Annotated in this window: 99 protein-coding genes and 1 pseudogene (1 of these 100 only partly in view); 43 read left to right on the forward strand and 57 right to left on the reverse strand. The window is 73.5% G+C overall.

All coding sequences use genetic code 11. The features are described from left to right. The 11 genes in view from glgX to ACIBQ6_RS29235 are tightly spaced (at most 11 nt apart) and all read right to left on the reverse strand, a layout consistent with a single transcriptional unit that may run on beyond the window. Positions 1-613, reverse strand: partial view of a glycogen debranching protein GlgX gene (gene glgX / locus ACIBQ6_RS29185; RefSeq protein WP_397215808.1) — the 5' portion only. Its footprint begins 1,520 nt before the window's first position; 613 of the gene's 2,133 nt are visible here — the first part of the coding sequence; the start codon lies at positions 611-613; its stop codon lies off the left edge, out of view. After that, positions 610-969: an STAS domain-containing protein gene (locus ACIBQ6_RS29190; protein ID WP_358297553.1), complete on the reverse strand. Its 360-nt coding sequence runs from the start codon at positions 967-969 to the stop codon at positions 610-612. The genes glgX and ACIBQ6_RS29190 overlap by 4 nt, the downstream gene beginning before the upstream one ends. A gap of 11 nt (positions 970-980) precedes the next feature. Next, positions 981-2,783 (reverse strand): AGE family epimerase/isomerase, encoded by a 1,803-nt coding sequence (locus ACIBQ6_RS29195; protein WP_397215809.1) that lies wholly within the window; start codon positions 2,781-2,783, stop codon positions 981-983. Positions 2,784-2,791: 8 nt separating this feature from the next. Beyond that, the gene (locus ACIBQ6_RS29200; RefSeq protein WP_358297548.1) at positions 2,792-3,391 is read right to left on the reverse strand and encodes a DJ-1/PfpI family protein; all 600 of its coding nucleotides are present in this window, start codon (positions 3,389-3,391) and stop codon (positions 2,792-2,794) included. Then, complete coding sequence (locus ACIBQ6_RS29205) at positions 3,388-5,040, reverse strand: thiamine pyrophosphate-binding protein (protein WP_397215810.1); 1,653 nt, start codon at positions 5,038-5,040, stop codon at positions 3,388-3,390. Before ACIBQ6_RS29205 ends, ACIBQ6_RS29200 begins: the two co-directional genes overlap by 4 nt. A gap of 9 nt (positions 5,041-5,049) precedes the next feature. After that, positions 5,050-5,877 (reverse strand): type 1 glutamine amidotransferase domain-containing protein, encoded by an 828-nt coding sequence (locus tag ACIBQ6_RS29210; RefSeq protein ID WP_358297542.1) that lies wholly within the window; start codon positions 5,875-5,877, stop codon positions 5,050-5,052. Beyond that, on the reverse strand, positions 5,874-6,575 hold the full coding sequence (locus ACIBQ6_RS29215; RefSeq protein WP_358297539.1) for an EthD domain-containing protein: 702 nt from the start codon (positions 6,573-6,575) through the stop codon (positions 5,874-5,876). Before ACIBQ6_RS29215 ends, ACIBQ6_RS29210 begins: the two co-directional genes overlap by 4 nt. Then, positions 6,572-8,191 carry a GMC family oxidoreductase gene (locus ACIBQ6_RS29220; RefSeq protein ID WP_397215811.1) on the reverse strand — a complete coding sequence of 540 codons (1,620 nt, stop codon included), beginning with the start codon at positions 8,189-8,191 and terminating at the stop codon, positions 6,572-6,574. Before ACIBQ6_RS29220 ends, ACIBQ6_RS29215 begins: the two co-directional genes overlap by 4 nt. A 6-nt stretch (positions 8,192-8,197) precedes the next feature. After that, positions 8,198-9,727 (reverse strand): GMC family oxidoreductase, encoded by a 1,530-nt coding sequence (locus tag ACIBQ6_RS29225; protein WP_397215812.1) that lies wholly within the window; start codon positions 9,725-9,727, stop codon positions 8,198-8,200. After that, entirely contained in the window at positions 9,724-10,032 is a 309-nt protein-coding gene (locus tag ACIBQ6_RS29230) for a Nif11 family protein (protein WP_358297530.1), read from the reverse strand. The genes ACIBQ6_RS29225 and ACIBQ6_RS29230 overlap by 4 nt, the downstream gene beginning before the upstream one ends. Next, positions 10,029-10,274 (reverse strand): hypothetical protein, encoded by a 246-nt coding sequence (locus ACIBQ6_RS29235; protein WP_352363715.1) that lies wholly within the window; start codon positions 10,272-10,274, stop codon positions 10,029-10,031. Before ACIBQ6_RS29235 ends, ACIBQ6_RS29230 begins: the two co-directional genes overlap by 4 nt. A 284-nt stretch (positions 10,275-10,558) precedes the next feature. On the opposite strand from ACIBQ6_RS29235, the gene ACIBQ6_RS29240 reads away from it, so the two are divergent. Continuing rightward, complete coding sequence (locus ACIBQ6_RS29240) at positions 10,559-10,939, forward strand: MerR family transcriptional regulator (protein ID WP_352330857.1); 381 nt, start codon at positions 10,559-10,561, stop codon at positions 10,937-10,939. Continuing rightward, positions 10,936-12,186, forward strand: coding sequence for an MFS transporter (locus ACIBQ6_RS29245; RefSeq protein WP_397215813.1), 1,251 nt, complete (start codon positions 10,936-10,938; stop codon positions 12,184-12,186). The genes ACIBQ6_RS29240 and ACIBQ6_RS29245 overlap by 4 nt, the downstream gene beginning before the upstream one ends. Positions 12,187-12,237: 51 nt before the next feature. Here the strand turns inward: ACIBQ6_RS29245 and ACIBQ6_RS29250 are convergent, their stop codons facing one another. From ACIBQ6_RS29250 to ACIBQ6_RS29265, 4 genes are all read right to left on the reverse strand, one after another. Further along, positions 12,238-13,323 carry a hypothetical protein gene (locus ACIBQ6_RS29250; RefSeq protein WP_397215814.1) on the reverse strand — a complete coding sequence of 362 codons (1,086 nt, stop codon included), beginning with the start codon at positions 13,321-13,323 and terminating at the stop codon, positions 12,238-12,240. A gap of 113 nt (positions 13,324-13,436) precedes the next feature. Continuing rightward, the gene (locus ACIBQ6_RS29255) at positions 13,437-13,898 is read right to left on the reverse strand and encodes a nuclear transport factor 2 family protein (protein WP_352328301.1); all 462 of its coding nucleotides are present in this window, start codon (positions 13,896-13,898) and stop codon (positions 13,437-13,439) included. A 25-nt stretch (positions 13,899-13,923) separates the two neighbouring features. Further along, positions 13,924-14,820: an alpha/beta hydrolase gene (locus ACIBQ6_RS29260; protein WP_352363708.1), complete on the reverse strand. Its 897-nt coding sequence runs from the start codon at positions 14,818-14,820 to the stop codon at positions 13,924-13,926. 172 nt (positions 14,821-14,992) lie between these two features. Continuing rightward, positions 14,993-15,484: a GNAT family N-acetyltransferase gene (locus tag ACIBQ6_RS29265; RefSeq protein WP_397215815.1), complete on the reverse strand. Its 492-nt coding sequence runs from the start codon at positions 15,482-15,484 to the stop codon at positions 14,993-14,995. A 275-nt stretch (positions 15,485-15,759) separates the two neighbouring features. On the opposite strand from ACIBQ6_RS29265, the gene ACIBQ6_RS29270 reads away from it, so the two are divergent. After that, positions 15,760-16,443 carry a hypothetical protein gene (locus ACIBQ6_RS29270; protein ID WP_397215816.1) on the forward strand — a complete coding sequence of 228 codons (684 nt, stop codon included), beginning with the start codon at positions 15,760-15,762 and terminating at the stop codon, positions 16,441-16,443. Between the two features lie 13 nt (positions 16,444-16,456). Here ACIBQ6_RS29270 and ACIBQ6_RS29275 read toward each other — a convergent pair whose 3' ends face one another. Both ACIBQ6_RS29275 and manA read right to left on the reverse strand, forming a co-directional pair. Continuing rightward, positions 16,457-17,071: a flavin reductase family protein gene (locus tag ACIBQ6_RS29275; protein WP_358297513.1), complete on the reverse strand. Its 615-nt coding sequence runs from the start codon at positions 17,069-17,071 to the stop codon at positions 16,457-16,459. Positions 17,072-17,130: 59 nt separating this feature from the next. Next, the gene (gene manA, locus ACIBQ6_RS29280; RefSeq protein ID WP_397215817.1) at positions 17,131-18,300 is read right to left on the reverse strand and encodes a mannose-6-phosphate isomerase, class I; all 1,170 of its coding nucleotides are present in this window, start codon (positions 18,298-18,300) and stop codon (positions 17,131-17,133) included. Positions 18,301-18,459: 159 nt separating this feature from the next. Between manA and ACIBQ6_RS29285 the strand changes: the two genes are divergently transcribed. Next, a complete protein-coding gene (locus ACIBQ6_RS29285) occupies positions 18,460-18,726 on the forward strand; it encodes a hypothetical protein (RefSeq protein ID WP_397215818.1) in 267 nt (88 codons plus the stop codon). Here ACIBQ6_RS29285 and ACIBQ6_RS29290 read toward each other — a convergent pair. Continuing rightward, complete coding sequence (locus tag ACIBQ6_RS29290; RefSeq protein WP_397215819.1) at positions 18,666-19,736, reverse strand: hypothetical protein; 1,071 nt, start codon at positions 19,734-19,736, stop codon at positions 18,666-18,668. The two genes, ACIBQ6_RS29285 and ACIBQ6_RS29290, sit on opposite strands and share 61 nt — an antisense overlap. A gap of 145 nt (positions 19,737-19,881) precedes the next feature. Between ACIBQ6_RS29290 and ACIBQ6_RS29295 the strand changes: the two genes are divergently transcribed. Beyond that, complete coding sequence (locus tag ACIBQ6_RS29295) at positions 19,882-20,610, forward strand: ThuA domain-containing protein (RefSeq protein WP_397215820.1); 729 nt, start codon at positions 19,882-19,884, stop codon at positions 20,608-20,610. A gap of 1 nt (position 20,611) precedes the next feature. On the opposite strand, the gene ACIBQ6_RS29300 is transcribed toward ACIBQ6_RS29295, so the two are convergent. Continuing rightward, positions 20,612-21,580, reverse strand: coding sequence for an NAD(P)-dependent alcohol dehydrogenase (locus ACIBQ6_RS29300; RefSeq protein ID WP_397215821.1), 969 nt, complete (start codon positions 21,578-21,580; stop codon positions 20,612-20,614). A 332-nt stretch (positions 21,581-21,912) separates the two neighbouring features. Here ACIBQ6_RS29300 and ACIBQ6_RS29305 point away from each other — a divergent pair, with 332 nt between their 5' ends. Beyond that, positions 21,913-23,772, forward strand: a complete 1,860-nt coding sequence (locus tag ACIBQ6_RS29305) for a trypsin-like serine peptidase (RefSeq protein WP_397215822.1) — start codon at positions 21,913-21,915, stop codon at positions 23,770-23,772. Positions 23,773-23,942: 170 nt separating this feature from the next. Then, on the forward strand, positions 23,943-24,995 hold the full coding sequence (locus tag ACIBQ6_RS29310) for a Glu/Leu/Phe/Val dehydrogenase dimerization domain-containing protein (RefSeq protein WP_397215825.1): 1,053 nt from the start codon (positions 23,943-23,945) through the stop codon (positions 24,993-24,995). A 195-nt stretch (positions 24,996-25,190) separates the two neighbouring features. Here the strand turns inward: ACIBQ6_RS29310 and ACIBQ6_RS29315 are convergent, their stop codons facing one another. Then, positions 25,191-25,835, reverse strand: coding sequence for a TetR/AcrR family transcriptional regulator (locus tag ACIBQ6_RS29315; protein WP_358297491.1), 645 nt, complete (start codon positions 25,833-25,835; stop codon positions 25,191-25,193). 480 nt (positions 25,836-26,315) lie between these two features. On the opposite strand from ACIBQ6_RS29315, the gene ACIBQ6_RS29320 reads away from it, so the two are divergent. Then, a complete protein-coding gene (locus ACIBQ6_RS29320; protein WP_358297488.1) occupies positions 26,316-26,699 on the forward strand; it encodes a VOC family protein in 384 nt (127 codons plus the stop codon). A gap of 11 nt (positions 26,700-26,710) precedes the next feature. On the opposite strand, the gene ACIBQ6_RS29325 is transcribed toward ACIBQ6_RS29320, so the two are convergent. From ACIBQ6_RS29325 to ACIBQ6_RS29345, 5 genes are all read right to left on the reverse strand, one after another. Next, a complete protein-coding gene (locus ACIBQ6_RS29325; RefSeq protein WP_397215828.1) occupies positions 26,711-27,499 on the reverse strand; it encodes an alpha/beta fold hydrolase in 789 nt (262 codons plus the stop codon). A gap of 202 nt (positions 27,500-27,701) precedes the next feature. Next, complete coding sequence (locus tag ACIBQ6_RS29330) at positions 27,702-28,358, reverse strand: response regulator transcription factor (RefSeq protein ID WP_358297483.1); 657 nt, start codon at positions 28,356-28,358, stop codon at positions 27,702-27,704. Next, positions 28,355-29,506: a sensor histidine kinase gene (locus tag ACIBQ6_RS29335; RefSeq protein ID WP_397215830.1), complete on the reverse strand. Its 1,152-nt coding sequence runs from the start codon at positions 29,504-29,506 to the stop codon at positions 28,355-28,357. Before ACIBQ6_RS29335 ends, ACIBQ6_RS29330 begins: the two co-directional genes overlap by 4 nt. A 104-nt stretch (positions 29,507-29,610) precedes the next feature. Further along, entirely contained in the window at positions 29,611-30,432 is an 822-nt protein-coding gene (locus tag ACIBQ6_RS29340; RefSeq protein WP_397215832.1) for an SDR family NAD(P)-dependent oxidoreductase, read from the reverse strand. 134 nt (positions 30,433-30,566) lie between these two features. Continuing rightward, positions 30,567-31,043, reverse strand: a complete 477-nt coding sequence (locus ACIBQ6_RS29345; protein ID WP_397215833.1) for an NUDIX hydrolase — start codon at positions 31,041-31,043, stop codon at positions 30,567-30,569. Between the two features lie 199 nt (positions 31,044-31,242). On the opposite strand from ACIBQ6_RS29345, the gene ACIBQ6_RS29350 reads away from it, so the two are divergent. Beyond that, positions 31,243-32,148 carry a hypothetical protein gene (locus ACIBQ6_RS29350; RefSeq protein ID WP_358297473.1) on the forward strand — a complete coding sequence of 302 codons (906 nt, stop codon included), beginning with the start codon at positions 31,243-31,245 and terminating at the stop codon, positions 32,146-32,148. Positions 32,149-32,233: 85 nt separating this feature from the next. Here ACIBQ6_RS29350 and ACIBQ6_RS29355 read toward each other — a convergent pair whose 3' ends face one another. Beyond that, entirely contained in the window at positions 32,234-33,184 is a 951-nt protein-coding gene (locus ACIBQ6_RS29355; protein WP_358297470.1) for a sulfotransferase, read from the reverse strand. A 79-nt stretch (positions 33,185-33,263) separates the two neighbouring features. Next, positions 33,264-34,718 carry an MFS transporter gene (locus ACIBQ6_RS29360; RefSeq protein WP_397215834.1) on the reverse strand — a complete coding sequence of 485 codons (1,455 nt, stop codon included), beginning with the start codon at positions 34,716-34,718 and terminating at the stop codon, positions 33,264-33,266. A gap of 98 nt (positions 34,719-34,816) precedes the next feature. Here ACIBQ6_RS29360 and ACIBQ6_RS29365 point away from each other — a divergent pair, with 98 nt between their 5' ends. After that, entirely contained in the window at positions 34,817-35,236 is a 420-nt protein-coding gene (locus ACIBQ6_RS29365; RefSeq protein WP_358297465.1) for a MarR family transcriptional regulator, read from the forward strand. Between the two features lie 220 nt (positions 35,237-35,456). On the opposite strand, the gene ACIBQ6_RS29370 is transcribed toward ACIBQ6_RS29365, so the two are convergent. Continuing rightward, positions 35,457-35,633 carry a hypothetical protein gene (locus ACIBQ6_RS29370; protein WP_189650423.1) on the reverse strand — a complete coding sequence of 59 codons (177 nt, stop codon included), beginning with the start codon at positions 35,631-35,633 and terminating at the stop codon, positions 35,457-35,459. Positions 35,634-35,747: 114 nt separating this feature from the next. On the opposite strand from ACIBQ6_RS29370, the gene ACIBQ6_RS29375 reads away from it, so the two are divergent. Together ACIBQ6_RS29375 and ACIBQ6_RS29380 are read left to right on the forward strand one after the other, a co-directional pair. After that, positions 35,748-36,200 (forward strand): MarR family winged helix-turn-helix transcriptional regulator, encoded by a 453-nt coding sequence (locus tag ACIBQ6_RS29375; protein ID WP_387682213.1) that lies wholly within the window; start codon positions 35,748-35,750, stop codon positions 36,198-36,200. A gap of 106 nt (positions 36,201-36,306) precedes the next feature. Next, a complete protein-coding gene (locus tag ACIBQ6_RS29380; RefSeq protein WP_397215835.1) occupies positions 36,307-37,308 on the forward strand; it encodes a serine hydrolase domain-containing protein in 1,002 nt (333 codons plus the stop codon). Positions 37,309-37,333: 25 nt separating this feature from the next. Here the strand turns inward: ACIBQ6_RS29380 and ACIBQ6_RS29385 are convergent, their stop codons facing one another. The 3 genes from ACIBQ6_RS29385 to ACIBQ6_RS29395 all read right to left on the reverse strand — a co-directional run bounded on the left by ACIBQ6_RS29385 (position 37,334) and on the right by ACIBQ6_RS29395 (position 38,930). Continuing rightward, positions 37,334-38,170 carry an SMP-30/gluconolactonase/LRE family protein gene (locus tag ACIBQ6_RS29385; protein ID WP_397215836.1) on the reverse strand — a complete coding sequence of 279 codons (837 nt, stop codon included), beginning with the start codon at positions 38,168-38,170 and terminating at the stop codon, positions 37,334-37,336. An 83-nt stretch (positions 38,171-38,253) separates the two neighbouring features. Beyond that, entirely contained in the window at positions 38,254-38,718 is a 465-nt protein-coding gene (locus tag ACIBQ6_RS29390) for a Clp protease N-terminal domain-containing protein (protein WP_387682204.1), read from the reverse strand. After that, positions 38,715-38,930 (reverse strand): hypothetical protein, encoded by a 216-nt coding sequence (locus ACIBQ6_RS29395; RefSeq protein ID WP_352324434.1) that lies wholly within the window; start codon positions 38,928-38,930, stop codon positions 38,715-38,717. Before ACIBQ6_RS29395 ends, ACIBQ6_RS29390 begins: the two co-directional genes overlap by 4 nt. Positions 38,931-39,031: 101 nt before the next feature. On the opposite strand from ACIBQ6_RS29395, the gene ACIBQ6_RS29400 reads away from it, so the two are divergent. Beyond that, positions 39,032-40,129 carry an enolase C-terminal domain-like protein gene (locus tag ACIBQ6_RS29400; protein ID WP_397215837.1) on the forward strand — a complete coding sequence of 366 codons (1,098 nt, stop codon included), beginning with the start codon at positions 39,032-39,034 and terminating at the stop codon, positions 40,127-40,129. 18 nt (positions 40,130-40,147) lie between these two features. Next, positions 40,148-41,944, forward strand: a complete 1,797-nt coding sequence (locus ACIBQ6_RS29405) for a glycoside hydrolase family 15 protein (protein ID WP_358297449.1) — start codon at positions 40,148-40,150, stop codon at positions 41,942-41,944. On the opposite strand, the gene ACIBQ6_RS29410 is transcribed toward ACIBQ6_RS29405, so the two are convergent. Together ACIBQ6_RS29410 and ACIBQ6_RS29415 are read right to left on the reverse strand one after the other, a co-directional pair. Next, positions 41,910-42,386 (reverse strand): hypothetical protein, encoded by a 477-nt coding sequence (locus tag ACIBQ6_RS29410; protein ID WP_358297447.1) that lies wholly within the window; start codon positions 42,384-42,386, stop codon positions 41,910-41,912. The two genes, ACIBQ6_RS29405 and ACIBQ6_RS29410, sit on opposite strands and share 35 nt — an antisense overlap. A 156-nt stretch (positions 42,387-42,542) precedes the next feature. Beyond that, the gene (locus ACIBQ6_RS29415; protein WP_358297444.1) at positions 42,543-42,872 is read right to left on the reverse strand and encodes a cupin domain-containing protein; all 330 of its coding nucleotides are present in this window, start codon (positions 42,870-42,872) and stop codon (positions 42,543-42,545) included. Between the two features lie 112 nt (positions 42,873-42,984). On the opposite strand from ACIBQ6_RS29415, the gene ACIBQ6_RS29420 reads away from it, so the two are divergent. After that, positions 42,985-44,166 (forward strand): aromatic acid exporter family protein, encoded by a 1,182-nt coding sequence (locus ACIBQ6_RS29420; RefSeq protein WP_397215838.1) that lies wholly within the window; start codon positions 42,985-42,987, stop codon positions 44,164-44,166. 57 nt (positions 44,167-44,223) lie between these two features. Beyond that, positions 44,224-44,832 (forward strand): GNAT family N-acetyltransferase, encoded by a 609-nt coding sequence (locus ACIBQ6_RS29425; protein ID WP_397215839.1) that lies wholly within the window; start codon positions 44,224-44,226, stop codon positions 44,830-44,832. A 7-nt stretch (positions 44,833-44,839) separates the two neighbouring features. Here the strand turns inward: ACIBQ6_RS29425 and ACIBQ6_RS29430 are convergent, their stop codons facing one another. Then, entirely contained in the window at positions 44,840-45,436 is a 597-nt protein-coding gene (locus ACIBQ6_RS29430) for a TetR/AcrR family transcriptional regulator (protein WP_397215840.1), read from the reverse strand. 85 nt (positions 45,437-45,521) lie between these two features. On the opposite strand from ACIBQ6_RS29430, the gene ACIBQ6_RS29435 reads away from it, so the two are divergent. Together ACIBQ6_RS29435 and ACIBQ6_RS29440 are read left to right on the forward strand one after the other, a co-directional pair. Further along, positions 45,522-46,547: a hypothetical protein gene (locus tag ACIBQ6_RS29435; protein WP_397215841.1), complete on the forward strand. Its 1,026-nt coding sequence runs from the start codon at positions 45,522-45,524 to the stop codon at positions 46,545-46,547. Position 46,548: 1 nt separating this feature from the next. Further along, positions 46,549-47,451: an aldo/keto reductase gene (locus tag ACIBQ6_RS29440; RefSeq protein WP_397215842.1), complete on the forward strand. Its 903-nt coding sequence runs from the start codon at positions 46,549-46,551 to the stop codon at positions 47,449-47,451. 10 nt (positions 47,452-47,461) lie between these two features. Here the strand turns inward: ACIBQ6_RS29440 and ACIBQ6_RS29445 are convergent, their stop codons facing one another. From ACIBQ6_RS29445 to ACIBQ6_RS29465, 5 genes are read right to left on the reverse strand one after another with little or no spacing between them, the layout of a single operon-like run. Further along, the gene (locus ACIBQ6_RS29445) at positions 47,462-48,103 is read right to left on the reverse strand and encodes a response regulator transcription factor (RefSeq protein WP_358297428.1); all 642 of its coding nucleotides are present in this window, start codon (positions 48,101-48,103) and stop codon (positions 47,462-47,464) included. Then, positions 48,091-49,284, reverse strand: a complete 1,194-nt coding sequence (locus ACIBQ6_RS29450; RefSeq protein WP_397215843.1) for a histidine kinase — start codon at positions 49,282-49,284, stop codon at positions 48,091-48,093. Before ACIBQ6_RS29450 ends, ACIBQ6_RS29445 begins: the two co-directional genes overlap by 13 nt. A 37-nt stretch (positions 49,285-49,321) precedes the next feature. Next, on the reverse strand, positions 49,322-51,721 hold the full coding sequence (locus ACIBQ6_RS29455) for an FtsX-like permease family protein (protein ID WP_397215844.1): 2,400 nt from the start codon (positions 51,719-51,721) through the stop codon (positions 49,322-49,324). Continuing rightward, entirely contained in the window at positions 51,718-52,443 is a 726-nt protein-coding gene (locus ACIBQ6_RS29460; RefSeq protein WP_358297766.1) for an ABC transporter ATP-binding protein, read from the reverse strand. The genes ACIBQ6_RS29455 and ACIBQ6_RS29460 overlap by 4 nt, the downstream gene beginning before the upstream one ends. A 20-nt stretch (positions 52,444-52,463) precedes the next feature. Further along, a complete protein-coding gene (locus ACIBQ6_RS29465) occupies positions 52,464-52,706 on the reverse strand; it encodes a hypothetical protein (protein WP_397215845.1) in 243 nt (80 codons plus the stop codon). A 107-nt stretch (positions 52,707-52,813) separates the two neighbouring features. On the opposite strand from ACIBQ6_RS29465, the gene ACIBQ6_RS29470 reads away from it, so the two are divergent. Further along, positions 52,814-53,578: an NAD(P)-binding domain-containing protein gene (locus tag ACIBQ6_RS29470; RefSeq protein WP_397215846.1), complete on the forward strand. Its 765-nt coding sequence runs from the start codon at positions 52,814-52,816 to the stop codon at positions 53,576-53,578. Positions 53,579-53,600: 22 nt separating this feature from the next. Here ACIBQ6_RS29470 and ACIBQ6_RS29475 read toward each other — a convergent pair whose 3' ends face one another. From ACIBQ6_RS29475 to ACIBQ6_RS29500, 6 genes are all read right to left on the reverse strand, one after another. After that, on the reverse strand, positions 53,601-54,770 hold the full coding sequence (locus ACIBQ6_RS29475) for an alpha/beta hydrolase family protein (protein ID WP_397215847.1): 1,170 nt from the start codon (positions 54,768-54,770) through the stop codon (positions 53,601-53,603). A gap of 71 nt (positions 54,771-54,841) precedes the next feature. After that, positions 54,842-56,275: a S41 family peptidase gene (locus ACIBQ6_RS29480; RefSeq protein ID WP_397215848.1), complete on the reverse strand. Its 1,434-nt coding sequence runs from the start codon at positions 56,273-56,275 to the stop codon at positions 54,842-54,844. Further along, entirely contained in the window at positions 56,272-57,339 is a 1,068-nt protein-coding gene (locus tag ACIBQ6_RS29485; protein ID WP_397215849.1) for an ABC transporter permease, read from the reverse strand. Before ACIBQ6_RS29485 ends, ACIBQ6_RS29480 begins: the two co-directional genes overlap by 4 nt. After that, on the reverse strand, positions 57,336-58,223 hold the full coding sequence (locus ACIBQ6_RS29490) for an ABC transporter ATP-binding protein (RefSeq protein ID WP_397215850.1): 888 nt from the start codon (positions 58,221-58,223) through the stop codon (positions 57,336-57,338). The genes ACIBQ6_RS29485 and ACIBQ6_RS29490 overlap by 4 nt, the downstream gene beginning before the upstream one ends. Then, a complete protein-coding gene (locus ACIBQ6_RS29495; protein ID WP_358297403.1) occupies positions 58,220-58,612 on the reverse strand; it encodes a GntR family transcriptional regulator in 393 nt (130 codons plus the stop codon). The genes ACIBQ6_RS29490 and ACIBQ6_RS29495 overlap by 4 nt, the downstream gene beginning before the upstream one ends. 67 nt (positions 58,613-58,679) lie before the next feature. Next, positions 58,680-58,889 (reverse strand): hypothetical protein, encoded by a 210-nt coding sequence (locus tag ACIBQ6_RS29500; protein ID WP_397215851.1) that lies wholly within the window; start codon positions 58,887-58,889, stop codon positions 58,680-58,682. Between the two features lie 93 nt (positions 58,890-58,982). Here ACIBQ6_RS29500 and ACIBQ6_RS29505 point away from each other — a divergent pair, with 93 nt between their 5' ends. Genes ACIBQ6_RS29505 through ACIBQ6_RS29515 form a run of 3 tightly spaced genes read left to right on the forward strand, consistent with a single transcriptional unit; the run spans position 58,983 to position 60,523 of the window. Beyond that, the gene (locus ACIBQ6_RS29505; protein ID WP_352330754.1) at positions 58,983-59,372 is read left to right on the forward strand and encodes a hypothetical protein; all 390 of its coding nucleotides are present in this window, start codon (positions 58,983-58,985) and stop codon (positions 59,370-59,372) included. Between the two features lies 1 nt (position 59,373). Next, positions 59,374-59,970, forward strand: coding sequence for a TetR/AcrR family transcriptional regulator (locus ACIBQ6_RS29510; RefSeq protein ID WP_397215852.1), 597 nt, complete (start codon positions 59,374-59,376; stop codon positions 59,968-59,970). A 25-nt stretch (positions 59,971-59,995) separates the two neighbouring features. After that, complete coding sequence (locus tag ACIBQ6_RS29515; protein WP_397215853.1) at positions 59,996-60,523, forward strand: GNAT family N-acetyltransferase; 528 nt, start codon at positions 59,996-59,998, stop codon at positions 60,521-60,523. Positions 60,524-60,533: 10 nt separating this feature from the next. On the opposite strand, the gene ACIBQ6_RS29520 is transcribed toward ACIBQ6_RS29515, so the two are convergent. Further along, positions 60,534-61,430: a polysaccharide deacetylase family protein gene (locus tag ACIBQ6_RS29520; protein WP_397215855.1), complete on the reverse strand. Its 897-nt coding sequence runs from the start codon at positions 61,428-61,430 to the stop codon at positions 60,534-60,536. A gap of 74 nt (positions 61,431-61,504) precedes the next feature. Continuing rightward, complete coding sequence (locus ACIBQ6_RS29525; RefSeq protein WP_397215857.1) at positions 61,505-62,422, reverse strand: sigma-70 family RNA polymerase sigma factor; 918 nt, start codon at positions 62,420-62,422, stop codon at positions 61,505-61,507. Positions 62,423-62,540: 118 nt separating this feature from the next. Between ACIBQ6_RS29525 and ACIBQ6_RS29530 the strand changes: the two genes are divergently transcribed. Next, positions 62,541-63,827: a cytochrome P450 gene (locus ACIBQ6_RS29530; protein WP_397215859.1), complete on the forward strand. Its 1,287-nt coding sequence runs from the start codon at positions 62,541-62,543 to the stop codon at positions 63,825-63,827. 105 nt (positions 63,828-63,932) lie between these two features. Continuing rightward, positions 63,933-65,768 (forward strand): CocE/NonD family hydrolase, encoded by a 1,836-nt coding sequence (locus tag ACIBQ6_RS29535; RefSeq protein ID WP_397215861.1) that lies wholly within the window; start codon positions 63,933-63,935, stop codon positions 65,766-65,768. Between the two features lie 62 nt (positions 65,769-65,830). On the opposite strand, the gene ACIBQ6_RS29540 is transcribed toward ACIBQ6_RS29535, so the two are convergent. Further along, a complete protein-coding gene (locus ACIBQ6_RS29540) occupies positions 65,831-66,862 on the reverse strand; it encodes a M20 family metallopeptidase (RefSeq protein ID WP_397215863.1) in 1,032 nt (343 codons plus the stop codon). A gap of 90 nt (positions 66,863-66,952) precedes the next feature. On the opposite strand from ACIBQ6_RS29540, the gene ACIBQ6_RS29545 reads away from it, so the two are divergent. After that, positions 66,953-67,342, forward strand: a complete 390-nt coding sequence (locus ACIBQ6_RS29545) for a PPOX class F420-dependent oxidoreductase (protein WP_397215865.1) — start codon at positions 66,953-66,955, stop codon at positions 67,340-67,342. 22 nt (positions 67,343-67,364) lie between these two features. Here ACIBQ6_RS29545 and ACIBQ6_RS29550 read toward each other — a convergent pair whose 3' ends face one another. Further along, on the reverse strand, positions 67,365-67,946 hold the full coding sequence (locus ACIBQ6_RS29550; protein WP_358297383.1) for a helix-turn-helix domain-containing protein: 582 nt from the start codon (positions 67,944-67,946) through the stop codon (positions 67,365-67,367). 128 nt (positions 67,947-68,074) lie between these two features. Here ACIBQ6_RS29550 and ACIBQ6_RS29555 point away from each other — a divergent pair, with 128 nt between their 5' ends. Then, on the forward strand, positions 68,075-69,223 hold the full coding sequence (locus ACIBQ6_RS29555; protein WP_397215867.1) for an FAD-dependent oxidoreductase: 1,149 nt from the start codon (positions 68,075-68,077) through the stop codon (positions 69,221-69,223). Between the two features lie 38 nt (positions 69,224-69,261). Here the strand turns inward: ACIBQ6_RS29555 and ACIBQ6_RS29560 are convergent, their stop codons facing one another. Continuing rightward, positions 69,262-70,032 (reverse strand): methyltransferase domain-containing protein, encoded by a 771-nt coding sequence (locus ACIBQ6_RS29560; protein WP_397215869.1) that lies wholly within the window; start codon positions 70,030-70,032, stop codon positions 69,262-69,264. Between the two features lie 172 nt (positions 70,033-70,204). Here ACIBQ6_RS29560 and ACIBQ6_RS29565 point away from each other — a divergent pair, with 172 nt between their 5' ends. The 5 genes and pseudogenes from ACIBQ6_RS29565 (at position 70,205) to ACIBQ6_RS29585 (ending at position 76,312) form a co-directional block, all read left to right on the forward strand. Continuing rightward, positions 70,205-71,122 carry an NADP-dependent oxidoreductase gene (locus tag ACIBQ6_RS29565; protein WP_387683049.1) on the forward strand — a complete coding sequence of 306 codons (918 nt, stop codon included), beginning with the start codon at positions 70,205-70,207 and terminating at the stop codon, positions 71,120-71,122. Between the two features lie 260 nt (positions 71,123-71,382). Continuing rightward, positions 71,383-73,171 (forward strand): annotated as a pseudogene (locus ACIBQ6_RS29570) (ABC-F family ATP-binding cassette domain-containing protein). 209 nt (positions 73,172-73,380) lie between these two features. Next, on the forward strand, positions 73,381-74,340 hold the full coding sequence (locus ACIBQ6_RS29575) for an alpha/beta hydrolase (RefSeq protein WP_397215871.1): 960 nt from the start codon (positions 73,381-73,383) through the stop codon (positions 74,338-74,340). Beyond that, positions 74,337-75,644, forward strand: coding sequence for a sensor histidine kinase (locus ACIBQ6_RS29580; RefSeq protein WP_397215873.1), 1,308 nt, complete (start codon positions 74,337-74,339; stop codon positions 75,642-75,644). Before ACIBQ6_RS29575 ends, ACIBQ6_RS29580 begins: the two co-directional genes overlap by 4 nt. Further along, complete coding sequence (locus ACIBQ6_RS29585) at positions 75,641-76,312, forward strand: response regulator transcription factor (RefSeq protein WP_358297365.1); 672 nt, start codon at positions 75,641-75,643, stop codon at positions 76,310-76,312. The genes ACIBQ6_RS29580 and ACIBQ6_RS29585 overlap by 4 nt, the downstream gene beginning before the upstream one ends. A gap of 2 nt (positions 76,313-76,314) precedes the next feature. On the opposite strand, the gene ACIBQ6_RS29590 is transcribed toward ACIBQ6_RS29585, so the two are convergent. Continuing rightward, a complete protein-coding gene (locus ACIBQ6_RS29590; protein WP_358297362.1) occupies positions 76,315-76,593 on the reverse strand; it encodes an antibiotic biosynthesis monooxygenase in 279 nt (92 codons plus the stop codon). A 58-nt stretch (positions 76,594-76,651) separates the two neighbouring features. Here ACIBQ6_RS29590 and ACIBQ6_RS29595 point away from each other — a divergent pair, with 58 nt between their 5' ends. Continuing rightward, positions 76,652-77,236 (forward strand): TetR/AcrR family transcriptional regulator, encoded by a 585-nt coding sequence (locus ACIBQ6_RS29595; RefSeq protein ID WP_397215875.1) that lies wholly within the window; start codon positions 76,652-76,654, stop codon positions 77,234-77,236. Positions 77,237-77,403: 167 nt separating this feature from the next. Then, a complete protein-coding gene (locus ACIBQ6_RS29600; protein ID WP_397215877.1) occupies positions 77,404-78,147 on the forward strand; it encodes an SDR family oxidoreductase in 744 nt (247 codons plus the stop codon). Between the two features lie 7 nt (positions 78,148-78,154). On the opposite strand, the gene ACIBQ6_RS29605 is transcribed toward ACIBQ6_RS29600, so the two are convergent. Next, positions 78,155-79,645: an FAD-dependent oxidoreductase gene (locus tag ACIBQ6_RS29605; RefSeq protein ID WP_397215879.1), complete on the reverse strand. Its 1,491-nt coding sequence runs from the start codon at positions 79,643-79,645 to the stop codon at positions 78,155-78,157. A 47-nt stretch (positions 79,646-79,692) separates the two neighbouring features. Here ACIBQ6_RS29605 and ACIBQ6_RS29610 point away from each other — a divergent pair, with 47 nt between their 5' ends. The 3 genes from ACIBQ6_RS29610 to ACIBQ6_RS29620 all read left to right on the forward strand — a co-directional run bounded on the left by ACIBQ6_RS29610 (position 79,693) and on the right by ACIBQ6_RS29620 (position 83,642). Then, positions 79,693-80,349, forward strand: coding sequence for a TetR/AcrR family transcriptional regulator (locus tag ACIBQ6_RS29610; RefSeq protein WP_397215881.1), 657 nt, complete (start codon positions 79,693-79,695; stop codon positions 80,347-80,349). 78 nt (positions 80,350-80,427) lie between these two features. Further along, positions 80,428-82,815 (forward strand): excinuclease ABC subunit UvrA, encoded by a 2,388-nt coding sequence (locus tag ACIBQ6_RS29615; RefSeq protein WP_358297348.1) that lies wholly within the window; start codon positions 80,428-80,430, stop codon positions 82,813-82,815. Continuing rightward, positions 82,812-83,642 carry a sugar nucleotide-binding protein gene (locus ACIBQ6_RS29620; protein ID WP_397215883.1) on the forward strand — a complete coding sequence of 277 codons (831 nt, stop codon included), beginning with the start codon at positions 82,812-82,814 and terminating at the stop codon, positions 83,640-83,642. The genes ACIBQ6_RS29615 and ACIBQ6_RS29620 overlap by 4 nt, the downstream gene beginning before the upstream one ends. A gap of 11 nt (positions 83,643-83,653) precedes the next feature. Here ACIBQ6_RS29620 and ACIBQ6_RS29625 read toward each other — a convergent pair whose 3' ends face one another. The 3 genes from ACIBQ6_RS29625 to ACIBQ6_RS29635 all read right to left on the reverse strand — a co-directional run bounded on the left by ACIBQ6_RS29625 (position 83,654) and on the right by ACIBQ6_RS29635 (position 84,964). Beyond that, on the reverse strand, positions 83,654-84,067 hold the full coding sequence (locus ACIBQ6_RS29625) for a VOC family protein (RefSeq protein ID WP_358297342.1): 414 nt from the start codon (positions 84,065-84,067) through the stop codon (positions 83,654-83,656). A gap of 77 nt (positions 84,068-84,144) precedes the next feature. Continuing rightward, complete coding sequence (locus ACIBQ6_RS29630) at positions 84,145-84,693, reverse strand: copper chaperone PCu(A)C (RefSeq protein ID WP_358297339.1); 549 nt, start codon at positions 84,691-84,693, stop codon at positions 84,145-84,147. A gap of 130 nt (positions 84,694-84,823) precedes the next feature. After that, complete coding sequence (locus ACIBQ6_RS29635) at positions 84,824-84,964, reverse strand: hypothetical protein (RefSeq protein ID WP_397215886.1); 141 nt, start codon at positions 84,962-84,964, stop codon at positions 84,824-84,826. A gap of 292 nt (positions 84,965-85,256) precedes the next feature. Here ACIBQ6_RS29635 and ACIBQ6_RS29640 point away from each other — a divergent pair, with 292 nt between their 5' ends. The 4 genes from ACIBQ6_RS29640 to ACIBQ6_RS29655 all read left to right on the forward strand — a co-directional run bounded on the left by ACIBQ6_RS29640 (position 85,257) and on the right by ACIBQ6_RS29655 (position 89,688). Next, positions 85,257-86,414, forward strand: coding sequence for an AI-2E family transporter (locus ACIBQ6_RS29640; protein ID WP_358297333.1), 1,158 nt, complete (start codon positions 85,257-85,259; stop codon positions 86,412-86,414). 100 nt (positions 86,415-86,514) lie between these two features. After that, positions 86,515-86,988: a hemerythrin domain-containing protein gene (locus ACIBQ6_RS29645; protein ID WP_358297330.1), complete on the forward strand. Its 474-nt coding sequence runs from the start codon at positions 86,515-86,517 to the stop codon at positions 86,986-86,988. A gap of 74 nt (positions 86,989-87,062) precedes the next feature. Next, the gene (locus ACIBQ6_RS29650) at positions 87,063-87,368 is read left to right on the forward strand and encodes a hypothetical protein (RefSeq protein WP_397215888.1); all 306 of its coding nucleotides are present in this window, start codon (positions 87,063-87,065) and stop codon (positions 87,366-87,368) included. A 124-nt stretch (positions 87,369-87,492) separates the two neighbouring features. Beyond that, positions 87,493-89,688, forward strand: coding sequence for a SulP family inorganic anion transporter (locus ACIBQ6_RS29655; RefSeq protein WP_358297324.1), 2,196 nt, complete (start codon positions 87,493-87,495; stop codon positions 89,686-89,688). Positions 89,689-89,727: 39 nt separating this feature from the next. On the opposite strand, the gene ACIBQ6_RS29660 is transcribed toward ACIBQ6_RS29655, so the two are convergent. Further along, positions 89,728-90,687 carry a YbgA family protein gene (locus ACIBQ6_RS29660; protein ID WP_397215903.1) on the reverse strand — a complete coding sequence of 320 codons (960 nt, stop codon included), beginning with the start codon at positions 90,685-90,687 and terminating at the stop codon, positions 89,728-89,730. A 73-nt stretch (positions 90,688-90,760) separates the two neighbouring features. Here ACIBQ6_RS29660 and ACIBQ6_RS29665 point away from each other — a divergent pair, with 73 nt between their 5' ends. Next, positions 90,761-91,282 carry a hypothetical protein gene (locus ACIBQ6_RS29665; protein WP_358297318.1) on the forward strand — a complete coding sequence of 174 codons (522 nt, stop codon included), beginning with the start codon at positions 90,761-90,763 and terminating at the stop codon, positions 91,280-91,282. 37 nt (positions 91,283-91,319) lie between these two features. On the opposite strand, the gene ACIBQ6_RS29670 is transcribed toward ACIBQ6_RS29665, so the two are convergent. After that, positions 91,320-91,727, reverse strand: coding sequence for an ATP-binding protein (locus ACIBQ6_RS29670; protein WP_358297316.1), 408 nt, complete (start codon positions 91,725-91,727; stop codon positions 91,320-91,322). 313 nt (positions 91,728-92,040) lie between these two features. On the opposite strand from ACIBQ6_RS29670, the gene ACIBQ6_RS29675 reads away from it, so the two are divergent. Together ACIBQ6_RS29675 and rpoB are read left to right on the forward strand one after the other, a co-directional pair. Further along, a complete protein-coding gene (locus ACIBQ6_RS29675) occupies positions 92,041-94,017 on the forward strand; it encodes an endo-1,3-alpha-glucanase family glycosylhydrolase (protein WP_397215891.1) in 1,977 nt (658 codons plus the stop codon). A 283-nt stretch (positions 94,018-94,300) separates the two neighbouring features. Next, a partial coding sequence (gene rpoB, locus ACIBQ6_RS29680) for a DNA-directed RNA polymerase subunit beta (protein ID WP_397215893.1) occupies positions 94,301-96,945 on the forward strand: 2,645 nt, incomplete at its 3' end.

Below are 96,945 nucleotides of genomic sequence, written 5' to 3' on the forward strand. Positions count from 1 at the left end.
GCGCCTTCAGGTAGGGGATCTTCTCGATGAGCCCCGCGTACGTGCCCGGCGCCGACACCCCCGAGGACGGGTCCGCCGTGAAGCCGCGCACGTGCAGCTCGTAGACGACCAGGTCCTCCGGCGCGACGCGCAGCGGCCGGTCCTCCTCCCAGTCGAAGTCGTCGGAGACCAGCACCGACCGGTAGGGGTAGGGGTCGTCCCAGTCCACCTCGGCGCCCCACACGTCCCGGCCCGACATGACCCTGGCGTACGGGTCGGCCAGGATTTTGGCCGGGTCGAACCGGTCGCCGGGGGCCGGCGTCTCCGGGCCGGTGACGCGGTAGCCGTACTCGACGCCCTCGTGGTCCAGGCCGAACACGGTCATGGCCCACACGCCGCCGATCCGGTACTCGCCGGGGAAGGGCAGCTCGGCGAACGGCTCCCGCTCGCCGCGCCGGAACAGCACCAGCGACACCGCGCTCGCGCCGCTGGAGTAGACCGAGAAGTTCACCCCGCCGGGCACCAGCGTGGCGCCGAACGGCATCGGATGGCCCGCCCGCACCCCGAACCCGGCCAGCTCGGCCGTCGGGAAGGAGTCGATCCGGCCCGGCACGCCCTGCGTCTCCACACTCATGTGGCCTCCTCCCGCGGCTCGGCGGCCCGGACGATCTCCAGCGCGTCCGCCACGCAGTCGGCGACGACGAAGAAGCGCAGGAACCCGGTCGCCGCCATCACCCCGCGCAGCTCGTCCGACAGGCCCACCAGGGCGATGAAGCTGTCCAGGGTCCGCGCCTGCCGGTAGACCAGCAGCATCGTGCGCAGGCCCGCGCTGGACAGGTAGCTGACGCCGGTCAGGTCGAGCAGCACCGGGCGGCTGTCCGGCAGCAGCGCCAGGATGCGCTCCTGCGCGGCCGGGGCCGACCTGCTGTCGAGCTGGCCGGTGAGCCCGATCACGGTGACCGGGCCGATCGTGTCCGTCGTGATCTCCATGGCCGGCACGCTCACTCCTGCACCGGGGTCAGCGTCACCTTGACGCGCAGCGCCTCGGTGGAGTCCGGCAGCTCCACGGTCATCGCCACCGGGTCCAGCACCTCGTACGGCTTGCCGTCCACCTCGGCCTCGGTGAGCAGCACCCGCCCGGCCGGCAGCAGGTCGGGCGCGACGCGCAGGATGCGCTCGGCGTCCGGGCCCGGCTTGAAGTGCAGGGTGAGCGGCTGCCGCGTGACCAGCAGCCGCGTGTAGACGGTCGCCAGATAGCACAGCTCGGAGGAGTGGTACATGCTCATCGAGTGGCTGCCCTTGAACCGCTCGGTCCCGAGCAGGTACGGCAGGCCGTTGGCCAGCACGTTGAAGTAGACCGCGCCCTCGTCGTGGTCGAGGAAGAAGGCGTTGTAGAAGCCCGCCGCCTGGCGCGCCTGCTCCAGGTGGTCGTCACCGCCCAGCTCGCCGGCCACGATCAGGTACGCCAGGATCGCCTGCTCCTGCTGCCACCACGCCTTGCGGTCGTGCCAGGCGAAGCGGTGCCACCGCTGGCCCTCGGCCCGGTGCCGCTCGACGACGTCGTACCAGCCGCCGCGCTGCTGGTCGCTGCCGACCGCCGGCATGGTGCGGGCCAGGTGCTCGGCCAGGTCCCGGTAGGCGTCCTTGGGGCGGGCGCCGTGCATGCGCATGAGGTTCCAGGCGATCTTCAGGTTGTGCCCGACGACCGCGCGGTCCTGCTGCCAGCCGTGCGTCAGGTCGTGGCTCCAGTCGTCGTGGAAGCGCTCGTTGACGAACGGGCTCGACGGCTCGGGGAAGTGCTCGACGATCGTGTCGAAGGTGCGCTCCAGCATCTCCAGGTGGCGCTCGTCGCCGGTGGCCAGGTAGTAGTTGATCAGGTAGGCCGGGGCGTGGTCGCCGATGGAGTTCCAGTTCTTGCGCGACTGGTTCGGCCCGAGCGACTCGTGGTGCGGGCTGAGCAGGATCGGGTCGACGTGCGAGTAGTAGCCGCCGCGCCGGTGGTCGCGGAAGAACTTCTCGAACAGCCGCAGCGTGGCGTCGACGTCGGAGGCGATGCGCTTGTCGCCGGTGACCCGGTAGGTCTGCGTCGGGCCGGCCAGGGCGTAGATCTGCTCGTACATCGGGATGGCGTCGTAGTCGTCGCCGAATTCCGAGGTGAACAGCTTCTTCTCGTGCTCGCCGTCCACCTTGATGCCGTGGTACCAGTACACGACGTCGTTCTCGGGGTCCACGAAGCGCATGTGCTCGCGCAGGTAGCGGGTGCCGCGCTCGGCGACCTCCAGGTAGGCGTCGTCGCCGGTCAGCATGTACGCCGAGGCCATGCCGTACACCAGCCGCGAGATCGTGTCGGTCTCCTGCACGTGGCTGGCGGTCTTGTCGCCGCCCAGGCGCAGGATCGTCCGGTAGTCGCGGAAGTCGACCGGCCCCTGCCCGAACTGGGCGCGGCGGTAGAACGCGGCGATCTCGTCGAGCTGGTTGATCCACCAGTCGGGCTGCTCGAACCGGTACTCGCCGGAGCCGCGGCCCAGGAAGATCAGTCGCTTGGCCGAGAAGACCGGCTCCTCGCCCTCGGGGTAGAAGATCCCGTAGACGAACAGGTGGCGGCCCGGCGTCAGCATGTCGCGCACGTGGTCGCCCGCGTCCACGTACGGCTCGCCCAGGTTGCGCAGCACCTCGGCCGAGACCTCGCCGTCCAGGCGCACCTCGACCGTACGGCCGTCGATGGTCGCCAGCCGGAAGGAGCCGGAGCCGGCGTCGAACCGTTCGACCCGCCCGGCCACGGTGTCCATGAAGGTGAAGTTCATCGTTGCTCCTACAGCGTCTCGGCGAGCTGGCCGATGATGGTGTGGGCGAACAGATGGCAGTGGTACACGCTGCGCCCGGTGATCAGGTTGCCGTCGATGACCACGTCCTGGTCCACGTACTCGGCGCCCATGTTCCGCACGTCGCCCACGAGGTTGTTGTGCGCGACGACCTTGCGCCCGCGCATCGTCTCGGGGGCGGCGGCCATCAGCCACAGGCCGTGGCAGATCACGCCCGTGATGATCGACGGCTCCTCCAGCGCCCGCCGCACGAACGCGGTGGCCGGCGCCAGCCGGTTGACGTCGTCGGTGAAGCGCAGCCGGTCCGAGACGATCCCCGAGGGCACGATCACCGCGGCGTAGGAGCGCAGCTCACGGTCGCTGATGCCCTCGAACCCGCGGTCCACGGTGAACGGCACCCGCCACTCGTGGCCGGTGAAGGTGATCGACGACTGCCCCCACAGGCGGGTCATGAAGTGCACCTCGGCGCCGGCCTCGGCGAAGCGCCGCTCGTAGTAGAAGATCTCCGGCTCGACGTAGTCGCTCTCCATCAGGACAGCGATCTTGCGGCCGTTCAGCGCCGCGCCGGCCCGTGGCTCGATGCCGCTCACAATGGCCTCCCCGGTTCGGTGACGAGGTCGATGAGGAAGGGGCCGTCGTGGCCGAGCAGCCGCTCGACGGCCTCCTCGATCTGGTCGGCCTTCTCCACCCGCAGCCCGTCCACGCCGCAGCCCCTGGCCAGGTCGGTGAACTGGAGGTCGGGATAGGAGAGGTCGAAGGAGCGAGGAAAGCGGTGACCGGGGATGCCCCGGCCGCGCCAGTACTCCTCGATGTTGTTGTCCAGCAGCCGGTAGCTGTGGTTGTTGCAGATCACGAACTTGGCGGCGATGTCGTACCGGACGGCGGTGGCCAGCGCCTGGAAGGTGTACATGCTGCCGCCGTCGCCGGTGAAGCCGATCACCGTGCGGTCCGGATGGGCGAGCTTGGCGCCGATCGCCCCCGGGATGCCCACGCCGAGCGAGCCGCCGCGGGTCAGGAACCAGCTCCCCGGCCCGCGCGGCGGGAAGTAGGAGCCGATCACGCCGGAGGCGGTCAGCCCCTCGTCGAAGACGATCACGTCCTCGGGGGCCCGCGCCGCCAGCTCGCGCATGAACGCGTTGAGTATCGAGTCCTCGGCCGGCGCCGGGCCGACCCGCTGCTGCTGCGCCGCCGTCCGCCGGGCCAGCCGGGCCGCCGCCGCCTGCCGGTCGGCCTTGCTGAGCGTGCCCTCCAGCTCCGCCGACAGCGCCGCCAGCGTGAGCCGGGGGTCGGCCACCAGGCCCAGCGTGACCGGGTGGTTCTTGGCGATCTCGTACGAGTCCAGGTCGATGTGCACGATCCGCGCGTCCTTGCCGAACGGGCTGCTCAGCGACGGGAACACCTCGGGGAACAGGTACGTGCCCACCACCAGCACAGCGTCGGCGTCCTTGACGGCGTCCGCGCTGACCTGGCCGAACATGTGGCCGAGCTGGCCGCGGAAGAGCGGGTGCCGGCCGTCCATGTTCGCCTCGGAGAACTCCACGCCCCACACGTCCGCGCCGAGCTGCTCGGCCACCCGGGTCAGCTCCGCCTGCGCGCCGGAGACCGACACGCCGTCGCCGGCCAGGATGATCGGGGACCGGGCGCCGGACAGCAGCCCGGCGGCCCGGCGGACCAGCTCGGGGGCGGGCAGCGCGGCCGAGTACGGCACCACCGACGGCTGGACCGGCTCGTGGTTGGGCTGGTCCAGCACGTCGAGCGGGAGCGCCACGAACACCGGGCCGCGCGGCGGCGTCATCGCCATCTTGACCGCCCGGCGCAGCACCCGCAGCACCGAGCCCGGGTCGATCACGCGCATGGCGTGCTTGGTGACGGGCCGGGCCATGGCCACGAGATCGGCGGCCATCTGGGCGTCCATCGCGTCGTAGCCGACCCCGGCCTCACCGGCGACCACCACCAGCGGGGAGTGCCCCCGCTTGGCCTGGTACAGCATGCCGATCGCGTTGCCCAGCCCCACACCGCTGTGGAGCTGCAGCAGCGCGGGGCCGCCCGTGGCGCGGGCGTACCCGTCGGCGATGCCGGCCGCCACCGTCTCCTGCAGGGTGAGGATGTAGTGGAAGTCCTCGAAGCCCTCCAGCGCGTCAAGGAAGCCCTGCTCGACGGTCCCCGGGTTGCCGAACATGTACGTGATGCCGTCGCTGAGGAACTGCTCGATGATCGCGGTGTTGCCGTCCCTGGCCATGGCCCGCCATCACCAGCCGAAGCGGCGCAGGCCGCCCTCGAGCACTTCGACGATCTTCTGCCCGGTCAGGAACGAGTCGGGCGTGGAGCGTCCGGTGACGAACGGGAAGTCCACGATGACCGAGGTCTCCCTGCCGAAGTTGCCGATGTAACGGCCCTGCGGCCCGGTGGCGTCCCGCAGGATGTACTCCAGCGGGTACGGCGGCGGCCCCATGTTGAAGTCGGGCACGCCGAGGAACCCGGTGCCGTCCTTGTAGTCGTACTCCTTGCAGTGGCCGGTGACGTGCTTGCCCCAGATGATGCTCTTGCGGTCCTCCCAGTCGCGGGCGAAGGCCAGGCAGGCCACGCCGTAGCACTCGGCGGCCACCGGCTTGCCCGCCCGCACGAACGCGAGCACGATCTCGTGCACCCGCTCGTTGTTGGCCAGGTCCACGATCGGCCCGCTGCCGCCCACGATCAGCACCGCGTCGTAGGGCACCAGCTCGGCCTCCAGCTTGGCCACCGCCCGGTGGTAGGACTCCAGCCGGCGCAGGTAGTCCGGGCTGCTGGTGTAGGGACGCTCGGGCGCCCAGGCCGACAGGTTGAGCGGGTTGGCCAGGCGGCCCGACTCGTCCAGGTCGCGGGTCAGCTTGGCCACCTCGGGCGTGGTGACCGAGCGGCCGAGCGGCGGGTCGACGTAGTCGGGGTCCATGCTGGGCGGCAGGGCGTGCGGCTGCTTGCCGGTCGGCGTGGCGAACACGACGTCGTAGCCGCGCTCGTCGAAGGCCGACAGCGGGCCGACGAGCTCCTCCCCCCAGTAGCCGAACTCCGAGAGGATCACGAGAACGCGCTTGGTCATGCCGACTCCCCGGGGATGATCCAGTTTTCCTTGCAGGTCATGGAGAACACGTGGGCCGGGTCGGCGATCGCCTCCAGCTCCGGCTTGACCCGGCGGGCGTGGTGGGCCGAGGCCAGCGCGGCGCGCAGCGCGTCCACGTCGTCGAACCAGAGCTGGTCCACGGCGTCGAAGCCGGCCTCGCCGAAGGTGTACGCGCCGTCCACGGTGTGGCAGTGCAGGTGCCTGCGCAGGCCCGGCAGCCCGGCCACCGCGGCGGCGTAGGACTCCAGGGACTGCTTGCGGTAGGTGTCCAGCGGCAGGCCGGGCCGCCGCTTGATCAGCGTGGTGACCTTCACCCAGCTGTCCGGCCGCGGCCTGGGGCCGGGCACCAGCTCGTGGGCGACGGTGTCCACCACGATCGTCGACCAGAACGCCGCCCAGTTGGGCTCGTCCAGCCGGGCGCCCTGGAGGAACTCCTCGCTCTGCAGCGAGGCGAGCTGCTCCTCGGCGCTGGCCAGCCAGATCTCGGCGATGCCCTGGTGCGGCAGCGCCGGCCGGCCCACGTCGCCGTCGAAGGGGATGCGGGTGTCGACCAGGTACTGCCTGATCTGCTTGATCTTGCTCGCGAACTTCACCGCGTGCACGTTGACCCAGTAGTCCTGGAACTGCTGGGCGGTGAAGCCGGGCTTGGGGGCGCCGAAGATGAACTGGTGGATCATCGCGTGGCCTCCTGTCGGGCCGGGAGGAAGTCCGCCGCGACGAACTCGGCCGCGCGCTCGCCGATCATCACGGTGGTGGTGTGGGGGTTGGCCGAGACGATCGTCGGCATGATCGAGGCGTCGGCGACGCGCAGCCCCTCGACGCCGCGCACCCGCAGCCGGGTGTCCACCACGGCGAGGCTGTCGGAGCCCATCTTGCAGGAGCCGGCGAAGTGGTAGTACGAGCCGACGTTCTCCACCACCCAGGCGCTGAGCTGCTCCCGGGTGCGCACGTCCGGGCCGGGCGCGACCTCGGTCAGCCCCCAGTCGCGCCGGAAGGCCGAGCTGGCGTAGATGTCGCGGGCGATCTGCACCATCGTCACCGTGCGCTCCAGGTCCGAGCGCTCGGCGAAGTAGTTCGCGCTGACCCGCGGGTAGGCCGTCGGGTCGGTGCCGGCCAGCCGTACGCTGCCCCGTGACAGCGGGCGGACCAGCCCCGGCAGGGTGAGCACGATCTTCGGGTCGACCAGCTCGCGCACCGGCGTGAGCGGCTGCCCGGTCTCCACCCGCTTGATGACGTTGGCGAAGAACTGGTCGCCGAACGGCGCCCGGTGCACCAGGCAGATCTCCATGTCGGGCACCGGCAGCCCCGGCTCCGACCCCCAGAACAGGCCGACCTCGGTGACCTGCCCGCGCGGGTCGGGCGCGGCCTCCTCCATGTACCCGATCGGGCCGATGACCAGCGGGTGGTCGTGGAAGTTGGCGCCCACGCCGGGCAGGTCGGCGACCACCGGGATGCCGAGCGCGGCCAGCGCCCCGGCCTCGCCGATGCCGGACAGCTGCAGCAGCTTGGGCGACTGGATCGCGCCCGCGCTGACGATCACCTCGTGCTCGGCCCGGACGGTCCGCAGCTCGCCGTCCTTGAGGTACTCCACGCCCACGCAGCGCTCGCCCTCGAACAGCAGCCGGGTGGCCAGCGCGCCCACCTCGACGCTCAGCCGCTCCAGCGCCGGCTCCAGGTAGGAGGCGCGCACCCCGCAGCGGGTGCCCTTGTCGGCGTCGATGTCCATGTCGATGTCGACGTGGTGCCAGCTCACGCCGAAGCTGTCGGCGTTGAAGTCCTCGACCTGCGGGTATCCGAGCTCCACGCAGGCGTCCACGAACGTCTGGGAGACCGGGTTGCCCATGTCCCGGGCGTTGACGATCTTGATGGGGCCGTCGTGGCCCGCCGTGGGGTTGGTCGCGTCCCGCTGGCCCTCCAGGCGCTGGAAGTAGGGCAGGACGTCGGCGTAGGACCAGCCGGGGCAGCCGTCGTAGGCCCAGGCGTCGAAGTCCGCCGGACGGCCGCGCGTGTGGATCATGTGGTAGACGTTCGACGTCCCGCCCAGGCCGCGGCCCGCCGCCGAGTAGACCTGGCGTCCGCCGAGCCCCGGCTGCGGCTCGCTCATGTACGCCCAGTCCAGCTCGGTCAGCAGCACCTCGTTCCACCGGCTCGGGTCCTCGACCGCGTCCGTGACCTTCGTGTCGCCCGCCTCCAGGACCAGCACGCTGGCCCCGGGCAGCTCGCTCAGCCGGGCGGCGATGACCGATCCGGCCGTGCCGCCGCCGACGACGACGAAGTCGAAGCTCTGTGTCATCTCAGCTCACCTCCGCGCCGATGCGGCGACCAGGTCGGCGGCCTTCTCGGCGATCATGATCGTGGCCGCGTTGGTGTTGCCCCGGGTGATGACCGGCATGACCGAGGCGTCGGCCACGCGCAGCCCGTCCACGCCGCGGACCCGCAGGTCGGGCCCGACGACCGCCTCGTCGTCGCGGCCCATCCGGCAGGTGCCGGCCGGGTGCCACACGGTCGAGGCGCTGGCCCGCACGTACTCGGCCAGGGCGGCCCGGCTCGTCACGCCGGGCCCGGGGGCCAGCTCCCGCCCGCGCAGGGAGTCGAAGGCCGCGTCCGAGACCAGCTCCCTGGCCAGGACGACGGCCTCGGTCAGCAGCCGCAGATCCGCGGCGGCCTCCAGGTAGTGCGGGTCGACGAGGGGACGCAGCGGGTCGCCGGGGCGCAGCCGCACCTCGCCCCTGCTCTGCGGCTGCAGCAGGATCGGCGCGAAGGTGAACCCCGGGCCGTCCGTCCTGTACCGGTCGTCGATGAACTGCACCGGGCCGAAGAAGAACTGCAGGTCCGGCCCGTCGCCGCCCAGGACGTTGGTGAACAGCCCCGCCTCGGCCAGCAGCTCGGGGAAGGGCAGCTCGCGCAGGCTCTCGTAGCCGATGCCGAACAGCACGTGGTCCTGCAGGTTGCGGCCCACGCCCGGCAGGTCGGCGACCACCTCGACGCCGTGCTCGCGCAGGTGCGCGGCCGGGCCGAGCCCCGAGCGCAGCAGCAGCGCCGGCGAGCCCAGCGCGCCGCAGGCCACGACGACCTCCTGCGCGGCCGTGGCCCGGTGCGCACGGCCGTCCTTGACGTACTCCACGCCGGCGGCCCGGCCGCCCTCGACGGTGAGGCGGGTGACCACGGCGCCGGTCTCCAGCGTGAGGTTCGGCTCGCCGAGCACCGGCCTCAGGAACGCCTCCGACGTGCTGGAGCGGCGGCCGTCCTTGTCCCGGGTGGACTGGTAGAAGAAGGCCAGGCCCTCCTGCCGGGGGCCGTTGTAGTCGCCCGTGCCGTCGGCGCGGCCGCGGGCGATCGCCGCCCGGACGAAGGCGCGCGAGGCGTCCGACGGCGAGCCGTAGTCCACGACCTTCAGCGGGCCGCCGCCGCCCCGGTACTCCGGCGAGCCGCCCGGGTAGTCCTCCGAGCGCCTGAAGTAGGGCAGCACCTCGTCGTAGGACCAGCCGTCGTTGCCCAGCGCGGCCCAGCCGTCGAAGTCGCGGCGGTTGCCCCGCACGTACATCATGGCGTTGACCGAGCTGCCGCCGCCCGTCACGCGGCCCTGCGGGATGGGCACGACGCGGCCGCCCAGCTCCCGCTGCGGGGTGCTGGCGTAGTCCCACACGAACTCCGGCGAGCCCCACATCGACGTCATCGACGGGACGTCGGTCCGGTGCACGCACTCGGCGTCGTCCGGGCCGCCGGCCTCCAGCAGCAGCACCCGGCAGCCCAGCGCGTCCAGCAGCCGCCTGGCCAGGACGCAGCCGGCGCTGCCCGCGCCCACCACGATGTAGTCGTAGGCGCTCACGACGGCTCCAGCAGCCGGGCCCGCTCCAGCGCGGGCAGCAGGTCGCCGACCAGGAACTCCAGGTAGTGCTGGCCCCACATCGTCCGCCAGAGCGGGAAGGTGGCGTCGAAGGCGTCGCCGCGCAGGTCGGCCAGGCGCTCCTCCAGCTCCCACACCACGCCGTTGAAGTCGGCCTCGGAGAACGGCAGCCCGTGCTCGGCCGCGGCGGCGACGACCTCCGCCTTGCTCTTGGCCTTCAGCGACTCCAGCACGTCGGCGCGCGAGCCCGCCAGGCGCAGGAACGCGATCAGATTCGTCCCGCTCATGCCACCGGCCGCCTCTCGTCGGCCGCGAACCCGCGCAGCTCCTGCTCGCCGAACCTGGCCACCACGTGATCGAGCAGGTAGTCCAGGTAACGCCTGCCCCACATGTGCCGCCAGAGCGTGCTGCCGCCGTCGACGGACTCGCCGTCCTTGGCGACGATGACCTCGATCTCCAGGGCCCCGACCACCGACACCAGCTCCTCGGCGGTGAACCTGAAGCCCTCGTCGGAGGCGTGGAACAACAATTGACTGAGATTTCTCGCGCTATACTCAGCGCGTCTTTGCGGATTCTCCCGGAGGTCGCCGAGGAATCTCACGAATTCGCTCTTCGCCATTGGCACCACCATTTCGTCCGGCGCTACGGATGAATCATGTTCAGCCGCCGGAAAACGCGTCAACGCGCCGCCCCGCGGTGACCGGGCGGTATGGAGGTAGCCGGTCCCATTCCGTCAAGTCCGAACCCGCATTCACCGGAATTCCGGCGAATGCACTTGACTTGGATCGCGCTCGAAGGGCGACAATGATCGGTATGAGTCAGAGCCTGACGATCGCGGAAGTCGCAGCCGAGACCGGCCTCAGCGCCCACGCGCTGCGCTATTACGAGAAAGCCGGCCTGATGCGGGAGACGCCGCCGCGCGGCGGTAACGGGCACCGCCGCTACACCGAACGTGATCTGGCCTGGATCCGCTTCCTGACCAGGCTGCGCGGCACCGGGATGTCCATCGCCGACGTCCGCCGCTACGCCGAGCTGGTCCGCGCCGGCGAGAGCACCACCGCCGAGCGCAAGCAGATCCTGCTCACCCACCGCGAGGAGGTGGCCAAGCGCATCGACCAGCTCAAGGACGACCTGGCCGCCATCGACTACAAGATCGACATCTACGAGAAGCTAGAGGAGAAGTACCAGCTGTGACCGCGCCGCCGCGGCCGGACAGCGAGCCCGGCCAGGCCGCCTTCGGCCCCCGCTTCGTCACGGCGGTCTCGGTCGGCTCGCTGCTCAACCCGATCAACTCCTCGATCATCGCCATCGCGCTCGTGCCCATCGCCCACCACTTCGGCGTGGGCGCCGACGCCACCTCCTGGCTGGTGTCGGCCCTGTACCTGGCCACCGCCATCGGCCAGCCGGTGCTGGGCCGGCTGGCCGACCGGCTCGGCCCGCGCCGCGTCTACCTGGCCGGGCTGGTCACGGTCGCGGCCGGCGGCCTGCTCGGCTACTGGGCGCCGACCCTCGGCCTGCTCGTGGCCGCCCGCGTGGTGATCGGCCTCGGCACCTCGGCCGCCTACCCGGCCGCCATGAGCATGGTCCGCCGCAGGTCACAGCGGTCCGGCGGCGCCGCGCCCGCCTCGGTGATGGGCGCGCTGGCCATGGCCGGGCAGGTCAGCATGGTGCTCGGGCCGCCGCTCGGCGGGCTGCTCGACGCGCTCGGCGGCTGGCGCTGGATCTTCCTGGTCAACCTGCCGATGGCCGTGGCCGGGGTGGTCTCGGCGCTGCTGTGGCTGCCGCGCGACGAGCCGTACGAGCGTTCCGGCGCGGGCGGCGGCGGCAGCCTGCGCGACCTGGCCGGCAACCGGCCGCTGCTGGTCACCTACCTGCGCAACGCGGTGACCTTCATGGCCACCTACGGCTTCCTGTACGGCTGGACGCAGTGGCTGGAGCAGGGCAGGGGGCTGACGGCGGCGGTCGCCGGGCTGCTGCTGATGCCCACCTCGGCCGTGGGCGCGGTGGTCTCGGGGCTGGCCGCGCGGGCCGACGGCGCGTCGGGCTGGGCGCGCTGGATGTTGCCGGCCGGCGCCGCGGCCCTGCTGGCGGGCTGCGCCTGGCTGCCGGCGCTCGACGGCGGCGCGTCCATCCTGTCGTTGTGCCTGCTCAGCATGGTCTTCGGGGTGCAGAACGGGCTCAACATCGTCGGCAACCAGGCCGCCATGTACGCCCAGGCGCCGCCCGCCCTGATCGGCATGGCCGCCGGCCTGCTGCGCACCTCGCAGTACGCCGGGGCCATCTGCTCGGCGCTGCTCATCAGCGTGACCTACGGCGAGCGCGCCACCGACGAGGGGCTGCACCGGCTGGGCGTGGTCCTGGCGGTCACCTCGGCGCTGCTGCTGGCCGGCACGCTCCTCGCGGCGATCCGCGCCGGCGGCGCGGATCGCGGGCGCGCGTGAGCGGGGAGGGGCCTGCCGCCCCTCCCCGCTCACGGGGTCCGCGCCGCCCGCTCAGCGGGGGCTGATCAGCTCACTGATCGCGAACCCGGTCAGGTTGGTCACGTTGGCGCCGCCCACCGACAGGATCGTGGACGTGCCGGGCACGCGGTCCACCGCGTACGCGCCCGCGTACCCGGCCGACGGGCGGGCCGGGCCGTTGACCCGGGTCCAGGAGGCGCCGTCGAAGTACAGGTAGGCGGGTGAGGTGGTGCCGCCGCCGGTCGGGATGACCAGGTGGCCCTCGCCGTCGCCGCTGATGCTCGCCGAGCCGTTCCCCGGGTCGCCGGGCAGCGCCGAGACGGTCCAGCGGGCGCCGTCGTAGCGGGCGATCGCCGGGGTGGCGGGCCGGTTGGGACGGGGCTGGTAGCCGCTGATCCAGATCCGGCCGGGGCCCTCGACGTACACGCCCCGGGGGCTGACGCCCGGCCTGCCCAGCGAGCGCATGGCCGTGCCGTCCCACAGGACGACGCCGTTCTCGGCGGCGAAGACGATCTGGTCGCCGCCGTCCACGGCGCGCAGCAGGCCCAGGTTCTCGGTGCGCGGGTAGACCGTCCAGGAGCCCTGGCGCAGGCGCAGGATGTCGGTGCCGGAGGTGTTCTTGAACCTGATCGACCAGAGCGAGCCGTCCTTGGTGGCGGCGATCGGGCCGGTCCACTCGTCGCCGGGCAGCGGGGGCGTCCAGCCGGGCGGGGGCGGGATCTCCGACCAGGCCGAGCCGTTCCAGTACGCCGAGCGCGGCCAGGAGACGTCGGCGATGGTCCTGCTGCCGGTGACGTACACCTGGTCCGGCGCGACGGCCGCGACGCAGCACGGGCTCGGCACGTCGTACCCGGCGGTGAGCGGCAGCCTGCTCCAGGACGAGCCGTCCCAGCGCAGCACGGAGGTGTCCGGCGAGCCGTCGTAGCCGCGCCAGCCGACGGCGTAGGCGTGGGAGGCGTCCAGCACGTCGACGTTCCAGAGGGTGGTGGGGTCGCCGGGCGGGTCCACGGCCCGGAAGGACGGGGCCAGGAGCGCCTGGGCCGGCGTCGCCGCCGCCAGCGCGGCGGTGACGGCCAGGGCGGCGGCGGAGGCGCGGAGGACGCCACGGAAACGGGTCATGTCTTCTCCTGTGGGCGCGTTCCTGCGGAAAAAGGGGCATGAAGGAGGGCCGGGACGGGCCCCGGGCACGAGAAAGCGGGCCGGTACCGACCGGCCCGCCGGGGATCGCCCGCTCAGTCGTCGGATCTGCGCCCGTCGGGGCCGATCGGGCCGAAGAACGAGCTGAAGTTGGCGGTCCCGTCGCCGAAGATGCCGCCGCGGCCCTCCACGATGCGGCCGTTCTCCCACCGCATCAGGTCCACCCCCTCCATCTGCAGGTGCTCGTAGAAGGAGGTGCCGTCCGAGCCGGTGCGCTTGCGCACGGCGGTGCACCGGTTGACGTCGATGGTGTAGCCGTCCACCGGGTTGACCAGGCAGGCGATCTGCTCCATGCGCAGGGTGCCGCCGGCCAGCCGCTGCCAGGTCTTGATGAAGCCCATGAAGGCGTCCAGGCCGTCGTGCCAGCCGGCGTACGGGTGGTTGCCGGGGGACTGGAACCGCACGTCGGGGTGCCAGTACTCCAGCGCGCGCTCGCGGTCGCCGGACCGCAGCGCCTGATGTGCCGCCGCCAGTCGCTCAGCCGTCAGATCCGACATCGCTCTCCTCTCACTGCCTCGGGTGCTACTGCATCGGGTGCTTGGCGAGGAAGGCCGAGACGCCTTCGCCGACCGCTCTCGGGTTCATGATCTGCAGGCCGTGGGTGGCGCCGACGATGCCGCAGCGCTCGGCCTGGGGCAGCCAGTTCATGAGGAAGTGCTGCGCCTCGCGGAAGCCGGGCATGGCTGCCTCGCTGTCCAGGCCCATCACGGCCAGCACCGGCATCCGCGGCTTGTCCGGCACGAGCTGGTCGGCCTTGGACATGCGGAAGCCCCAGCCGCCCAGCGCCGGGAAGTCGACCTTGAACGTGACGTCCGCGCACTCCTCGACCCGCTCCCACACGTCGAGGGGGCAGGTCATGTCCACGGAGCCGAGGTAGCTCGGGCCGCAGACGGCGGCCATGAAGTCGCAGGCGGCGGTGAGCTTGTCGCCCTTCTGCACCAGCTCGATGGCCGTCATCACGGCGTCGTTGTTGGCCTTCTCGGCCTCGGCGCCCTCACGCGGCAGGTACGGCTCCAGCAGCACCGCCGAGTGCGTGCGCTCGGGGTAGGAGAGCATGAACTGGAAGCCGATCACCCCGCCGAAGGAGTACGACATGACGTGCGCCTTGTCGATGCCGAGGTGGTCGAGGAGCTGCTTGGCGTGCTCGGCGCCCTCCTCGATGCTGAGGCTGTCCTTCTCCAGCGTGCTGCCGTTGTAACCGGCGCGGTAATAGCTGATGAACTGGTACTTGTCCAGCAGCTCCGGGTTGTACTTCAGGAGCGGCGTGATGAGACCGTCCGAAATGGAGGTGCAGTGGATGCACAGGACGGGCTCGCCGCGCCCCACGACGGTGTAACGAAGTTCCGCGTTGCTGACCTTGACTCGCTTGTCGTGGTCGAGTTTCCAGTCTCGACCGGCGTACAAAGCATTCGCGCTCATGCCATTCCTCTCACGCGATCACTCGACCGTTTCTCGTGCCCGCTTGGCCATACTCAAGAATGGTTGCCATGGGCCATGGAGACGGTCAACGAAAGAGCCCGCGCCGGGGTATTCACCGCGAAATACGCCGGGGAACTCTGTCAAGTCGGCACGCGTGGGAAGGAGGCTGGGGTCAGAGGAAGGACAGCTCGTACTCGACCTGCTCGACGGGGTTGCCGTCGCCGTAGTCGTGGGTGCGGGCCGCGCCGGACTCGGTGAAGCCGCTCTTGGCGTAGAACCGGCGGGCCTGCGGCGTGTCGCGCAGCGTCCACAGGTGCACCCGGGTGAAGCCCTCGTCGCGGATGCGGCGCAGGGTGTCGGTCATCAGGGCGGCGGCCACGCCCGTGCCCCAGCCGTCGGGATGGCCGTAGAAGCCGAGGAGCTCCGCCGCGCCCGCCCGGGACGGCGAGGGCCCGAAGTGGGCGAAGGCCAGCCGGCGCCCGTCGAGCGCGGCCAGCACCAGGCCCGCCGGGGTCTCGGCGAGCACGTCGTGCCATTTGCCGCGCCGGTGGCGCACGGCCTGGTCGAAGAAGTCGGGGGAGAAGAAGCCGGCGTAGGCGGCCTTCCAGGATTCGGCGTGGATCTCTCCCAGCGTCTCACCGTCGCCCGGCGAGGCTGGGAACACTGTGAAAATTCCGGTCACAAGATCACACTAGTCGAGAGGTCCCGCGGGTGTCCGGCGGCGGAGCGCGGGCACGTACGGGTATGCACGCACGCGGGGCGGCGCTCGGCGCGTCCGCCGCCGCGCGAGGCGTTCGAGGCGTTCGAGGAGGTGCGGGCGGAGAAGCTGCGCGAGACGGCCGTCCGGGCGTGGCGGCCGGGTCGGTCGATCACGCGATCCCGGCCGCCGTGCCGCGGCCGGAGGTCATCCGTAGCGCGGGAGCGCGGAATGGAGGCTCGATGAGGTGGCTGGCTCGCGGGGAGGGGCAACTCCCGGCGGGGGAGGGCCGGACGGGCGACGGGCGGCCCGCCGAGCACCCGCTCGCCCGCTGGACCGTCAGTCAGGCGCTGCACCTGGTCTGCCCCGGCCCCGCCGGCGACCCCGACGTGCGGCGCCGTCCCGACGGCGCGGCGCAGGCGTGGCGGGACGGCCGCCCGCTGCCGGTGGGCATCTCGATCACCAGCCGCGCCGGATGGGCGGTGTGCCTGCTCGGCCTGGAGCCGGGGGCCGTCGGCTGTGACCTGCAACTGGTCGAGCCGCGCGGCCCGGGGTTCGTCGCCGACCGGTTCACCCGCCAGGAGCAGCGGATCGCCGGCGACGACCCGCTGCTGGGCAGCCTGCTGTGGTCGGCCAAGGAGAGCGCGGCGCAGGTGCTGCGCCGCGCCGAGCACCGGGCGCTGGAGGTGTCGCTGGGCTGCGGGCGGCCCCGCGACGGGTGGAGCGGGCTGACCGTGCGCGCGGGCGGGCGCGGGGTGGCGCACGGGTGGTGGCGCCGGTTCGGGCCGCTCGTGCTGACCGTGGCGGCCGACCGTCCCACGCCGCCGCCGCGCGGGCTGGAGGAGCCCTCTGCGCTGGCCTCGGCGCAGTCGTCCGTCTCGTCGCCGGTCGGGTCGTACGCCGGGTGCGCCGCGGGGGCCGGCTGACCCGCCGCGGCGCTCAGGCCGTCTGCGACCGGTAGGAGTGGCCGAGCTCCGGGCCGAGGCCGAAGTAGTGGCGGAAGTTGTACAGCAGCGGGCTCCACGCGGACGGGTCCACGTGCTGGGTGCCGGGGATCACGATCCGCGGGTCGGCGTGCACCCTGCGCACGACGGCCTCGACGATGACGAAGTCCTCGGACTCGTTCGGCGTGATCCGCGCCGCGGCCGCCTCCAGCTGGAGAGGGCACTCGGCCACGCGCGGCGGCCGTACGGTCTGCGAGGGCTCGGGGCGCAGGCCCGCCGCGCCGAACTTGTCGGGCTCGAAGCGGCAGCCGGCCGCCTTGGTGTCGGGCACCGGGTCGCGGCCGGTGAGCGGCGCGAGCCGTTCCACCTGCGGCCACAGGTGCGGGGCCGGCAGGTTGACGACCAGTTCGGGCCGCTCGGCCAGGTTGCGCGCGCTCTGCCCGTCGGCGCCGAGGCCGAGCACGACGGTCCGGCCGAGCGCCCAGGCCGACGACATCGGGGCCAGGTTGGCCGTGCCGTCGGGGTTCTCCGTGCTCAGCAGCACGACCGGGGTGCCGAAGTAGAGGATGCTGGGTTCGATGGCGACGTGGCCGAGGGTTGCCGTGTTCATGGCAGGAGCCTAGGAACACGACGTTCAACCGCCGGCCGAAATGTCCCCGTCGTGCTGATCTACATCGTAAAGGCACCTGGCTGGGCCGCGTACGCCACGCCCTTGCCGGACAGGCTCGCGCCCGCGACGGCCGGGACGAACGCCGACTCGCCCGGCCGCAGCGTCAGCTCGCCGAGACGGGCCTCGCCCTCCAGGCACAACACGATCCGGGGCAGCCCGGCAGGCAGCTCGAAGGAGGCGGCCTCGCCCAGGTCGTAACGCGTGAGGGCGAACTCGGGGGCCGGCGGGACGTAGCGCCGCTCCCCGTCGGCCGGGCGCTCGGGCTCGACCAGGTGCGGCTCGGCGGGCGTGAAGTCGACCACCCGCATCAGCTCGGGCGCGTCGACGTGCTTGGTGGTCAGCCCGCAGCGCAGGACGTTGTCGGAGCTGGCCATGATCTCCACGCCGACGCCGCCCAGGTACGCGTGCGGCACGCCGGCGCCGAGGTAGAGAGCCTGGCCGGGCCGCAGGTCGACGTGGTTGAGCAGCAGGGCGGCCACGACTCCGGGATCGCCGGGGCAGGCCGCGGCGATGTCGGCGTACGGGGCCAGGTCCGGGTCGGAGCCGCCGGCGAGGGCGTCCTCGACCTGGGCGCGCAGCGGCGCGGAGGCCTCGTCCAGCATCTGCGCGAAGACCGCGCGCAGGGCCTGCCCAGCGGGCCGGACGGCGAGGGCGTCGATCCAGGGCTGCAGGCCCGGCACGCCGAGCCGGGCGAGCAGCCCGGCGGTGACGACGGGGGAGCGGAAGCCGCACAGCCCGTGGAAGGGCGTGACCGCGCAGACCATCTCCGGCTTGTGCGAGCGGTCCTTGTAGGTGCGGGCCGGGTCGCCGATCGGCACGCCGCGCGCCTCCTCGGCGGCGAACCCGGCCTCGGCCTGCGCGATCGTGGGGTGGACCTGGAGCGACAGCGGCCGCGCGACCGCGAGCACCTTCAGCAGGTACGGCAGCGCGGGCCCGAACCTCGCGACCGCCGGCGCGCCGAGGGCGGCGACGGGGTCGCCCGCGATGAGCCGGTCGAGGGGCACGCCGCCGGCGATCGACGGGTCGGCGGGATGGGCGCCCATCCAGAGCTCGGCCTGCGGGCGGCCGGTCGGCTCGGTGCCGAACAGCTCGGGCATGGCGGTGACGGAACCCCAGTCGTAGGGCCGGATCGTGGTGTCCAGGCGCAGGGGCAGTTCGAACGTCGGCACAGGGCAGGAGCGTAGTCGCCGGCGGCCCCTCCCGCGCGACCGGGGCCGGGCCGCCGGCCGTCCGCCGGCCGGCTTCAACCCGGTGGCCGCGCTCGGCCCCTACCGCGCCTACCTGGCGCGGGCGCTGACCGAGGCTGGGCCGCGCCGCTGTTCGACGAGATGACCCGGCTCGGCGAGCGCTGGCTGGCCGCCGCCGACCAGGACCGCGCCGATCCGCCCGACGTGCCGCCGCGGGCGCGGGCGGCGGTGATGGCCGCGATGGCGCTGTCGGTCACGGTCCTGTACCCGCACGTCTGCCGCGGCATGGGCGCCGACCTGTCCACGCCGGAGGGCGAGCGCCTGCTGATGCGCACGCTGATCGAGGTCTACTCCCAGCCGGTGCTCGACCCGGAGGCCGCCGCCGAGGCGCGCGCCTGGCTCGGCTGACCCGCGATCAGCGCGGCCCGGCTGCGCTCGTCCGGCCAGACCGACGCGAGGTCCACGTACGGGCGGAGCAGGCCGGTCAGCTCGGGGTCGCCGCGGCCGTTGAGCTCCTCGGAGGCGATCTTGCGCGCCACTCCGGCGACGATGTCGGCCACCTGGACGCGGGGGTCCAGGTGCGAGGCGACCAGCGTCAGGCTGGTCAGCACCAGCGGGCCGGCGGGGCCGTCCGGGCGGGCCAGCAGCAGCCGCAGCCGCTCGATGCGCTCCTCGGTCAGCGTCGTCTGCCGGTCGTGCACCACCGAGACGGGCCGGCCGCCCGCGCCCCAGTGGGCGACCGCGTGCGCGATGGCCGGGATCAGCGGGTCGAGCGCGGGGAAGACGTGCGGGTCGTCGAGCAGGCGGGTGGTGAAGGCGTCCACGAGCGGCCGGGCGGCCCACAGCTCGTCCATGATCTCGCCGGCCGGGCCGGGGGTGGTGCGCAGGTCGGCGACCAGCGCGAAGGCCGACTCGGCGGAGATCTCGGGGCCGCGGCCGTTCCTGGCCCGCAGCAGGTGGTTGAAGGCGTCGAGGAAGGCCGTCCAGCGGGCGGGGCCGAAGGCGTGGCGGCCCTCCTGGTAGAGGGTGGCCGCCAGGGCGGCCGAGCGTTCGTGCCGGTCGAGGCCGAGGCTGGAGTGGTGGCCGGCGAGCAGGTCGGTCACCTTGCTGACGGCGAAGTACGCCTTGTCGGTCAGGTGCACGCAGGCCCGTCCGAGGATGGGGCCCGACGGGCCGAGCAGCCAGATCAGGGTGGCCCGGTTCTTCTCGCGCAGCACGTGCTCGGCCTTGAACTCGGTGACCGGTGAGGGCGCCCTGAGGCGCAGCTCGCGCACGCAGTCGGCCGCGGCGGCCACGTCGAGGGAGACGCCGGCGTGGGCGAACACGTCGGTGTTGCCGCCGACGAGCTTCTCGCCCTCCGCGCCGGACTCGTCGCAGGCGATCTCGACAGGAGGGCCGTCGGGCGCGCGGCTTCGCATGACTTCCATGGTCACTGGCGAACCTACCCAAACCGTCCTTCCTCCCGCGAGACATTTTCCGCCCGCCCATCGGTGGCGGAACCGGCGGGCGGGCGGGTAAGGACCGGACGGCAGGTGCGGCAGGTCCGGAGGGAGAACATCGCGCGTGAGCATCAACGTGACCGTCTGGGGCGAGAACGTACACGAGCAGCAGGAGGAGGAGGTGCGCCGCCGCTACCCCGAGGGCATGCACGGCGCGGTCGCCGGCGGCCTGCGCGAGCACCTGGGGGAGCGGGTGCGCGTGCGCACCGCGACGTTGCAGGACCCCGAGCACGGCCTCGACGCCGCGACGCTGGCCGGCACCGACGTGCTCACCTGGTGGGGGCACGCGGCGCACGAGGAGGTGGACGACGAGGTCGTGGCGCGGGTGTGCGAGCGCGTCTGGGCCGGGATGGGCCTGCTGGTGCTGCACTCGGGCCACTACTCCAAGGTCTTCCGCGCCCTCATGGGCACCACCTGCACGGTCAACTGGCGCGACAGCGCCGACCGCGAGCTGGTCTGGACGGTGGAGCCGGCCCACCCGATCGCCGCGGGCGTGCCCCAGCCGCTGGTCATCCCCGAGCAGGAGACCTACGGCGAGCCGTTCGGCGTCCCGGCGCCCGACGAGCTGGTGTTCGTCAGCTCCTTCTCCGGGGGCGAGGTGTTCCGCAGCGGCTGCTGCTACCGGCGCGGCAGGGGACGCGTCTTCTACTTCAGCCCCGGAGACCAGAACTACCCGGTCTTCCACCAGCCGGGCGTGCGGCGGATCCTGGCCAACGCGGTGTTGTGGGCCGCGCCCGCCGGGGGCGCGGGCGAACCGCTGCGCAACACCCGCGTCGAGGCCGGCGACTGGTGACCTACCTCGGGCCGGGCATGACGATGACGACCTTGCCGGTCACGTGGCCCGCCCGCAGGTGATCCATCGCGTCGGGGAAGCCGGCCAGCTCGAACGTCCTGCCGACCACGGGGGTGAGCTCGCCGCTGGCGGCGAGGCCGGCCAGGTGGCGCAGGTCCGCCGGATCGGTCCGGGTGATCGGGGCGCGCAGGGTGTGCCGGACGAACGGCGACAGCGCCGTCGCCCGGAGCTGGCGGCCGGTGCCGTGCAGCCAGCGGCCGGAGGCGTTCTCGCCGCCGACGATCACGAGCGTGCCCCGGCGGGTGAGCATCCGCCGCAGGTCCCGCAGGGGACGGTTGCCCGCGGTGTCGAGGACGACGTCGTGGCGGCCGGTGGCCGGCTCCTCGCGGGTGTAGTCGACGACCTCGTCCGCGCCGAGTGAGCGGACGAGGTCGCCCTTGCCGGGGCCGCATACGCCGGTGACGTGCGCGCCCTGCGCCTTGGCGAGCTGGACGGCGAACGTCCCCACCCCGCCGCCCGCGCCGATGACCAGCACGCGCTGCCCGGGGCGCAGGCGGGCGTGGTCGCGCAGCGCCTGGAGCGCGGTCAGCCCGCTGGTCGGGACGGCGGCGGCGGCCTCGGACGACAGACCGGCCGGCCTGGGGACGAGACGGTCCGCGCGGGCGACGGCGTGCTCGGCGAGCGCGCCGTCGCAGACGCCGAAGACCTCGTCGCCGGCCGCCAGACCGGTGACCCCCGGGCCGACGGCCTCGACGGTCCCGGCGACGTCGCGGCCGAGGAGGGGCGAGCGGGGGCGGCGCAGCCCGGTGGCGAGGCGGACGGGGTAGGGCAGCCCGGCGCCGAGGTGCCAGACGCCGTGGTCGAGGCAGGCGGCGTGCACGCGCAGGAGCGCTTCGCCGGGGCCGGGGGCGGGACGGTCGAGGTCGGTGAGGGCCGGGGGGCCGTAGACGTGCCGGGTGATGGCCTTCAAGGCAGGTCTCCATGTCAAAGAAAGTAGACATGATGAACGTAAAAGAAGGCGGACATCATGTCAATGATTTTGTACATCAGTCGGCTCGGGGAGGGCTGTCTGATGTGACGCGCTGGACCTTTACACCCGATAACCCGAAATATCGGTATCGCTACCGATAACGGTACGGATGGGAGGCGGAGTTACCCTCTGCCCACCCCCCACCACGGCGGGCCGCCTGTTCGCCGGCTCCGCCGGCCCCTGGCCGGCGCGGCCTACGCGCCCGGACCGGGCCCGGCTCCCGGCGACCGGCGGCCTGCTTCGGTCACCCCTCACGTGGAGGTGTCCCCCGCATGAATCCTTCCCGATGGAGAGCGGCGGCCACGGCGTTGATCGCCGCGCTGGCCGTCGTCGCGCCGGCGACCCCGGCCCCCGCCCTCGCGCAGGCCCCCGCCGCCGCGCCCCTGCACGCGCAGCTCGACAGCCGGGTCTCCCCGGCCGGCGAGGAGGTGCTCGCCGACCTGTCCCTGCCCTACGGAGCCGCCGGACGGAGCTGGAGCACGCGCGTCGCCCGGCCCGGCTCCCGGTACGTCAAGGTGCACTTCGCCGCGCTCACCCTCGTGCCCGGCGACTACGTCACCGTCGCCTCGCCGGACGGCCGCGAGACCCACACCTACTACGGCGACCCCACCCGCGGGCGCTACCCGACCGGCTCCGGGTACACGCTGCACGGCGTCCCCGGCTTCGCCGCGCTCTCCGTGGACGGCGACACGGCCGTGGTCACCCTGCACGCGTCCGGGCCGCGCAACGCCGTCCGGCTGGCCCGGCAGGGCTTCGGCGTGCGCATCGACCGGTACTTCCGCGGCTACACCACCCAGGAGGCCGCGGCCCTGACGCCGCGGACGTTCAGCGTCTGCGGCACCGACGCGCGGCGGGACGTGGTCTGCTACAAGGACAGCAACCCCACCGAGTACGCCCGCAGCCGCGCCGTGGCCCGCCAGCTGCTCAACGGCCTCGGCTACTGCACGGCCTGGCGGGTCGGCAACACCAACCGCATGCTGACCAACCACCACTGCATGGAGAGCGCCGCCGACCTGAGCGCCAGCGAGTTCCAGTTCGACTACGACTGCGCCACCTGCGGCGGCGACAACCCGGGCGCCGGGACGAAGGTCGGCGGCGGCCAGTTCCTGAAGACCAGCGCACTCGAAGCGCTCGACTACACGCTCTTCAGCGTCGCCGACTTCGCCGCGATCCAGCAGTTCGGCACCCTGTACCTCGATCCGCGTCCCCCGGTGGCGGGCGAGCGCATCTACATCCCCGGCCACGGCGACACCCTGCCCAAGCGCCTGTCCCTGTACGAGGACACACAGGGCGGCGCCGCCTGCAAGATCGACGTGGTGTCGTCGGGCGTCAACACCGGCTACCGCTGCGACACCTCCGGCGGCAACTCCGGCTCCCCGGTGATCGCCGCCTCCAGCCACAAGGTGATCGCGCTGCACCACCTCGGCGGCTGCCCCAACTGGGGGACGCGCATCACCGAGGTGTACAACGAGATCTCCGGCATGATCGACAACACCCCGCCGAACGGCGGCGGCGACGACTTCGCCATCTCGCTCTCGCCCACGAGCGGCGGCGTCACGCCGGGCGGGTCGACCACGAGCACCATCTCCACCGCCGTCACGCGCGGCGGGCCCCAGCAGATGCAGTTCGCCGCCGCCGGGCTGCCGGCGGGGGCCGCCGCGACGTTCGCGCCGCCCACCGTCCAGTCGGGCGGCACGTCCGTCATGACGGTCTCCACCTCCGCGCAGACGCCCGGCGGCATGTACACGATCACGGTCACCGCCACCGGCCCCGCCGCCACGCACACGGTCGCCTTCGCCCTGTCCGTGGCCGTCGCGGGCGGCTGCTCCGGCTACGAGACCACCAAGTCCGGGACGCTGGCCTCCGGGGCGGAGCAGTACCAGCCCGACGGCGGATATCTGCAGACCACCGTCACCGGCCCGCACCAGGCGTGCCTGGACGGCCCGTCCGGCGCCGACTTCGACCTGTACCTGCAGCGCTGGAACGGGTCCACGTGGGCGACGGTCGCGCAGAGCGCCGGGTCGGGAGCCGACGAGACGCTCACCTACACCGGCGCGGCCGGTTACTACCGCTACCGGGTGCACTCCTACTCCGGCACCGGTCCGTACACCTTGGGATACAACGCTCCCTGACCCTGGACACGCGTCCGGGCTTCCCGGCCAGGGCTGACCCATGGCCAGGGGGCCCGGCGCTGGAGCGTGTTCCGGGCGCGCATTCCGATCGACGGTGACCCATGGACAGGCGGCCGGGCGGCGCAGAGATTGGGCGGCAGGCACGGTTCGCACGGACGCGGGGAGCGCGGATGAGGATCATGGAACTCGTCTCGGTGGACGGCTGCATCGCCTTCGACCTGGACTGCCCGGTCAGCGCGGGCGGCACCCGGCTGGCGCCGGACGTCACCCGCGAGGAGGCGGGGCTGCTGGCTCGGGCGATGACGTACAAGCTGGCCGTGCTCGGCGAGCGGATCGGCGGGGCCAAGGCGGTGCTCCGGGCCTCGCCGGCCGACCGGGCGGGCACGGTGGCGCGCTTCTGCCAGGAGGTCGCGCCGCTGGTCGAGAAGGGCACCTTCCTCACCTCCTCGGACCTGGGCACGCGGACGCAGGACTTCGCGCCGCTGCCCGGGTACCGGGCCGACTCGATCATGCATGAGGAGGCCGGCGGCGAGCTGGTGGACACCGTCGTCACCGGGCTGGGCGTGGTCGTGGCCGCCGCGACGGCGCTCGGCGGCCTGGCCGGGCGGACGCTGGCGGTGGAGGGCTTCGGCAAGGTGGGCAGCGCCGTCGTGCGCGAGGCGGCGCGGCGCGGCGCGCGCCTGGTCGCCCTGTCCACCCTGCACGGATGCGTCAGCGACCCCGCCGGCCTGGACGTCGCGGCCCTGGAGGAACTGCGCGCCGAGCACGGCGACGCCTGCGTGACCCGGCTCGGCCTGCCCGTGCTGCCACCCGAGGCGTTGTACGAGGCGCCCGCCGACGTGCTGGTTCCCGGGGCGCGGACCGGCACCCTGTCGGCGCGGCGGGCGGCGACGGTGCGGGCCGGCCTGATCGCGCCGGCCGCGAACGTGCCCTACACCGCGCGGGGGCTGCGGACGCTGGGGGAGCGGGGTGTGGTGACGCTGGCGGACTTCGTCTGCGGGGCGGGTGCCACGATCGGCTACCTCGCCGAACGGGCGGGAACGGTCTCCACCGCGGACGAGGTCGGCCACCTGGTCGAGAACCGTGTCGCGGAGATCACCGCCGCCGCCCTGTCCCATGCCGAGGGCCCGTACGCCGGCGCCTGCGCCCTGGCCGAAGCCTTCCTGACGACCTGGCACCTCCCACCCACCCCACCGCTGGCCCCCGACCCGGAGGACTCCTGACACTGGGACGACCCCTGAGCGGCCAGCGGCTCCTGAGCGGGCGGCTCCTAAGTGGGTGGCGGATTTTTGGGGGGCCGCCCACGAGGCTCAGGCCAGCTCTGACCTCGGCGGCGCTGCCCAGGACTCTGCGGCTCCTGAGACCAGGGGCGGCCTACCGGAACTGGGGAGGCGGCCTTCTGAGACTCAGGCGGGTCTTCAGGCGGGGGCGTAGTTGGAGAGTGCGGGTTCTAGGAGGTCGAAGGCGCGGGTGGCGTCGGGGGCGATCGTGTCGGCGATGCGGTCGTTGGGCAGGCCCGCCAAGGTGAGCTCGTGGATGCGCTGGAACAGCACCCGGTGCACGGTTCCCAGCAGCCCGGCGGCGGTCTGGACGGTGATGTCGTCTGCCGTCGTGCCGGTGGCGTCGGCGAGGGCCCGGGCGAGGTGCTGTTCGCGCTGGTCGTGCAGGCCGCGCAGGCAGGACGTCAGGGTGGGGCTGTCGGCGATCATGCGGGCGAACTCCGGTCCGGAGAACCCCGCCACCGGGTCCTGAGCCGCGACGGAGGCCAGGAAGGCACGTCGTAGAGCGGACAGGGCCGATTCGCCGGGACCGCGGGCGGCGACGGCGTCGGCCAGGGCGGACGTGAACGCCTCCTGATGGTCGAAGGCCAGGTCCTCCTTGCGCGGGAAGTAGTTGGTCACCGTCTTCTTGGCGATGCGGGCGGCGGTGGCGATCTCGGCGATGGTGGTCTGCTCGAACCCTTGGGCGATGAACAGCCTGGTGGCGTGGTCGGAGATGAGCTGCCGGGTCTCCTGCTTCTTGGATTCGCGGAGGCCGGGTGCGGGCGAGGTCTCGTGAGCCATGAAGGAATCTTACCCTCGTTGTATTTTTACGTTGACACCCTCGAACCCTCGGACTATATTTACGTCCGTTGTAAGTTTTTGACCGACGAACGAAAAGGAGAACCTGCTTGGAACTCAAGCGCTTCCCGGCTGTAGCTTTCAAGATCGACCTCGGGGCGTCGGAGGGCCGCGAACGCAAGTCGCAGCACTCTTCCCTTCCGGGCGGCGGAGTCCGCAGACCGTCCGCCGACCATGGCGCACGGGGATGGCAGGACCCGCAAGTGACCCGCAACCTCCCCCGCCGCCGCGCTCACTGACCCCCCTCCCGCGACGACCGTCCCTCACCCTGACCACGTTCAGCGCCGACGCCGTCCACCGACGCCGTCTATGGCGGGCCACGTCCGCTGGGGTCGTCGGCCGTCGTGGTCGACGTCGGGCAGGGCCGTCCTAACCGGCGGTTCGTGTTTCGTTCAGCCGTTCTCATCCCTCTTGGAGACCTTCTTGCAGATCACCACGTCCACCGTCTCGCTCACCGTTGCCGACGTCGCCGCCTCCCAGGCGTTCTTCACCGAACACCTGGGCTACACCGTCCGGGTCGCCGCGGACGGGTTCGCCTCGCTCACCCGCGCCGACGCGATGGACATCGTGCTGCTCGCCCGCGGCATCGAAGTCCTGCCGCCGGAGCAGCGCGACCAGCACGCCTCCGGTCTCATCCTGGCCTTCACCCTGGACGGCGGCCTGGACGGGCAGGAGAAGCTGCTGCGTGACGCGGGCGTCGAGATCACCATGCCGCTGCGCGAGGAGCCCTGGGGTGAGCGCCTGTTCCAGGTGACCGACCCCAACGGGATCGTCATCCAGTTCGTCGAGTGGGTGACTCCCGCCTGACCGGGGCCGCCTCAGCCGGTCTCGCGGGCCGGGCCGTCGAGGAAGTCCGCCACGAGCGCCGCGAACTCCGCCGCCTGGTGCTCCAGCGGGATCACGCCGCCCTTGACCACGGCCTGGGTGCTGTGGGGAAGGGCGGCGGCCAGGCGTTCGAGCTCGGGGAAGGCGAAGGGGTCGTCGGTGGCTCCGACGACCAGCGCCGGACAGCGGACCAGCCCGACCCGCTCCTCCATCCGGTACGCGGCCACCGCCTCGTGCCCGCGCTCCACCTCCGGCAGGACCGTCAGCGCGTCGCGGACGAACCGGCTCAGCAGCGGCCACGGGTAGTAGGGGGCCCGCCGGCTCCACAACTCGCCCAGATGGGAGCCGTCGGACTGCGCGCGCACGGCGTCGATGGAGGGATGGCCCGCACGACGCCGCCGCCCGTCGGGGTCGACCATCGGCGTGGAGGACAGCACCAGGGCGGTGACGCGGTCGGGCGCGCGCGCCGCCGTCTCGACCGCGATGACGCCGCCCGTGTGGTGCCCGGCCACGGCGGCTCGCGGCAGGCCGAGGGCGTCCATCAGGGCTAACACGCCGGCGGCGTAGGTCTCGATCGAGTGCTCGGGCGGGCGGGCGGAGTTGCCGAAGCCGAGCGTGTCCATGGCGATGGCCCGCCGGGTGCGGCCGAGCAGGGGGAGCACCTCGCGGTATTCGTCCCATGAGCGGGGGGTCTGGTGCAGCAGGAGCACCGGCTCGCCCGTGCCGCATGAGGCGTGGTGGATCTGGCCGAACGGGGTGTCGGCATAGCCGAATCTGATCACGGCGTCTCCTCCTGCCTGTTCACCAGGGGCGGACCGGCCCCGTCGCGCGGACGATCACCGCCAGGGTGCGCCCCCAGCCGCCCTCACGCCCTCACGCCCTCACGCCCTCACGATCGCAGACGGAACCCCGCCGCGCATCAGCCCCTGGTCTGACCTTGCACCCCCGCCGGTGAAGATCACCTGGGAGCACCGGACGGCCCCGCTACCCGATCCGGTACCCCACGCCCGGCCGGGTGCTGATCACCGGCGGTTCGCCCAGCTTGCGGCGCAGGCGGCCGACGGTGACGGTCACGGTGTTGGTGAACGGGTCGGCGTGCTCGTCCCAGACCTGTTCGAGCAGGGCCTCGGTGCTCAGGAAGCCGGGCGACGCGCGCAGCAGCGCCTCCAGCACGGCGAACTCCTTGACCGACAGCTCCAGCGGACGGCCGTCCCGGGTGACGGTGTGCCGCAGCGGGTCGAGCTCGATCCCGGCCCCGCGCAACGTGCGCGGCCGGGCGCCGGGACGGCGGCGCGCCAGCGCCCTCACCCGCAGCACCAGCTCCGGGAAGTGGAAGGGCTTGGCCAGGTAGTCGTCGGCGCCCAGGGTCAGCCCGCTCACCCGGTCGCCGGGCGAGCCGGCCGCGGTCAGCATCAGGACCATGGGGCGTTCGTCCTGGTCGGTGAGCATCTGGCAGAGGGTGTCGCCGTGGATGCCCGGCAGGTCGCGGTCGAGCAGCACCACGTCGTAGGGGGCGAGGTCGAGCTTGGCCGCCGCCTCCAGCCCGTCGTGGGCGACGTCGACGGCCATGCCCTGGTCGCGCAGGCCCTCGGCGAGCACGGCGGCCAGCGCCCGCGCGTCCTCCACCACCAGCACCCTCATGCCGGCAGCCGCACGGTGGCGCGCAGCCCGCCCTCGGGGCGGGCCGCGAGGTCGAGGGCGCCGCCGTGCGCCTGCGCGACGGCCGCGACGATCGACAGGCCGAGCCCCGAGCCGTCCGCCGACCCGGTGCGGTCCGCGCCGAGCCGCTGGAACGGCCGCGCCAGCCGCGCCACCTGTTCGGGGTCGAGCCGGTCCCCGCCGGACTCCACGACCAGGCGTGCCCACCGGCCGTCGGCCGCGGCCTCGACCCTGATCCAGCCGCCGTCCTGGTTGTGGACGATCGCGTTGTCGACGAGGTTGTGCACCATACGCGTGACCAGCGCGACGCTGCCCCGCGTCCGCGCCCCTTCCGCGACGCTTTCGTCGTCCAGGGTGAGGCGACGGGCCGCGAGGTCGGCGGCGCGGGCGTCCAGGGTGTGCCGCACCAGGTCGCCGAGCGTGATCGCGGCGGCGTCGGGCAGGCTGCCGTGCTGGGCGCGGGCCAGCGCGAGCAGGCCCTCCAGGAGCCGGTCGACCTGGTCGAGGTCGGTGCGCAGCCGGTCGGCCAGCGCCAGCGTCTGGTCTGGTACGGGCTCCGGCTTCGCCACGGCCACGTCCAGCCGCGCCCGCATGGTCGCCAGCGGGGTGCGCAGCTCGTGCGAGGCGTCGGCGACGAACCGGCGCTGCGCGGCGAAGGCGTCCTCCAGGCGGGCGAGCAGCCCGTCGATGGTGTCGGCCAGGTCCTTGACCTCGTCGGCCGGGCCCGGCACGGCCAGGCGTTCGTGCAGGTTGTCGGCGGAGATGCGGCGGGTGGCGGCGGTGATCGTGCGCAGCGGGCGCAGCACCCGGCCCGCGACCACCCGGCCGAGCACGATCGACACCACGGCCATGACGGCCAGCGCGAGCACCGACCCGGCCAGGAGCTGACGCGACTGCGTGGCGTGCACGTCGGCGAGCTGGGCCTGGAGCAGGGCGATGTATTCCTCGGCGGCGGCCGGGGCCGGCCGGCCGCCGGGCCGGCCCGGCACCGGCACGGTCCGCGACAGCGGCATGCCGACGAGGTTGACCAGGACCAGCAGGCCCGCGCCGGAGGCCAGGAACAGCCCGCCGTACAGGAGGGTGAAGCGCAGCCGGACCGTACGTTCGGGCAGCCTGGGACGTGGCGGCATCTGTCTCCTTCCGGGGACTCCAGGATGCCGCCACCGACCTAACACCGGCATGACGGGGTCGGCCCTCCGCCGCCCACCACTCACACCCGCGGCCGTGGGACCGGTCAGGCGAGCTCGACGAGCGCTTGGCTGCGCTCCCACAGGCGGCGTGCCAGGCCGGAGTCGTCCGCCAGGCGGTGGACGGCCGAAGGCCGGCGCTTCTCGTAGTGGCCGCCGGGGGCCCAGTCGGCGCCCGGCCGTGAGGTGGCCAGCCAGACCAGGGTGTCGGCGCCCTGCTCCGGCGTGAGCAGGAACCGCTTGAGCGGCGTGTGGTAGAGCAGCCGCGCCGCGCTGTCGCCGCCGCCGGAGAAGTTGGTGGCCACCACGCCGGGATGGAAGGAGGCCGCGGCCAGGCCGTCCTCGCCGTGGCGGCGCTGGAGCTCGCGGGTGAACAGGATGTTGGCCAGCTTGGAGTTGGCGTACGCCCGGCTGCCCGAGTAGCGGCGCACCGCGTCGAGGTCGTCGAGGTCGAGCCGGGCGCGGGTGTTGAGCAGGCTGGACGTGGTGACGACCGTGCCGCCGGCGGTCAGCAGCCGGGGCAGCAGCAGCGTGGTCAGCAGGAACGGCGCCAGGTGGTTGATCTGGAAGGTCGCCTCGTGGCCCTCGGGCGTGGTGGTGCGCGAGCCCATGATGGCCCCGGCGTTGTTGACCAGCACGTCGATGGCCGGGTGGCGGTCGAGCAGGGTGGCCGCCAGGTCGCGTACCTCTGACAGGCGCGCGAAGTCGGCCACGTGGTGGTCGGCCGCGAGCTCCTTCGCCAGCGCCGCGGTCTTGCCGGCCGACCGGCCGACGAGGACGACCTCGTCGCCCCGCTGTCGCAGGGCGCGTGCCGCGGCACGGCCGATGCCGTCGCTGGCGCCGGTCAGGACGATGGTCTTTCCCGCCATGGGCCCGATCCTTCCGCATCCGGCCCCCACCATAGATCGCGGGGCAGCGCACCCGCCACGCCGGGCCGGCCCATGGCCGCGCGGTGAGGGGGGCACGCGGCGAGGGGGCCCGCAGTCAGGGATGGGGGGCGTGGTCAGTGGTCGGTGGTGTGGAAGCGGGCGGCCGGGGCGTCGCCGAGGGCGGCGTCGAGGCGGGCGCGCATGTCGGCGCTCAGGTCCGGCAGCTCCCGCAGGGGGAACCAGCGGGCCTCGCTGTTCTCGCCGTCGGCCGGATGGGGGTCGCCGGACCGCCAGCGGCAGCGGAACACCAGGTCGAGGTAGCGGGCCCGGTCGCCGTTGGGGTAGGTGACCTCGCGCGTGACGTGCACCAGGGCCAGCCGTTCCGCGACGGCCCGCACTCCGGTCTCCTCGGCCACCTCGCGCAACGCGGCGTCGGCCGGCTGCTCGCCCGGGTCGATGATGCCGGTCACGGGCGTCCAGGCGCCGGTGTCGCTCCGGCGGACCAGCAGCACCTGGTCCTCGTGCAGCACGACCGCGGTCACCCCGGACAACCACAGCGGCTCGGTGCCGATCTTCTCGCGCAGCGCGAGGACGAACTCAGGGGTGGGCATCGGTCCAGCATATGCGTGGGACGCCGGCCACCGGAGGGGTCGCTGCGCGCACGGCGCCGCGAAAACGCGCCCGCACTTCCGGCGTGCCGGGCATGCGGCGGACGGCCATAACCCCATAAAGTCTATAGGTAATAAGGATAATCCCAAGGAGAGGTAAGCAGCCATGTCCGGCTCCACGTCCTGGCCTAGCCTCGGTTCCATGTCGATCGACGAGAACGCCCTGCTCCCCGATCCCGGCCGCGCCGTCGTGGCGGTCGAGCCGCCGGTCCCGGCGCACGGCCACTGGGCCGGGGCGCCGAGCGCCGTCGCCGCGGACGGGCTGATCTACCTCGCCTACCGCCTGCGCCGCCCGGTCGGCGAGGGCCGCGGCTACGCGGTCGTCGTCGCCCGCTCGTCCGACGGCGAGCGTTTCGAGCCGCTGACCACGATCACCCGCGAGGAGATGGACGCCGAGTCGCTGGAGCGGCCCGCGCTGGTCCGCACCCCGCAGGGACGCTGGCGGCTGTACCTGAGCTGCGCCACGCCCGGCACCAAGCACTGGCGGGTGGAGGTCGTCGAGGCCGCCGATCCCGCCGCGTTCGACCCGCGCACCCGCACGACGGTGCTGCCCGGCGACCCCAAGACCGGGGTCAAGGACACCGTGATCGTGCGGCGCGGCGACGTGTGGCACCTGTGGGCCTCCTGCCACCCGCTGGCCGACCCCGACGAGGCCGACCGGATGGTGACCGACTACGCCACCAGCGCCGACGGCCTGGACTGGACCTGGCACGGCACCGCCCTGACCGGCCGCCCCGGCCTGTGGGACGCCCGCGGCGTCCGGATCAGCGCCGTGCGCTTCGACGGCGACCGGGTCGTGGCCTTCTACGACGGCCGCGGCAGCGCGGAGGAGAACTACGAGGAGCGCACCGGCGTGGCCGTGGGGGCCGACCCCGACGCGCTGGCCGCCCTGGGCGACCGGCCCGCCGCGATGTCGCCGCACCACGGCGGCGGCCTGCGCTACCTCACCTTCGTCGACCTGCCGGACGGCGGCCTGCGCCTCTACTACGAGTACACGCGCGCCGACGGCGCCCACGACCTGCGCACGGAACTCCGCCCGCCCCACTGACCGGCCCGCTCGCCGGCCGGGCCCGTCCCGGTGCGGCGCCGCGGTCAGGGGGCGCGGTCAGGGGGTCCGTGGTGGGGGCCCGTGGTCAGGGGGCGCGGCCGTTTCTGGCCTGGCGCTGGCCGGGTGGCCGGCTGCCGACCAGCCCGCCCGAACGTTCCCGCGGCCGCAGCCAGTCGCTGAAGTCCTCGCCGGTGACCTGCTGGAGCAGCTCGACGTCCGCCGCGAAGTAGGGGATCAGCCGCTGCCGCTGCGCCCACTCCAGCGGCCGGCGCGCCCGGCCGCGCCGCTGGAGCAGCCGCTCCAGCGGCCCGGACAGGGCCGCGGGAAGGGCGCGGCGCAGGGTGGACAGCAACGCGTGCCGCGCGCCGGGGTCCGGGTGCGCGGTCACGTTCTCCCTCGGGACGCCGGTGAGCAGCCCCTGCCGCACGCCGAGGAAGCCGCAGATGCGGTCCAGGGTCTCGGCCGGACGGTCCACGATGTCCCGGTAACGGAAGATGAGCACCTGGTCGCGGGGGAACAGGGTGAACAGGTGGGCGAGCTGCCCGCCGTACCGGCCGAGGGCGGTGTAGTGCCAGAAGTGCGCCCAGCCGGCCGCGATGCGCTCCGGCTCGGCCTCGCAGGCGCGGACGAGGTCGCCGATCGGCTCCAGGCCGGCCGACCACAGGTGGGTCCAGTTGGAGTGGGCGCGCTCGACCGGGTCCCGCAGGCTCACGATGAGCCGGACGTGCGGGATCGTCTCCCGGATGCGGCGTTGGGCGTCCAGGTCGTACAGGTAGAAGGGGGTGGACTCGCCGGCGCGGGTGCCGGGGGGAGCGGCGGCGAACAGCGCCTCGTAGTCCGCGCGCCGCCAGACGTGTTCCCGGTAGGTCTCGGCGTCGCCCGGTCCGCCCCGTCCGGGCGGTGGCCCGTCGGTGAGGAAGAACTTCGGCTCCTTGATGGGCGACAGGAACAGGTCGGGGTGCGGGTGCAGCGCGGTGTGCAGCGCCGTCGTCCCCGCTTTGGGCACTCCCGCGATCAGGAAATCGGGCAAGGGCACCGTCAGCCTCCCAGTGACGAGAACCGGTATTGCCTGATTTTCCTACCAAAAGTATAGGAAGCCAAGAGGCTCCCGCACGTCACCGCCGGGCGGGCGAGACGGACGCGGCGGCCCCGTCCCCGGCCGTCCGGCCGCCGCGACGGCCGGGCAGCGCCATGGTGACGGCCGCCGCGGCCAGCGCAGCCCCGCAGCCGACCAGCATCCCGGTACGGAAGCCGGCCTCCGACGGCAGCGTGTGCGCGCCCAGCCGGATCGTCAGCTGCGACAGGATCACGCCGACGACCGCCGCCGAGACCGTCGTCCCGATCGAGCGCATCAGGGTGTTGAAGCTGTTGGCCGCGGCCGTCTCCGACCGAGGCACCGCGCCCATGATGAGGGCGGGCATCGCCCCGTAGGCCAGGCCGACGCCGAGGCTGCACACGCAGGTGACGACCAGCATGCCCCAGGCCGACCCCAGCAGGCCCATGGAGGAGCCGTAGCCGAGCGCCATGACCAGGCTCCCGGCGATCAGGGTGACCTTCGGGCCGCGGGCGGCCGACAGCCGGGCGCCGAGCGGCGAGACCACCATCATCATCAGGCCGGAGGGGGCCATCCACAGGCCGGCGGCCAGCATCGACTGGCCCAGCCCGTAGCCGGTGGCCGCGGGGAGCTGGAGGATCTGCATGACGATCAGCGCCTGGGCGTACATCGAGAAGCCGACCATGATGGAGGCGAGGTTGGTCAGCAGCACCTGCCGCCGGGCGGTCACCCGCAGGTCCACCAGCGGCTCCGCGGCGCGCAGCTCCCACAGGGCCCATGCCGGCAGGACCAGCGCGGCAGCGCCGAGCAGCCCGAGCGTGATGCCGCTCGCCCATCCCCAGTCGGCGCCCTTGGAGACCCCCAGCAGCAGGCACACCAGCCCCGCGCCGAGGCCGAGCGCGCCCGGCACGTCCAGCCGCCCGGCCGCGCCCTCGCGGGGCAGCGGGGGAGTGGGCGGCACCAGTACCCGGATCAGCACCGCGATCAGCACGCTCAGCACGGCCGAGCCCCAGAACAGCACCCGCCAGCTCGCGTACTCGGCGACCGCGGCCGAGATCGGCAGGCCGAGGGCGCCGCCGATGCCCATGGACGAGCTCATCAGCGCGATCGAGGGGCCGAGCCGGTCGGGCGGCAGCAGGTCGCGCAGGGCGCTGATGCCGAGCGGGATCAGGCCCATGCCCATGCCCTGTAACCCGCGTCCGACGATCATGGGGGCGAGCGACCCGGCCAGCGAGCAGATCACCGACCCGGCGATCAGCGGCGCGGTGCAGACGAGCATCATGCGGCGCTTGCCGTACAGGTCGCCGAGGCGTCCGGTGACCGGCGTGGCGACCGCGCCGGCCAGCAGGGTGGCGGTGATCACCCAGGAGGCGTCGGAGGCGGTGCTGCGCAGCAGCCGCGGCAACTCGCCGATCAGCGGCACGACCAGGGTCTGCATGAGCGAGGCGACGATGCCGGCCACCGCCATCACGCTGACGATGCCGCCGGGGCGGGCGGTGGATGTGGAGCCCCCCACGTTGTTCTCCCGTCGTCGAAGGATGTGCACGCTACACATCATGTGTTAAGTACACAATTCATGTAAGGTGCACATATCTCGCGAAAGGGGGGATTGGGATGGAAAAGCCCACACATCTCATCGAGTTCGAGACGATGTTGCTCGGCCGGCACCGGCACTACGACCGCAGTGCCCACCTCCTGCTGCGGCGGCTGCACGGCTCGGGCCCGATGTCCATCGGGCAGCTCAGCGACGCCTTCGGCCTGGACGTCTCCACCCTCAACCGGCACACCTCGGCCCTCCTGCGCGCCGGCCTGGTCGAACGCATCCCCGACCCCGAGGGCGGCATCGCCCGCAAGTTCCGCCTCACCGCGGAGGGCGAGCGCAGCCTCACCGAGGAGCGCGAGCGGAACGTGCGTGGCCTGGAGAAGGTGATGGCCGACTGGTCGCCGGAGGACGTCGCCGCCTTCGCCGCCTACCTCAGGCGCTTCAACACCGACATCGAACGCCTGGCCGGCCGTCCCTGGCCGCGTGCCTGAGCCGGGCCGCCCGGTTCTGGACACGCGCGAGGGCCCCCGCCGGGACGGGCGGGGGCCCTCAACGCGTGGGCACCGGTGTGCGTGTCGCCTCTCGGCGAGGGGCACAACGCGGCTCCAGCCGAACGGTAGTCCGCGAAGGCGATAGGTGAGGCCCGGGGACACTGGGCACACCGGCCACGAGGGATGTAACGGCGGCCGCCGCCGGGATGTTCCCGGCAGATCAGGCGAAGTGCATGACGATGGCCAGGCCGACGAGGTGCGTGACCACCACCACGACCAGCAGCGTGACGAACACGAACTTGGCCGGGCCGTGCTCGAAGTGCTTGCCCTCCTTCAGCGGAGGCAGCTTGGCCTGACGCTCGGCGATGCGCTCCTCCAGCGGCTTGCGGTGAAACATGAGGTGTCCCTCTTTCGGCGGCCCGGCCACGGGTACGATTTGTGTGGCATCGATTTGCAGGCTATTAGTTTGTACACAAAGTAAGTTACCAGACGGCATCGGAGGCGTACACGCATGGAGCCTGTGACAGAGGCGACAGACCTGCTGGCGCTCGACCGGCAGGTTTGCTTCGCCCTCAGCATCGCCTCGCGCAGCGTGATCGGCCTCTACCGGCCGCTGCTGCAGCCCTTCGGGCTGACCCACCCCCAGTACCTGGTGATGCTGGCCCTCTGGCAGCACGAGCCGCTGTCGGTCAAGGAACTGGGCGAGCTCCTGCAGCTCGACCCCGGCACGTTGTCCCCGCTGCTCAAGCGGCTGGAGGCGCTGGGCTACGTCCACCGCGAGCGTAACAGCAAGGACGAGCGCGCCCTGGCCGTCACACTGACGCCCGCCGGCCGGCAGCTCAGGGCCGAGGCGGAGAAGATCCCGCCGGCCATCGTCGCCCGGCTCGGCATGGACCTCGACGAGCTCCAGGACCTGCACGCCGCGCTGATGCGCCTGATCGCCTCGGCCCGCCGCGACGCCTGACCCCGCCCGCCGCCCGCCTCGATAAGCAACCGCAGTTGACTACGTTCAGAATAGTCAACTACGGTTGCTCGCGTTCGCGGATCCGTTTCGTGTCGCTGGAGGCAGCATGTCCATGATTCACGCCGATCGTCCGAGGTTGCGGCAGGTGCTCGACCGGCTGGTGGCCGGCGACCGGGGGCCCGGCGTCGTGGCCGAGGTCCGGGACGGCGACGACCCGCCGTGGTTCGGCGCCGCGGGCGTGGCCGACCTGGAGACCGGCCGCCCCCGCGGGCCCGGGGAGCACTTCCGCATCGGCAGCTTCACCAAGGCGTTCGTCGGGACCGTCGTGCTGGGCCTGGCGGCCGACGGCGACCTGGCCATGGACGCCCCGGTGACCACCTGGCTGCCGGGTGTCGTCGAGGAGTACTTCCCCGGCGCCGACGCCGCCCGCATCACCCCGCGGCTGCTGCTCAACCACACCAGCGGCCTGCCGGACGCGATCCCCGGCCAGGAGACCCCGCCCGCCGGGGAGCCGGGCGAGCGGTTCGTCTACTCCAAGGTCAACTACAACCTGGCCGGGATGATCGTCGAGGCGGCGTCCGGCTCGACGCTCGCCGAGCAGATCGACCGGCGCGTCGCGGCCCCGCTGGGGCTGACCGGGACGTACCTGCCCGCGGCCGGCGAAGGGCTGCGCGACCCGCACGCCCGCCACTACTCCGGCCAGGACGAGAGCGGCCAGGAGACCGTCCGCCACGACGTGACCGACGCCGACCTGTCATGGGCCTGGGCCGCCGGCGGCATGGTCTCGACCACGGCCGACCTCCACCGCTTCCTGGCCGCCCTGCTGGGCGGGCGGCTGCTCCCGCCCGCCCAGCAGGAGGAGATGTTCACCACCGTGCCCACGGAAGGCGCCGGCTGGGTGCCCGGCGCCCGGTACGGGCTCGGCGTCTACTCCCAGCGGTTCCCGTCCGGCGTCACGCTCTGGGGCGGGGGCGGCTACATCCGGGGGTCGATGACGTACGCGATGGGCGACCGGCAGGGCGGCCACACCCTGGTCGCCAACGTGAACGGCGACTGGGGCGACTTCCTGGGGACCTGCGCCGACCTGTTCCAGGCCGAGTTCGGCTGACGGCGCGGGCCCCCGCCCCACCGGCTCAGACGAGCCCGGGGACGGCCACGTCGGCCGTCCTGACCTCGCCCGTCCGGCCGGCGAACATCTCCGCCATCCGCTCGACGCCCGGGAACACCGCGACGGTCATGAACAACGTCCGGCCGTCCGGGCCGCCGAGCGCGGCGGCGAAACAGGCCCGGTCGAGCTCGATCCGGTCGGTCACCTCGCCGCCCTCGCGCACCCGTACGCAGGCGGACCCCTGTTCGTCGTCCACCTGGGTCCAGATCGCGCCCTCGGCGTCCATGCAGATGCCGTCGCCGCCGATGGGCGCCCACACCCGGCGGCCGGACAGCCCGCCGTCCGCGTCGATGTCGAACGCCGTCAGCCGTCGCGTCCAGGACTCGGCGACGATCAGCGTGGAGCCGTCCGGGGTCACCACCATCCCGTTGGGGAAGTACAGGTCCTCGGCGACCACCCGGGCCTCGCCGCCGGGGCCGACCAGGGCGATCACGCCGGGCGCGAAGTCGGCCCGGCCGAAGTCGAAGCCGACGCAGTTCACGTAGATCCGGCCGCGGCCGTCCACGACGACCTCGTTCGGCCCGGCCGGCAGCTCGCCCAGGTCGGCGTGGACGGACGTCGTGCCGTCCGGCTCCACGCGCAGCAGCTCGTGCTCGCCGGTCACCAGCAGGCGGCCGTCGGGCAGCCGGCCGAGGCAGAACCCGGCGGGTTTCGGGCCGCGGCCGACCACCTCGCTCTCGCCGTCCGGGGTGACGGCGACGATCTCCTGCACCCCCCAGTGGGAGAACCACAGCCTGCCCTCGTGCCAGCGCGGCGACTCGCCCACGCACAGCCCGGTCACCAATGTCTTCGTCTCGGTCATGTCGTCATGCCTCCTTCTGCCCTCTACACGAAGGGCGGGGGCCCGGATCGACATCGCCGGGAGGAAAAAGATCCGCGCCGGATCTACAGGGCGGCGCGGGCGCGCTCGGCCAGCGCGGCGCGGTCGATCCCCGCCAGGGCCAGCGCCCGCGGGACCGTGCCCACCTCGGCCTGCAGGACGCCGAGCAGCACGTGGACCGGCCGCAGGTCCTTCTTGCGATGGGTGGCGGCCAGCCGCTCGATCGCCAGCCTGACCGACGCCCCGAGCTGCGGACGCCGCTCGGGGTCGGGCGTCGAACGCAGGTCGAAGGCGGCCGCCGACACCCCGGCCGCGGCGAGGCTGTGCTCGAACTCCCGCCGCAACGCCGCCCGCACCCCCGCCTGGTCGAGCCCGGCCTCGGCCAGGATCGCCCGCGCCGCGGTGTCCTGCGGCGCCGCCATGGCCAGCAGCACGTGGTGGGCCTCGATCGTGGGGGAGCTCTCCGCGCGCGCCTCGGCCTCCCCCCGGATCAGCACGTCGTGCAGGTAGCGGTCGAACGCGCCGCTCATGCCCGCCTCCTCAGCTCGACCCCGGCCGCGATGAGCCGCTTGGCGTGCTTCTTGTGGACCGCCTGGCGGGTGACGCCGAGCGCCTCGGCCACCTGCGGCCAGCTCCAGCCCGCCCGCATCGCCTGCTCCACGGCGGCGTCCTCCAGCTGGTCGGCCAGGCGGCGCAGCGCGACCACGGCGGCGAGCGCGTCCGCGGGCTCCTTGACTGACATTCCAGCCACCCTAGGCGTCCGCCCCGGGACAGGCAATTCAGGTTGCTTGAACGGGGGCCGATGCGTCATACCAGGAGCCACCGGGTAGGGCCAGGGATGTCATGAGCACGATCGAGAACGCCGGGGCCGCCGCCTACCGCATCCCCACCGACCAGCCGGAAGGCGACGGCACGCTGGCCTGGCGGTCCACCACCATGGTCGTCGTCACCCTGACCGCCGCGGGCGTCACCGGCACCGGCTGGACCTACGCCCCGGCCGCCGCCGCCTCGGTGGTCACCGAGCTGCTGGCCGGCGTCCTGACCGGCGCGGACGCCGCCGACATCCCCGCCCTGCACGCCGCGATGGTCCGGCAGGTGCGCAACGCGGGCCGTCCCGGCGTCGCCGGCTACGCCGTCTCGGTCGCCGACGTGGCGCTGTGGGACCTCAAGGCGCGTCTGCTCGGCCTGCCGCTGACCCGCCTGTTCGGCGCCGCCCGGCCCGAGGTCCCGCTGTACGGCTCGGGCGGCTTCACCACCTACGACGACGAGGCCACCACCGCCCAGCTCGCCCACTGGGTCCACGAGCGGGGCATCGGCCGCGTCAAGATCAAGATCGGCGAGTCGTCCGGCACCCAGCCCGACCGCGACCTGCACCGCGTGGCCCTGGCCCGCCGCGTCATCGGCGACCGGGCCGAGCTGTACGTCGACGCCAACGGCGGCTACACCGCCAAACAGGCCGTCCGCCTGGCCGCGCGCATGCGCGAGCACGACGTGACCTGGTTCGAGGAGCCCGTCTCCTCCGACGACCTGCCGGGCCTGCGGCTCGTCCGCGAGCGGGCCGCCCCCGACGTCACCGCCGGCGAGTACGGCTGCGACCCCGCCTACTTCACCCGCATGTGCCAGGCCCAGGCCGTCGACTGCCTCCAGGCCGACGCCACCCGCTGCGGCGGCTACACCGGCTGGTTCGCCGCCGCCGCGATCGCCGCGGGCCACAACCTGCAGGTGTCCGCCCACTGCGCGCCCAACCTGCACCTCCCGGCCGCCGCGAGCACCGCCAACCTGCGCCACGTCGAATGGTTCCACGACCACCAGCGCATCGAGGCCGAGCTGTTCGACGGCGCCGCCGACCCCTCCGGCGGCCTGGCCCGCCCCCGGCCCGACGCCCCCGGCCACGGGCTGGAGCTGCGCGCCGCCGCCGCCGAACCCCACCGCGTGGCCTGACGGAAGGAGCGGGCGCCGATGCGGATCGAGGACTACGCCCTGATCGGCGACATGCACACCGCCGCGCTCGTCGGCCGCGACGGCTCGATCGACTGGTTGTGCCTGCCCCGCTTCGACTCGCCCGCCTGCTTCGCCGCGCTGCTCGACGGCCCGTCCGCCGGACGCTGGCTGCTGGCCCCCGCCGGCGGCGGCCGGGCCACCTCCCGCGGCTACCGCGAGGGCACCCTCATCCTGGAGACCACCTGGGACGGCCCCGGCGGCAGCGTCCGGGTGGTGGACTTCATGCCGCCCCGCGGCGAGGCCCCCGACGTGGTGCGGATCGTCGAGGGCGTGCGCGGCCGGGTCGAGATGACCATGGAACTGGTGCTGCGCTTCGACTACGGCCACGACGTCCCCTGGCTGCGCTACGAGCCCGGCGTGCTGGCCGCGGTCGCCGGCGGCGACGCCACCTGGCTGCGCACCCCCGTCGAGCTGTGCCCGGACGCCGACCGGCACCGCACCACCGCCTCCTTCACGGTGGGGGAGGGGCAGCGGGTGCCGTTCGCGCTGACCTGGCAGCAGTCGTGGCTGCCGCGCCCGGAACCGGTCGACCCGCCCGAGGCCCTGGCCGACACCGAACGGCTGTGGCGCGAGTGGGCCCGCCGGTGCGGCTACCAGGGGGACTACGACGAGGCCGTCCGCACGAGCCTGCTCACCCTCAAGGCCCTCACCTACGCCCCCACCGGCGGGCTCGTCGCCGCCGCCACCACCTCGCTGCCCGAGCGGCTGGGCGGCCCGCGCAACTGGGACTACCGCTACTGCTGGCTGCGCGACGCCAGCTTCACCCTCCAGGCCATGATGACCGCCGGCTACGACGCCGAGGCGCGCGCCTGGCGCGAATGGCTGCTGCGGGCCGTCGCCGGGCACCCCGCCGACCTGCAGATCATGTACACCGTCGAGGGCGGCCGGCGCATCGCCGAATGGACCGCCGACTGGCTGTCGGGCTACGAGGGATCCCAGCCGGTACGCGTCGGCAACGCCGCCTCCGGCCAGTTCCAGCTCGACGTCTACGGCGAGACCCTCGACTGCCTGCACCTGGCCCGCCGGTCCGGCCTGGCCATCGACGACGAGGCCTGGGACGTCCAGAACGCCCTGATGAACTACCTCGAAGGCATCTGGGACCGGCCCGACAACGGGCTGTGGGAGACCCGGGGGCCGCGCCGCCAGTTCGTGCACTCCAAGGTGCTGGCCTGGGTCGCGGCCGACCGCATGATCCAGGCCGTCGAGGCGTTCGGCCGCGACGGCCCGGTCGGCCGCTGGCGCGCCCTGCGCGAACGCATCCACCAGGACGTCTGCGCCCACGGCTACGACGCCGAACGCAACACCTTCACCCAGTACTACGGCTCGACCGGCCTGGACGCGGCCCTGCTGCTCATCCCGCGCCTCGGCTTCCTGCCGCCCGACGACCCGCGCGTCGTCGGCACCGTGGACGCGATCGCCCGCGACCTCGTCCACGACGGTCTCGTCCTGCGCTACCGGGCCGAGGACGAGGACATCGACGGCCTGCCCGGCGGCGAGGGCACCTTCCTGGCCTGCTCCTTCTGGCTGGCCGACGCCCTGGCCGCGACCGGCCGCCGGCGCCGGGCCACCGAGCTGTTCGAACGGCTGCTCGGCCTGCGCAACGACGTCGGCCTGCTGTCGGAGGAGTACGACACCGTGCACCACCGGCAGGTCGGCAACTTCCCGCAGGCCTACAGCCACGTCTCGGTGATCAACAGCGCCACCGTGCTGTCGGGCAGGTTCAGGCCTGGGCGCCCTCGGCATCAAGCCGGGTGAACGTGGCCCCGTGCAGCACGGCGCGGGCGCCGAGCACGTGCCCGTCGCACATCCTGGTCACCGTCCCGGCCTGGTCGGTCACCTTCCACCGGACCAGCTCCTGGCAGGGCCGGCCGGCCCGGTCCTGCGGCCAGGTGCGGTGGCAGACCCGGCACTCGGTGACGTCGGCCCGGTAGGACAGGGTGTTGCCGTGCTCGGGGCAGACGCCCCACGGCATGCCGCAGACCTGCTCGCGCTGCGCCCGCAGCCTGGCCAGGTCGCCGGCCGCCCGTTGCAGGTCCTCGCCGCCCCGGTCCAGCCAGTCGGCGGCGTGCCGCGCGGCCCGGAGCTGGTCGCCCTCGGGGGATCCGGCGGGCTCGGTGTCGCACAGCGAGCGCACCTCGGCGGCGAGGTCCTGAGCGCGGCGCGCGAGGTCGCGCAGCTGGGCGGGGGTGACAGTCATGAGGGCTCTCATCTCGTCAGGGCCGGGCGGCAACGGTGGGCGACGGTCACGCGACGGGACGGCCGGCCGTCCGCCCCCGCCCTCCAGTCTCCTCAGCGCGGCGCGCTCGTGGCGCGCTCGCGGCCCACGAGTTCGCGCGCCTGACGGCCGGGGGCGTCAGGACGCGGGGACGCCGCTGTAGGCGGGCCCGAAGAACACCAGCGTCACCAGGTCCTCGGTGACGTCGTGGAAGCGGTGCTCCTCGCGGGCCGGGACGAACAGGGTGGTGCCGGGGCCCACCTCGACGGTGACGCCGCCCGAGGTGAAGGAGGCGCGCCCGCTGGTGACGACGTAGATCTCGTCCTCGGCGTGCGGCGACTGGCCGTCGACGGCGCCGGCCGGGATGGAGTACGTGCCGAAGCTGAGCGCGGGCACGCTCAGGTGCTCGGCGAAGTTGGCGGAACCGTCCGGGGCGGGCTCGAACCGGCCGCTGTCGATGATCTCCATGGCCCGTGATCCTCTCATGCCGGCGCGGGCGGGCCCTCCGGCGGGGAAGATCTTGCGGCTTGCCCTAAATGTGAGTAAATGTCACGTCATGTGGCGTGGCTGGAGTGGCCGGTTGTCCGCGGCCGTCAAGCGTGAGCTGTCGTACGTGCGCGGGCAGGCCGCCGGGCTGGCCAAGCCGGGGTCGTACCAGCGGTTGCAGGCGTTGCAGATCGCCAAGGCGACGCTGGCGGCGGTGCTGGCCTGGCTGACGGCCAGCCGGCTGCTGGCGCTCGGCGCCACCTGGATCGCCCCCGCCACCGCGGTGATCATGGTGCACGCCACCGTGTACCGCACACTCACCAACGGCCTGCGCCGGGTCGCCGCGGTCGGCGCCGGGGTCATCCTGGCCGGCAGCATCGGGCACCTGCTCGGCCTGGGCGTGCTCAGCCTGGTCCTGGTCGTGCCGCCCGCGCTGGTCGCCGCCCGCTGGCACCGCATGGGCAACCACGGCTCCGACGTCGCCACCACCGCCGTGCTGCTGCTCTCCTTCGCCGCCGCCTCCCAGGAGCGCTACCTGCTGGCGTACGTGCTGGCCACGGCCATCGGCGCGCTGAGCGGGGCGCTGGTCAACAGCGTGCTGTGGCCGCCGCTGTACCGCGACCGGCCCGACGCGGCCGTGCGCCGCCTGGCCCGCGAGACGGCCGCGCTGCTGACCTCCGTCGCCGAGGGCTTACGGGACGAGTGGAACCTCTCGGCGCTGCCCGACTGGGAACGCCAGGCCGTCCGGCTGGACGAGCACCTGGCCGACGCGGCCGCCGCCGTGGCCGACGGCGCCGAGAGCCGCCGCTACAACCTGCGCCACAGCCTCCACCCGGTCACGGCCGCCCAGGACCACGAGCAGGTGCTGCGCCGGCTGACCACGCTGGCCGCGCACGTGCACACGATCGTGCACGCCCTGGCCCACCTGGAACACCACGACGGGCCCTCGACCGACGTCAGCCCCGACTACGCCCGCGACTACGCCGACCTCCTGGACGTGCTGGGCGACGCCCTGACCGCCACCGTACGCCGCGACCCGGACCTCGGAAGGGCCCGCACCCTGCTCGGCCGGGCGGAGGCGCAGGCGAGCCGCATCCACGACCAGATGACGACGGAGATCCAGAAGGGCGAGGTCGCCCACCCGGCCGGCTGGGCGCTGAGCGGCAGCCTGCTCACCGACGCCGAACGCATCCTGGCGGTCCTGACCGACATCCTGGCGGCCACGCCCGGCGGCCAGGACGACGACAACCGCCCCTCGCCCGCCACCCACCCCTGACCCGTCCGACCGGCCCCCGTTTGCCCGGAGAGCCGTCGCGCGGCACACTCGGGAACCATGCCCATCAGGTCGTTCCCCGAGCCGGACGTGCCCGCGGACCTGCTGGCCCAGGTGCGCGACCTGCAACGGGAGGCCTGGCCCGGCCACGACTTCCCCGCGCCCGACGGCGGCGGCCCCGCGCACGACCCCGCCCTCGCCCCCCGCACCATGCTCCTCCTCGACGAGCGCGACGAGCGCGACGAGGGCGACGAGGGCACGGTCCTGGCCGCCCTGGACATCCTGTCCAAGACCCTCACCCATGCCGGACACCGGTTCCGCGCCGCGGGCCTGAGCACCGTGGTGACCAGGAAGGCCGCCCGCGGCCGGGGGCACGGCCGCCGCCTGGTGGGCGCCGCGCGCGCGGCCATCGCCGACGCGGGCTTCGACGTCGCCCTGTTCACCTGCGACCGGCCGCTCCAGGGCTTCTACGAGAGCGCCGGCTGGTCGGCGATCCCCGGCGCGGTGCTGGTCGGCGGCACCCCGCAGGCGCCCTTCCCCAGCGACCTGCCCGGGTTCGACAAGGTCACGATGGGCGACTTCCCCTCACCCCACGGCCGGGCGCACCGGCTGTCGTTCCACCACGCGCGCGTCGAGCTCCACCCGGGGGAGATCGACCGGCTCTGGTGAGCCGGCCTCAGGCGTCCTGACCTCGCCGGACCAGCGGCAGGAAGACCTCGTCCACGATCTCCACGAGGACGTCGTCTGGCGCGCTGGGCGCCCCCCGCACCACGAACTCGTTGCGCAGCAGCACGATGGCCACCGTGGCGACCCTCGGGCGCAGCGACTCGGGGGCGGCCTCGCCGCGGGCCACCGCCCGTTCCAGGACGGCCAGCCAGGGTGCGGCCACCGCGTCGTCCGACTGCTCCTGGAGCTCGGCCAGCAGCTCGGCGGTGCCGCCCGCGGCGGCGATCAGGTCGCGCAGGATCGCGCCGAGCGGCGAGCTCCAGTAGCGGTTGGCCCGGCGCAGCAGCTCCAGGGCGTCGCCGCGCAGCTCGCCGGTGTCGGGCGGCGAGACCGTCGTGGCCAGCCGTTTGTAGGCGGCGACGCCGAGGGCCAGGCGGCCCGGCCAGCGGCGGTAGATGGCGTTCTTGTTGGTGCCGGCGCGGGCGGCGACCTTGTCCATGGTCAGCCCGGCGAAGCCCGACTCGGTGAGCTCGTCGGCCGCCGCGCTCAGGATCGCCTCCTCCAGCGCCACCCCGCGCCGCCGTGTCCGCCCGCCTGCCTCGGCCATCGCCACCCTCCTCGGTCTGAGGGTACCGACCGTACCTCATATGGGATAGGGTACGGTCAGTACCGTAAAGCTGGAAGGAACACCCATGCGCGCCAAGGGCATCAGTTACGACACCGGTTTCGTCGTCAACGGGACGATCGGTCACCCGGGGTTCGACCCCGAGGTGGTGGCGCGCGAGATGCGCGTCATCCGGGACGACCTGCACTGCACGGCCGTCCGCGTCATGGGCGGCGACCCCGACCGCCTCGAGGTCGCCGCCAGTCATGCCGCCGACCTCGGGCTGGAGGTCTGGTTCTCTCCCTACCCGCTGGAGCTGACCGAGGAGGAGATGCTGGCGCTGTTCGCCGACTGCGCCGAGCGCGCCGAACGGCTCAGGCGGCGCGGCGCCGAGGTGGTCTTCGTCACCGGCGCCGAGTTGTGCCTGATGAGCAAGGGCTTCCTGCCCGGGGACGACATCGACGAGCGGGTCGCCCTGCTGAGCCGTCCGGACCGGGTGCGCGAGCTGGTCGGCGGCGTGCGCACGCGGGTCAACGACTTCCTCGGGCGGGCGGTGGCCGTCGTACGCGAGCGGTTCGGCGGCCGGGTGACCTACGCCTCCGTGCCGCTCGAAGGCGTCGACTGGACGCCGTTCGACCTCGTCTCCGTGGACCTCTACCGGTCGGCCGAGATCGTGGACGTGTTCGAGCAGGGCGTGCGCAGCCTCGTCGCGGAGGGCAGGCCGGTCGCGATCACCGAGTTCGGCTCGGCGACCTACCGCGGCGCGGGCGACCGGGGCGCGCTCGGCCTGGAGATCGTCGAGTACGCCCCGGGCACCCGCGAGCCCGTCCGGCTGACCGGCGAGCACGTCCGCGACGAGGAGGGCCAGGCCGCGTACGTGCGGGAGCTGCTGGAGGTCTTCGACGCCGCCGGCGTGGACAGCACCTTCGTCTTCACCTTCGCGCTGCGCGACCACCCGCACCGTCCCGACGGCCACCCCCGCGACGACCTGGACCTGGCCAGCTACGGCGTCGTCAAGGTCTACGAGGACCGCTCCGGCGCCGCCTACCCCGGCCTGCCCTGGGCCCCCAAGGCCGCCTTCGCCGCCGTCGCCGGCCACTACGCGAAGCACTGACATGACGCTCCCCACCACCACGCTCGGCCGCACCGGCCTGCGCGTGAGCCGCCTCGGCTACGGCGCCATGGAGCTGCGCGGCCCCCGCGCCTGGGGCCCGCCGGTGTCCGACGACGCGGCCCGCGCCGTGCTGAACGAGGCCCTCGACGCCGGGGTTAACCTCATCGACACCGCGCCCGACTACGGCGACGCCGAGGAGCACATCGGCCGCTGGATCGCGCACCGCCGCGACGAGTTCGTCCTGGCGGGCAAGTGCGGCTGCCCCCTCGCCGACGGCGACCCCGCGCACGACTACACGAGGGCGAACGTGCGCGCGGGCGTCGAGCGGAGCCTGCGCCGGATGCGCACCGGCCATCTCGACGTCCTGATGGTGCACCTCAGCCCGAGCGTCTCGGTGATGGCGGCCGAGGACACCATCGCCGGGATGCGGGAACTCCAGGACGAGGGCCTGGTCCGCTTCACCGGCATGTCGGGGGAGCTGCCGCACCTTCCCGAGCACATCGCGACGGGCGCGTTCGACGTGTTCCTGCTGCCCTACTCGGCGCTCGACCGCTCCCACGAAGGGCTGCTCGGGGCCGCCGCGGCGAGCGGGGCGGGCACGGTCGCCCGCGGGGCGGTGGCCCGCTCGCTCGCGCCGCCGCCCGAGGCCGTGCCGGAGCCGGTGCGCCGGCCGCTGGCGCAGCGCCACGCCCGGCTCGCCGCCGCCCGCCTGGAGGAGCTGGCGGACGGCGCGCCGGTGACCGAACTGCTGCTCCGGTTCATCCTCGGACATCCGGAGCTGCACTCGGTGATCGTCGGCTCGGCCCGGCCGGAACACCTGCGGGCCAACGTCGCCGCCGCCGGCAAGGGCCCCCTGCCGCCCGACGTGGACGCGGCCGTCCGCGCCCGCCTGGGCCCGGCGTAGGGGAGGCGGGTCACTGGTCGTCGAGGAAGGTGAGCACGGCCATGACCCGGCGGTGGCCGCCGTCCGAGACGGCCAGGCCGAGCTTGGCGAAGATGCTGCCGATGTGCTTGTGCACCGCGTTGTCGGTGATCGTCAGCCGTTCGCCGATCTCGGTGTTGCTCAGGCCCTGGGCCATCCAGGACAACACCTCCCGCTCCCGGCCGGTGAGGCTGTCCAGGCCGTGGCCCCGCCCGACCATGAGCTGGGCGATGACCTCGGGGTCCATGACCGTGCCGCCCGCGGCCACCCGGCGGACGTCCTCGACGAACTGGCTCACCCGGCTGACCCGGTCCTTCAGCAGGTAGCCGACGCCGCCGGAGCCGTGCGCCAGCAGTTCGCGGGCGTAGATGCGCTCGACGTACTGGGACAGGACCAGGATGGGCAGGGCGGGGTCGGCGCGCCGGAGGGCGACGGCGGCCCTGATGCCCTCGTCGCGGAACGACGGCGGCAGCCGCACGTCGGCGATCACCAGGTCGGGCCGGTGCTCGGTGACGGCGTCCAGCAGGGCGCCGGCGTCCGGCACGACCGCGGCCACCTCGATGTCCTTGCTGTTCAGGAGCAGTTCCAGCCCCGTGGACAGCAGGACGTTGTCCTCGGCGATCACGACGCGCACGGCAGCTCCACGACGAGACGGGTGGGCCCTCCGGGAGGGCTGTCGATGGACAAGGTACCGTCGAGCGCGGCGGCCCTCCTGCGGATGCCGGTGACGCCGGTGCCGCGGCTCTCGTCCACGCCGCCCTTGCCGTCGTCGCAGACCTCGATGCGCAGCACGCGTCCGGACGCCAGCCGTACGGTGACGTGGCCGGCGCCGCTGTGCTTGGTGGCGTTCGTGACCGCCTCGGCCACGATGAAGTAGGCCGCCGTCTCGACCGCGGCGGGCACGGCGCCGAGGCCGCTCACGTCCGTCTCGACGGGCAGGCCGGCCTTGGCCGTCACGGCGGCCACCGCGCCGGCCAGCCCTCTGTCGGCCAGGACGGGCGGGTACATCGTGCGGATCACCTGCCGCAACTCGGTCATCGCCTCCTCGGCGCCCTCGTGCGCGTCCTTCAGCAGCCGGCCGACGGGCCCGCCGTCGTCGTCGAGCGCCTCGCGGGCCATGGCCAGCCGCATCGCGATGGCGACCAGCCGGGCCTGGGTGCCGTCGTGCAGGTCGCGCTCGATGCGGCGCAGCTCGGCGGCGTGCGCGTCGAGGACGTTCGACCTGCTCTCGGTCAGCTCGCCGACCCGCTCGGCCAGCCGGTCGGCCTCCGAGGGGGCGAGCGCGGCCAGGCAGGCGCGGGCGTGCAGCCGGGCCAGCCGCGGCAGCGCCCACCAGGCCAGCGGCGCGGCCAGGACGACCTGTGCGACGCCCATGCCGATCGCCTGCTCCCATCCGGTGACCGGGAGGGCCACCAGCAGCCGCAGCGGGTCGTCCGCGGGGAACAACCACCACAGCGGGGCCTCCAGCACGGGGTTCACCAGCAGCCCGGCCACCCCGAGCGCGGCCAGCGCGGCGGGCAGGCCCACGACGACGTGCAGCGCCGTCCAGCGCAGGTCACGCCTGGCCCGCGTGCCCATGAGGAGCTGCCGCCACTGGTCGCGCACCCCGGTCACGGCGGGCGGCGCCGGACGCGCCGGCACGGCGACCCCCAGCACCGCGCCGGCCTGCGCGCGCTGCCACTCGGTCCACCGGTGGAGCACCGCCGTCATGCGCGGCACCAGGACGAGCCCCACCCCGCCCACCGGGACGAGCAGGACGCCCGCGACGAGCACCGCCAGCCAGACCATCGCCGCCAGGGCCGACGCGAACACCATCAAGTGATACCGAACGAACCGCCACAGAGCTTTCACGTCACGTCATGATCTTCCGGGCGGGTAGCTCCATGGCGAGGGACACAATCGTCATCACTGCCAGGATAGAGGCCGGGACCAGCCACAACGGCCCGGCAGGCAGCGGGCGGGCCAGGAAGCCCACACTCAGCAGCACCAGCGGCACCGCCGACAGCACCAGCCCCGACAGCGACGCCCCGGCGCCCACGAGCAGCGCCTCCCAGCGCACCACCCGCCTGAGCTGACGCCGGGTCAGGCCGATCGCGCGCAGCCCGGCGAACTCCTCCCGGCGCGCGGTCGTCGTCGCCACCAGCCGGTTGGCGACCGACACCAGCACGTAGCCCAGCAGCACGGCGAGCACGGCCACGTTCACCAGCGTCTGGGCCGAGGCCATGGCGGCCTGCGGTCCCGCGGCGCGGCTGTCGAAGTGCAGCCCGGGGCGGCGCGCGAGGTCGCCGAAGTCGGCAGGACGGGCCAGCACCGCGCTGTCCAGGCCGGTCGTCGTGTGCGCGGCGGCCAGGTCGCGGGAGACCACGATCGGGCCGAACCCGAGGCCGCGCCGGTAGGTGGCGGCCACCCGCGCCCGCACCCGCGCGCCGTCGCCCATGATCAGGTCCATGGTCCGGCCCACCTGGCCCAGGCCCTCTTCCACGGCGACGGCCGCGCCCTTGAGGCCGGACAGGCCGCCGTCGGCGAGGTCCAGGTCGACCAGGCCCTCGGCGTCCGGGCCGAGCGCCATGGCGGGCGTGGGCATCAGGGCGGGGCTGTCGCCGGTCAGCAGCGGCTCGGTGACCACGGTCGTCATCGCCATGCCCGCCGCCTTCGTCCGCGACCGCACGTCGGCCAGCAGGTCGCGCGGGACGCCGCCGAGCTCCGGAGCGGTGATCGTGACGAGACCGCGCAGGCCCGAAGCGACCTCGTCGGCGCGCGCCCGCTCCATCGTGGTCTGGGAGAGCACCACGCTGAGGCCGAGCGTGAGGACCATGCCGAGGGCGGCCACGGCCCCGGCGGTGCGCAGCGCGTACCCGTGGGAGTTGTGCACCGCCAGCCACAGCGGGCCGGGCAGCCGCGTCATGAGCCGCGACCCGGCCACCGCCCTGGCCACACCCTGCACCAGCCGCGGACCGGCCAGCGCCAGGCCGATCACCGCGACGATCGACGCGATGCCCGGACCGATCATGCCCGCCTCGCCCCGCATGAACAGCGGCGTCACGGACAGCGCCAGCGCGCCGAGCATGAGCAGCAGCCCCGCCCGGGTCCGCGCCGGCGACGGCGTGCGCGGCTCGGGCAGCCCGGAGACCACCGGCATGCGCGAGACCCGCAGCGACCCCGCCCACGCGGCCACCCGCGTGACGCCGAGCAGCAGCAGCGTCGCGGCCACGGCCGGCAGCGGCCCGTACACCAGCGGCTGGTCCGCGCGCACCAGCCCGATCCCGGCCAGCAGCTCGCCGAAGCGGGCGGCCAGGAAGTAGCCGAGCGCGGCCCCGAACGGCACGGCCGGCAGCGCCGCCGCCGCGGCCTGGACGGCCACCAGCCTGCGCACCTGACGCGGCGTCGCGCCGGCCGCGCGCAGCAGGGCGAGGTCGCGGCGCTGCCGGTTGACCGACAGCGCCAGGCCGCCGCCCACCACGAACCCGACCACCAGCAGGCTGATCCCGCCGATCGAGGAGGGCAGGACCAGCAGCAGCCCGCGGCCGGCCGCCGCGCCCGGCGACTCCGCGTCGGCCCGGTCCCGGCCCGTGGCGTACGCGTAGCCGTCGCCCAGGCGGGCCTTCAGCCGGGCGGCCAGCGTCTCGGGGGAGACGCCGGGCGCCGCGCGGACCGCGACGAGGTCCACCGTCCGCGCCCGGCCCGCCGTCCTGGCGGCCAGGGCGGTGGCGACGGCGTCGGTGAAGTACACGCCGGGGGCGTCCACCACGGCGCTCACCCGGTAGGTGCCCGGCGTGCCGGCCGCCGTCAGCCGCAGCCGGTCGCCGACCCGCGCGCCGCTCACCGCGATCTCGTCGGCGGCGCGCGGCGCCCGTCCGGCGGTGATGCGGCCGCTCAGCGCGAGGGACGACCAGCCGTGCCCGGCGGTGGCCGGGTCGGCGGTCCGCCCGGCCGTCCCGGACCCGACGGCGGCGGGAAAGGCGAGGTCGCCGGCCACGGCCGCCACGCCGGGCACCCCGGACGCGGAGGCGACCAGCGAGCCGGGGATCCTGGCGCGTTCTGGCAGCGCGATGTCCGGCTCCTCCTTCAGCGGGATCGTCTGCCGGGCCGAGACCAGCACGTCCGCGCCCGACAGCCGCAGGGGCGGCTGCGCCCGGAAGGCCGAGTCCACCAGCACCCCGGTCCCGGTCACCAGCGCCATCCCGCCCAGCACCGCCGCGAACACCACGACCAGCCCGCCCGCCTTGGCGAGCGCAAGCGCGAGCCTGATCATGCGACCCGCTCCGCGCTCAGCCGCGCCAGCCGTACGGCCAGGTCCTCGGCGGTCGGGGCGGGCAGGACGTCGAGGACCCGCCCGTCGGCCATGAGCACGGTGTCGTGCGCGCGGGCCGCGGCGGCCGGGTCGTGGGTGACCATGACGACGGTCTGGCCCAGGTCGTCGACCAGCTCGCGCAGCAGGTCCAGCACGTGGGCGGCGCTGCGCAGGTCGAGGGCGCCGGTGGGTTCGTCGGCGAACACCACGTCCGGGCGCGCGGCCAGGGCCCGGACGATCGCCGCCCGCTGTTGCTGGCCGCCCGACAACTCCGTGGGCAGGTGCCGCATCCGGTCGCGCAGGCCCATCCGGTCGACCAGCTCGCCGAGCCAGGCCCGGTCCGGGCGCACCCCGGCCATCCGCAACGGCAGCGTGACGTTGTCCTCGACGGTCACGGTGGGCAGCAGGTTGTAGGACTGGAACACGTAGCCCAGGTGCTTCCTGCGCCACTCCGTGCGCCGGGTCTCCGACATGCGGGTGACCTCGACGCCGCAGATGGTGATCTCGCCGGACGTCGGCGGCTCCAGGGCCGCGGCGGCCTGCAGGAGGGTGCTCTTCCCCGAGCCAGACGGCCCCATCACGGCCACGAACCGGCCGCGCGGGAAGGCCAGCGAGACGTCGTCGAGGGCGACCACGTCACCGTAGGTCTTGCTCACCCGCTCCAGCGTGACGACCGCCTCCATGACGGGCCGCACGACCGCGCTCACGACCGGCCGCCGGCGAAGCGCAGGATCAGCAGCCCGGCGATGCCCGCCACGCCCACCACGCCCGACGCCAGCCCGAGGGCGGTCAGATCGCCCCGCATGACGAGGTTGGCCGCCACGTTCACCGACGCGCCGCACACCGCCATGATCCACAGCAGGGCGCGCGACACCGGTCGCCGCCGCGGGGTCCGCGGGCTGTGCGCCGGCCGCTCATATGTGTCAATTCTGTACGGATCGCTCATGAGGACAACGCTATGGACGCAGGTCTCCGCGCTGAATCCCGCCAGCAACCGAAGTAACGGTACAGACTGCTGTAGTACGTACGACCACGGATCGGGAGGAAGACTTGGTGCAGCGGATCGGGGTCATCGGGGTGGGCGAGATCGGCCGGGCCATCGTGACGGGCCTGTGCGAGGGGCCCGGCGAGCGTCCCCAGGTGTTCCTCTCGCCGCGGGGCGCTCGCGCGGCGGCGGAGCTGTCGCAGCGCTACGCCGACGTGCACGTGTGCGCCTCCAACCAGGAGGTGGTGGACCGCGCCGAGCTGGTCGTCATCGCCGTGCGCCCGCCGGACCGGCACGACGCGCTGGCCGGCCTGCGCGTGGCCGACGACACGATCGTGGTCAACGTGATGGCCGGCGTCGCCGTCGAGGAGCTGCGCAAGCTTTTGGACACCGGCGCCACCCTGGTGCGCGCCATCCCCCTGCCCGCCGTCCGCGACCGCGACTCCGTCACGGTGACCTGGCCGTCCCACCCGGTCACCGACGCCCTGTTCGAACGGCTGGGCGGCGTGCTCGCGGCCGAGGACGAGGCCGCCTTCAACGTCTTCTCCGCGCTGACCGCCACGCTCACCACCCACCTGTCCTACCTGGCCACGCTCAGCACGTGGGCCGCCGGGCACGGCGTGCCGCCCGAGGTGGCGGAGGGCTACGTCCGCGGCCTGTTCCAGGGGCTCGGGCGGGCCCTGGGCGACGAGAGCCGTTCGCTGGCGCGGCTCGCGGCCGACCACGAGACCCCGAACGGCAGCAACGAACGCGTCCGCACCACCTGGTTCACCCCGGCCAGCTCGCAGGCCCTCGCCGGGACGCTCGACGACCTGCTCGACCGCCTCGCCTGACCACGCGCTCCCGGCCGGGCGGTCACCGGCAGTCCTTCCTCCCGGGCACGCAGAACCGCACCTCCGGATAGCGCGCCGACGGCCCGTCCAGCAACGGTTGCGGCCTGCCGCGCAGGTGCAGGTCGAGGAAGGCCCGGACGTACGCGCGGACGATCTGCGTGGGCCGCGCCGCGTCAAGGGAGCCCGGCGCGCCCAGGCCGAGCGCCCGGGCCAGCAGCGGCACGTCGGTGAAGGACTGGTGGTCCGCGCCGGGCAGGGTGAGCCACCGCTTCCAGCCGGACAGCAGCTTCCAGTCGCGGTCCCAGGAGGTGTCGCGCCCGCCCGGCGGGTGGCCCGCCGACCCCAGGAACAGGAACGGCCGCGACAGCCCGCCCCTGGGGATCCGGGCGTACGTGGTGCCGTCCATGTCGAGGCCGGCGCGGATCCGGCGGTCCTTCAGCATGGCCTCCACCGCCGCGGCCCCGCCGATCGAGTGCCCCGCCATCGCGATCCTCCTCCGGTCGATCAGCCGCGAGCCCGGCCACGCCGGGTCCGGGCCGGTCAGCCGGTCGAGCACGAAGGAGACGTCGGCCGCCCGCACCGCGGTCACCCTCGGCCCGAACCCGGGGTCGGTGTCGCTGTCGCAGGCCACGCACGTCGCGATCCGCCCGTCCGGGAAGGTCGTGGCGTAGTTCTCGTAGGCGTGGTCGACGCCGGCCACGACGTACCCGTGCGAGGCCAGGTCCTCGGCGAGGGCGGTCAGCGTGCCGCGCGGCAGGGTGAAGCCGGGGGAGAGCACCACCAGGGGCAGGCCGCCCGCCCGTCCGGCGGGCTCGGCGCCGGTGCGGGCGTTGGTCCGCACCTTGCTCAGCACGTCGGAGGGCGCGCCGGTCACCCGCTTGCCCTTCAGCGTCAGCTCGGACTCCTTGGCCGACATGTAGGGCGCGGGGGCACCCGTCCGCGTCCGCGCCGGGTACCACAGGGTGACCATCAGCTCCCTGGCCTTCGCCTCGGGCGCCCACGGGTCGGCGCGGGAGGCGTCCTTCAGGTACAGGACGGTGGCGCCGACCGGCCGGCCGCCGGTCGGCGGGGGCAGCGCCGGGGGAGCGGCGGGCGTGGCGGTCGTGGCCGACGGGCGGGCGGCGGCGGCCCTCGGCGGCGCGGGCGCGGCGCACGCCGACAGCAGGCACGACACGGTCAGGAGGGTCGACACGGCGCGGATGATCGGCTTCGGTACGACGGCATGGCTCATGAGATGGTCCGTCCTCGTCGGCACGGGAATCGTCAGGGGTGCAGCAGGTTCAGCGCCGCGTCCAGGGCCGGGTCGCGCCCGGCGGCGGCATCGCGCGGGGTCAGCGGCACGTGCACGTCGGGCGGCACGCCGACCCGGTCGATCACCTCGCGTCCCGGCGCCAGGTGATGCCTGGACGGGAACGCGAGAACGGTGTTGTCGCCCAGCGCGTACGGCTGCGCCGGCCCCGACACCGCCCCGGCCGTCCGCGTCCCGACCAGCCGGCCGAGCCGCAGGTCCTTGACGGCGGCGCTGAAGTGCTCGCACGCCGAGGCGCACCCCCGGTCGGTCAGCACCACCAGCGGCAGCCCGACCAGCGGGACGGTGTCGTCGGTCCGCATGGTCTCGCACGAGCCGTCCGCGGCGCACTGGTAGGCGGTCACCGCGCCGTGCGCGAAGCCGCCCAGCAGCCGGTTCACCTCCTCGGGGCTGCCGCCGCCGTTGCCGCGCAGGTCCAGCACGACCCCGGCGAGCGTCCTGCCGGTCCGCAGCCGGGCGATCGCCCGCAGCGCCCGGTCGGCGGAGTCGGGCGCGAAGCCGCTCATCCGCACGTGGGCGACGTCCCCGGCGAGCAGGCCGGCCGCCACGACCGGCAGGGTGTCCGGATCGGGCTGGAACAGGCGGGGCTTCAGCGTCACGGTGCGGCGGCGGCCGGTGTCGGGACGCAGCAGCCGCAGCCGGACCGGGGCGGCCTGCGGGTAGCGCGGGTGGAGCGCGGCGACGACGGCCGGGGTGACCTGCGCGCCGACGAAGGGCGCCGAGCCGTCGACCGACTCGATGACGTCGCCGGGGCGCACTCCGGCGGCCCGCGCCGGTCCGCCGGGCACGGCGGTCACGAACAGCGGCGGCAGCGCCGTCCCGGGGGCGTCGGCCGGGCGGGCGCTGGCCCTGAGGCCCAGGCCGTACTGGTCGCCGTCGTAGGCGCCGGGCGGGCGTGGTCTGCCGTGCTCCCAGCGGGCGTGGTCGTCGCCGAGCGCGGCCACGATCGCCTCCAGGGTGGCGGCGGCCAGCCGGGCGCGCAGGGCGTCGTCGTGCGGCAGCCGGTCGGCGACCCGCCGGTAGGCCGCCTCGAACGCGGCCCAGTCGGCCGTCCTGTCGCCGGTCAGCGCCGGCATCGTGGCCTCGGGCAGGTCGTGGCCGGCCCGGTTGAGTTCCCGGACGAAGGCGGCGAACCCGGCGGTGAGCAGCGTCCGGTCGTCCAGCGCGGCGGCGCCGTAGTAACGGGCGAGGACGCACCGGTACGCCTGCCCCACCACGTCGATCGTGGTCGGCCGTTCCGCGCCGGGGGGAGCGCCGCCCTGCGGCGGCGCGCACACGGCCGGGGCGGCCGCGGACGCGCCGCCGGGCCGGGCGCGCGGCGGCGTCTGCGCGGCGCAGGCCGTCGCCAGGACCAGGACGAGCCCCGCCGCCAGCGTCCCGCCCCTCATGACAGCCTCCTTCTGAGCCGGTCGAAGCAGAACGCCGTCAGGCCGAGGGCGAGCAGGGCGTAGAGCCCGGTCTCGATCCACTGGAACGGCCAGAAGCGCTCGAAGGGCTGGTAAACCGCCCGCTGCCGGTACCCCAGCCGGTTGACCTCGGCCAGGCACGCGCTCATGGCGCCCTCGCCCGGTTCCCGCATCGCGGACGTCCCGCAGGGTCCCGAGGTCAGGGACACCGGGACGAGGACGCCGGCGCCCTCGTCGCCGAGCACGCGCCCGGAGCCGTCCACGAGCTCGCCGGACAGCACCCACGCCCCCGGACGGCCGGGGATCGCCGGGGCCAGCATCACGTGCGCGCCGGGGCCGGCGCCGCCGCCGGGCACGAGGAAGTCGTCGACGTTGTCGCGGCCGAGCTCGAACGACGCGCTGACCGGCGGCAGCAGGTGGGGCCTGACCAGCAGCGGCACGGCGATCTGGAGCGCGGCGAAGACGGCCAGCGTGATCGCCATCGCCGGCAGCGTCCGGCGGACCAGCATGCCGACGGTCACGCCCAGGACGAACGCGAAGGCCGCGTACCCCATCGGGACGACCCCGCGCGCCCCGAACACCAGCGGGTCCATCAGCCCGAACCCCGGCGCGGCCGACCTGTCCAGCGGGCCGGACCACCAGGTCACCACGAGGCTGCACAGCCCGGCGGCGGCCACCGCGGCCAGCCCGACGAGCCCGAGCTTGACGGCCAGCCACCGGCTGCGGGTGATGCTCTGGTTCCACACCAGCAGGTGGGTGCCGCTCTCCAGCTCGCGGGTGATCAGCGGCGCCCCCCAGAAGAGCCCGACCAGGGCCGGCAGGACCAGCACGACGAGCGTGACGGCCAGGAAGGAGGTCTGGTGCTCGTCGAAGAACCGGTCGAAGAAGCGCCCGCAGTCGCCGTTCGCGGCGCAGCCGGCGATGCCGGCGGAGTAGTCGCCGGCCAGCTCCGGCCCGGTCACGGCCAGGACGGCGGCGAGCACGGCGAGCGCCCCGGCCGTCATCGCGGCGGCGGCGCGGAACTGGCGCCAGGTCAACCAGATCATCGCTGCACCTCCAGAGCGAGCGGACGGGCGGCGGCCGGCCGCTCCATGTAGGCCAGCACCAGGTCCTCCAGGCTGAGCGGGGTGACCGTCCAGGCGGGGGCGTGGATCGGCGCGTCCGTGCGGACGATCAGGGTGCTCTGCCGGTCGGTGTGGCGCGCGGAGATCACCTGCTGCTCGCCGGGGAGCCGGCCGGGGTCGCGGCGCGGCCCGGTGAGCCGGTGGTGGGTGGCCAGCAGCTCCTCGACCTCGCCGGCGACCCGCACCCGCGAGTCGACCAGCACGACCACGTGGTCGCAGGTGCGTTCGAGGTCGGCGACCAGGTGGGAGGAGAGCACCACGCTCAGCTCCTGCTCGGCGACGGCCTCCATCAGGCCCTGGAGGAACTCGCGGCGGGCCAGCGGGTCGAGCGCGGCGACCGGCTCGTCCAGGAGCAGCAGCTCGGGCCGCTTGGCCAGGCCCATAGTGAGCGCGAGCTGGGCGCGCTGGCCGCCCGACAACCTGCCCGCCCGCTGCCCGGGGTCGAGGCCGAGCCGCCTGACGCGGTCGTCGGCGAGCGCGGCGTCCCAGCCGGGGTTGAGCCGCGCGCCGAGGCGTAAGTGGTCGGCCACGCTCAGCCCGGCGTAGACGGGGGCGTCCTGGGCGACGAACCCGATCCTGGCCCGCTGTCCCGGCGCGTCCGGCGGGTTCCCGCCGAGCACCGTGATGCTGCCCTCGGACGGCCTGAGCTGACCGCCGGCCAGCTTCAGCAGCGTGGTCTTGCCGACCCCGTTGGGGCCGACCAGCCCGACGACGTGACCGGCCGGCACGTCGAGCGCGCAGTCGCGCAGGGCCCAGCGCCTGCCGTACCTCCTGCCCAGCCCCTGGGCGGTCAGGACGCCGCTCATGCCGTGTCCCGCCGCGCCGCGGCCCGGAAGGTGCTCATGAACAGCGCCTCGATGCTCTCGTCGTCCAGCCCGGCCAGGCGGGCCTTGGCCAGCCAGCGGCGCAGGTCCTGGCGGAGCGGCCCGTGCGCGGCCAGGGAGGCGTCGGCCAGCGTCCTGGTGACGAACGTGCCGACCCCCGGCCGGGCCGCCGCCAGCCCCTCGTGCTCCAGCTCGCGGTAGGCCTTCAGCACGGTGTTGGGATTGATCGCCAGCGCGGCGACGACCTCCTTGACCGTGGGCAGCCGGTCGCCCTCGCGCAGCAGGCCCAGGCGCAGCGCGTGCCGCACCTGCTGGACCAGCTGCAGGTACGGCGACACGCCGGACCGGGCGTCCAGATAGAAGTCGATCACCCTTTCCTCCATTTATCTAGGCTCCTAGTACTATGAACCTTTGGAGATCAAGGGCGTGTAAGAAAACTCAGCCGGGCCGATGGGCGACGGTCAGCAGCCATTCGGCGTGCACGCCGGTGCCGCCGCCCACGTCGAGGACCCGGGCGGGGGGCGGCGGCAGCGTGCGGCGCAGCACGTCCTGGGTGCGCCAGAACTCCAGGCGGCCGCGCCCCTCGCGCAGCCGGTCGTGCTCCAGATCCTGTGCGTAGTAGGCGAGCACCTCGCGGGTCACGGTCATGATCGATCGTGGCCGCCCCGCCCGGCCGGCGGCAATGAGTTTTCCCCGGCGGATCCCGCGCAGTTTTTTATCCGAGCGTGTAAATTTATCCTCATGGATAACAATCAGGTCTGGCGGCTCGTCCGGATCCTCTTCGCCGCCGTGCTGCTCCTGTCGATCGCCACGCTCGGCGTGGCCGCCGTCGTCGGCGGCAACTGGGTGGTGTGGCTGCGCGCCGCCGCCGTCGCCGCCGCCTCCGCCTGGCTCGTCTCCCTCGCCGGGCAGGCCGCCCGCGGCAGGCGGGCCGCCTACGTGCGCATCCGGTTCGTCTCCGTCGCCGCGCCCATCGGCGTCGTGCTCATCCTCCTCGCGCCGGACAGCGGCTACCCGCTGTGGATGAAGGCCGAGCAGGCCGTGGTCGGCGTCCTGGTCGCCGCCGTCGCGGTCGTCGTCAACCGCCGTGCCGTGCGTGCGGCGTTCCCGAAGCGTGGCAAGCTGGGCTGACATGGAGAGCTCCGGAACCCGTCAGGCGGCCACCGAGGCCCGCAAGGCCCAGATCGCCTCGGCCGCGATCGCCGTGCTCGCCGAGCGGGGTTACCCGGAGACCACGTTCGAGGCCATCTGCCACCATGCCGGGCTCAGCAGCAAGAGGCTGATCTCCTACCACTTCTCCACCAAGGAGCAGCTCTTCGAGGCCGTCGTCCGGCAGGTCGTCTCCGACGCGGCCGCCTTCATGCGGCCGGCGATCGAGGCCGCGTCCGGAGCCCGTGCCCAGCTGGAGGCGTTCATCAGGGCGAACATCGCCTTCATCGCCGCCCATCCGGCCCACGTGCGCGCGGTCCAGCAGATCGCGTTCAACCGCGCGCCCGTGGGGGGCGGCGAGCGGGACGCCGCCATCGCCAGGCTGGTCGCCCTGTTCGACGACGGCCAGCGCAGCGGCGCGTTCCGGACGTTCGACAGCATCCTGATGGCCACGTCCCTGCGCGCCGGCATCGACGCGGTGGCCGACCGGGTCGCCGGCGGCCTCGACCCCGGCCACTGCGCCGACGAACTCGCCGAACTCTTCGACCGCGCCACCGCGAGGACACCCCGCCCGTCCTGACCGGCCGTCGGGCATCATGGTCGGCATGCCGGTCCTCGTCGATCCCACGCCCGGGTTGCGGACGTCGTTCCTGGAGGCGGTGGCCGAGTTCCGGGCCGACCGCGACTTCCCGGTCCCGTGGTTCGTCCAGGACGTCGATCCCGCGGCGCTGACCGATCCGGCGGCCTTCGCGGCCTACGTCCGGCGGCTGCTGGGCGAGCGCACCCAGGCGGGCGTGCGCGCGGGGTTCGTGCCGATGACCACGCTGTGGTGGGCCGACGGCGACCGGTTCCTCGGCAGGCTGGCCGTCCGCCACCGGCTCACCCCGGAGCTGGAGCGGCTCGGCGGCCACATCGGCTACGACGTGCGCCCGGGCGCCCGCCGTCTGGGCCACGCGACGGCGATGCTGGCCGCGGCGCTGCCGATCGCCCGGCGGCTGGGCGTCGACCCCGCCCTGGTCATGTGCGACCGGACGAACACCGCCTCCCGGCGGGTCATCGAGGCCAACGGCGGCCGGCTCCTCGACCTCACCGAGCGCAAACGCCGCTACCTGGTGCCGACCGGGCCCGGATAGCGGCCCGAGGTCACGGGCGTTCGCCGCGCTGCGCGGCCCGCAGGTCGAGCCAGCCGATCAGCTTGACGTCCTCGGCGTCCAGGACCTCCCGGACGTCGGGGTCGGTGAACAGGGCCAGCTCCCAGCCGCGCTTGGCCGCGCCCGGCATGATGGCGCGCAGCTCGTCGGTGTCCTCGAAGGGATGGATGTAGATCTCCGTCACGCCCGGCCGCAGCGAGCGCAGCAGCCCGATCATGTCCTTCTTGAGCGAGTCGTAGTCCTCGCCGTCGGCCTGCTGGAAGGGCAGTGACCACAGGCGGTCGAGGATGACCACCCCGGCCTCGTCGGCCATCGCGGCCAGGGCCCGCGCCACGGGCTCCAGCTCCTCCGGCGCGCCGGTCCCCTCCAGCGAGCGGGGCAGGCGGAAGGGCAGGCCGAACTCGGCGCACACCGGCAGGACGACGTCCAGGAAGTGGCGGCCGGTGGCCAGGCCGTACAGGCTGCCCATGTGGTTGTCGGCGTGCGAGGGGTCCAGGCCGAGCGCGACGGCCTTGCGGATCTGGTTGACGATCTCGACGCGGACCTCGCCGGGGTCGGCGGACCGTTCGAAGGAGGCGCAGTCGCGGAAGAAGTGGCCGGTCTCGTCCACCAGCGTGGGGACGGGCCGGTCGCGGGTGACCGGGCCCCAGCGGTAACCCTCCCACTCGCTGGTCAGCGTCAGGTGCACCCCGACGTCGAAACCCGCGGCCTCGGCGGCGGCCTGCGGCGCCCACGGGCAGGGCGTCATCACCGTGGCCGAGCTGATCGCCCCGGCCCGCAGGAGGGAGGTGATGCCGAGGTTGGCCGACCGGCTCATGCCGTAGTCGTCGGCGTTGACGATGAGCAGCCGGTCGTCGGGGGCGTGGCCGAGCCGGGAGGCGAGCGTCATCAGCGAACCCTTCGTAGGTGGCGGCCGGTGGACGACCCCGCGCGACCGATCGTGCAGCACCGCGGCGACCTTCGTCAATCACCGTCCGGCGATCGGCGCTCCAGGGGCGTGAGGTCGAGCGCGGCCAGCCGGTCGGGGTCGGCCAGGATGTCGATCGCGGCGATCCGGCCGTCGCTGACGGTGAAGCTCATGACCGAGTACAGCCTGCCCTCGACGGTGTTGACCAGGCCCGCCAGACCGTTGACGAGCGCCGGACGGGCCACCGCGCCGATGGGCGAGCGGCGGAAGGCGACCGCCTGACCGGCCACGTCCGCGGCGCCGCGGACGACCTTCATGCCGCCGGTGAGCAGGCCGCGGTCGGCGCGCAGCACCACGTCCGGATCGAGGACGGCCAGCAGCGCGCCGAAGTCGCCCTCGCGGGCCGCGGCCAGGAACGCCTCCACCACCCGCCGCTGACCGGCGAGGTCGGGATCGGGGGTCGGGGCCGCGCCGCGCACCCGCTGACGCGCCCGGCTGGCCAGCTTCTTGGCCGCCACCGGCGTGCGCTCCACGATGGGCGCGATCTGCTCGAACGGCAGGCCGAACATGTCGTGCAGCACGAACGCCAGCCGCTCGGCCGGCGACAACGACTCCAGCACGACCAGCAGCGCCAGGCCCACCGAGTCGGCCAGCAGCGCCTCCTGCTCGGGGCCCGCGGCCGGGTCGGCGGCCTCGGCCCGTCCGACCACCGGGTCCGGCAGCCGCGCCTCCAGCGGCTCCTCCCGCAGGGCCTTGCGGACGCGCAGGACGTCCAGGCAGACCCGGCTCACCACGGTGGTCAGCCAGGCGCCCAGGTCGGCGATGTCGCCCGAGTCCGAGCGCGCCAGCCGCAGCCACGCCTCCTGGACCGCGTCCTCGGCCTCGGTCAGCGAGCCGAGCATGCGGTAGGCGACCGCCTTCAGACGGGGACGATGCCCCTCGAACCGGTCAGCCAGCAGGTCATGGGGAGTCATAGCGATATTTCCTCTCAAAGTGGCGTCCTCATTCTGCTGACGCGGCGAAGCGGAGAAAGGTGACCGCGGCCGGTCCGGGACACTTGCCGGGCGGGCGCGTCCGCGAGACGGTGGCCGGATGCGTGACATCCCCGGCCCTCCTCCCGCGGCGGACGGCGGGCTGAGCGCCGTCGCGGCCGCCGGCGGCCTGCACACCTACCAACTGCGGCTGCACGAGCGGTACGGCCCGCTGGTGCGCCTCCAGCTCCCCGGCGCGCCGGCCGCGATCTCGGTGGCCGACCCCGTGCTGCTGGAGGCCACGGCCGCGATCGACGCACGCCCCGACGAGCTCTTCGCGTTCCTGGCCCCCCTGTGCGAGGCCGGCAACCTGCAGACGCTCCCCGCCGACGAGCACGGCCCCTTCCGCCGGGTCCTGCTCTCGGTGCTCGCCGGCCGCCGCTCGCACGAGGCGCACTTCGCCGGCTTCGTCACCCTGGCCACCGAGCTGGCCGACCGCTGGGAGCGCCGCGCCGCCGACGGCCCGGTGGCGCTCCAGCAGGACCTGAGCGAGCTGTCCCTGCGCATGATCGCCCAGTACGCCCTGGGCGGCGGCCTCGCCGACCCGGCGCGGGTGGTGAGCGCGTTCGAGACCGTGCTGACCGTCCACCTGGGCCGCCGGTACGAGCGCGACGACGACCTCGCGCGCGGCGACCGGGCGCTGGCGTACCTGCGCGAGGTCGTGGACGGGGTGCTGGCCCGCGGCGGCAGCGAGCTGGTCGCCGCCCTGGCGCGGGCCGACATGTCGCCCGCGCGGATCAGGGACACCGTACTCATGATCATGCTCGCCGCCCACCACACCACCGGCGTGGCCGTCTCCTGGACCCTGCACCTGCTCGCGCGCAACCCCGGCCCGGCCGCGCGGGTGGCCGCCGAGCTGGACGACGTGCTGGGCGACCGCGCCGCCCCCGAGTACGCCGACCTGCGGCGCCTGCCGTACCTGGAGATGGCGCTCAAGGAGTCGATGCGGCTCTACCCGCCCGGCCCGTACGGCGCCCGCGAGACCACCGAGGACCTCACCCTGGACGGCCACCACGTCCCGGCCGGCACCACGATCTTCTACCCCTTCTGGGCCGTGCACCTCGACCCCCGCCACTGGCCGGACCCGCACGCCTTCCGGCCCGACCGCTTCACCCCCGAGGAGCAGGCCGCCCGCCACCGCTACGCCTACCTCCCCTTCGGCCTCGGGCCGCGCGGCTGCGAGGGCGCGAGCCTGGCCATGGTCGAGGCCGAGCTGGTGCTCGCCGTGCTGCTCAGCAGGTTCGCCTTCGAGCCGGTCGAGGACCATCCGGTGACGCCCGTCGAACGTTTCGTGCTCTGGGCCGAGCACGACATCCGCATGCGCCTGACCCGCCGCTGCCCCCGCTGACCTCCCGGACGGGTGTGGCGGGGCTTGCCTGGGCGGGCCCGCTGGCATATGAGTGATGCACGCTCGTTCGGACGCCGCCGGCACACCTATGCACGGGGAGAGTCGATGAACATCCGCGGGAAGGCGACGGCCACTGTGGCGGCCGGCGTCCTGGTCACGATCACCACCCTCGCCGCGGGCGGCCCGCCCGCCTCGGCCCGGACCACGGCTTGGAGCACGGCTGGGAACACGGCCCGGACCACGGCCCCGGGGGTGACGCACGAGGAGAACCCCCGCGTCCCCGCGGGCGCCGCGTGGTCGGAGGCGTACTTCCCCTCCGCCGACGGCAGCGGCGTCGAGCTGCACGCCGACGTGCTGCGCCCGGCACACCTGCCGGCCGGCGCGCGGACGCCGGTGATCGTCTCGGTCGGCCCCTACTTCGCCCACGCCGGGCAGACCGGCCCGGAGGGATGGGACCAGGTCGGGCCGTCGGCGCGGTTCCGCGACTTCGTGGACGGCGCCGGGCTGATGGCCCGCGGCTACACCTTCGTGATGGTCGACCTGCGCGGCTTCGGCGGCAGCACCGGCTGCCTCGACTGGGTCGGGCCGGGCGAGCAGGCCGACGTGCGGGCCGCCGTCGAGTGGTCGGCGGCCCAGCCCTGGTCGACCGGCAAGGTCGGCATGTACGGCAAGTCGTACGACGCGGTCACCGGCCTGGTCGGCAACAACCTCAGGCTGCCGAGCCTGAAGGCGGTCGTCGCCCAGGAGCCGGTCTGGAACATGTACAACTACCTGTTCAGCAACAAGGTCCCGCGGCCCAACGTCACGGGCACGCCGGAGGCGTACAACTCGATCGCGACGATGGCGCCGATGGCCGGCGACAGCGACCGGTACAAGGCGAACGCCCAGTACGAGACCGCCCACCCCGCCTGCCTGTCCGACAACATCACCAACAACAACAATCCCGACCTGCGCTCGGCGTACTGGCGGGCGCGCAATCTGGCCGACCGGGCGGCCGGCACCAGCACGCCGCTGCTGGTCACCCAGGGCTTCATCGAGCCCAACACCAAGCCCGAGGACATGGAGGTCTACCTGGACAACCACCGCGGGCGCGAACGCGGCTGGCTCGGCCAGTGGGAGCACGTGCGCGGCAACGACACCGACGCCCAGGGCCGGCTGCTGCAGGGACGAGCCGGCTGGTTCGACGAGGTGATGCGGTTCTACGACCAGTACCTGCGCGGCGTGCGCCCCTCGGCGGTCGACCCGGCGTACGCGATCGAGGACAGTCTCGGCGGGTGGCGCGCCCAGCCGACCTGGCCGGTGGTCACGACGTCGTACGAGGCCCGGCTGTCGGCCGGCGCGTACCTGGACGACGGCGGCGGCGCCGCGGCGACGGCGACCACCGCCCCCTCCGGCCGCTGGGACATGGAGCACGCGCCGCCGCTCGAACCGCTCTCCACCGCCGAGAAGAGCTCGGCCAGGCAGAGCGCGGCCGCCTCGGGCAGCTTCTGGACCTGGTCCACGCCCGCCGCCGAGCGGCTCAGGCTCACCGGCACGCCGCGGATCAGGCTCGACGCGAGCGCGAACGGCAACGTCATGGTCCGCCTGTGGGACGTCGCCCCCGACGGCAGGGCGACGATGTTCGACGAGAACGTGGCGCTGCTGGAGCGCCGCGGCCCGGTCGCGTTCGATTTGAAGTCGGCCGACTGGACCTTCGAGCCGGGCCACCGGCTGGGCGTGCAGATCGGCACCATCGAGTCCAACGGCTGGCTGGACGTGCCCTCGGGCAACACGATCAAGGTCTCCGGCGCGCGGCTGAGCCTGGACCTGCTGGCCACGCGGCACGACGTGCCCACCCAGGGTGACCGCTCGCCGTACCTGGACCGGTACCTCGCGGCCTACACCACCACGCTCGGCGGCGTCGGGCCCGGCACCTTCCCGCTGCGGCTGTCCCGCCGCTGACCCGCCCGTCCCCGGCCCGTCCCACGCCCGATCCGCCGGGCCGGGGGACGGGCCGGGGAACGTCAGAGCGCCTCGCCGCGGGCGCGCAGGAACCCGGCCATCGCCTCGACGCCGAGGGCGATCGCCCGCTCGTCCGGCACGAAGTCCGGGTCGTGCGGCACGCCCTGCTCGCCCACGCCGAAGAAGAACATCGCCCCCGGCGCCCGCTCCAGGAACAGCCCGAAATCCTCCCCGTTGAACGGATAGGACGCGTGCAGCAGCAGGGCGTCCAGGTGACGCGCGCCGGCCCTGGCGTGCTCCGGAGAGTTGACCGACGACGGGTGATGGTCGACGAACCGCAGGCGGGACCCGGCCTCGGCGCGCAGCAACGCGCGGATGTCGTCGTACCGGCTGTCCGGCCAGGCCCGGACCCATCCCTGCACGGCGTCGTGCTCGCGGTGGACCTGGGCGTACACGAAGGTCGCCAGGGGGCCGTCCGGGGTCTGCAGGTCGGCCTCCAGCTGTGCCATCTCCTCCGGGGTGGCCGGCGGCGTCACCGTCGACAGGCCCGCGACCAGCGCCTCGAACCTCCGGGCTTCCGCCGGCGACAGGCCCTCGATGCGGAAGACGTCCTGGCCGGGGTGCCCGAAGCCCGGGGCCACCGCGAACGTCCCGGTGGGCAGGGGCGCGCAGTGCAGGGCGTACACCTCGCGCGGCGGGACCGGGTCCATGGCCCCGTCGCCGATCATGGCGCGGGCGCCCTCGCAGGTCTCCTCGGCGGGCTGGAAGAAGAAGACCGTCCTGCCCGGGGGCCGCTCGCGGGCCAGGGCCCGCGCGACGCCCACGCCGATCGCGGTGTGCACGTCGTGCCCGCACAGGTGGTCGGCGCCGCCGGGCACGGCGACCGCGTCCAGGTCGGCCCGGTAGCCGATCGCGGGGCCGTCGCCGGCGTCCAGGACCGCGACCACGCCGTGGCCGCCGACGCCGGTCCGGACCTGCAGGCCCGCCTCCCGCAGCGCCGCCGCCACCAGGGCCGCGGTGCGCCGCTCCTGGCCGGCCGGTTCGGGATGGCGGTGGATCTCGCGCCGTAACTCGATCAGGTCGTCGTCGCTCATGGCCGAATGCTGGCACATCGTCCCGGACTCGAACTGATGGAATGGGTGCGTTTGGGGTGACGCCGGTGTCAAGGTTGCATACTTCCCCGCATGATTTTCACGCAGGCAGAGCTCGACTACCTGGCCGGACAGCACCTCGGCCGGCTGGCCACCGTCTCCCCCTCCGGAGACGTGCAGAACAACCCCGTCGGCTTCTTCGTGGACGCCGCCACGGGCACGATCACCATCGGCGGGCACGCGATGGGCGCCTCCAAGAAGTTCCGGAACGTCCAGCGGGGCAGCACCGTCGCCCTCGTCGTGGACGACCTGGCCTCGGCCGACCCGTGGGTGGTGCGCGGCATCGAGATCCGGGGCACGGCGGTGGCCCTGGCCGACCACGAGCCGCCGGTGCCGTACTTCTCGCGGGAGGTCATCGTGATCACGCCCGTCAGGATCGTGTCGTGGGGGATCGACGGCGGGCGGTCGTCCCGGACCGTCTGAGGGCGCGGGCCGGCGCCGGTCGCTAGCGCGGCGGGCGCCAGCCGTGCGCGAGGAGGTCGAAGACCTGCTCGACGGCCCCGCGAAGGTCCTGCCGCCCCCGCGTGAGCGCCGGCGTCTGCAGGACGAACCGGGCGAGCGCGTGGCAGGCGACGTCGTCCGGGGCCACGCCCGCGTCCTCGGCGATGGCCGTGCCGAGGGCGGCGGCGTGCCTGGTCCACATCCGTTCGTAGTACTCCAGCAGCGCCGGCGTGGACTCCACCAGCTCGGTGAACCCCGCCCGCAGCGGATGGGCCGCGACCTGCGGCCAGGACGCCAGCACGTGCCCGCGCAGCGCCTCGACGACGCTCTGCCCCTCCGGACGCCCGCGCACCGCCGCGACCAGCTCCGCCTCCCGGTCGGCCTCCTCGTCGAAGACCAGCGCCTCCTTGCCGGGGAAGTGCTTGAACAGCGTGGTGGTGGACACGTCGGCCGCCTCGGCGACGTCCCTGACGCTCACCCGGTCGTAGCCGTGCTCCAGGAACAGGCGCAGGGCGGCGTCGGCGATGGCTCGGCGGGTGGCGGCCTTCTTGCGTTCGCGGCGGCCGGCGACGGGTGGCGTGTCCATGCCGCCCACCCTACCAAAAGGTGGCACGAGTGAATTAGTTGACTGGTTGCACTTTTGTGCTCGTTCTGCTTCTCTGGAGCGGCGGCGCTCGCCGTACCCAGCCCTGATCACGAACGAGAGGTCCAGTCATGCGCTCACCCGCACCCGCCACCGCGCGGATCCACGTCGTCGGAGCGGGCCCCGGCGGGCTCACCTGCGCCCGCGTCCTGCAACGGCACGGCATCCCCGTGACCGTCCACGACCGCGACGCCCACCCGCGGGCCCGCGACCAGGGCGGCACCCTCGACCTGCACGCCGACGACGGCCAGGTCGCCCTGCGCGAGGCCGGCCTGCTCGACGACTTCTTCCGGCTGGCCCGCCCGGAAGGGCAGGAGATGCGGCTGCTCGACCCGTCCGGACGGCTGCTCGACCACCACGTCCCGGCCGCGGGCGAGCTCTTCAAACCGGAGATCGACCGCGGTGTGCTGCGCGACCTGCTGCTCGGCTCGCTGGAGCCCGGGACCGTGCGGTGGGGCGCCGCCGTCGAGCAGGTCACCGGCCCGCCCGGCGGCCCGCGCCGGGTGCACTTCCGCGACGGCACGTCCGTCGAGGCGGACCTGGTCATCGGGGCCGACGGCGCGTTCTCCCGGGTGCGCCCGGCGGTCTCGGCCGCGGCGCCGCGCTACACCGGGGTCACCTTCCTGGAGGCGTGGTTCCACGACGTCGAGAACGCCCACCCTGCCCTCGCCGCGCTCGTCGGACAGGGCGGCGCCACCGCGGCCGACGGCGACCGCGCCCTGTTCGCCCAGCGCAACGGCGGCGACCACATCCGCGTCTACGTCATCCAGCGCCTGCCCGCCGGGTGGATCGCCGCGAGCGGCCTGAGCGCCGGCGACACCGCCGGGATCCGCGCCCGGCTGCTCGACGCGTTCTCCGGCTGGTCGCCGGAGCTGCTCGGGATGATCACCCGCAACGACGGGCCGTACGTCGATCGCCCGCTGTTCGCGCTGCCCGTGCCGCACGTGTGGGCGCGGTCGTCCAGCGTGACCCTGCTCGGCGACGCCGCCCACCTCATGCCGCCGCTCGGCGTGGGCGCCAACCTGGCCATGCTCGACGCCTGCGAGCTCGCCCTCGCGCTGGCCGGCTCCGCCACGGTGGCCGAGGCCGTGGCCGCGTACGAGAGCACGATGCTCCCGCGCGCGGCGGACGCGGCCCGCGCCCTTGAGCACGGCGCCGAGGCCCTGCTCGAACGGCACGAGAGCGGCGAGCTCGCCGCCTTCGCCCCGCCCCGCCGCTGACCCGGCCCCGGCCCCGATCCGGCTCTGCCCCTTGGGGCCTAACGCGTGGCCGCGGTCACGAACAGCGGCAGGGCGAGGAACAGCCGCCCGGCCCGCGCCCGTTCCCGCTGCTCGGCGAGCCAGCCCTCGGCCTCCGCCGCGCCGACCGCCCCGGCCGAACGCGCCTTCCCCGCCAGGTCGGCCAGCACGGGCACCATCGTCGCGTCGGTGACGACGCTGGTGTGCACCTCGACGGTGACGTCGGTGAAGCCGGCGTCCAGCAGCAGGTTGCGGGTGCGGCGGACGACGCGGGGCGACCTGACGAGGTCGGCGCGGGCGTGCACGATCCGGCGGGTGAGCGCGGCGTCGCCGGAGTCGATGACGATGGTGTCCCAGTCCTGCCCGAGCAGCACGATCCGCCCGCCGGGCGCGAGCACCCGCCGCGCCTCGGCCACGGCGCGGGCCGGGTCGTCCAGGACGTGGTACACCTTCTCGGCGCGATAGCCGTGCAACTCGCCGTCGGCGAACGGCAGCGCGTACGCCTCCGCCACCCGGAACTCGGCGGCGGGCCACCGCCCGGCCGCCACGCCGATCATCCGCTCGTCGGGGTCGACGCCGATCGCCCGCGCGCCCAGCCCGGCCAGCTCCGCCGCCACGCGGCCGGAGCCGCAGCCGACGTCGGCCACCGCCGCCCGCGGCGCGAGGCCGAGCAACTCGTAGGAACGCGCCCGCAGCTCGGCCGCCCCGGGCAGGTGGTCCGCGAGGTCGAGCAGGGCGATGAGCGCGTCGGTCTCCTCGCCGGTACGGCCTGTCGTCTGGTTCTTGGTCATGTGCGGGATCCTGCGGCTTCAAGTGCGCTTGAAGTCAAGCCGCTTCCTGGGATCGGCGGTCCCGGGAAGAGCGGTCCTGGGAAGAGCGGTCCGTTCCGCCGCCGGCGCGGGAGCGGCAGGGTGGGCTGCGGCCGCGCGAAGGGCCGGTCCGGACGAGGAGGGTGATCACGCGATGAAGGCTGTGCGGTTCCACGAGTACGGCGGGATCGACGTCCTGCGGGTGGAGGAGGTCGAGCGTCCGGCGCCGGGGCCCGGTCAGGTGCTGGTCGAGGTGCGGGCGGCCGGGATCCAGCCCGGCGAGACGATGATCCGCCAGGGGGCGCGGCACGGGCGCTGGCCGGCGACGTTCCCGTCCGGGCAGGGCAGCGATCTGGCCGGCGTGGTGGTGGCGGCCGGTCCGGAGGTGCGCGGGTTCGCGGTGGGCGACGAGGTGCTCGGCTTCACCCATCGCAGGGCGAGCCACGCGGAGTTCGTCGTGGCCGACGACGTGGCGCTGACCCTGCGGCCCGCGGGGCTGCCCTGGGAGGTGGCCGGGTCGTTGTACGTGGCCGGCACGACGGCGTACGCCACGGTGTTCGCGGTCGATCCCGGGCCGGGGGAGACGGTGGTGGTGTCCGGGGCGGCGGGCGGCGTCGGGTCCATCGCCGTGCAGCTCGCGCGGCGGCGGGGGGCGACGGTGGTCGGGCTGGCGAGCGAGGCCAACCACGCCTGGCTGCGGGGGCACGGCGTGGTGCCGGTCGCGTACGGGGAGGGCGTGGCCGAGCGGATCCGGTCGGCCACCGGCGGGAAGGTGGACGCGTTCATCGACACCTACGGGGACGGCTACGTCGATCTGGCGGTCGAGCTGGGCGTGCGGCCCGACCGGATCGACACGATCTGCGACTGGGCGGGCGCGGCCAGGGTCGGCGCGCGGACGTACGGGGAAGGCGCGGCCGCCTGCGCGGTCGTGGTCGGGGAGCTGGCCCGGCTCGCCGCGCGGGGCGAGCTGGAGGTGCCGATCGCCCGCGTGTACCCGCTGGAGCGGGTCCGGGACGCCTTCGGCGAGCTGGAACGTCGGCACACCCACGGCAAGATCGTGCTCACGCCGTAACGGCAGCCTACGGACGGCGTTGCGCCCGATGCGGAACAGGGCGCGCGGTACGAGGATAGGCTACGGTGGGAACATTTGTGATCTACGGCCAGGAGACCGGACATGGCAGGTGACGACGACATCTCCGGGTGACACCGGAGGTGATCGGCCCCGGCGTGCGCGTGTGAGCGCCGCCGACGTGGGCCGTTTCGTCGTTCCCCGAAACCCTGTCCCCTTCACCGGGCGGCTTCGGCGCGCCCGCGTCCTCCTCCGAGGTTCACATGCTCTCCAACCCCTGCCCGCCGGCCGGCGACGTCCTGCTGGCCCACGATCTCGTCCGGACGCTGGGCACGCGGCGCGTGCTCGACGGCCTCTCGCTCACCGTCGCCCCCGGCCGCCGGATCGGGCTCATCGGCGAGAACGGCGCGGGCAAGTCCACGTTGCTGCGCCTGCTGGCCGGCGCGGACGAGCCCGACTCCGGGACCGTCGTCCGCCCCGCCGACCTGGGCTTCCTGCACCAGGAGCTGCCGTTCGCGGCTGGCGACACGCTCGCCGACGTGCTCGACGACGCCCTGCGCGAGGCGCGCACGGACCTGGCCGAGCTCGACCGGCTCACCCGCGAGCTGGCCGGGTCGCCGGAGGACGCCGTGCTGCTCGAAGCGTACGGGGCCCGGCTCGACCTGGCGCAGCAGCACGAGTCCTGGGACGCCGACCGGCGGGCGGAGATCGTCCTCGACCGGCTGGGCCTGGGCGGCGTGCCGGGGACGCGGGCGATCGGCTCGTTGTCCGGCGGGCAGCGCGGCCGGCTCGCCCTGGCGGCGCTGCTGATCAGGCGGCCTGCCGCGCTCCTGCTCGACGAGCCCACCAACCATCTCGACGACGACGCCGCCGTCTTCGTGGAGGAGGAATTGCGCGGCATGACCGGCGTGGTCGTCGTGGCCAGCCACGACCGGGCCTTCCTCGACGCGGTCTGCACGGACCTGCTCGACCTCGACCCCGCCGTGGACGGCCCCGTCCGGTACGGCGGCGGCTACAGCGCGTACCTGACCGGGAAACGCGCCGAGCGCGAACGCTGGGAGCGGCGACACGCGGCCGAGCAGGAGGAACTGGACGAGCTGCGCCGCGCCGTCGCGGTGACCGCGCGGCGGGTGGCGCAGGACGGGTTGCGCCGCGACAACGAGAAGATGGGCTACGGCCACCGCGCCGGGCGGGTGCAGCAGCAGATCTCCCGGCGGGTGCGCGAGGCCGCGCGCCGGCTGGCCGAGCTGGAACGCGAGCAGGTCCCCGCCCCGCCGCCCCCACTGCGCCTGCGCCCCCGCCTCACCGCCCCCCTCCCTCTCCTCGAAGGCCCGAAGGGGGACCGTGACGACGCGGCCGTCCCTCCTCTTGAAGGTCCGGACAGAGACTGCGGCGACGCGGCCGTCCCTCCCCTTGAAGGTCCGGCAGTGGACCGTGGTGGCGCGGTGGGCCGGGGTGGGGGGTCGTTGGTGTCGGCGCGGGACGTCCGGGTGGCGGGGCGGCTCGCGCTCGACCGGCTCGACCTGCGGGAAGGGGACCGCCTTCTGGTCACCGGCCCGAACGGCGCGGGCAAGTCCACCCTCCTCGCGGTCCTGTCCGGCGACCTGGAGCCGGCCGGGCAGGTACGGTCGCGGCCGGGGCTGACCGTCGGCCTGCTGCCCCAGGACACGACGTTCGAGCACCCCGGCCGCACGGTCCGGGAGACCTACGAGCAGGCCCTCGGGCCGGAGCGCGCCGAGGCCGTGCCGCTGCGCTCGCTCGGCCTGATCCGCGCCCGCGACGCGAACCTGCGCGTGGGGGAGCTGTCCGTCGGCCAGCGCCGCCGACTCGCGCTGGCGCTGCTGATCGCCGACCCTCCCGACGTGCTGCTGCTCGACGAGCCCACCAACCACCTGTCGCCGGGCCTGGCCGACGAGCTGGAGGCCGCCCTGGCCGCGGACGGTCCCGGCGCGATCCCACGACCGCTGGCTGCGCGCCCGCTGGCGGGGCCGCCGTCTGCACCTGCCCGGAGAGGGCGCGACGCACGGCCCGCAGGACCTGGGAGAGCGCTGACGTACGTCGCGCAGGACCTGGGAGATGGGTGACGTACGGCCCGCAGGACCTGGGGAAGGCCCACGTACGTCCCATGGGGCATGGGGGAGGGCCGGCGTACGTCCCGTAGTACCTGGGAGCTACGTGGGAAGTGAGTTCCGCAGCGGGAGGCGCGCGGCCGGGGCGATCCGTAGCGTCGGGGGAACCGTCCCCCCGTCGGAAGGGTTCCCATGGGCAACCGCGGCCGCCGCCTCCTGCTCGCCACGCTCGTCGCCGCCTCGGTGGCGGGCCCGGCGGCGTGCGTGTCGGGGGAGGTGGCGGCGCCCGTCCCCGGCGTCGCGCCGCCGTCCGGGCTCGCCGGGCGGTACGCCGCCGGGCGCGCGGCGATCCTGGCGGCCGGGCGCGACGCCGTCCGGCACGGCCACCGGCGCCGGGCCGCCGCGCTGCGCGAGATGGCCGATCCCGCCCGCCGGTTCCTGTCCTTCGACGGCCGCGACGCCGGCCGGGCCGTCGAGGTGTTCGGCGACCTGGCCACCGCCGCCCGGATCGCCGTGCTGGTCCCGGGCGCGGGCATCACCCTCGACAAGTACGGCCTGCTGCGCGGCGGCTCGATGCGCCTGAGCGCCGCGCTGGGCGACCGGTCGGCCGTGATCGCCTGGCTCGGGTACGCCACCCCGAGCAGCGTGAGCCTCCAGGCGCTGACCCTCGACCGCGCCGACCGGGCCGCCCCCGCCCTGCGCGCCTTCCTGGACGAGCTGCGCGCCCTCCGCCCCGGCGCGCGCGTCTCGCTGCTGTGCCACTCCTACGGCTCGGCGGTGTGCGGCCGGGCCGCGCCGGGGCTGGACGTGGCCGCCCTCGTCCTGTTCGGCAGCCCCGGGGCGGGCGTGGCCGACGCCGCGGCGCTGCGCACCCGGACGCCGGTGTGGGCCGCGCGCACGACCGGGGACTGGGTCGGCCGGCTGCCGCACGTGTCCGTCGAGCTGCCGTCCGGCACCCTGGGGCTGGGCGCGGACCCGGTGGCGCCCGGGTTCGGGGCGCGGGTGTTCGACGCGGGCGGCGGCGGCCACAGCGACTACCTGGCGGCCGGATCGACGGCGCTGGCGAACCTCGCGCGGATCGTGACCGGCTCACCCGTAAGCTGGACCAAGGGTGCAAGCCAGGACAGAACGAACGTGGGCGAGGGCGGATGAGCAGGCTGCGCAAGGCCCTCGCCAGGCTGGGCGCGGACCTGGGGACCATGACCCCCGACCCCCTGCCGCGGATGGGCGGCCCGCGCGCCCTGTCCCGGCTCCCGCACGTCGCCGTCGCCCTGTACGCGCTGGCCATGGGCCTGTACCCGGGCGGGGAGGGCATCGACCCGACCGTCCCGCTGCTGGCCATGGCCATGGCGGCGGCCATGGTGCTGGCGATGTGGCGCCCGCTGGCCGCCTGGTGGGCGACGATCGTCCTCGTGGTCGCCGGGGCGCGGTCGGGCATGGTGTACGTGTCGGAGCACCTGAGCCTCCCCTGGACGGTGCATCCCGAGACGTTCGAGCGGCGGCCCTTCCCGCACGCCGACCCGACCGCCTTCCCGTGGACGGGCTCGGGCGTCGCCCTGCAGGCCGGCGTGCTGTTCCTGCTGGCGCTGCGGGTACGCCCGGGTGTCGCCGTCAAGGCGCTGGCGATCACCACGCTGACCGTGGTGGCGATCGTGGTGCTCATGCCGGAGGCCAACGGGGGCGGGCTGGGCGCCACCGCTCTGCTGGCCGACGCGGTCGCGGTCGCCGTCGGGGCCGGGGTGCGCCAGCTGAGGACGACCCGTACCCGGCTGGAGGCCCAGGAGGAGCTGACGGCCGAGGAACGGGCCCGCCGCACGCTGCTGGAGGAGCGCAGCAGGATCGCCCGCGAGCTGCACGACGTCGTCGCCCACCACATGTCGGTGATCTCCATCCAGGCCCAGGTGGCGCCGCACCTGGTGGACGACCCGCCGCAGGAGCTGAGGGAGAACCTGGCCGGCATCCGGGAGAACGCCGTCGAGGCGCTGACCGAGCTGCGCCGGGTCCTGGGCGTGCTGCGCGCGCAGGACCAGCCGGCCGACGCGCCGCAGCCCACGCTCGACCGGCTGGAGGAGCTGCTGGCCAACGTGCGCGGCGCGGGCGTCACGCTCACCGCCGAGATCGCCGGGCGGGCGCGCCCGCTGTCGCCGGGGGTGGAGCTGTCGGCGTACCGGATCGTGCAGGAGGCGCTCAGCAACGCCATGCGGCACGCCCCCGGCGCGGCGGTGGCGGTCCGGCTGACGTACCGGCCCGGCGCCCTGGCGATCCGGGTCGTCAACGAGCCGCCCGCCAGGCCGGCGCGGCCCTCGCCGGGCGCCGGGCACGGGCTGCTCGGCATGCGCGAGCGCGCCGCCATGCTGGGCGGCGACCTCGTCGCCGGGCCCACGCCGGACGGCGGCTACGAGGTCAGCGTGTTCCTGCCGGTCGACTCGCAGAAAGGCGTCCAGGCCACCTCATGACGAGCATCCGCGTGCTCATCGCCGACGACCAGGTCATGGTCCGCCAGGGCTTCACCGTGCTGCTCAACGCCGAGCCCGGCATCGAGGTCGTGGGCCAGGCGGTCAACGGGCTCGACGCCGTCGCCAAGGTCGCCGAGCTGGACCCCGACGTCGTCCTCATGGACGTGCGCATGCCCGAGCTCGGCGGCATCGAGGCCACCCGGCGGATCGCCGCCCGTCCGGACGCGTCGGCGAAGGTGCTCGTGCTGACCACGTTCGACCTCGACGACTACGTCTACGAGGCGCTGCGCGCCGGGGCGTCCGGCTTCCTGCTCAAGGACGCCTCGGCGGCCGAGCTGGCCCACGCGGTCCGGGTGGTGGCGACCGGCGACGCGCTGCTGGCCCCGAACGTCACCAAGCGCCTGATCGCCGAGTTCGCCCGGGTGAGCCGCGCGCCGCGGGCGCCGCTCAAGGAGCGCGTGGGCGACCTGACCGAGCGCGAGACCGAGGTGCTGGCGCTGATCGCGCAGGGCCTGTCGAACGCCGAGATCGCCGAGCGCCTGGTGATCGCCGAGCAGACGGTCAAGACCCACGTGAGCCGGATCCTGGTCAAGCTCGGGCTGCGCGACCGCACCCAGGCGGCGGTCTTCGCGTACGAGACGGGGCTGGTCCGTCCCTCGGGCTACTGACCTCAGGCGGCGGCCAGCCGGACGATCTCGCGCGGCCGGGCCTCGCGCTCGTCGAAGGCCACGTCGACGTCGGCGGCGCCGAGCGCGGCCAGCGACGCGGCGAATGCCTCGTCCGACTCCCAGCGCACGATGGACACCACCGCCTCCGCCGACAGCCAGCACTCCGCCGACAGGCAGCCGGGCGTGCTCCGGAACGCCTCGGCCACCTTGCGCACCCGCTCGACGAACTCCTCCCGGTGCGCGGCGTGCGGGTAGTGCGTGGCGATCATGGCGACGTGCACGGGACTCTCCTCTGTGTTGGTCAACATAGAATACGATTGATAGCACAGAGGAGGTGGCGTGCCAACGCGACGGGAACAGACCAGCAACGAGAGCCGCGAGCTCATCCTCAACGCGGCGGCCGAGCTGTTCGCCGAGAAGGGCTATCGGCAGACCACGTTCCACGACGTGGCCGCCCGGTCGGGCATCAGCCGCGGGTCCATCCCGTGGCACTTCGGCGGCAAGGAGGGCCTGCTGCTGGCCGTGCTCGAACGGTCGGTGGCCAGGGTGCGCGACGGCCTCACCGACGCCCCCGAGGGCGAGCCGGACTTCGGGCCGTTCGACCAGGGCGTCGGCGCGATGCTCGCCCTGCCGACCACCAAGCTGTTCGTCACCCTGCTGGTCGAGGCGCTGGAGCCCGGCTCGCCCATCCGTGACCGCTACGTCGAGATCCACGACACGCTGCGCGACCACTGCAGGCGCTGGCTCGAACGCCTGCCGCTGCCGCCGGGCCTGCCGGTGGAGCCGCTGGCCGTCGCGCTCATCGGCGCCGGCATCGGCATCCACCAGCAGTGGCTGGTCGCCCCCGAGCGCGTCGACGCCGGCGCGGCCCTGGCCGCCCTGCGCGCCCTGGTCGCCGGGGTGCTGCCGCCCGCGCACGACTGACCGCGGGCGCGGGCCGCCCTCCTCGCCGCCCCGGCCGTACGGACATGACAGGACATCGCCGGGTAATGGAGGCGTCACGACGGGTGCCGCCGGGCCGCCGGCTGGACATGACATCAGCCGGCGACCGGACGGCACACGAGGTGCTCCGGGCGATGAGGGAGGTCGTCATGAAGGTTGTCGTGGTCGGCGGGACCGGCCTGATCGGGTCGAAGCTCGTGCGCAGGCTGGCCGCAGAGGGGCACGAGGCGGTCGCCGCGTCCCCGAGCACCGGCGTCGACACCCTCACGGGGGAGGGGCTGGCCGAGGCCCTGGAAGGGGCGCGGGTCGTGGTGGACGTCTCCAACTCGCCGTCGTTCGAGCGGAGCGCGGTGCTGGAGTTCTTCGAGACCTCCACCCGCAACCTGCTGGCCGCCGAGGCGGCGGCGGGCGTCGGCCACCACGTCGCGCTGTCGGTCGTGGGCACCGAGCGCATGCCCGACAACGGCTACTTCGCCGCCAAGATCGCCCAGGAGCGGCTGATCGAGAAGTCGGGCCTGCCGTACTCGCTGGTGCACGCGACGCAGTTCTTCGAGTTCGTGCGGGGCATCGCCGACGAGTCGGCCGCCGACGGCGCGGTGCGCATCGCGCCGGTGCTGTTCCGGCCCGTCGCGGGGGACGACGTCGCGGCGGCGCTCGCCCGGGTCGCGCTCGGGACGCCCCTGAACGGCAGGACCGAGGTCGCCGGCCCCGAGCAGTACCGGATGGACGAGTTCTTCCGCGACGCGCTGGCCGGCCTCGGCGACCCGCGCGAGGTGGTCACCGACGAGCACGCCCGCTACTTCGGCAGCGAGCTGACCGAGCGGTCGCTGGTGCCCGGCGACGACGCCGCGCTGGGCCGGACCACGTACCAGGACTGGGCGGCCGGCGAGTAGGGCGCCGTCAGAACCAGGCGGCCAGCGCCTCCTCCAGCGCGGCGTCCGGCGCGTCGCCGGCCCAGGCGACGACGCCGTCCGGCCGGACCAGCAGGCCGCCGAAGTCGCGGACGTCCACCGGCTTGGCCGCCAGCACCGGCAGCCGCGGGTCGGCCGCCAGACCGGCCCCGAGGTCCAGCAGCAGCCCGCGTCCCTCGTGCAGGTGGTCGCCGACCCGGGTGCCGTCGGCCAGCTCCAGGTCGGGGACGCTCCGGCCGACCAGCGGGTGGCCGCCGGGCAACTCGTAGCGGTGCCAGACGCCGGAGAGCCGCTTGACGAAGTACGTGGTGCCCGCGGTGGTGTCGATCAGGTCGGACACGACGGCCCGCAGCGCCCGGGAACGGGCCTCGGGCCGCATGAGCTCCACCTGGGCGCGGGTCCAGTCGAGCACCCACGCGCCGATGGGGTGGCGCTCGGCGGTGTAGGTGTCCAGCAGCGCCTCGGGCGAGCGGCCCCGGACGACGGCGGCCAGCTTCCAGCCGAGGTTGACGGCGTCGCCGATGCCCAGGTTGAGCCCCTGACCGCCGAAGGGCGAGTGGACGTGCGCCGCGTCGCCGGCCAGCAGGACCCGGCCGAGCCGGTAGGTGGTGGCCTGGCGGGCGTTGTCGGTGAAGCGGGTGGCCGTCTTGACGCCGGTGATGGTGACGTCCACGCCGGAGACGGCCCGCAGGCTGGCCTGCAGCTCCTCGGCGGTGACCGGCGCGGTGCGGTCCTCCGGCGGCCCGTCGAACTCCACGGTCAGGATGCGGCCGGGGGTCGGCCCGTTGGCGTAGGTGCCGGTGTCGGTGTGCGTCCAGCCGGTGCCGAGCCCTTCGGCGCCCTCCATCGTCACGACGGCCTGGTGGCCGGTGATCTGCGGGGGCGTGCCGGGGAAGTCGAAGCCGGCCAGGCGGCGCACGGTGCTGCGGCCGCCGTCGCAGCCCACCAGCCAGCCGCAGCGGAACTCCCGCTCGCCCGCCCGCACGACGACCCCGTCGGCGGAGGGCTCGAAGCCGGTCAGCTCCACGCCGCGCAGCACGTCTGCGCCGAGCTCGGCGGCCCGTTCGCCGAGCACCCGCTCGATGTCCTGCTGCCGGATGCCGCTCAGGCGGGCGGCCGGCCCGCGGTCGGCGAAGTCGGGGTCGCTCTCGTCCACCCGGTCGGTCAGCAGCCACAGCCCGGCGAAATGCCCGGCGAAGGCCGACATCTTGGGCTGCCCGGCCGCCGCCGCACCGCCCCGCTGGGCCATGAACGCCTGGACGGCCTTCATGGTCTCGGCCTGGGCCTCCTCCAGCACCGGGAGCAGCCCGCGCCGGTAGAAGGCCTCGGCGGTGGGCGTGTTGATCGAGCCGGCCTTGACCGTCTGGTCGATGTCGGTCAGCCGCTCCAGCACCGCCACGCGCACGTCGTGCAGCCGCAGCTCGCAGGCGAGCATCAGGCCGACGGGGCCGCCACCGGAAATGATCACGTCGTAGTCCATGGCGAAAACTATACCCGACTAAATTTTAAGTGCGATACACTTTTTTCGTGAAAGAGACTCCATCGCTCCGCGAACGCAAGAAGGCCGAGACCCGCAGGCGCATCTCCGACCACGGCTCGATGTTGTTCTACGAACGCGGCTTCGACGAGGTGACCATCGGCGAGATCGCCGAGGCGGCGGACGTCTCCAAGGTGACGGTGTTCAACTACTTCCCCCGCAAGGAGGACATCTTCTTCGACCGCGTCCCCGAGCTGGTCGACCTGGTCACCGGCACCGTCCGGGGCCGCGGGGCGGGCGAGCCGGTGCTGTCCGCGCTGCGGGACATGCTCGTCCGGCACGCGCGCGAGGGCCACCCGCTCGGCGGGGTCGACGACCGGTTCGTGCACTTCTTCCGGGTGGTGGCCGGCTCCGCGGCGCTGCGGGCGCGCGCCAGGGAGATCGCCGACGAGCTGGAGGCCGTGCTCGCGGCCCTGATCGACGAGTCCGGTGAGGGGCTGCCCGGCAGGTTGACCGCGGCGCTGCTCGTCGGCGCCTTCCGCTCGGCCTTCCTGGCCACCGCGGCCCGCCAACTGGCCGGGGAACGGGCCGCCGACGTGCTTCCCGACCACGTCGCGGCGCTCGACCTGGCGTTCGACGTGCTGGCGCGGGGGCTGGCGCCCACCCGGTCAGGATCGGAGAAGCATCCACCCCGCGACCGGCATTAACGTGAGGCCGTACCCTCGTGGCCGGCCGGATTCGGCCCGGCGACGCCTACGGGGGCCCGCGCGAGAGACGGAGAGACGATGAGCACGCACACGCCGCCCGAGCGGCAGATCGCCGACAGCCACGATCTGATCCGCGTCCACGGCGCGCGCGAGAACAACCTCAAGGACATCAGCGTCGAGCTCCCCAAGCGCCGGCTGACGGTGTTCACCGGCGTGTCCGGCTCGGGCAAGAGCTCGCTGGTGTTCGCCACCATCGCCGCCGAGTCGCAGCGGCTGATCAACGAGACCTACAGCACGTTCGTCCAGGGGTTCATGCCGACGCTGGCGCGGCCCGAGGTCGACGTCCTGGAGGGGCTGACCACCGCGATCATCGTCGACCAGCAGCGGATGGGCGCCGACCCCCGCTCCACCGTCGGCACCGCCACCGACGCCAACGCCATGCTGCGCATCCTGTTCAGCCGGCTCGGCCGGCCGCACATCGGCTCGCCCAACGCCTACTCCTTCAACGTGCCCTCGGTCCGCGCCAGCGGCGCGATCACCGTCGAGCGCGGCTCCAGCAAGACGGTCCGGCAGAGCTTCACCCGCCTGGGCGGCATGTGCCCCAACTGCGAGGGCCGCGGCACGGTCTCCGACATCGACCTCACCCAGCTCTACGACGACTCCAAGTCGCTGGCCGGCGGCGCCTTCACCATCCCCGGCTGGAAGTCCGACAGCTTCTGGACCGTGCGCGTCTACGCCGAGTCGGGGCTGCTCGACCCCCACAAGCCGATCCGCGACTTCACCGAGCAGGAGATGCGGGACTTCCTCCACCGGGAGCCGACCAAGGTCAAGGTCGAGGGCGTCAACCTCACCTACGAGGGCCTGATCCCGAAGATCCAGAAGACCTTCCTGTCGAAGGACAAGGAGGGCATGCAGCCGCACATCCGCGCCTTCGTCGAGCGGGCGGTCACCTTCACCACCTGCCCCGAGTGCGACGGCACCCGCCTCAGCCCGGAGGCCCGGTCCTCGAAGATCGACGGCGTCAGCATCGCCGACGCGTGCCGGATGCAGATCACCGACCTGGCCGAGTGGATCCGCGGCCTCGACCAGCCGTCCGTGGCGCCGCTGCTGACCACGCTGGGCCGTACGCTCGACTCCTTCGTCGAGATCGGGCTGGGCTACCTGTCGCTCGACCGGCCGGCCGGCACGCTGTCGGGCGGCGAGGCGCAGCGCGTCAAGATGATCCGCCACCTCGGCTCCTCCCTCACCGACACCACCTACGTCTTCGACGAGCCCACCATCGGCCTGCACCCCCACGACATCCAGCGGATGAACGGCCTGCTGGTCAGGCTGCGCGACAAGGGCAACACCGTGCTCGTCGTCGAGCACAAGCCGGAGGCCATCGCCATCGCCGACCACGTCGTGGATCTCGGCCCCGGCGCCGGCACGGAGGGCGGCACGGTCTGCTTCGAGGGCACCGTCGAGGGGCTGCGGGCCAGCGGCACCGTCACCGGCCGCCACCTCGACGACCGGGCCCGGCTGAAGGACGACGTGCGCAAGCCCACCGGCGCGCTGGAGATCCGCGGGGCGAACAAGCACAATCTCCGCGACGTGGACGTCGACATCCCGCTCGGGGTGCTGGTCGTCGTCACCGGCGTGGCCGGCTCCGGCAAGAGCTCGCTCGTGCACGGTTCCATACCGGCCGGCGCGGGCGTGGTGTCGATCGACCAGAGCCCGATCCGCGGCTCGCGGCGGAGCAACCCGGCGACCTACACCGGCCTGCTCGACCCCATCCGCAAGGCGTTCGCCAAGGCCAACGGCGTCAAGCCGGCCCTGTTCAGCGCCAACTCCGAGGGCGCCTGCCCCAATTGCAACGGCGCCGGCGTCCTCTACACCGACCTGGGCGTGATGGCCGGCGTCGCCACCGTCTGCGACGAGTGCGAGGGCAGGCGCTTCCAGGCCGAGGTGCTGGAGTACCGCCTGGGCGGCCGGAACATCAGCGAGGTGCTGGCGATGCCGGTGACCGAGGCCGAGGAGTTCTTCGGCGCGGGCGAGGCGCGCACCCCGGCCGCGCACGCCATCCTCGGCCGGCTCGCCGACGTCGGGCTCGGCTACCTCAGCCTCGGCCAGCCGCTCACCACGCTGTCCGGCGGCGAGCGGCAGCGGCTCAAGCTGGCCACCCAGATGGCCGAGAAGAGCGGCGACGTCTACGTGCTCGACGAGCCCACCACCGGCCTGCACCTCGCCGACGTCGAGCAGCTGCTCGGCCTGCTCGACCGGCTGGTCGACGGCGGCAAGTCGGTGATCGTCATCGAGCACCACCAGGCGGTCATGGCGCACGCCGACTGGATCGTCGACCTCGGCCCCGGAGCCGGTCACGACGGCGGCCGGGTCGTCTTCGAGGGCACCCCCGCCGACCTCGTCGCCGCCCGCTCCACCCTGACCGGCCAGCACCTGGCGGCCTACGTCGGCGGCACGTCCGCATGAGGCTGCTCGTCGTCGGCGGCAGCGGCTTCCTGGGCGCCGAACTCGTCCGGCAGGGCGTGGCGGCCGGGCACGAGGTGACCGCGACCTGTCACACCCGCCCGGGGGAGGCGGCCGGCGTCACCTGGGCGCCGCTCGACGTGCGCCGGCGCGCCGACGTCGAGGAGCTGATGGCCGCGGTCCGGCCGGCGGCGGTCGTCAACGCCGCCTTCCGGCAGCGCGACTGGGCGACCACGGCCACCGGGGCCGCGAACGTCGCCCTGGCCGCCGCCGCGGCGGGCGGCCGCCTGGTGCACGTCTCCAGCGACACGGTCTTCTCCGGCGCGGCGGTCCGCTACGACGAGACGTGCCTCCCCGACCCGATCACCCCGTACGGCGCGGCCAAGGCGGCCGCCGAGACCGTCGTGGCCGCGGTCGCGCCGGACGCGGTGATCGCCAGGACCTCGCTGATCATCGGCGACGGCGGCTCGTCGCACGAGGCGCTGGTGCACGCCCTGGCCACCGGCACGAGGCAGGGCGTGCTGTTCACCGACGACGTGCGATGCCCGGTGCACGTCGCCGACCTCGCCGCGGCGCTGCTGGAGCTGGCCGCCGCAGGGCCGCCCGGCGTCCGCCACGTCGCCGGGGCCGACGCGGTGAGCCGGTACGAGCTGGGCGTGCTCGTCGCCCGCCGCGACGGCCTCGACCCGGCCCGGCTCCCGGCGGGCCGGCGCGCGGACTCGGGCGTGCCCGGCCCGCTCGACGTGCGCCTCGACTGCGCCGCCACCCAGCGGCTGCTGCGCACCAGGCTGCGCGGCGCGCGCCGGTTCCTCGACCCGGCCCGCCCCTGACCTTGCCCGGCTCAGAGCCGCTGGTTGATGCGGATCAGGTTGCCCGCCGGGTCCCGCACGGCGCAGTCGCGCACCCCGTACGGCTGCTCGGCCGGCTCCTGGACGATCTCCGCGCCGTTCGCCGCCAGCCGGTCGAAGACGGCGTCGAGGTCGTCGGTCGACAGGTTGATGCCGGCGAAGGTGCCCTTGGCCATCATCTCGACGATGGTGCGGCGCTCGTCCTCGGTGATGCCGCAGCCGTCGGCGACCGGTGGCTGGAGCACGATCGACGTGCCGGGCTGGCCCGCGGGGCCGACCGTGATCCAGCGTTTCCCGTCGTAGCCGACGTCGCCGCGCACCTCGAAGCCGAGGGCGTCGCGGTAGAAGGCGAGGGAGGCGTCCGGGTCGTCGTGGGGGAGGTAGCTGGAGTGGATGGTGATGTCCATGCCGGTCACGCTAGTTCCGCCGGTCCGGACGACGCTTCTCGATTCCTGACCGCCGTCCGTCCGCGCTTCCGGTGGCCTCAGCTGTGGCCGGGGACGGGGGTGCCGGCGCCCCGCTCCAGCGGCAGCACCGGGATGCGCAGGGTGGTCGTGCCGGTGGTCAGGCGGAAGGTGACGTCGATCGGCGTGGCCCCGAGCGGGCGGTCGATGTCGAGGATCTCCAGGTGCGGACGGCTCTGCCCCTCCTGCAGCGAGACGGTCGAGCGGGCCGGGACGGTCACGTTGACCTCCTCCTGCGCCGCCCCCGGCCCCGCCCGGTAGACGACCTTCCTGGCGTGCACGGTGCTGACGCCGTCGAGCTTCTGGGGCTGGTCGCTCTCGTTGACCAGCGTCAGGTAGAGGCCGAGGTCGTCGCCCGCCTTCTGCTGTTCCACGGACGGGGCCAGGATGTGGACGTGCAACAGCCGCATCGCCCCCACCTGCCCGTCGACCAGCCCCTCACGGGCCGTGCCCTGCGGAAGGGGCGACTCCCGCTGCCCCGGGTTGCAGGCCGGCAGCAGCGCCAGCACGCACAGGGCCGAAAGGAAGGGCAGCAGCAGCGCTCGCGGGCCCCGTGGTGAAGTCCTCATGTTCGCGCCTTCGTGTGGTGTGAGGCCGGTGACGAGGCCACAGCGCGGGCCCGCTCGCACGAGCGCCGCCTGCGGGGGGTTGACCGCAACCACGATGTACCCCCTTGACCGGGTCCCATGCCGGACCCGCCTACCCGCCGGAGTCGCGGTAGAAGCTCAGACCGGCGTGCTCGGGATCGGTGTAGACCTTCACCGTCCCGTCCGGGTACGCGGCGAACGGCAGGACGACGCCGTCGGGGCACGGGTGCAGGAACATCAACGTCGGGCCCACGACGACGATCGAGCGGGGCCTGCGGCGTGGCGTGCTCGGCGCCGTGCTCGGTGCCGTGCTCGGCCCGCCACCGGGCCACCCGGTCGGCCGCGCCCGGCTGCCTGGCGACGCCCGCCGCCCCCGGGATGCGCGGCCTACCCTCTGCCAGGTACGGCGAAACGGCGCAGGTCAGCGCCCTGATCGCCGGGCGCGCACAGCCCGGCGGCCGCGTCCGGGACACGAGGGGCGGCGGCGACGATAGACCGCGCCGCGGCCGGGCAGAGAAGGGGGTTTCTCAGGTTCAGGAGCCCCCATGTCTGGTGATCAGTTCACTTCCGCCGCCCCGCCGGGCGAACCCGGCGCGGCGTCCGCGGCCGCCCGCGACGGCCACGCCTCCGGCCCCCGCCCGGAGACGACGGGGCTGCCCTTCGGCAGGCCCGGACGCCCGTTCGGCAGCACGCCCTTCGTCTTCGGGTTCACCGCCGCGCTCGGCGTGCTGACCGCCTGGCTGCTGGTCCAGGCGCTCACCGCCAGCGCCTCGATGCTCCTGCTGATCATCGTGTCGTTGTTCCTGGCCGTCGGCCTGGATCCCGCCGTGCGATGGCTGGAGGAGCACGGCCTGCCGCGCTGGGCGGCGATCACCGCGGTGTTCACGGCGGTGATCGTGCTGTTCGCCGGGTTCGCCATGGCGATCATCCCGGCGCTGTCGGAGCAGGCGGGACAGTTCGCCGAGCAGCTGCCCACCTACATCCAGCAGTTGCAGAACAACCCGCAGATCCGCGACCTGGACCAGCGCTACCAGCTCCTGGAACGGCTGCAGACGTACCTGACCAGCGGCGACCTCGGCCGGCAGGTGTTCGGCGGGCTGCTCGGCATCGCCTCGATCGTGGTCAGCGCCGTGTTCTCCACGCTGACCGTGCTCATCCTCACCCTGTACTTCCTGGGCGCGCTGCGCTCCATCACGCGCACCGGCTACCGGCTGATCCCGAGGAGCCGCAGGGACCGGGCCCGGCTGCTCGGCGACGAGATTCTCAACCGGGTCGGCGGCTACGTGGCCGGCAACCTGATCATCTCGCTGATCGCGGGCGTGACCACGTTCGTCTTCCTGTCGATCGCGGGCGTGCCGTACGCGCTGGCCCTGGCGATCATCGTGGCCGTCACCGACCTCATCCCGCTCATCGGCGCGTTCATCGGCGCGGGCATCGCCACGCTGGTCGCGCTGTTCGCCTCGCTCCCGGTGGCCATCGCCACCCTGATCTTCTTCGTCGTCTACCAGCAGATCGAGAACTACCTGATCGCGCCCAAGGTGATGAAGTCGTCCGTGGACGTGCCGGCCGCCGCCACGATCGTGGCCGCCCTCATCGGCGGCGCCCTGCTCGGCGTGGTGGGCGCCCTGCTGGCCATCCCGGTCGCCGCCGCCATCCAGGTGATCGTCAACCACGTGGTGCTGCCCCGTCAGGAACGTCACTGAGCGCGCCGGGTGTGAGCGCCTGACCTCGGGGTACCTGGGGCGGACCCGACGCCCGGCATCCCTCGTCCCGCCGGGCGTCCCGACCCCAGGGAGGCCGTCCATGGACGCGATCGTGCTGCTCAAAGAGGACCACAAGACCGTGGAGAAGCTGTTCAAGGAGTTCGAGAAGGCGGGCCAGGACGCCCACAAGACCAAGCAGAAGATCGTCGCGCAGGTCATCGAGGAGCTGACCGCGCACACCTACATCGAGGAGAAGATCTTCTACCCGGCCGCCCGCTCGGGCACCCCCGACACCACCGACCACATCCTGGAGAGCGTCGAGGAGCACCACGTCGTCGTCTGGATGTTGTCGGAGCTGAAGGACCTCGACCCGGCCGACGAGCGCTACGACGCCAAGATGACGGTGCTCATGGAGAACGTCCGCCACCACGTCGAGGAGGAGGAGAAGGAGTGGTTCCCGCAGGTGCGCGAGTCCATGGGGCGCAACCGGCTGCAGGAGCTGGGCGAGGAGATGGCCAAGGCCAAGGCCGAGGCACCGCGTGACCCCCTGAAGATCCCCAGCGCCTCCTCCTAGCCACGGCGCGGGATGGAACGGCCTGGAACGCCCCAACGGGTGCAGGCCCACCCATCCCGACCCAGGGGGAGATCATGACGTACCTGAGAAGAAAGCTGCCGGCGGTGCTGTGCGCGGCGGTCCTGGCCGGTTCCGGGGCCGCCGTCCTGGCGGGCGCCGCCACGCCCGCCACCGCCGCCACGGGCACGCTGTTCGACGGCTTCGGCCGTGACCTCGCCGAGAACGTCGCGCTCGCCGGCGCCGAGTCCGACGCCCGCCGCAACGCGCTGAGCCACGGGTTCACGGACTGCGAGGTGTTCGAGTCGGTGGTCTCCCAGGACGCCCGCACCCACGTGTTCTTCGCCCTGGTCACCGTGAGTTGCGAGGACGCCGCGCGGTAGGGCGGAGCGGCAGGGCGGCGCGCCGGACAGCAGGGACATGTCCGGCGCGTTTTACCGTCGTCCGACGTGGGGTTGATCTGGCACTAAGGTGTGCCGCATGAATATAACTACGGAGAGTAGCATCATGCGTACTCTCAGACACGATGTGCCGGCATCGCTGGTGGTGTTCCTCGTCGCGGTGCCACTCTCACTCGGCGTCGCCCTGGCCGCGGGCGCGCCGCTGGCCGCCGGGCTCGTCGCCGCCGCGGTCGGCGGCATCGTCGCCGGGCGGCTGGGCGGCTCGGTGGTGCAGGTCAGCGGCCCGACCGCGAGCCTGACGGTGGTGATCGCCGGTCTCGTGCAGACCTACGGCTGGCGCGCCACCTGCCTGATCACGATCATGGCCGGCGGCCTGCAGGTGCTGCTCGGCGCGTTCAAGGCGGCGCGGGCCGCGCTCGCGGTCTCGCCCGCGGTCGTCCACGGCATGCTGGCCGGCGTCGGCATCATCATCGCGCTCGCCCAGCTGCACGTCGTCCTCGGCGGCAGCCCCGAGCAGTCGCCGTGGGCCAACCTGGCCGAGCTGCCCAGCCAGATCATGGATCTGCACGGCCACAAGGTCATGGTCGGCATCCTCACCATCACGGTCCTGCTGGCCTGGAGCCGGATGCCCAAGCACGTCCGGATGATCCCCGCGCCGCTGGCCGCGCTGCTCGCGGCCGCCGTCACCGCCGCCGTGTTCGGCTGGAACGTCACCCGCATCGACCTGTCCGGCGCGATCACCGCGTGGGCGCCGCCGGTGCTGCCGGCCGGCGACTGGCAGCACATCGCCATGGGCGTGCTGCTGGTGGCGCTGGTGGCCGGGGCGGAGTCGCTGCTGTGCTGCGTGGCCACCGACAGCATGCACACCGGCCCCCGCTCCGACCTCGACCGCGAGCTGACCGGCCAGGGCGTGGCCAACATGGTGAGCGGCGTGCTCGGCGGGCTCCCGGTCGCCGGCGTGATCGTGCGCAGCACCACCAACATCCAGGCGGGCGCCCGCACCCGCTGGTCGGCGATCCTGCACGGCGTCTGGGTGCTGCTGTTCGCCCTCTGCCTGGGCTGGACGATCAAGCTGATCCCGATGGAGGCGCTGGCCGCGCTGCTGGTCTTCATCGGCATCAAGACCATCAGCCTCGGTCACCTCAGGAAGGTCCACGGCCACAACGAGGTGCCCGTCTACGTCATGACCATGTCCGGCGTGATCCTGGTCGGGCTGGCCGAGGGCGTCCTGGCCGGGCTGGCGCTGGCCGCGCTGCTGGCGCTGCGGCGGCTGACCCGGGTGACCGTGGATAAGCGGCAGGAACCCGGCGGGGTCATGCACGCGACGGTCTCCGGCTCGCTCACCTTCCTGGGCGTGCCCCGGCTGACCCAGGAGCTGCGCGCCATCCCGCCAGGCGTCGCCGTCGACCTCGACCTGAACATCGACTTCATGGACAACGCCGCCTTCGACGCGATCCACTCCTGGCGGCTGGACCACGAGCGCCTGGGCGGCACCGTCACGATCGACGAGCTGCACGACGAGTGGTACACGATGGCGGCCAGCGGCGGCCGCATGTTCCCGGCCAAGAGCCCGCCCAAGGCGCCCGGCCGCTGGTGGCTGCCGTGGACCCACCGCGGCCGTCCGCTGTCGGCCACGGCGGCGATCGAGTGCCGCCTGGCCCAGGGCGCGGACGAGTTCCACAAGCGCACGGCCCCGCTGCTGCGGCCCATCTTCACCCAGCTCGCCACCCAGCAGCGTCCCTCGCACCTGTTCATCACCTGCGCCGACTCGCGGGTCGTGCCCAGCCTGATCACCTCCAGCGGGCCCGGCGACCTGTTCACGGTCCGCAACATCGGCAACCTGGTGCCGTGCGCCGGCTCCGAGCCGCACGACGACTCGGTGGCCGCCGCCATCGAGTACGCCACCGGCGTGCTGAGCGTGCACACCATCACCGTCTGCGGCCACTCCGGCTGCGGCGCGATGGCGGCGCTGCTGAAGGGCCCGGCGACCACCGAGGGCCTGCCGCAGCTGAGCCGCTGGCTCCGGCACGGCCATCCCAGCCTCGACCGGCTCGGCGAAGGCGGCCACGACGCCTCCGCCGAGGACGCCGCCCTCGACGCGCTGTGCCGGCTCAACATCCAGCAGCAGCTGGAGAACCTGCGGACCTACCGCAAGGTCGACGAGCAGGTCAGGGCCGGGCAGCTGACGCTGGTGGGGCTGTACTTCGAGATCGGCTCGGCGCGGGTGCACCATGTGCCGCCGCGCGCGTCCGCCGCCCCTGAGCCGGACGGCCCGCTGCCGACCGAGCCCACTCCCACGTAGGCGCGTCCCCGCCGCGCCGGCCCGTCCGGCGCGGCGGGGTCACACCACGTGGTTGCGCAGGCCCAGTTCCTCCGGGTAGGGGGAGAAGTACGTCTGGTCCTGGACGTAGGTGGCCGCCTCGCCGCGGGCGTGGTGGCGCAGCAACGTCAGCGGCACGCTCAGCGCCACCCGGTGCGCCGCGTACGAGCCGATGACCTCGACCAGGTCGGCGCGGCGCACCGGGTCGAGCTCGTCGCCGAGCATGCCGAGGCAGTGCTGCAGCACGTTGACGTTGCGCCCGATCGACGCCTTGACCGCCATCGTCCGCCGGAACGCCGTGCCGTACTCCTCGGCCAGCTCCTCGCGCGGCCGGACGCCCGCGGCGGCGACCAGGCGGCCGGTCTCGCGGTAGCCCTCGGTGGAGTGGGCCAGCAGCTGCATCTTGTGCCGGGCCTGGAAGGCGACCAGGTCACGCGGCCGCCAGTCGCCCTCCAGCAGCTCGCGCAGCCGCGCGTGGGCGAAGATGCGCTCGACGAACGCCTCCCGCAGGACGGCGTCGTTGAGCCGCCCCTCGTCCTCGACGGGCAGCAGCGGGTGGCCCTCGATCACCGCGTCGGCGAACAGGCCCCGGTTGTCGCGGGTCACCGCGTGGTCACCGGCGTACAGCGGGATGCCGTGGATGCCGCAGCTCGGGCTCTTGGCCTTGAACACGTAACCGTCGGCCGCCAGGGCCGGGGAACGTTCGGCGGCCAGCTCGTCCATGGCCGAGGTGAGGTCGCGGCGGCTCTGCCGGGTCATCAGGCGGGGGCCGGTGGGCGAACGCTCCAGGCGCAGCGTCTCGCGGGGCGCGCCGAGGCCGATCTCCATCTCGGGGCAGATCGGCACCCAGTCCACGAACGGCGCCAGCTCCTGCGTCAGGAAACGGGCCCGGCTGTGCCCGCCGTTGTGCCGTACCGGCTCGCCGAGCAGACAGCTCGACACCGCCACCCGCGGCCTGCCCCAATCCTGCGCCTGCGCCATGTCCTGACAGATGCCCAGCTCGCGCCTCCGCACGCCACGAAGATTTGTCGCAACCAGGGCGTAGCGTTCAGGCATGACGAATGCGCACATTCCGCTTGATGGCGAGCAGTGGCAGCCTGGGGACCTCGTCGTCGACGCCGACGGCGGCCTGTTCACGCGCGCGAGTGCGCAGGACGAGGCCGACGGCCTGCCCTGGGGGCGTCCCCGGCACGCGGCGCGGCACGCCGACGGGAGCGCCCACGTGCCGGCGGGCGAGGCGGGGGAGCAGGTGCCCGCCCGTCCGCTGACGTTGCTGCTGCGCGACGGGCGGCCGGCGCTGCCCGCCGTACCGGCCGACGCGGCGACGGTGCTCGGCACGCAGGCCCGCCAGACCGCGGCGCTGGCCGGCGTCGGCGGCCTGTTCCTGGCCGCCACCGCCTTCGACCCGGACGGCGCCGGCGACCCGAGGGCGGCCCGGCTGCGCGCGGACCTGCTGGACCACGTGGTGGTGGTCGACGACGCGGAGGAGCTGGCCGCGATGTTCGGCGGCGCGGCCGACGGGCTGCTGGTCGAGCTGGCCGAATGGCACCGGCGCAGCGTGGGCGAGACCGCCTGACCGGGGCGACCGCTCGCCCGCCCGGCCCGCTGTCGGGTCAGGGGCCGGTGGGGCGGATGCGGGCCATGCGGAGGCGGACCTGGGAGGAGGCGCCGGTCTGGGTGATGACGAACTCGTCGCAGAGGCGGCGCATCACCCACAGGCCGTAACCGCCCGGCCCGATCTGGGGACGGGCGTCGGGGCAGGCGTCGGGCCCCAGACGGCCCGCGTGGTCGCCGACGTCGACGGTGAGGAAGTCGTCGTCGGCCCAGATGTGCACCCAGCCGGCCCCGCCCGCGTGATCGAGGACGTTGGTGACCGCCTCGTTGGCGGCGAGCGCGAGGTCGTCACCGCGCTGGGAGGCGAGCCCGGCCTGGAGCGCGTGACGGCGGACGAGCTCCCGCAGCCCCGCGAGGTCTCGGCTGATCGGCCAGCTTGCGGCAGCGCCGGGGGAAGGCTCGGACATCGATCCCTCCTACCCGAAATCACACACCGTGTGCCCATGATGACATCGACCCGGTCGTGCGCGCAGGCCAAGCGGAGACAGAAAAGGGCTGGTCCATCTTGCCCGAGTCGCGGCCTGCGCGCCATGCCCGGCCAGGGAACCTTCCGGAGGCGGGCCGTCTGACCGCAATGACGTACCGAGGGGCCGAAAATAGCATCGTTCCAAATGAGGGATTTATCCGGAAGTCCTGGCCGGGGACTCGATCTTGCTCCATCGTTGGCGATGCAACGCGGCTCCGCTGCTGCGGAGGCGTACCGAAAGCCAAGGGAGTTCCATGCTCAACCGATATCGGGCCCTGCCGGTCGCGGTGGCGATGCTCACCGCGCTGGCGGGTGCGGCCGCGCCCGCCGGCGCGGCGGCGCCTGCGCAGGCGTCCGCCGTCGCACCCCTCACCGCACCCCTCACCGTGACGTTCGCCGCCACGGAGGACGTGTTCATCAGCCAGGCCGAGCCGGCCAAGAGCTTCGCGACCGCGACCTGGATGAGCGTCTGCGGAGCCGCGTGCGGCAGCGCCGCCGCGGGCCAGCGGGTCGGCCTGACCCGCTTCAAGGTCACCGGGATCCCGGCGGACGCCGAGGACGTCAAGGTCACCCTGGACGTCGTCCCGGCCAGGACGACGGACACCACCGTGTCGGTCCGTCCCGTGACGGGTTCCTGGACCGAGGCGGCCACGACCTGGAACACCCGCCCCGAGTTCGGGGCCGCGCCCGTCGCCTCGCACACGGGTTTCACCGCCGGGACGACGGTCAAGCTGGACGTGTCCGCCGCCGTCGAGGGCGACGGCACGTACGCCTTCGCCCTCACCGGCGGCGACGCCACCGCCACCGTGCTGATGTCCTCGCGCGAGACCGGGAACCGCGGCCCGAAGCTCACGGTCACCTACACCGAGGGCGGCGGCCAGACCGACGGGCCGCTGCCGTTCGTGCTGCCGGGGAAGGCGGCCCTGCGCGGGTCGGCCAAGAAGGTGTTCGCGCACTACTTCACGCCGTACCCGGTGTCGCTGGACAACCAGGCCCCGGCCGGCGACTACTACGCCAGGAACTACCTCAAGCCGGACGGCGAGAGCGGCAAGCACGCCGCCTACGGCGGCCTGCTGCGCGACCGGCCGGTCGGACGTGACCCCATCAGCGGCGACTACGCGCTGGCCGACTTCAAGACCGAGGTCAGGCAGGCCATCGCGGCCGGCCTGGACGGTTTCACCGTCGACATCCTCTCGATCACCAGCGCCCACTGGACGCGGGTGCAGAACCTGATCAAGGCCGCCGAGGCCGTGGACCCTGGGTTCAAGATCGTGCTGATGCCGGACACGAACGGCCTGGCCTCGGTGGACAGCGCCGCGTTCGCCGCCGCGATGGCGAAGCTGGCCGCCTCGACGTCGGTCTACCGGCTGGCCGACGACCGCCTGGTGGTGGCGCCGTTCAAGGCCGAGGGGCGCACCGCCGCCTGGTGGGCGGCCTGGATGAAGACGATGGAGACCGAGCACGGCGTCAAGGTCGCGCTGGTGCCCTGCTTCCTCGACTTCAACAAGTACCGGGACGCCTTCGCCTCGATCAGCTACGGCTTCTCCAACTGGGGCAACCGCAACCCCGCCGCCAACGCCGCCCTGGGCGGCAACATCGACCGCGCGCACGGCATGGGCAAGATCTGGATGCAGCCGGTGTCCATCCAGGACGAACGCCCCAACCAGGGCGTCTTCGACGAGGCCGGCAACACCGAGAACCTGCGGGCGACGTGGAAGGGCGCCATCGACGGCAAGGCCGACTGGGTCCAGCTCACCACCTGGAACGACTACTCCGAGAACACCCAGTTCGCGCCGTCCAGGAACGCCGGCTGGACGTACCTGGACATCAACGCCTACTACCTGACCTGTCACAAGCTCGGCTGCCCGAAGATCACGAACGACGCGGCGTACCTGACCCACCGGGTCCAGCCGGTCGCGGCCCAGCCGTCCTTCGCGCAGACCAAGCTCATGAAGCTGCGCGGCGGCAGCACGGCCGCGCGTGACACCGTCGAGGTGCTCACCATGCTGACGGCGGCGGCCCAGGTGTCGGTGACCGTCGGCGGCACGACGCAGAGCTACGACGCGCCCGCCGGCGTGTCGGCCAGGACGTTCCCGCTGAAGGCGGGGGCCGCGTCGGCGACCGTCACCAGGGGGTCGGCGACGGCGGCCAAGGTGGTCTCGCCGTACCCGATCACCGCGACGCCGTACGTGCAGGACCTGCACTACCGCGCGGCCTCCAGCGAACGCTGACCGCGCGGGCCCGGGCCCGCGCCACCCGCGCGGACCCGGGCCCCTTCCGTCAGGTGATCAGGTGCCGCAGGCGGCGGCGACGGGCGCTTGGAGTTGACGAGCGCGCCCTGCTGTGAAAAGCTGAAGGCGGCACCGAGGTTGACACTTATAGTAAGTGTGGACATTCGTTTCTCAGTTGGGTTATGCTGCTGCCTCGCGCCGCCCTTCGACGCTCCGGATTTCGGTCCGGGCGTTTGGCGTGCGCGCAGTTCGATTCCGTCCGTGCCCTCCGGAAGGACATCTGTTGGCAGCCTCGCGCAACGCCTCCGCCGTGCCCGCTGGTCCCCGTCGCGTCTCTTTCGCGCGCATCCAGGAGCCCCTCGAAGTTCCTGATCTTCTCGCTCTGCAGACCGAGTCGTTCGACTGGTTGCTGGGCAACGAGAAGTGGAAGGGCCGGGTAGAGGCGGCTCGTCAGGCCGGGCGCAGGGACGTCCCGACCCAGTCGGGCCTCGAAGAGATCTTCGAAGAGATCAGTCCCATCGAGGACTTCTCGGGGACCATGTCCTTGTCGTTCCGCGACCACCGGTTCGAGCCGCCCAAGTACTCAGTCGATGAGTGCAAAGACAAGGACATGACCTTCTCCGCCCCGATGTTCGTGACGGCGGAGTTCATCAACAACACCACCGGTGAGATCAAGAGCCAGACGGTGTTCATGGGCGATTTCCCGCTCATGACGCCGAAGGGCACGTTCATCATCAACGGCACCGAGCGTGTCGTGGTCTCGCAGCTGGTCCGTTCGCCGGGTGTCTATTTCGAACGTAACGTCGACAAGACCTCGGACAAGGATCTGTACGGCTGCAAGGTCATCCCGTCGCGGGGTGCCTGGCTGGAGTTCGAGATCGACAAGCGCGACAGCGTCGGTGTGCGCATCGACCGTAAGCGCAAGCAGGCCGTCACCGTGCTTCTCAAGGCATTGGGATGGACCAACGACCAGATCCTCGAGCGGTTCGGCCAGTACGAGTCGATGCGCGCGACGCTGGAGAAGGACCACACGGCCGGCCAGGACGACGCCCTGCTGGACATCTACCGCAAGCTGCGGCCGGGTGAGCCGCCGACCAAGGAGTCGGCGCAGACCCTGCTGGAGAACCTGTACTTCAACCCCAAGCGGTACGACCTGGCCAAGGTGGGCCGCTACAAGATCAACAAGAAGCTCGGGGTCGACTCCGAGATCACGCAGGGCACGCTGACCGAGGACGACGTCGTCTCGATGATCGAGTACCTGGTGCGGCTGCACGCGGGGGAGACGTCCATGGGCCGGGCCGTCGTGGAGCTCGACGACATCGACCATTTCGGCAACCGGCGCATCCGCAGCGTCGGCGAGCTCGTCCAGAACCAGGTCCGGCTGGGCCTGGCCCGCATGGAGCGCGTCGTCCGCGAGCGGATGACCACCCAGGACGTCGAGGCGATCACGCCGCAGACCCTGATCAACATCCGGCCGGTGGTGGCGTCGATGAAGGAGTTCTTCGGCACCTCGCAGCTGTCGCAGTTCATGGACCAGATCAACCCGCTGGCCGGGCTGACGCACAAGCGGCGGCTGAACGCCCTGGGCCCCGGCGGCCTGTCCCGTGAGCGGGCCGGGATGGAGGTCCGTGACGTGCATCCGTCCCACTACGGCCGGATGTGCCCGATCGAGACGCCCGAGGGCCCGAACATCGGCCTCATCGGTTACCTCGCCTGCTACGGCAGGCTCAACGCCTTCGGCTTCATCGAGACGCCCTACCGCAAGGTCGTCGACGGCAGGGTCACCGACCGGATCGACTACCTGACGGCCGACGAGGAGGACCGGTTCGTCGTCGCCCAGGCGAACTCGTCCCTCGGCGCGGACGGCGAGCTGACCGACGCCCGCGTCCTGGTCCGCACCAAGGGCGGCGAGACCGACTACGTGGCCTCCCGCGAGGTCGACTACATCGACGTGTCGCCGCGCCAGATGGTGTCGGTGGCCACCGCGATGATCCCGTTCCTGGAGCACGACGACGCCAACCGGGCCCTGATGGGCGCGAACATGCAGCGTCAGTCGGTGCCGTTGATCCGCAGCGAGGCGCCGCTGGTCGGCACCGGCATGGAGTACCGTGCCGCGACCGACGCCGGCGACGTCATCAGCGCCGAGAAGGCCGGCGTGGTCGAGGAGGTCTCGGCCGACTACGTCACCGTCATGAACGACGACGGCTCGCGCACCACCTACCGGGTCGCCAAGTTCAGGCGCTCCAACCAGGGCACCTCCTTCAACCAGAAGCCCATCGTCGCCGAGGGCGACCGGGTCGAGGCCGGCCAGGTCATCGCCGACGGTCCCTGCACCGACGACGGTGAGATGGCGCTCGGCAAGAACCTGCTGGTGGCGTTCATGCCGTGGGAGGGCCACAACTACGAGGACGCGATCGTGCTGTCCCAGCGCCTGGTCCAGGACGACGTGCTGTCCTCGATCCACATCGAGGAGCACGAGGTCGACGCCCGCGACACCAAGCTGGGCCCGGAGGAGATCACCCGGGACCTTCCCAACGTCTCCGAGGACATCCTGGCCGACCTCGACGAGCGCGGCATCATCCGGATCGGCGCCGAGGTCGTCCCCGGCGACATCCTGGTCGGCAAGGTCACCCCGAAGGGCGAGACCGAGCTGACCCCGGAGGAGCGGCTGCTGCGCGCCATCTTCGGGGAGAAGGCCCGCGAGGTCCGCGACACCTCGCTGAAGGTGCCCCATGGGGAGCGCGGCACGGTCATCGACGTGCGCACCTTCTCCAGGGAGCACGGCGACGAGCTGCCGCCCGGCGTGAACGAGCTGGTCAGGGTGTACATCGCGCAGAAGCGTAAGATCACCGACGGTGACAAGCTGGCCGGCCGCCACGGCAACAAGGGCGTCATCTCCAAGATCCTGCCGGTCGAGGACATGCCGTT

It is taken from the genome of Nonomuraea sp. NPDC049655 (assembly GCF_044465465.1).
Taxonomy (GTDB): Bacteria; Actinomycetota; Actinomycetes; order Streptosporangiales; family Streptosporangiaceae; genus Nonomuraea.

Excerpts from the sequence above, each read along its gene's own strand:
- ACIBQ6_RS29195 (WP_397215809.1), bottom strand. The coding sequence starts at position 2,783 with ATGAACTTCACCTTCATGGACACCGTGGCCGGGCGGGTCGAACGGTTC.
- ACIBQ6_RS29660 (WP_397215903.1), bottom strand. The coding sequence starts at position 90,687 with ATGGCGCAGGCGCAGGATTGGGGCAGGCCGCGGGTGGCGGTGTCGAGC.
- ACIBQ6_RS29240 (WP_352330857.1), top strand. The coding sequence starts at position 10,559 with ATGAGTCAGAGCCTGACGATCGCGGAAGTCGCAGCCGAGACCGGCCTC.
- ACIBQ6_RS29585 (WP_358297365.1), top strand. The coding sequence starts at position 75,641 with ATGACGAGCATCCGCGTGCTCATCGCCGACGACCAGGTCATGGTCCGC.
- ACIBQ6_RS29530 (WP_397215859.1), top strand. The coding sequence starts at position 62,541 with ATGCGTGACATCCCCGGCCCTCCTCCCGCGGCGGACGGCGGGCTGAGC.
- ACIBQ6_RS29310 (WP_397215825.1), top strand. The coding sequence starts at position 23,943 with ATGAGGATCATGGAACTCGTCTCGGTGGACGGCTGCATCGCCTTCGAC.
- ACIBQ6_RS29615 (WP_358297348.1), top strand. The coding sequence starts at position 80,428 with ATGAGCACGCACACGCCGCCCGAGCGGCAGATCGCCGACAGCCACGAT.
- ACIBQ6_RS29520 (WP_397215855.1), bottom strand. The coding sequence starts at position 61,430 with ATGACGCTCGCCTCCCGGCTCGGCCACGCCCCCGACGACCGGCTGCTC.
- ACIBQ6_RS29210 (WP_358297542.1), bottom strand. The coding sequence starts at position 5,877 with ATGACCAAGCGCGTTCTCGTGATCCTCTCGGAGTTCGGCTACTGGGGG.
- ACIBQ6_RS29415 (WP_358297444.1), bottom strand. The coding sequence starts at position 42,872 with ATGGAGATCATCGACAGCGGCCGGTTCGAGCCCGCCCCGGACGGTTCC.
- ACIBQ6_RS29600 (WP_397215877.1), top strand. The coding sequence starts at position 77,404 with ATGAAGGTTGTCGTGGTCGGCGGGACCGGCCTGATCGGGTCGAAGCTC.
- ACIBQ6_RS29215 (WP_358297539.1), bottom strand. The coding sequence starts at position 6,575 with ATGATCCACCAGTTCATCTTCGGCGCCCCCAAGCCCGGCTTCACCGCC.
- ACIBQ6_RS29455 (WP_397215844.1), bottom strand. The coding sequence starts at position 51,721 with ATGATCAGGCTCGCGCTTGCGCTCGCCAAGGCGGGCGGGCTGGTCGTG.
- ACIBQ6_RS29545 (WP_397215865.1), top strand. The coding sequence starts at position 66,953 with ATGATTTTCACGCAGGCAGAGCTCGACTACCTGGCCGGACAGCACCTC.
- ACIBQ6_RS29650 (WP_397215888.1), top strand. The coding sequence starts at position 87,063 with ATGACGTACCTGAGAAGAAAGCTGCCGGCGGTGCTGTGCGCGGCGGTC.
- ACIBQ6_RS29345 (WP_397215833.1), bottom strand. The coding sequence starts at position 31,043 with ATGCCCACCCCTGAGTTCGTCCTCGCGCTGCGCGAGAAGATCGGCACC.
- ACIBQ6_RS29385 (WP_397215836.1), bottom strand. The coding sequence starts at position 38,170 with ATGACCGAGACGAAGACATTGGTGACCGGGCTGTGCGTGGGCGAGTCG.
- ACIBQ6_RS29250 (WP_397215814.1), bottom strand. The coding sequence starts at position 13,323 with ATGACCCGTTTCCGTGGCGTCCTCCGCGCCTCCGCCGCCGCCCTGGCC.
- ACIBQ6_RS29525 (WP_397215857.1), bottom strand. The coding sequence starts at position 62,422 with ATGACTCCCCATGACCTGCTGGCTGACCGGTTCGAGGGGCATCGTCCC.
- ACIBQ6_RS29400 (WP_397215837.1), top strand. The coding sequence starts at position 39,032 with ATGAGCACGATCGAGAACGCCGGGGCCGCCGCCTACCGCATCCCCACC.
- ACIBQ6_RS29270 (WP_397215816.1), top strand. The coding sequence starts at position 15,760 with ATGAGGTGGCTGGCTCGCGGGGAGGGGCAACTCCCGGCGGGGGAGGGC.
- ACIBQ6_RS29205 (WP_397215810.1), bottom strand. The coding sequence starts at position 5,040 with ATGGCCAGGGACGGCAACACCGCGATCATCGAGCAGTTCCTCAGCGAC.
- ACIBQ6_RS29605 (WP_397215879.1), bottom strand. The coding sequence starts at position 79,645 with ATGGACTACGACGTGATCATTTCCGGTGGCGGCCCCGTCGGCCTGATG.
- ACIBQ6_RS29555 (WP_397215867.1), top strand. The coding sequence starts at position 68,075 with ATGCGCTCACCCGCACCCGCCACCGCGCGGATCCACGTCGTCGGAGCG.
- ACIBQ6_RS29395 (WP_352324434.1), bottom strand. The coding sequence starts at position 38,930 with ATGTCAGTCAAGGAGCCCGCGGACGCGCTCGCCGCCGTGGTCGCGCTG.
- ACIBQ6_RS29510 (WP_397215852.1), top strand. The coding sequence starts at position 59,374 with ATGGAGAGCTCCGGAACCCGTCAGGCGGCCACCGAGGCCCGCAAGGCC.
- ACIBQ6_RS29405 (WP_358297449.1), top strand. The coding sequence starts at position 40,148 with ATGCGGATCGAGGACTACGCCCTGATCGGCGACATGCACACCGCCGCG.
- ACIBQ6_RS29220 (WP_397215811.1), bottom strand. The coding sequence starts at position 8,191 with ATGACACAGAGCTTCGACTTCGTCGTCGTCGGCGGCGGCACGGCCGGA.
- ACIBQ6_RS29630 (WP_358297339.1), bottom strand. The coding sequence starts at position 84,693 with ATGAGGACTTCACCACGGGGCCCGCGAGCGCTGCTGCTGCCCTTCCTT.
- ACIBQ6_RS29490 (WP_397215850.1), bottom strand. The coding sequence starts at position 58,223 with ATGAGCGGCGTCCTGACCGCCCAGGGGCTGGGCAGGAGGTACGGCAGG.
- ACIBQ6_RS29515 (WP_397215853.1), top strand. The coding sequence starts at position 59,996 with ATGCCGGTCCTCGTCGATCCCACGCCCGGGTTGCGGACGTCGTTCCTG.
- ACIBQ6_RS29670 (WP_358297316.1), bottom strand. The coding sequence starts at position 91,727 with ATGTCCGAGCCTTCCCCCGGCGCTGCCGCAAGCTGGCCGATCAGCCGA.
- ACIBQ6_RS29425 (WP_397215839.1), top strand. The coding sequence starts at position 44,224 with ATGCCCATCAGGTCGTTCCCCGAGCCGGACGTGCCCGCGGACCTGCTG.
- ACIBQ6_RS29500 (WP_397215851.1), bottom strand. The coding sequence starts at position 58,889 with ATGACCGTGACCCGCGAGGTGCTCGCCTACTACGCACAGGATCTGGAG.
- ACIBQ6_RS29535 (WP_397215861.1), top strand. The coding sequence starts at position 63,933 with ATGAACATCCGCGGGAAGGCGACGGCCACTGTGGCGGCCGGCGTCCTG.
- ACIBQ6_RS29675 (WP_397215891.1), top strand. The coding sequence starts at position 92,041 with ATGCTCAACCGATATCGGGCCCTGCCGGTCGCGGTGGCGATGCTCACC.
- ACIBQ6_RS29380 (WP_397215835.1), top strand. The coding sequence starts at position 36,307 with ATGTCCATGATTCACGCCGATCGTCCGAGGTTGCGGCAGGTGCTCGAC.
- ACIBQ6_RS29370 (WP_189650423.1), bottom strand. The coding sequence starts at position 35,633 with ATGTTTCACCGCAAGCCGCTGGAGGAGCGCATCGCCGAGCGTCAGGCC.
- ACIBQ6_RS29550 (WP_358297383.1), bottom strand. The coding sequence starts at position 67,946 with ATGGACACGCCACCCGTCGCCGGCCGCCGCGAACGCAAGAAGGCCGCC.
- ACIBQ6_RS29305 (WP_397215822.1), top strand. The coding sequence starts at position 21,913 with ATGAATCCTTCCCGATGGAGAGCGGCGGCCACGGCGTTGATCGCCGCG.
- ACIBQ6_RS29580 (WP_397215873.1), top strand. The coding sequence starts at position 74,337 with ATGAGCAGGCTGCGCAAGGCCCTCGCCAGGCTGGGCGCGGACCTGGGG.
- ACIBQ6_RS29290 (WP_397215819.1), bottom strand. The coding sequence starts at position 19,736 with ATGCGAAGCCGCGCGCCCGACGGCCCTCCTGTCGAGATCGCCTGCGAC.
- ACIBQ6_RS29440 (WP_397215842.1), top strand. The coding sequence starts at position 46,549 with ATGACGCTCCCCACCACCACGCTCGGCCGCACCGGCCTGCGCGTGAGC.
- ACIBQ6_RS29335 (WP_397215830.1), bottom strand. The coding sequence starts at position 29,506 with ATGCCGCCACGTCCCAGGCTGCCCGAACGTACGGTCCGGCTGCGCTTC.
- ACIBQ6_RS29390 (WP_387682204.1), bottom strand. The coding sequence starts at position 38,718 with ATGAGCGGCGCGTTCGACCGCTACCTGCACGACGTGCTGATCCGGGGG.
- ACIBQ6_RS29480 (WP_397215848.1), bottom strand. The coding sequence starts at position 56,275 with ATGAGGGGCGGGACGCTGGCGGCGGGGCTCGTCCTGGTCCTGGCGACG.
- ACIBQ6_RS29540 (WP_397215863.1), bottom strand. The coding sequence starts at position 66,862 with ATGAGCGACGACGACCTGATCGAGTTACGGCGCGAGATCCACCGCCAT.
- ACIBQ6_RS29435 (WP_397215841.1), top strand. The coding sequence starts at position 45,522 with ATGCGCGCCAAGGGCATCAGTTACGACACCGGTTTCGTCGTCAACGGG.
- ACIBQ6_RS29575 (WP_397215871.1), top strand. The coding sequence starts at position 73,381 with ATGGGCAACCGCGGCCGCCGCCTCCTGCTCGCCACGCTCGTCGCCGCC.
- ACIBQ6_RS29665 (WP_358297318.1), top strand. The coding sequence starts at position 90,761 with ATGACGAATGCGCACATTCCGCTTGATGGCGAGCAGTGGCAGCCTGGG.
- ACIBQ6_RS29230 (WP_358297530.1), bottom strand. The coding sequence starts at position 10,032 with ATGAGCGGGACGAATCTGATCGCGTTCCTGCGCCTGGCGGGCTCGCGC.
- ACIBQ6_RS29560 (WP_397215869.1), bottom strand. The coding sequence starts at position 70,032 with ATGACCAAGAACCAGACGACAGGCCGTACCGGCGAGGAGACCGACGCG.
- ACIBQ6_RS29340 (WP_397215832.1), bottom strand. The coding sequence starts at position 30,432 with ATGGCGGGAAAGACCATCGTCCTGACCGGCGCCAGCGACGGCATCGGC.
- ACIBQ6_RS29255 (WP_352328301.1), bottom strand. The coding sequence starts at position 13,898 with ATGTCGGATCTGACGGCTGAGCGACTGGCGGCGGCACATCAGGCGCTG.
- ACIBQ6_RS29260 (WP_352363708.1), bottom strand. The coding sequence starts at position 14,820 with ATGAGCGCGAATGCTTTGTACGCCGGTCGAGACTGGAAACTCGACCAC.
- ACIBQ6_RS29460 (WP_358297766.1), bottom strand. The coding sequence starts at position 52,443 with ATGGAGGCGGTCGTCACGCTGGAGCGGGTGAGCAAGACCTACGGTGAC.
- ACIBQ6_RS29655 (WP_358297324.1), top strand. The coding sequence starts at position 87,493 with ATGCGTACTCTCAGACACGATGTGCCGGCATCGCTGGTGGTGTTCCTC.
- ACIBQ6_RS29640 (WP_358297333.1), top strand. The coding sequence starts at position 85,257 with ATGTCTGGTGATCAGTTCACTTCCGCCGCCCCGCCGGGCGAACCCGGC.
- ACIBQ6_RS29625 (WP_358297342.1), bottom strand. The coding sequence starts at position 84,067 with ATGGACATCACCATCCACTCCAGCTACCTCCCCCACGACGACCCGGAC.
- ACIBQ6_RS29430 (WP_397215840.1), bottom strand. The coding sequence starts at position 45,436 with ATGGCCGAGGCAGGCGGGCGGACACGGCGGCGCGGGGTGGCGCTGGAG.
- ACIBQ6_RS29410 (WP_358297447.1), bottom strand. The coding sequence starts at position 42,386 with ATGACTGTCACCCCCGCCCAGCTGCGCGACCTCGCGCGCCGCGCTCAG.
- ACIBQ6_RS29375 (WP_387682213.1), top strand. The coding sequence starts at position 35,748 with ATGGAGCCTGTGACAGAGGCGACAGACCTGCTGGCGCTCGACCGGCAG.
- ACIBQ6_RS29285 (WP_397215818.1), top strand. The coding sequence starts at position 18,460 with ATGACCCGGCTCGGCGAGCGCTGGCTGGCCGCCGCCGACCAGGACCGC.
- ACIBQ6_RS29315 (WP_358297491.1), bottom strand. The coding sequence starts at position 25,835 with ATGGCTCACGAGACCTCGCCCGCACCCGGCCTCCGCGAATCCAAGAAG.
- ACIBQ6_RS29275 (WP_358297513.1), bottom strand. The coding sequence starts at position 17,071 with ATGAACACGGCAACCCTCGGCCACGTCGCCATCGAACCCAGCATCCTC.
- ACIBQ6_RS29465 (WP_397215845.1), bottom strand. The coding sequence starts at position 52,706 with ATGAGCGATCCGTACAGAATTGACACATATGAGCGGCCGGCGCACAGC.
- ACIBQ6_RS29645 (WP_358297330.1), top strand. The coding sequence starts at position 86,515 with ATGGACGCGATCGTGCTGCTCAAAGAGGACCACAAGACCGTGGAGAAG.
- ACIBQ6_RS29350 (WP_358297473.1), top strand. The coding sequence starts at position 31,243 with ATGTCGATCGACGAGAACGCCCTGCTCCCCGATCCCGGCCGCGCCGTC.
- ACIBQ6_RS29330 (WP_358297483.1), bottom strand. The coding sequence starts at position 28,358 with ATGAGGGTGCTGGTGGTGGAGGACGCGCGGGCGCTGGCCGCCGTGCTC.
- ACIBQ6_RS29190 (WP_358297553.1), bottom strand. The coding sequence starts at position 969 with ATGGAGATCACGACGGACACGATCGGCCCGGTCACCGTGATCGGGCTC.
- ACIBQ6_RS29450 (WP_397215843.1), bottom strand. The coding sequence starts at position 49,284 with ATGGTGTTCGCGTCGGCCCTGGCGGCGATGGTCTGGCTGGCGGTGCTC.
- ACIBQ6_RS29485 (WP_397215849.1), bottom strand. The coding sequence starts at position 57,339 with ATGATCTGGTTGACCTGGCGCCAGTTCCGCGCCGCCGCCGCGATGACG.
- ACIBQ6_RS29620 (WP_397215883.1), top strand. The coding sequence starts at position 82,812 with ATGAGGCTGCTCGTCGTCGGCGGCAGCGGCTTCCTGGGCGCCGAACTC.
- ACIBQ6_RS29565 (WP_387683049.1), top strand. The coding sequence starts at position 70,205 with ATGAAGGCTGTGCGGTTCCACGAGTACGGCGGGATCGACGTCCTGCGG.
- ACIBQ6_RS29365 (WP_358297465.1), top strand. The coding sequence starts at position 34,817 with ATGGAAAAGCCCACACATCTCATCGAGTTCGAGACGATGTTGCTCGGC.
- ACIBQ6_RS29505 (WP_352330754.1), top strand. The coding sequence starts at position 58,983 with ATGGATAACAATCAGGTCTGGCGGCTCGTCCGGATCCTCTTCGCCGCC.